108 protein-coding genes and 4 riboswitches (2 of these 112 cut by a window edge) are annotated in these 115,343 nt (G+C 38.6%); of the genes, 34 read left to right on the plus strand and 74 right to left on the minus strand.

All coding sequences use genetic code 11. The features are described from left to right. Nucleotides 1-206, plus strand: partial view of a LysR family transcriptional regulator gene (locus LPB68_RS06935; protein WP_068653968.1) — the 3' portion only. 697 nt of this gene lie to the left of the window's left edge; 206 of the gene's 903 nt are visible here — the last part of the coding sequence; its start codon lies beyond the left edge, outside the window; it ends in the stop codon at nucleotides 204-206. Between the two features lie 19 nt (nucleotides 207-225). Then, on the plus strand, nucleotides 226-1,038 hold the full coding sequence (locus LPB68_RS06940) for a histidinol-phosphatase (RefSeq protein WP_068653969.1): 813 nt from the start codon (nucleotides 226-228) through the stop codon (nucleotides 1,036-1,038). A 106-nt stretch (nucleotides 1,039-1,144) separates the two neighbouring features. Here the strand turns inward: LPB68_RS06940 and LPB68_RS06945 are convergent, their stop codons facing one another. The 5 genes from LPB68_RS06945 to LPB68_RS06965 form a co-directional block, all read right to left on the minus strand. Continuing rightward, nucleotides 1,145-1,702, minus strand: coding sequence for a GNAT family N-acetyltransferase (locus tag LPB68_RS06945; protein ID WP_068653970.1), 558 nt, complete (start codon nucleotides 1,700-1,702; stop codon nucleotides 1,145-1,147). 18 nt (nucleotides 1,703-1,720) lie between these two features. Next, a complete protein-coding gene (locus LPB68_RS06950) occupies nucleotides 1,721-2,518 on the minus strand; it encodes an AAC(3) family N-acetyltransferase (RefSeq protein WP_068653973.1) in 798 nt (265 codons plus the stop codon). 135 nt (nucleotides 2,519-2,653) lie between these two features. Continuing rightward, the gene (sdhB, locus tag LPB68_RS06955) at nucleotides 2,654-3,418 is read right to left on the minus strand and encodes a succinate dehydrogenase iron-sulfur subunit (RefSeq protein ID WP_068653974.1); all 765 of its coding nucleotides are present in this window, start codon (nucleotides 3,416-3,418) and stop codon (nucleotides 2,654-2,656) included. A gap of 78 nt (nucleotides 3,419-3,496) precedes the next feature. Next, nucleotides 3,497-5,242 carry a succinate dehydrogenase flavoprotein subunit gene (gene sdhA, locus LPB68_RS06960; RefSeq protein WP_068653977.1) on the minus strand — a complete coding sequence of 582 codons (1,746 nt, stop codon included), beginning with the start codon at nucleotides 5,240-5,242 and terminating at the stop codon, nucleotides 3,497-3,499. Between the two features lie 13 nt (nucleotides 5,243-5,255). Further along, the gene (locus LPB68_RS06965; protein ID WP_068653979.1) at nucleotides 5,256-5,924 is read right to left on the minus strand and encodes a succinate dehydrogenase cytochrome b558 subunit; all 669 of its coding nucleotides are present in this window, start codon (nucleotides 5,922-5,924) and stop codon (nucleotides 5,256-5,258) included. Nucleotides 5,925-6,166: 242 nt separating this feature from the next. On the opposite strand from LPB68_RS06965, the gene LPB68_RS06970 reads away from it, so the two are divergent. After that, nucleotides 6,167-7,063, plus strand: coding sequence for a LysR family transcriptional regulator (locus tag LPB68_RS06970; RefSeq protein WP_068653980.1), 897 nt, complete (start codon nucleotides 6,167-6,169; stop codon nucleotides 7,061-7,063). Nucleotides 7,064-7,144: 81 nt separating this feature from the next. Here the strand turns inward: LPB68_RS06970 and LPB68_RS06975 are convergent, their stop codons facing one another. Together LPB68_RS06975 and LPB68_RS06980 are read right to left on the minus strand one after the other, a co-directional pair. After that, entirely contained in the window at nucleotides 7,145-7,813 is a 669-nt protein-coding gene (locus LPB68_RS06975) for a potassium channel family protein (protein ID WP_068653981.1), read from the minus strand. Between the two features lie 39 nt (nucleotides 7,814-7,852). Further along, nucleotides 7,853-9,193: a TrkH family potassium uptake protein gene (locus LPB68_RS06980; protein ID WP_068653984.1), complete on the minus strand. Its 1,341-nt coding sequence runs from the start codon at nucleotides 9,191-9,193 to the stop codon at nucleotides 7,853-7,855. 62 nt (nucleotides 9,194-9,255) lie between these two features. Beyond that, nucleotides 9,256-9,398, minus strand: a riboswitch (cyclic di-AMP (ydaO/yuaA leader). Between the two features lie 372 nt (nucleotides 9,399-9,770). Here LPB68_RS06980 and LPB68_RS06985 point away from each other — a divergent pair. Then, nucleotides 9,771-11,402, plus strand: coding sequence for a CPBP family intramembrane glutamic endopeptidase (locus tag LPB68_RS06985; RefSeq protein ID WP_068653987.1), 1,632 nt, complete (start codon nucleotides 9,771-9,773; stop codon nucleotides 11,400-11,402). On the opposite strand, the gene uvrC is transcribed toward LPB68_RS06985, so the two are convergent. Together uvrC and trxA are read right to left on the minus strand one after the other, a co-directional pair. Continuing rightward, on the minus strand, nucleotides 11,374-13,332 hold the full coding sequence (gene uvrC / locus LPB68_RS06990; RefSeq protein WP_068653990.1) for an excinuclease ABC subunit UvrC: 1,959 nt from the start codon (nucleotides 13,330-13,332) through the stop codon (nucleotides 11,374-11,376). The genes LPB68_RS06985 and uvrC overlap by 29 nt on opposite strands. 115 nt (nucleotides 13,333-13,447) lie before the next feature. After that, entirely contained in the window at nucleotides 13,448-13,765 is a 318-nt protein-coding gene (trxA, locus tag LPB68_RS06995; RefSeq protein WP_068653992.1) for a thioredoxin, read from the minus strand. A gap of 230 nt (nucleotides 13,766-13,995) precedes the next feature. Between trxA and LPB68_RS22705 the strand changes: the two genes are divergently transcribed. Beyond that, nucleotides 13,996-14,154, plus strand: coding sequence for a YqzM family protein (locus LPB68_RS22705; protein ID WP_099458631.1), 159 nt, complete (start codon nucleotides 13,996-13,998; stop codon nucleotides 14,152-14,154). Between the two features lie 129 nt (nucleotides 14,155-14,283). On the opposite strand, the gene dnaI is transcribed toward LPB68_RS22705, so the two are convergent. The 3 genes from dnaI to LPB68_RS07010 all read right to left on the minus strand — a co-directional run bounded on the left by dnaI (nucleotide 14,284) and on the right by LPB68_RS07010 (nucleotide 17,273). Beyond that, nucleotides 14,284-15,240: a primosomal protein DnaI gene (dnaI, locus tag LPB68_RS07000; protein WP_068653997.1), complete on the minus strand. Its 957-nt coding sequence runs from the start codon at nucleotides 15,238-15,240 to the stop codon at nucleotides 14,284-14,286. A gap of 32 nt (nucleotides 15,241-15,272) precedes the next feature. Further along, nucleotides 15,273-16,781 (minus strand): DnaD domain protein, encoded by a 1,509-nt coding sequence (locus LPB68_RS07005; protein ID WP_068653999.1) that lies wholly within the window; start codon nucleotides 16,779-16,781, stop codon nucleotides 15,273-15,275. Nucleotides 16,782-16,979: 198 nt separating this feature from the next. Next, on the minus strand, nucleotides 16,980-17,273 hold the full coding sequence (locus tag LPB68_RS07010) for a YuiB family protein (RefSeq protein ID WP_068654001.1): 294 nt from the start codon (nucleotides 17,271-17,273) through the stop codon (nucleotides 16,980-16,982). 209 nt (nucleotides 17,274-17,482) lie between these two features. On the opposite strand from LPB68_RS07010, the gene hemQ reads away from it, so the two are divergent. After that, entirely contained in the window at nucleotides 17,483-18,232 is a 750-nt protein-coding gene (gene hemQ / locus LPB68_RS07015) for a hydrogen peroxide-dependent heme synthase (protein WP_068654003.1), read from the plus strand. A gap of 181 nt (nucleotides 18,233-18,413) precedes the next feature. Here the strand turns inward: hemQ and LPB68_RS07020 are convergent, their stop codons facing one another. Both LPB68_RS07020 and LPB68_RS07025 read right to left on the minus strand, forming a co-directional pair. Continuing rightward, nucleotides 18,414-18,659 carry a hypothetical protein gene (locus tag LPB68_RS07020; protein WP_068654005.1) on the minus strand — a complete coding sequence of 82 codons (246 nt, stop codon included), beginning with the start codon at nucleotides 18,657-18,659 and terminating at the stop codon, nucleotides 18,414-18,416. A 1-nt stretch (nucleotide 18,660) separates the two neighbouring features. After that, entirely contained in the window at nucleotides 18,661-19,854 is a 1,194-nt protein-coding gene (locus LPB68_RS07025) for an NAD(P)/FAD-dependent oxidoreductase (RefSeq protein ID WP_068654009.1), read from the minus strand. A 271-nt stretch (nucleotides 19,855-20,125) separates the two neighbouring features. On the opposite strand from LPB68_RS07025, the gene LPB68_RS07030 reads away from it, so the two are divergent. Further along, nucleotides 20,126-21,127: an NAD(P)/FAD-dependent oxidoreductase gene (locus LPB68_RS07030; RefSeq protein WP_068654010.1), complete on the plus strand. Its 1,002-nt coding sequence runs from the start codon at nucleotides 20,126-20,128 to the stop codon at nucleotides 21,125-21,127. 167 nt (nucleotides 21,128-21,294) lie between these two features. Here the strand turns inward: LPB68_RS07030 and sda are convergent, their stop codons facing one another. Beyond that, entirely contained in the window at nucleotides 21,295-21,423 is a 129-nt protein-coding gene (gene sda / locus LPB68_RS07035) for a sporulation histidine kinase inhibitor Sda (protein ID WP_099458634.1), read from the minus strand. 363 nt (nucleotides 21,424-21,786) lie between these two features. Between sda and LPB68_RS07040 the strand changes: the two genes are divergently transcribed. Further along, entirely contained in the window at nucleotides 21,787-21,987 is a 201-nt protein-coding gene (locus tag LPB68_RS07040; RefSeq protein WP_068654011.1) for a hypothetical protein, read from the plus strand. 120 nt (nucleotides 21,988-22,107) lie between these two features. Here the strand turns inward: LPB68_RS07040 and LPB68_RS07045 are convergent, their stop codons facing one another. Then, on the minus strand, nucleotides 22,108-22,470 hold the full coding sequence (locus LPB68_RS07045) for a HesB/IscA family protein (protein ID WP_068654012.1): 363 nt from the start codon (nucleotides 22,468-22,470) through the stop codon (nucleotides 22,108-22,110). 219 nt (nucleotides 22,471-22,689) lie between these two features. On the opposite strand from LPB68_RS07045, the gene mqnE reads away from it, so the two are divergent. Further along, nucleotides 22,690-23,796, plus strand: a complete 1,107-nt coding sequence (gene mqnE, locus LPB68_RS07050; protein WP_068654013.1) for an aminofutalosine synthase MqnE — start codon at nucleotides 22,690-22,692, stop codon at nucleotides 23,794-23,796. A gap of 41 nt (nucleotides 23,797-23,837) precedes the next feature. Beyond that, nucleotides 23,838-24,899, plus strand: coding sequence for an NAD(P)/FAD-dependent oxidoreductase (locus LPB68_RS07055; RefSeq protein ID WP_068654014.1), 1,062 nt, complete (start codon nucleotides 23,838-23,840; stop codon nucleotides 24,897-24,899). Here LPB68_RS07055 and LPB68_RS07060 read toward each other — a convergent pair. Further along, nucleotides 24,896-25,150, minus strand: a complete 255-nt coding sequence (locus LPB68_RS07060; protein ID WP_068654017.1) for a YuzB family protein — start codon at nucleotides 25,148-25,150, stop codon at nucleotides 24,896-24,898. The two genes, LPB68_RS07055 and LPB68_RS07060, sit on opposite strands and share 4 nt — an antisense overlap. An 82-nt stretch (nucleotides 25,151-25,232) precedes the next feature. Between LPB68_RS07060 and LPB68_RS07065 the strand changes: the two genes are divergently transcribed. Further along, nucleotides 25,233-25,478: a NifU family protein gene (locus LPB68_RS07065; RefSeq protein WP_068654019.1), complete on the plus strand. Its 246-nt coding sequence runs from the start codon at nucleotides 25,233-25,235 to the stop codon at nucleotides 25,476-25,478. Nucleotides 25,479-25,567: 89 nt separating this feature from the next. On the opposite strand, the gene LPB68_RS07070 is transcribed toward LPB68_RS07065, so the two are convergent. From LPB68_RS07070 to LPB68_RS07100, 7 genes are all read right to left on the minus strand, one after another. Then, complete coding sequence (locus LPB68_RS07070; protein WP_068654021.1) at nucleotides 25,568-26,332, minus strand: SDR family oxidoreductase; 765 nt, start codon at nucleotides 26,330-26,332, stop codon at nucleotides 25,568-25,570. 126 nt (nucleotides 26,333-26,458) lie between these two features. Further along, nucleotides 26,459-27,253 (minus strand): MetQ/NlpA family ABC transporter substrate-binding protein, encoded by a 795-nt coding sequence (locus LPB68_RS07075; RefSeq protein ID WP_068654023.1) that lies wholly within the window; start codon nucleotides 27,251-27,253, stop codon nucleotides 26,459-26,461. A gap of 71 nt (nucleotides 27,254-27,324) precedes the next feature. Further along, entirely contained in the window at nucleotides 27,325-27,993 is a 669-nt protein-coding gene (locus tag LPB68_RS07080) for a methionine ABC transporter permease (protein WP_068654025.1), read from the minus strand. Further along, nucleotides 27,993-29,015 carry a methionine ABC transporter ATP-binding protein gene (locus LPB68_RS07085; protein WP_068654027.1) on the minus strand — a complete coding sequence of 341 codons (1,023 nt, stop codon included), beginning with the start codon at nucleotides 29,013-29,015 and terminating at the stop codon, nucleotides 27,993-27,995. Before LPB68_RS07085 ends, LPB68_RS07080 begins: the two co-directional genes overlap by 1 nt. 110 nt (nucleotides 29,016-29,125) lie before the next feature. Beyond that, nucleotides 29,126-29,265, minus strand: a riboswitch (SAM riboswitch). Nucleotides 29,266-29,345: 80 nt separating this feature from the next. After that, nucleotides 29,346-30,056 (minus strand): Cthe_2314 family HEPN domain-containing protein, encoded by a 711-nt coding sequence (locus LPB68_RS07090; protein ID WP_068654029.1) that lies wholly within the window; start codon nucleotides 30,054-30,056, stop codon nucleotides 29,346-29,348. 28 nt (nucleotides 30,057-30,084) lie between these two features. Then, complete coding sequence (locus LPB68_RS07095) at nucleotides 30,085-31,005, minus strand: COX15/CtaA family protein (protein ID WP_068654030.1); 921 nt, start codon at nucleotides 31,003-31,005, stop codon at nucleotides 30,085-30,087. A 142-nt stretch (nucleotides 31,006-31,147) separates the two neighbouring features. Continuing rightward, nucleotides 31,148-31,489 carry a thioredoxin family protein gene (locus tag LPB68_RS07100; protein ID WP_068654031.1) on the minus strand — a complete coding sequence of 114 codons (342 nt, stop codon included), beginning with the start codon at nucleotides 31,487-31,489 and terminating at the stop codon, nucleotides 31,148-31,150. A gap of 118 nt (nucleotides 31,490-31,607) precedes the next feature. On the opposite strand from LPB68_RS07100, the gene LPB68_RS07105 reads away from it, so the two are divergent. After that, entirely contained in the window at nucleotides 31,608-32,936 is a 1,329-nt protein-coding gene (locus tag LPB68_RS07105; RefSeq protein ID WP_237087913.1) for a DUF2515 family protein, read from the plus strand. Nucleotides 32,937-32,942: 6 nt separating this feature from the next. Here the strand turns inward: LPB68_RS07105 and LPB68_RS07110 are convergent, their stop codons facing one another. The 6 genes from LPB68_RS07110 to LPB68_RS07135 all read right to left on the minus strand — a co-directional run bounded on the left by LPB68_RS07110 (nucleotide 32,943) and on the right by LPB68_RS07135 (nucleotide 38,651). Beyond that, entirely contained in the window at nucleotides 32,943-34,571 is a 1,629-nt protein-coding gene (locus tag LPB68_RS07110; protein WP_068654032.1) for a putative polysaccharide biosynthesis protein, read from the minus strand. A gap of 59 nt (nucleotides 34,572-34,630) precedes the next feature. Further along, complete coding sequence (locus LPB68_RS07115) at nucleotides 34,631-35,116, minus strand: DUF456 domain-containing protein (RefSeq protein WP_068654033.1); 486 nt, start codon at nucleotides 35,114-35,116, stop codon at nucleotides 34,631-34,633. Between the two features lie 8 nt (nucleotides 35,117-35,124). After that, a complete protein-coding gene (locus LPB68_RS07120; RefSeq protein WP_257786632.1) occupies nucleotides 35,125-35,853 on the minus strand; it encodes a Cof-type HAD-IIB family hydrolase in 729 nt (242 codons plus the stop codon). An 81-nt stretch (nucleotides 35,854-35,934) separates the two neighbouring features. After that, entirely contained in the window at nucleotides 35,935-37,995 is a 2,061-nt protein-coding gene (locus LPB68_RS07125; protein ID WP_068654037.1) for a peptidoglycan D,D-transpeptidase FtsI family protein, read from the minus strand. Nucleotides 37,996-38,151: 156 nt separating this feature from the next. Continuing rightward, complete coding sequence (locus LPB68_RS07130) at nucleotides 38,152-38,427, minus strand: hypothetical protein (protein ID WP_068654043.1); 276 nt, start codon at nucleotides 38,425-38,427, stop codon at nucleotides 38,152-38,154. Then, the gene (locus LPB68_RS07135; RefSeq protein ID WP_068654044.1) at nucleotides 38,424-38,651 is read right to left on the minus strand and encodes a hypothetical protein; all 228 of its coding nucleotides are present in this window, start codon (nucleotides 38,649-38,651) and stop codon (nucleotides 38,424-38,426) included. The genes LPB68_RS07130 and LPB68_RS07135 overlap by 4 nt, the downstream gene beginning before the upstream one ends. Nucleotides 38,652-38,876: 225 nt before the next feature. Here LPB68_RS07135 and LPB68_RS07140 point away from each other — a divergent pair, with 225 nt between their 5' ends. The 6 genes from LPB68_RS07140 to queF all read left to right on the plus strand — a co-directional run bounded on the left by LPB68_RS07140 (nucleotide 38,877) and on the right by queF (nucleotide 42,738). Further along, nucleotides 38,877-39,308: a hypothetical protein gene (locus tag LPB68_RS07140; RefSeq protein ID WP_068654045.1), complete on the plus strand. Its 432-nt coding sequence runs from the start codon at nucleotides 38,877-38,879 to the stop codon at nucleotides 39,306-39,308. Between the two features lie 34 nt (nucleotides 39,309-39,342). After that, nucleotides 39,343-40,047 carry an AIM24 family protein gene (locus LPB68_RS07145; RefSeq protein WP_068654046.1) on the plus strand — a complete coding sequence of 235 codons (705 nt, stop codon included), beginning with the start codon at nucleotides 39,343-39,345 and terminating at the stop codon, nucleotides 40,045-40,047. Nucleotides 40,048-40,127: 80 nt separating this feature from the next. Continuing rightward, a riboswitch (PreQ1 riboswitch) is annotated at nucleotides 40,128-40,171 on the plus strand. Nucleotides 40,172-40,264: 93 nt separating this feature from the next. After that, complete coding sequence (gene queC, locus LPB68_RS07150) at nucleotides 40,265-40,951, plus strand: 7-cyano-7-deazaguanine synthase QueC (RefSeq protein WP_198402094.1); 687 nt, start codon at nucleotides 40,265-40,267, stop codon at nucleotides 40,949-40,951. After that, nucleotides 40,951-41,445 (plus strand): 6-carboxytetrahydropterin synthase QueD, encoded by a 495-nt coding sequence (gene queD, locus LPB68_RS07155; RefSeq protein WP_068654248.1) that lies wholly within the window; start codon nucleotides 40,951-40,953, stop codon nucleotides 41,443-41,445. Before queC ends, queD begins: the two co-directional genes overlap by 1 nt. Further along, nucleotides 41,442-42,218, plus strand: coding sequence for a 7-carboxy-7-deazaguanine synthase QueE (gene queE / locus LPB68_RS07160; RefSeq protein WP_068654049.1), 777 nt, complete (start codon nucleotides 41,442-41,444; stop codon nucleotides 42,216-42,218). The genes queD and queE overlap by 4 nt, the downstream gene beginning before the upstream one ends. 22 nt (nucleotides 42,219-42,240) lie before the next feature. Further along, nucleotides 42,241-42,738 carry a preQ(1) synthase gene (gene queF, locus LPB68_RS07165; protein WP_068654050.1) on the plus strand — a complete coding sequence of 166 codons (498 nt, stop codon included), beginning with the start codon at nucleotides 42,241-42,243 and terminating at the stop codon, nucleotides 42,736-42,738. 194 nt (nucleotides 42,739-42,932) lie between these two features. Here the strand turns inward: queF and LPB68_RS07170 are convergent, their stop codons facing one another. The 11 genes from LPB68_RS07170 to LPB68_RS07220 form a co-directional block, all read right to left on the minus strand. After that, nucleotides 42,933-44,102 (minus strand): TraB/GumN family protein, encoded by a 1,170-nt coding sequence (locus LPB68_RS07170; protein ID WP_068654051.1) that lies wholly within the window; start codon nucleotides 44,100-44,102, stop codon nucleotides 42,933-42,935. A 176-nt stretch (nucleotides 44,103-44,278) separates the two neighbouring features. Further along, complete coding sequence (locus LPB68_RS07175; protein ID WP_068654053.1) at nucleotides 44,279-45,280, minus strand: carbohydrate ABC transporter permease; 1,002 nt, start codon at nucleotides 45,278-45,280, stop codon at nucleotides 44,279-44,281. Nucleotides 45,281-45,307: 27 nt separating this feature from the next. Then, a complete protein-coding gene (locus LPB68_RS07180; protein WP_068654055.1) occupies nucleotides 45,308-46,210 on the minus strand; it encodes a carbohydrate ABC transporter permease in 903 nt (300 codons plus the stop codon). After that, nucleotides 46,207-48,780 carry a DUF5696 domain-containing protein gene (locus LPB68_RS07185; protein WP_068654057.1) on the minus strand — a complete coding sequence of 858 codons (2,574 nt, stop codon included), beginning with the start codon at nucleotides 48,778-48,780 and terminating at the stop codon, nucleotides 46,207-46,209. Before LPB68_RS07185 ends, LPB68_RS07180 begins: the two co-directional genes overlap by 4 nt. 14 nt (nucleotides 48,781-48,794) lie before the next feature. Further along, nucleotides 48,795-49,415, minus strand: coding sequence for a Yip1 family protein (locus LPB68_RS07190; protein ID WP_068654061.1), 621 nt, complete (start codon nucleotides 49,413-49,415; stop codon nucleotides 48,795-48,797). Further along, nucleotides 49,396-50,865: an NHL repeat-containing protein gene (locus LPB68_RS07195; protein WP_082865523.1), complete on the minus strand. Its 1,470-nt coding sequence runs from the start codon at nucleotides 50,863-50,865 to the stop codon at nucleotides 49,396-49,398. The genes LPB68_RS07190 and LPB68_RS07195 overlap by 20 nt, the downstream gene beginning before the upstream one ends. A gap of 15 nt (nucleotides 50,866-50,880) precedes the next feature. Next, on the minus strand, nucleotides 50,881-51,747 hold the full coding sequence (locus tag LPB68_RS07200) for a carbohydrate ABC transporter permease (RefSeq protein WP_068654063.1): 867 nt from the start codon (nucleotides 51,745-51,747) through the stop codon (nucleotides 50,881-50,883). A 4-nt stretch (nucleotides 51,748-51,751) separates the two neighbouring features. Further along, complete coding sequence (locus LPB68_RS07205) at nucleotides 51,752-52,720, minus strand: carbohydrate ABC transporter permease (protein ID WP_068654066.1); 969 nt, start codon at nucleotides 52,718-52,720, stop codon at nucleotides 51,752-51,754. 14 nt (nucleotides 52,721-52,734) lie between these two features. Further along, the gene (locus LPB68_RS07210; protein WP_082865524.1) at nucleotides 52,735-55,671 is read right to left on the minus strand and encodes an extracellular solute-binding protein; all 2,937 of its coding nucleotides are present in this window, start codon (nucleotides 55,669-55,671) and stop codon (nucleotides 52,735-52,737) included. A 144-nt stretch (nucleotides 55,672-55,815) separates the two neighbouring features. Beyond that, nucleotides 55,816-57,177, minus strand: coding sequence for an ABC transporter substrate-binding protein (locus LPB68_RS07215; RefSeq protein ID WP_068654067.1), 1,362 nt, complete (start codon nucleotides 57,175-57,177; stop codon nucleotides 55,816-55,818). Between the two features lie 363 nt (nucleotides 57,178-57,540). Further along, the gene (locus tag LPB68_RS07220) at nucleotides 57,541-58,566 is read right to left on the minus strand and encodes a substrate-binding domain-containing protein (protein WP_068654068.1); all 1,026 of its coding nucleotides are present in this window, start codon (nucleotides 58,564-58,566) and stop codon (nucleotides 57,541-57,543) included. Between the two features lie 225 nt (nucleotides 58,567-58,791). Between LPB68_RS07220 and LPB68_RS07225 the strand changes: the two genes are divergently transcribed. Beyond that, the gene (locus LPB68_RS07225; RefSeq protein WP_068654070.1) at nucleotides 58,792-59,772 is read left to right on the plus strand and encodes a glycoside hydrolase family 113; all 981 of its coding nucleotides are present in this window, start codon (nucleotides 58,792-58,794) and stop codon (nucleotides 59,770-59,772) included. A gap of 50 nt (nucleotides 59,773-59,822) precedes the next feature. Here LPB68_RS07225 and LPB68_RS07230 read toward each other — a convergent pair whose 3' ends face one another. Then, entirely contained in the window at nucleotides 59,823-61,736 is a 1,914-nt protein-coding gene (locus LPB68_RS07230) for a sensor histidine kinase (RefSeq protein WP_068654072.1), read from the minus strand. A gap of 202 nt (nucleotides 61,737-61,938) precedes the next feature. On the opposite strand from LPB68_RS07230, the gene LPB68_RS07235 reads away from it, so the two are divergent. Further along, complete coding sequence (locus LPB68_RS07235) at nucleotides 61,939-62,868, plus strand: hypothetical protein (RefSeq protein ID WP_068654073.1); 930 nt, start codon at nucleotides 61,939-61,941, stop codon at nucleotides 62,866-62,868. Nucleotides 62,869-62,938: 70 nt separating this feature from the next. Further along, nucleotides 62,939-63,178 carry an NHLP leader peptide family RiPP precursor gene (locus LPB68_RS07240; RefSeq protein WP_068654074.1) on the plus strand — a complete coding sequence of 80 codons (240 nt, stop codon included), beginning with the start codon at nucleotides 62,939-62,941 and terminating at the stop codon, nucleotides 63,176-63,178. Between the two features lie 81 nt (nucleotides 63,179-63,259). Here LPB68_RS07240 and LPB68_RS07245 read toward each other — a convergent pair whose 3' ends face one another. The 3 genes from LPB68_RS07245 to LPB68_RS07255 form a co-directional block, all read right to left on the minus strand. After that, nucleotides 63,260-65,149 carry an ATP-binding protein gene (locus tag LPB68_RS07245; RefSeq protein WP_068654076.1) on the minus strand — a complete coding sequence of 630 codons (1,890 nt, stop codon included), beginning with the start codon at nucleotides 65,147-65,149 and terminating at the stop codon, nucleotides 63,260-63,262. Between the two features lie 290 nt (nucleotides 65,150-65,439). Then, nucleotides 65,440-67,875 carry a glycoside hydrolase family 94 protein gene (locus LPB68_RS07250; RefSeq protein ID WP_068654098.1) on the minus strand — a complete coding sequence of 812 codons (2,436 nt, stop codon included), beginning with the start codon at nucleotides 67,873-67,875 and terminating at the stop codon, nucleotides 65,440-65,442. 123 nt (nucleotides 67,876-67,998) lie between these two features. Further along, on the minus strand, nucleotides 67,999-69,063 hold the full coding sequence (locus LPB68_RS07255; protein ID WP_068654100.1) for a LacI family DNA-binding transcriptional regulator: 1,065 nt from the start codon (nucleotides 69,061-69,063) through the stop codon (nucleotides 67,999-68,001). A gap of 183 nt (nucleotides 69,064-69,246) precedes the next feature. Between LPB68_RS07255 and LPB68_RS07260 the strand changes: the two genes are divergently transcribed. Genes LPB68_RS07260 through LPB68_RS07270 form a run of 3 tightly spaced genes read left to right on the plus strand, consistent with a single transcriptional unit; the run spans nucleotide 69,247 to nucleotide 71,888 of the window. Next, nucleotides 69,247-69,930, plus strand: a complete 684-nt coding sequence (locus LPB68_RS07260) for a GntR family transcriptional regulator (protein ID WP_418303822.1) — start codon at nucleotides 69,247-69,249, stop codon at nucleotides 69,928-69,930. Nucleotides 69,931-69,945: 15 nt separating this feature from the next. Continuing rightward, entirely contained in the window at nucleotides 69,946-71,028 is a 1,083-nt protein-coding gene (gene uxuA, locus LPB68_RS07265) for a mannonate dehydratase (protein WP_068654102.1), read from the plus strand. A 2-nt stretch (nucleotides 71,029-71,030) separates the two neighbouring features. Next, a complete protein-coding gene (locus LPB68_RS07270) occupies nucleotides 71,031-71,888 on the plus strand; it encodes an SDR family oxidoreductase (RefSeq protein ID WP_068654104.1) in 858 nt (285 codons plus the stop codon). Nucleotides 71,889-71,964: 76 nt separating this feature from the next. On the opposite strand, the gene LPB68_RS07275 is transcribed toward LPB68_RS07270, so the two are convergent. Further along, entirely contained in the window at nucleotides 71,965-72,588 is a 624-nt protein-coding gene (locus tag LPB68_RS07275; RefSeq protein WP_068654106.1) for a TraX family protein, read from the minus strand. A gap of 183 nt (nucleotides 72,589-72,771) precedes the next feature. Between LPB68_RS07275 and LPB68_RS07280 the strand changes: the two genes are divergently transcribed. The 5 genes from LPB68_RS07280 to LPB68_RS07300 all read left to right on the plus strand — a co-directional run bounded on the left by LPB68_RS07280 (nucleotide 72,772) and on the right by LPB68_RS07300 (nucleotide 77,780). Further along, entirely contained in the window at nucleotides 72,772-73,950 is a 1,179-nt protein-coding gene (locus tag LPB68_RS07280) for a MalY/PatB family protein (RefSeq protein WP_068654108.1), read from the plus strand. Nucleotides 73,951-74,086: 136 nt separating this feature from the next. After that, nucleotides 74,087-74,620 carry a putative ABC transporter permease gene (locus LPB68_RS07285; protein WP_068654110.1) on the plus strand — a complete coding sequence of 178 codons (534 nt, stop codon included), beginning with the start codon at nucleotides 74,087-74,089 and terminating at the stop codon, nucleotides 74,618-74,620. A gap of 104 nt (nucleotides 74,621-74,724) precedes the next feature. Further along, complete coding sequence (locus LPB68_RS07290; RefSeq protein WP_068654112.1) at nucleotides 74,725-75,654, plus strand: L-lactate dehydrogenase; 930 nt, start codon at nucleotides 74,725-74,727, stop codon at nucleotides 75,652-75,654. A gap of 132 nt (nucleotides 75,655-75,786) precedes the next feature. Further along, entirely contained in the window at nucleotides 75,787-76,485 is a 699-nt protein-coding gene (locus tag LPB68_RS07295; RefSeq protein ID WP_082865525.1) for a hypothetical protein, read from the plus strand. Nucleotides 76,486-76,562: 77 nt separating this feature from the next. Continuing rightward, a complete protein-coding gene (locus LPB68_RS07300; protein WP_068654116.1) occupies nucleotides 76,563-77,780 on the plus strand; it encodes a polysaccharide deacetylase family protein in 1,218 nt (405 codons plus the stop codon). A 222-nt stretch (nucleotides 77,781-78,002) separates the two neighbouring features. Here LPB68_RS07300 and LPB68_RS07305 read toward each other — a convergent pair whose 3' ends face one another. The 3 genes from LPB68_RS07305 to LPB68_RS07315 form a co-directional block, all read right to left on the minus strand. After that, complete coding sequence (locus LPB68_RS07305) at nucleotides 78,003-78,350, minus strand: hypothetical protein (RefSeq protein WP_068654118.1); 348 nt, start codon at nucleotides 78,348-78,350, stop codon at nucleotides 78,003-78,005. A 90-nt stretch (nucleotides 78,351-78,440) separates the two neighbouring features. Beyond that, nucleotides 78,441-78,959 (minus strand): CYTH domain-containing protein, encoded by a 519-nt coding sequence (locus tag LPB68_RS07310; protein WP_068654120.1) that lies wholly within the window; start codon nucleotides 78,957-78,959, stop codon nucleotides 78,441-78,443. A 25-nt stretch (nucleotides 78,960-78,984) separates the two neighbouring features. Beyond that, nucleotides 78,985-79,941, minus strand: a complete 957-nt coding sequence (locus LPB68_RS07315) for a 3'-5' exoribonuclease YhaM family protein (protein ID WP_068654122.1) — start codon at nucleotides 79,939-79,941, stop codon at nucleotides 78,985-78,987. A 222-nt stretch (nucleotides 79,942-80,163) separates the two neighbouring features. Here LPB68_RS07315 and LPB68_RS07320 point away from each other — a divergent pair, with 222 nt between their 5' ends. Then, on the plus strand, nucleotides 80,164-81,600 hold the full coding sequence (locus LPB68_RS07320) for a SpoVR family protein (RefSeq protein WP_068654124.1): 1,437 nt from the start codon (nucleotides 80,164-80,166) through the stop codon (nucleotides 81,598-81,600). A gap of 61 nt (nucleotides 81,601-81,661) precedes the next feature. Here the strand turns inward: LPB68_RS07320 and LPB68_RS07325 are convergent, their stop codons facing one another. Together LPB68_RS07325 and LPB68_RS07330 are read right to left on the minus strand one after the other, a co-directional pair. Continuing rightward, nucleotides 81,662-82,669, minus strand: a complete 1,008-nt coding sequence (locus LPB68_RS07325) for a LacI family DNA-binding transcriptional regulator (RefSeq protein WP_068654126.1) — start codon at nucleotides 82,667-82,669, stop codon at nucleotides 81,662-81,664. Nucleotides 82,670-82,832: 163 nt separating this feature from the next. Continuing rightward, the gene (locus LPB68_RS07330) at nucleotides 82,833-84,728 is read right to left on the minus strand and encodes a PrkA family serine protein kinase (protein WP_068654128.1); all 1,896 of its coding nucleotides are present in this window, start codon (nucleotides 84,726-84,728) and stop codon (nucleotides 82,833-82,835) included. A gap of 218 nt (nucleotides 84,729-84,946) precedes the next feature. Here LPB68_RS07330 and LPB68_RS07335 point away from each other — a divergent pair, with 218 nt between their 5' ends. Continuing rightward, complete coding sequence (locus tag LPB68_RS07335) at nucleotides 84,947-85,663, plus strand: DUF2161 family putative PD-(D/E)XK-type phosphodiesterase (protein WP_068654130.1); 717 nt, start codon at nucleotides 84,947-84,949, stop codon at nucleotides 85,661-85,663. Here the strand turns inward: LPB68_RS07335 and LPB68_RS07340 are convergent. Continuing rightward, a complete protein-coding gene (locus LPB68_RS07340) occupies nucleotides 85,660-86,889 on the minus strand; it encodes an aminotransferase-like domain-containing protein (RefSeq protein ID WP_068654133.1) in 1,230 nt (409 codons plus the stop codon). The genes LPB68_RS07335 and LPB68_RS07340 overlap by 4 nt on opposite strands. Before the next feature lie 185 nt (nucleotides 86,890-87,074). Between LPB68_RS07340 and LPB68_RS07345 the strand changes: the two genes are divergently transcribed. Beyond that, nucleotides 87,075-87,482: a hypothetical protein gene (locus LPB68_RS07345; RefSeq protein ID WP_068654256.1), complete on the plus strand. Its 408-nt coding sequence runs from the start codon at nucleotides 87,075-87,077 to the stop codon at nucleotides 87,480-87,482. After that, nucleotides 87,479-88,546, plus strand: coding sequence for a phosphodiester glycosidase family protein (locus LPB68_RS07350; protein WP_068654136.1), 1,068 nt, complete (start codon nucleotides 87,479-87,481; stop codon nucleotides 88,544-88,546). The genes LPB68_RS07345 and LPB68_RS07350 overlap by 4 nt, the downstream gene beginning before the upstream one ends. 344 nt (nucleotides 88,547-88,890) lie before the next feature. On the opposite strand, the gene LPB68_RS07355 is transcribed toward LPB68_RS07350, so the two are convergent. The 20 genes from LPB68_RS07355 to metA form a co-directional block, all read right to left on the minus strand. Then, the gene (locus LPB68_RS07355; RefSeq protein ID WP_068654138.1) at nucleotides 88,891-89,136 is read right to left on the minus strand and encodes an AbrB/MazE/SpoVT family DNA-binding domain-containing protein; all 246 of its coding nucleotides are present in this window, start codon (nucleotides 89,134-89,136) and stop codon (nucleotides 88,891-88,893) included. A gap of 148 nt (nucleotides 89,137-89,284) precedes the next feature. Then, complete coding sequence (gene trmL, locus LPB68_RS07360) at nucleotides 89,285-89,749, minus strand: tRNA (uridine(34)/cytosine(34)/5-carboxymethylaminomethyluridine(34)-2'-O)-methyltransferase TrmL (RefSeq protein ID WP_068654140.1); 465 nt, start codon at nucleotides 89,747-89,749, stop codon at nucleotides 89,285-89,287. A 121-nt stretch (nucleotides 89,750-89,870) separates the two neighbouring features. Beyond that, nucleotides 89,871-90,959 (minus strand): 3-phosphoserine/phosphohydroxythreonine transaminase, encoded by a 1,089-nt coding sequence (serC, locus tag LPB68_RS07365; RefSeq protein WP_068654142.1) that lies wholly within the window; start codon nucleotides 90,957-90,959, stop codon nucleotides 89,871-89,873. Between the two features lie 276 nt (nucleotides 90,960-91,235). Further along, nucleotides 91,236-92,660, minus strand: coding sequence for a type I glutamate--ammonia ligase (gene glnA, locus LPB68_RS07370; RefSeq protein ID WP_068654144.1), 1,425 nt, complete (start codon nucleotides 92,658-92,660; stop codon nucleotides 91,236-91,238). Between the two features lie 254 nt (nucleotides 92,661-92,914). Then, entirely contained in the window at nucleotides 92,915-93,973 is a 1,059-nt protein-coding gene (aroF, locus tag LPB68_RS07375) for a 3-deoxy-7-phosphoheptulonate synthase (protein ID WP_068654146.1), read from the minus strand. A 293-nt stretch (nucleotides 93,974-94,266) separates the two neighbouring features. Beyond that, on the minus strand, nucleotides 94,267-95,223 hold the full coding sequence (locus LPB68_RS07380; RefSeq protein WP_068654148.1) for a 4-hydroxy-3-methylbut-2-enyl diphosphate reductase: 957 nt from the start codon (nucleotides 95,221-95,223) through the stop codon (nucleotides 94,267-94,269). 44 nt (nucleotides 95,224-95,267) lie between these two features. Continuing rightward, nucleotides 95,268-96,740, minus strand: a complete 1,473-nt coding sequence (locus LPB68_RS07385; RefSeq protein ID WP_068654150.1) for a sensor histidine kinase — start codon at nucleotides 96,738-96,740, stop codon at nucleotides 95,268-95,270. 1 nt (nucleotide 96,741) lies between these two features. Next, nucleotides 96,742-97,431 (minus strand): response regulator transcription factor, encoded by a 690-nt coding sequence (locus LPB68_RS07390; RefSeq protein ID WP_068654151.1) that lies wholly within the window; start codon nucleotides 97,429-97,431, stop codon nucleotides 96,742-96,744. Nucleotides 97,432-97,580: 149 nt separating this feature from the next. Beyond that, nucleotides 97,581-99,203 carry a S1C family serine protease gene (locus LPB68_RS07395; RefSeq protein ID WP_068654153.1) on the minus strand — a complete coding sequence of 541 codons (1,623 nt, stop codon included), beginning with the start codon at nucleotides 99,201-99,203 and terminating at the stop codon, nucleotides 97,581-97,583. Between the two features lie 153 nt (nucleotides 99,204-99,356). Next, nucleotides 99,357-100,013, minus strand: coding sequence for a response regulator (locus LPB68_RS07400; RefSeq protein WP_068654155.1), 657 nt, complete (start codon nucleotides 100,011-100,013; stop codon nucleotides 99,357-99,359). 2 nt (nucleotides 100,014-100,015) lie between these two features. Further along, on the minus strand, nucleotides 100,016-101,074 hold the full coding sequence (locus LPB68_RS07405) for a sensor histidine kinase (RefSeq protein ID WP_068654157.1): 1,059 nt from the start codon (nucleotides 101,072-101,074) through the stop codon (nucleotides 100,016-100,018). Nucleotides 101,075-101,078: 4 nt separating this feature from the next. After that, a complete protein-coding gene (liaF, locus tag LPB68_RS07410; RefSeq protein WP_232510120.1) occupies nucleotides 101,079-102,083 on the minus strand; it encodes a cell wall-active antibiotics response protein LiaF in 1,005 nt (334 codons plus the stop codon). A gap of 353 nt (nucleotides 102,084-102,436) precedes the next feature. Next, a complete protein-coding gene (locus LPB68_RS23100; protein WP_198402096.1) occupies nucleotides 102,437-102,613 on the minus strand; it encodes a hypothetical protein in 177 nt (58 codons plus the stop codon). 133 nt (nucleotides 102,614-102,746) lie between these two features. Then, nucleotides 102,747-103,517 carry a 3D domain-containing protein gene (locus LPB68_RS07415; protein WP_068654161.1) on the minus strand — a complete coding sequence of 257 codons (771 nt, stop codon included), beginning with the start codon at nucleotides 103,515-103,517 and terminating at the stop codon, nucleotides 102,747-102,749. A gap of 137 nt (nucleotides 103,518-103,654) precedes the next feature. Further along, the gene (thrS, locus tag LPB68_RS07420) at nucleotides 103,655-105,595 is read right to left on the minus strand and encodes a threonine--tRNA ligase (protein ID WP_068654163.1); all 1,941 of its coding nucleotides are present in this window, start codon (nucleotides 105,593-105,595) and stop codon (nucleotides 103,655-103,657) included. A gap of 540 nt (nucleotides 105,596-106,135) precedes the next feature. After that, on the minus strand, nucleotides 106,136-107,041 hold the full coding sequence (locus LPB68_RS07425; protein ID WP_068654165.1) for a putative sporulation protein YtxC: 906 nt from the start codon (nucleotides 107,039-107,041) through the stop codon (nucleotides 106,136-106,138). 251 nt (nucleotides 107,042-107,292) lie between these two features. Then, a complete protein-coding gene (gene mqnC / locus LPB68_RS07430; protein WP_068654167.1) occupies nucleotides 107,293-108,426 on the minus strand; it encodes a cyclic dehypoxanthinyl futalosine synthase in 1,134 nt (377 codons plus the stop codon). A gap of 111 nt (nucleotides 108,427-108,537) precedes the next feature. Next, entirely contained in the window at nucleotides 108,538-109,713 is a 1,176-nt protein-coding gene (locus LPB68_RS07435) for a trans-sulfuration enzyme family protein (RefSeq protein ID WP_068654169.1), read from the minus strand. Nucleotides 109,714-109,715: 2 nt separating this feature from the next. After that, nucleotides 109,716-110,894 carry a PLP-dependent transferase gene (locus tag LPB68_RS07440; RefSeq protein ID WP_068654171.1) on the minus strand — a complete coding sequence of 393 codons (1,179 nt, stop codon included), beginning with the start codon at nucleotides 110,892-110,894 and terminating at the stop codon, nucleotides 109,716-109,718. Nucleotides 110,895-110,914: 20 nt separating this feature from the next. Next, complete coding sequence (metA, locus tag LPB68_RS07445; protein ID WP_068654173.1) at nucleotides 110,915-111,850, minus strand: homoserine O-acetyltransferase MetA; 936 nt, start codon at nucleotides 111,848-111,850, stop codon at nucleotides 110,915-110,917. A 197-nt stretch (nucleotides 111,851-112,047) separates the two neighbouring features. Beyond that, nucleotides 112,048-112,175, minus strand: a riboswitch (SAM riboswitch). A gap of 516 nt (nucleotides 112,176-112,691) precedes the next feature. Between metA and corA the strand changes: the two genes are divergently transcribed. Then, complete coding sequence (corA, locus tag LPB68_RS07450) at nucleotides 112,692-113,627, plus strand: magnesium/cobalt transporter CorA (RefSeq protein WP_068654175.1); 936 nt, start codon at nucleotides 112,692-112,694, stop codon at nucleotides 113,625-113,627. Nucleotides 113,628-113,688: 61 nt separating this feature from the next. On the opposite strand, the gene LPB68_RS07455 is transcribed toward corA, so the two are convergent. Together LPB68_RS07455 and LPB68_RS07460 are read right to left on the minus strand one after the other, a co-directional pair. Further along, nucleotides 113,689-114,702 (minus strand): HRDC domain-containing protein, encoded by a 1,014-nt coding sequence (locus LPB68_RS07455; RefSeq protein WP_068654177.1) that lies wholly within the window; start codon nucleotides 114,700-114,702, stop codon nucleotides 113,689-113,691. Between the two features lie 168 nt (nucleotides 114,703-114,870). Beyond that, on the minus strand, nucleotides 114,871-115,343 hold the 3' portion of the coding sequence (locus LPB68_RS07460; protein ID WP_068654179.1) for an ROK family protein. 409 nt of this gene lie beyond the right edge of the window; 473 of the gene's 882 nt are visible here — the last part of the coding sequence; its start codon lies off the right edge, out of view; its stop codon occupies nucleotides 114,871-114,873.

A 115,343-nucleotide genomic window follows, 5' to 3' on the forward strand; every position in this document is an offset into this window, starting at 1 on the left:
ACCTTGGTGCAGGAATTATTTCTAAATTAGCTGTTGGAAGCGAACTACGTCTGGGTACATTAAAGATTATCCCGATTATTGAGCTCGAAGTTACACATCCCGTAGGTGTCATATATAAATCTGGAAAATATCTTAATTCTGCCATGCATCAATTTCTTGATGATCTAAAGGGAATGCCCGAGACACAATTTATTAGTTCTGAGTAAAAATGAAGGAGCGTGTTACATGAAATTTGATATTCACACACATCATTATCGCTGTGGGCATGCCAACGGTAATATTCGACAATATATCGATTCCGCCATCTCCAATGGATTGAAAGTCATCGGTATTTCTGATCACACACCTTATTTCTATAGAGATGAAGATCAAGCATTTCCACAAATAGCTATGGGGAAGTCCGAAATTAGGAATTATGTACAAGAGGTACTGCAACTTAAAGATGAGTACGAGGGTACCATTGATGTGTTGCTCGGAATCGAATCTGATTACTTCCAACAACACGCGGAACTATATCGGCAAGCACTCTCTGCATTTCCATTTGATTATATTATTGGGTCTGTTCACCAAGTACATGATGTTAGTATTTTCAACAAAAATCGATGGAATAACTTTACCCTTGAACAGAAGATTGCTGTCAAAAAAGAATACTACCGCTTAATTCAAGAGTCTGCAAAAAGTGGTATGTTCCAAATACTTGGCCACATTGATGCCATGAAGGGAAATTACCCTTCTTTTTCTGAGATACCTGCTAATGAAACTATCGATGAGACTTTAAAGATCATAGCTGAATATGATGTAGCTATAGAAATCAATACATCAGGGAAGACGAAGAAAAGTGGGGGATGGTATCCTTCAGATGCCATGTTAGAAAGAGCATTATTTTATGATGTACATGTTACTTTCGGTTCAGATGCACATGTACCAGAACGTGTTGGGGATGAATTGTCCGAAGTTAGCTCTAAACTTAAAGAAATTGGTTATAAAGAATGGGTTTATTATAAGCAAAAAAAAATGCAAGTTGTTCCTCTAATATAATTACAACAAAAAAAATGGATCCGTTATCAACGGATCCTAAATCTACATATATTCAAAGGGGGTTATAAATTCATTATATACAGTTATTGTTAGAGTTCAGTGACGGTTATATTTCATTTATGTAACAAAGGCTATAGATATTAATTTTAACCGTTGAACGATCTGATCCATATCGTGCAGGATGAATTCGGTCATGTGTGAACCCATTCTTCACCATCACTCTTTCTGAAGCAATATTATCTTCACTACATCTTCCCTCAATCCGTGTTAACCCAAGCTCTCTAAATCCGTAATTGATTAAAAGTTCTACGGCTTCCGTAGCCAATCCCCGTCCCCAATACAACCGATCAAGTATATACCCAAGTGTCGCCACAGATTGACTTTTGCTCCAGTTTTGAAGAGACACCAACCCAATCAAATCATGCGTTTCTCCTAAACATATACCGAAATGCAAATGATGATCTTCATCCCGATTTAGTATTTGTTTCAATATTTTTTTCGATTGATAAAAGGATGGATTTTTATTTGTCGATGCTGAATGAACAGCTGGATAATCGGAAAGTATCATCCATAATCGCTCTTCATCTAAACGTTCAATCGGTCTGAGTTGTATTCTCTTACTACGTAATTTCGGTAAATTCGGAGTTTCTCTCTTATCCAACATAGCTAATCACACCCCTGACTATCGATTATATTCCAACCAGGGCACCGCATAATTCACTAAATCTTGTTGACTTGCAAGCATACATGAAGCTTGCCCTATTCTTCCACGCTTATATGAATCATGACAATTCCGTTCAAAATCATTACCCAATAAATGAAAATCCTCTGAATGGAAGTTGATATCTTGAAATGATCTCCACTCTGTATTCAGTTCCCCTTTTATTGGCGCCTTCGACTCTATATGTTTCTTCCCACGATATGAAGCCCGATATTCAGCCAAATGAAAAGTTGTATTCTTATCATGATCCGTTCCTAATAACAGTACATACGCACCTGCTTCAACCATTCGTGCAAGAGGAGAATTCTCTCCCAAACAATAATCTAGTGGATGTGATTCCATTAGATTTCTAGCTAACCTACCTTTTGCAGCAAACGATACATGTGGATGAGCACTCCGTACAACCCCAGATTGTTTACGAAAAGTTTCTGGAATTATACCCATTCCAGACGTTAATGTGAATTCCGGATCATATGGAGGCATACTCTCGCGAACAAGATCCCACCATTGAGGATCCACTGGAGGATTCATCCATGTCTCTGGATCTGTAAGATTAGGGGATTGCGTAGGCATTATTAATGTTCCTTCATCTCCAAGTACATTTTGTAATGCTATAATAACGGCTTCAGCCCCACCTACAATCCAACCTCCGATACTTTTTAATGAGGAATGAACAAGTAATATCATTCCTGGATGTATTCCAATATTTATACAATCTCTTATAATATCATTGCTCGTTATCGGTCGATCAATAATCACTATATTCGCCTCCAATAAGCCTAGGGTTAAATTTTATCTTATTATTTTTCATCTTATATTATCCATCAATAAATAACACCTTCACAATATCGCATAATATGCGAATCGTAAAGGTGTGATGATATTGATTCCTTGTTATACGCCTAACCAACGTTTAAACATATGTTTCGTTGTGTCTTTATTCATTTCAGCAATGGATGTTGTCAATGGAATTCCTTTAGGACAGGAACGTACACAGTTCTGTGAGTTACCACAGCCATCAATACCCCCATCTTCCATTAGTGCTTCTAGACGGTCTTCTGCATTCATCTCACCCGTGGGATGAGAATTAAAAAGTCTAACTTGGGATATCGCTGCCGGACCAATGAAATTCGTCTTCTCATTTACATTAGGACACGCTTCAAGACATACACCACATGTCATACATTTAGACAATTCATAGGCCCATTGCCGTTTCTTCTCTGCCATACGAGGCCCTGGTCCCAAATCATAAGTTCCATCAATAGGAATCCATGCTTTTACTCGCTTAAGAGCATTAAACATGCGGCTACGATCGATCACAAGATCACGTACAACAGGAAATGTACTCATCGGTTGTAAGCGTACCGGTTGTTCCAAATTATCAATAAGTGCTGCACAAGCCTGCCGTGGCTTACCATTAATGACCATCGAACATGCACCACACACTTCTTCCAAACAGTTGGAATCCCAACATACCGGTGCAATATGATCACCTTTATTATTTACTGGATTACGCTGAATTTCCATAAGTGAACTAATGACATTCATCCCAGGACGATATGGAATTTCAAATTCCTCCGTATAGGAGCCTGAATCTGGTGACTCCTGGCGGGTAATAATAAATTTCACTTTTTTGTTGACCACAGATGTTTCCGCCATATCAATACCTCCCCAATGTTATTAAGCGATACTACTTCTTGTACTTCGTAAAATACATATTGAATGCATAAGAATGCTTTACTTATCTTTCGAATAGTCGCGAATTCGTGGTGGGATTAAAGATACATCAACTTCGTCATATGTGATCTGTGGACCTTCTGGTGTCCATTGTGCCTTCGTTGTCTTTAGATACTGTTCATCATTACGTTCAGGGAAATTCGGTTTATAATGAGCTCCACGACTTTCGTCACGTAATAAGGCTCCTAGTGTCATTGCATGCGCAAGCTCAAGCATATTCCATAATTGACGTGTAAACGCCACACTTGGGTTATTCCAACGGGATGTATCATTGATATTGATATTTTGATAACGCTGCTTTAATTCTTTAATCTTCTCTATCGTAGCTTCCAGCTTGTCATTATAACGAACAACAGTCATATTATTCGTCATCCATTCACCGAGTTCTTTATGCAGAACATAGGCATTTTCAGTCCCATTCATCGCTAGAATGTTTTCGTACTTATCAGTCTGTTCCTGCTTGTAGCGATCAAATACGGATGAAGGAACATCTTCTGCCTTCTTCTTCAGACCTTTAATATATTCGACAGCCTTAGGTCCAGATACCATACCGCCATATATTGCAGATACAAGTGAGTTAGCACCCAACCGATTGGCCCCATGATACTGATATTCGCATTCACCTGCAGCGAATAATCCTGGAATATTCGTCATTTGATTATAATCAACCCATATTCCACCCATTGAATAATGAACTGCAGGGAAGATCTTCATCGGAATTTTCCGAGGATCATCTCCCATGAATTTCTCGTAAATCTCAATAATTCCACCTAATTTAACGTCTAACTCCTTCGGATCTTTGTGAGAAAGGTCAAGATACACCATATTCTCACCATTTACCCCGAGGCCTTGATTTACACACACATCGAATATTTCACGAGTTGCAATATCACGTGGAACCAGATTACCGTAGGCTGGATACTTCTCTTCAAGGAAATACCAAGGCTTGCCATCCTTGTAAGTCCAGATCCGCCCGCCTTCACCACGTGCAGATTCTGACATTAAGCGTAGCTTGTCATCTCCTGGGATAGCCGTTGGATGAATTTGAATAAATTCACCATTCGCATAAAAGGCCCCTTGTTGATAAACTGCACTCGCTGCTGTACCCGTATTAATAACAGAGTTCGTTGTCTTGCCAAAAATAATACCAGGCCCACCACTAGCTAATATCACAGCATCTGCAGCAAACGTATGAACTTCCATAGTCTTAAGATCCTGAGCACATATCCCACGGCATATACCTTCATCGTCAATAATGGCGGATAGGAATTCCCAATTTTCACGTTTGGTGACTAATCCATCTGTTTCATATCGACGAACTTGTTCATCCAATGCATATAATAGCTGTTGACCTGTTGTTGCCCCAGCAAATGCTGTTCGATGGTATTTCGTCCCCCCAAAGCGGCGGAAATCAAGCAATCCCTCAGGTGTACGATTGAACATAACACCCATACGATCCATTAAATGAATAATACCCGGCGCAGCATCACACATCGCCTTTACTGGAGGTTGATTCGCTAGGAAATCTCCTCCATATACAGTATCATCGAAATGTTCCCACGGTGAATCACCTTCACCTTTGGTATTAACAGCTCCATTAATTCCACCTTGCGCACATACAGAATGTGATCTCTTTACTGGAACTAATGAGAATAAATCGACATGAGTTCCTGATTCAGCTGCTTTAATGGTTGCCATTAATCCAGCCAATCCACCACCAACAATAATAATATTAGATGTTGCCATATTAGAGCACCCCTTAACTTAAGACTGTCTTTAATGATTCAGTAATGTTCATAACCGTTTGGAATTCAACTCCGCGGAAAGCAATGAGTGACAATATAAATAGTATCGATACAATAGCGAATAGTCCCATGCACATAACTGAGGATACACGCTGTGCACGCGGACCCACGGTAATTCCCCAACTTACAAGGAAGGACCAAAGACCATTGGAAAAGTGATAGGCCGTAGAAATAACACCTATTAAATACAAGATGAAGGTAATTGGATTCATAACAACTGCATGAATGACACCGCCTAATTCTTCATGTGTAACATTTCCAAGAGCTACTTGAACCCTTGTCTCATACACATGCCAAATGACGAACATAAATGTAAGAACGCCAGTAATTCTCTGAAATAAGAAACGCCAGTTACGTGAATATTGGTATGACCCTACGTTCGGTTTCGCCTGATAAGCAAGATATAATCCAAATACACCATGATAGAGTAATGGTAGCCAAATGAGAAATAGCTCCATAAAAAATACGAAAGGCAGACCATTCAGAAAGGCAACGCCTTCATTAAATTGCTCAAGCCCTCCCTCGAACGCACCAAAGTTCGTCACCACATGTTCTAGAATAAAGAAGCTTAGTGGAATAACCCCGAGTAAAGAGTGAATTTTTCTGGCATAATACCCCTTCATATAATGACTTTTCCCCTTTCTGTAACAGCGTTTTCAAAATTCATTAGTATAAACAATCCATCTTAAAGTGATATACCCCACAGAAAATCAATCGGAATTGCCATACATCTTTCTATTTTGTGAACATCCTGTGGCACTTTTCATGTTACTCCATTTTATCTTATAATGGAATTGCAATATAAGTATTATTATATATAACTAAAATGCATAAGCAAACAATATATGAAGAAGTGAGGGTTATCATGTTTGAAGCGTTGAATGGATTTGCCATCATTGTTGAACAATCCAGCCTAAATAAAGCATCCAAAATACTAAACATTTCTCAACCTGCTCTTTCACGGAAAATTGCAAAACTAGAAAGTGATCTTGGAGTACAGCTTTTTCATCGACGGGGAAAGCGATTAGAGTTAACCTCTATCGGACATTTAACCTATACTTTTGCGCTGGAACAGAATGAACGTCAGAAGCGTTTCTTAAGAACGATTGCCGAACATAAAGATGGGAGCCAAATTTCTGTTACTCTAGGAGCCAGTCTAACTACTCTCCAAACAACTTTGCCGCCCATCATCAATACCTTTATGAAAAAACACCCTAATGCCGAAATCAAAGTCGTTACTGGGAGAACGCATGAGATCGTCTTAGCTTTACGTCAAAAGAAGATAGATGTTGGTATTGTTGCTTCTTCTATTCATGAACCTGGGTTAAGCTGTATTCCATTATTTGAAGACCACTTAGAATTAGTTCTACCGAGAACTCATTCACTTGCTGAAATTACTGAGGTAAATATGAATCATTTGAATGGGATGCCTATGATTATTTTTTCAAGCGGGACTTGGTATCGTAAATTAACAGATGAGTTATTTGAAAATACGAGTGTCATTCCTGATATTCGGATGGAGATCGATTCTTTTGAGGCTATTGTTCGCTTACTACCAACCTGTAAAGCTGTAACACTTCTTCCCAAATCTTATTTACACCAACAATTACTCGATGATAACGATCTTATGGTCATTCATATTCCTGATCTTAAAGAGACGCGGCGAACGACATCTTTAATCTACGGAGACTATACAGAGCTAAGTAAGGCAGCACAACAATGGATTGAGGAAACAACTTCATTATTCAATTCATTTCATTAACACCTACATAATTCACTATGCAAAAAGGGTGTCTCCAGCCATTTCCATGACTTCTGAGACACCCCTTACTTCGAAATCCATTTAATCCTCTTTCATCAATTCATTCTCAAACCGTGCTATATTTTCATTAGAACCAATGATGACCATAATATCATCCATTTGAAGCTGGTCCATCGCGGTAGGAGCTATGATAATGTTGTTCAACCTATGCAAAGCAACAATGCTACAACCATATCGCACTCGAGGATTTATATCAGCTAATGTCTTACCATTTAAGCATACTGGTACTTTCATCTCTACAATACTGTGATCTTGTGAAAGCTCAATATAATCGAGTAAGTTCGGAGTTACCAATTGATGAGCTACACGTATTCCCATATCTCTCTCCGGATAAATAATTCGATCTACACCGAGCTTCTCCAGTGCTCTCCCATGAAGAACAGAGATGGCTTTGGCCACGACATAATTTACCCCTAATTCTTTCAATAAAATAGTAGCCAGAATACTCATTTGAATATCATCTCCAATAGCCACAATCCCACAATCGAAATTGCGAACACCCAGTGACTTCAACACCTCTTCATCAGAAGCATCCGCTACAACAGCATAAGTAAGCAATTCGCTCATATCACTTACAATCTCTTCATTTCGATCAATACCAAGGACTTCGTAATTCAATGCCATAAGTTCTAGAGCTACTGATGATCCAAACCGTCCCAAGCCAATAACCACAAACTGCTGTTTTTTCATTTTTCTTCATGTACCCCTTATCCTCAATCTATTTCTGATCTATCCTATAATTATTTTCCCTTCAGGATGACGGAATAATTGCTTGCCTTTTTTGGGTCCGAGCGCATAAGCAAGTGTGATCAACCCTAAACGACCAGAGAACATCGTCAGGCAAATTAGTAATTTTCCAATTACACTCAATTCCGTTGTTAATCCCATTGATAAACCAACCGTACCGAAAGCAGAAGTCGTCTCATACAATATCATTAGGAAGCTAGCATCTTCAGTCGAAGATAGAACCATCACTACCCCTATGATTAGTAACAGTGAAAGCAATGTAATGGTTAGAGCTTTAAATATTCGCTCTTGCGCAAGACGATAACGGAACATGACAATATCGTCTCGACCACGTAGCATCGATATTACTGCTCCAATCATGATCGTAAATGTCGTCGTCTTGATCCCACCTCCCGTGGAACCTGGTGAAGCACCAATGAACATGAGGATAACCATGAAGAAATGGGATGCCTGCCGCATATCGCCAATGACCAAGGTATTAGCCCCAGCTGTGCGTGTCGTAACCGATTGGAACAACGCGCCTAGAAACTTACCGCCCCCATTCAACGACCCTAACGTTCTTTGATTCGAATATTCGAATATAAATATAATGATTGTTCCAAAGATAATAAGAAATGCGGTCATGGACAGCACAACTTTAGAATGCAGGGATAACCTGCGTTTTATTCGAAAATCCACTATATCAGACAATACAATAAACCCAATTCCCCCTGACACAATCAGGAACATCACTACAAAATTGACAAGTGGATCATAAACATAACCTGTCAAGCTGCGATAACCACCGAATAGATCGAATCCAGCATTGTTAAACATCGATACCGCATGAAAAACACCGAAATATAAAGCTTTTCCAAAAGGCATATCAAATGCCCAACGTATCGATAACAGAACAGCCCCAATACCTTCTATTACGAAAGTGAACAATAACACTTTTCGTATTAATCTTACGATCCCTTCCATTGTATTCTGATTCATTGCTTCTTGTAATAACAGCCGGTCACGAAGCGAAATCTTACGTTTCAACATTAACGAGAACAACGTAGCCATCGTCATAAAACCGAGTCCACCCACTTGAATGAGTACTATAATAACGATTTGACCAAATAAACTAAAAAATGTACCTGTATCCACCACAACTAAACCCGTTACACAAGTGGCTGATGTTGCTGTAAATAGTGCATCGATAAATGGAAGTGGCTCACCCGTTGTATTAGCAATAGGTAATGAAAGCAATAGAGCTCCAATCAGAATAATACCAGCAAAACCCAATACTAGAATTTGAGGTGGGGCTAATTTAATCCAGCTCAACTTTAATTTCAACTACATCACCCCTTAAAAAATCAACAAAAAAAACATTGGAAATCCAATGCCTCTCGGGTTGGTTCCTGGTTGCATATCGCCTACGAAGTTAGCTGACGGATTCGGGCATGCACAGGTCGCCCTTTTCGATAATGAATATCAAAATTCACCCCATTAATTCTTTGGTTCCTCCGTAATTCAAATGAATATTCGGCGCATTATTAAATTGCTCTCCGATTATAATCCTTATTATCAAACAGTACAAAGCTCTTTTTGGCATAAATGCATCGATTTAGCCTTAAATGTGGACAGGATATATCCTAAATGCAGCTTTCCCTCTGTTTACATACTATTATCTTCATTTTCATCTCATTTTCACATTTCCCATTTTACAGTTACTGGATTTATAACTTGAACCTATGCTATGTTTACGTTATTCTAATGGCTAATTCACTTTAAGTGAATGCTTCCGAAGTAGTTTTGTTCGAAGAGAAATCTAGGAAGCATTGCTCACAAAACTTGGGTTATGCTTCCGAAGAGAGTTTTCTCGAAGTATTACTTAAGAAGTAACGCTCAAAAACTTTTGGGAGGAAAATGAATGAATTCTTTAGGGCAACCTTTGAAACTCAAAGCAAATTATAAGGTCTTAGGTATCCTCGGGGCTATAAGCTTACTGCTATTTTTGATTGTACAAGTTTTTCCTAATACGTCCTCAGATACTCTGGAACAGAAAAGCAAGGAATTAATCACGAAAGAACAAGCGAGAGCATCCGCGACTCAATACGCCGAATCACAACTTGATCTTCATGAATTATCATCTCCTAACAGTCTTGTTACATACCAATCTCATTCAGAATTATATGGTTATCTAGCGAAGGAAAAGCTTGTTGAGTATTACAATGATACCTTTGAGGATAAGTATCCATATGATGTATATCGTGTTCGTCTAGAAGAATCTGATTCAGAGAGAATCTTCAATATTGATGTACATATGAATTCAGGTGATGTCGTGGCTTTCTCTCAAGATACTTCTACTAATAACTTCAATTCTATGAACCCAAGAAATCAAGAAGCACTAGCTAAACTATGGCTCAGCCAATTAGGTTATGAACCAAGTCAATTCCAGATCGTAGAATCAAGTGATTCAAAAATCATATTTACTGATTCCAACACGATGATAGGAAAGGCTGCACTTCAATTTGAATTCATCTTTGATTCAGAACAGATATTATCCTTTCAGCCCTCATTTTCAGTACCTGTAGAGCATGCCTCTTATGTAAAAGGTGAACAAAACAAGGCGCTTTGGATGACCATCCTAGGTTATGGGCTTCTAACATTAGTGTTGGGGGTACTTGCAATCGTATATAGCGCATTAACTAGAAAACACACTTCTTTTGTTAGAGGAATATTTCTTAGTAGCTTTTACTTTATTGTATCAATGCTGAGCACCATTAATATGATACCCACTTTTGAGGCAGAAGGAATGACCCAAGCCTCTCTGATCTTCATACTTATATTTCAAGGGGTATTCACTTTGTTCATGAGTGCCTTATTGTACTTCTCCCTTGTAGGTGGAGATGGTCTATGGAGGAAAGAAGCAGGTCTTAATCCATGGCCACGTTTCAAAGAAGCTGGATACGGGAAATATGTACTCAATAGCATGCAAATCGGATATTTATGTGCATTCATTTTATTAGGAGTTCAGTCTATTATCTATTTCACATTAGATTTAACGATTCATACATGGTCCACAACAGATGCATCACAATCTCCTCTTAATATGTTCTATCCATGGATGTTACCGCTTTTAGCTTGGGTAGCCGGAATTTCTGAGGAAGCTGTTTATCGATTATTCGGAATCCCAATGATGAAGAAACTTGTGAAGAATACATTTGTGGCATGCCTAATTCCATCTATTATTTGGGCGTTTGGGCATACTCTTTATCCTATTTATCCTGTTATTTCTCGCCCGATAGAGCTTATTATCATTGGCTTAATCTTTAGTTTCATATTTCTACGCTATGGCTACATCGCGGCTATGTTCAGTCATGTCGTGTTTAATAGTATCCTTATGGGCTTTAGTTTATTCACATTAGGTGATGTCGCTAACATTTCAGCCGGAATTATTGCGATGATTGTACCGGTTCTCGTTGCATACACAATTTACTTCTTCCATTCCATAAAAAAAGAGAAGCCGTCTGTTACGACTCCTCCTGAAGCGCTGCAATAATCTGTGAGGCGAGTTTCTCACCAATCGAGAGAGACCGGAAGTCTTCGACACTGGCCTCTCTTATCTTTTTGAGTGAACCGAAATGCTTCAATAGTAGCTTACGACGCTTCTCTCCCACCCCGGGGATCGCATCTAACTGTGAAGTAACCATAGATTTAGCTCTTTGTTCACGGTGGAAAGTAATTGCGAACCGATGCACTTCATCTTGAATCCGTTGTAATAGAAAGAACTCCTGACTGTCTCGAGGGAGTTGGATAGTTACCGGCGGTTCACCAATCATCAACTGCGAAGTTCTATGCTTCACGTCCTTCACTAACCCACATACTGGGGTGAATATTCCTAGTTCATTCTCTAACACATCCATAGCCGCTGAGATTTGCCCTTTCCCACCATCTACAACGATAAGGTCAGGCATCTCTAAATTTTCCTTTAATACACGCTCATAACGTCGTCGAATGACCTCACGCATCGTATTGTAATCATCTGGGCCTATAACTGTTTGAATTTTATACTTTCTATATTCTTTCTTCTCAGGTTTACCATCAATAAATACAATCATAGCAGATACAGGGTTTGTTCCTTGGATATTAGAATTATCAAAAGCCTCTATTCGGTGTAATGAATGTATACCAATAGCTTGACCTAGATTAGTTGCAGCAATGGAAGTTCGCTCTTCGTCACGTTCAATTAGTCTGAATTTCTCATTTAAAGCAACCTTTGCGTTCTCAATCGCCATACCGATTAGCCGTTTCTTAGTACCACGTTGAGGTACGTATACTTTTATTCCTAACCATTCCTGAAGAGAAGTAACAACGTTCGCAGCATCCAGTCCTCCTGCTAATAGCGATGATTGAATATCCTCTTCTATTCTGGTGTCATCGATCAATCCGCTCGAATTATCATCTACTTCTGATATAACAGTAGCTTCTGATTCTGGTTCACTATCCACTACTTCCTCATTTAGCTGAGGTAGAAGTATTTCCTGCGGTAAGGCAGGATTATCCAAGTAGTACTGCGTTACATACGTCATGAAGTCACTATACGCTTCACTATAGAATGGGAATACGGAGGCATGACGATGTATCATCTTACCTTGACGCATATAGAGAATCTGTACACACATCCAACCCTTATCAACTGCAAATCCAAGTACATCACGATCTCTTGCGTCTGAAGTGGTGATCTTCTGTTTCTCCATGATTGTATCAATATTGATAATCTGATCACGAAGCTCCTTCGCACGTTCGAAATAGAGATCTTCCGAAGCTTCTAGCATTTTACGTTGGAGTTCCTTCTTTATAATTTCATGTCCTCCATTTAAGAAGGAACTAATTTCTTGAATAATTTGGTCATATGTCGCTTGTATTACTTCGTCTGGACCACACGCTAAGCACTGTCCTAGATGATAATAGAGACAAGGTTCCTTTTGCTTCGCACTGCATTTACGAAGGGGGTACATGCGGTCAAGAAGTCTCTTCGTCTGCTGTGCTGCATATGCATTCGGATAGGGACCGAAATACTTCGCCTTATCTTTTAGTACTCGTCTTGTCACCTCTAAACGAGGATGCTGCTCATTCGTTATCTTAATATATGGAAACGTCTTATCATCCTTCAATAGTATGTTATATCGTGGTTGATGTTCTTTAATAAGATTGCATTCCAAAATTAATGCCTCAATATTGCTCCCTGTAACGATATATTCGAAATCTCGAATTTCTGAGACTAATAACTGAGTTTTCCCATTATGACTCCCTGTAAAATAAGAGCGTACCCGATTCTTAAGCACTTTAGCCTTCCCAACGTATATTATAGTCCCTTCGTTATTCTTCATTAAATAACATCCAGGAAGGTCCGGTAATAGAGCTAGCTTATCTCGAATATGTTCTTGAGCCCTCTCTTTCTCTTGTTCAGAATGAATCAAATGGTCCATTTAGCATGATTCCCTCCCTTCCATCTCATTTATGGACAATATAAATATTCAACTACCATTGTATTTTAATAAAGCGTCCCCGGAATCCGGAGACGCTTATAGCGTAACATATTTCTTATTGATGTTTGGAAATCATGTTCTTCAATGCTTCCTTCGAATTCAAACCAACCACTTTATCTACAGGTTGACCATCTTTGAAGAAAATCAATGTTGGAATACTCATAACACCAAATTTAGATGCTGTTTCTGGATTCTCATCAACATTCACTTTAGCGATCTTTACAGTATCACCTAGATCAGTAGAGAGATCTTCAAGAATTGGAGCAATCATCTTACATGGACCACACCAAGGTGCCCAGAAATCAACTAAAACCGTCCCTTGACCTTCCACTTCAGTAGAAAAGGACTGGTCGGATACATTAACAATAGCCATTATATTCTCCTCCTTATTTAGGAAAGTTCCATGAATTTAAACTGATATGTCTTTGTGGACAGTTATAAGTATAGCACAATTTTCTAAGTAATGCGAAACCCTTTCCTTCATTTTTTTAGTTATTCTTTACAAATTCTTTACGCATTGAGTATACTTGGAGTAACTCAGGTCTATTTGTCTATGATTAATATCATGCTCAAAAACCAGACCTTTATGAGGAGGAATAAATCATGGAAGCAAATGTACATTTACAAGATCCGCGTGAACATGTAAATGAAGAACCGCGTGATGATTTTGGGGATTTAATGGCTGGTTTTGGTGGGATGTTCTTATTTATGGCCGTTCTTTTCTTCGGTATGGTTATTATCAAGTTCATTATCACTGGCTAGACATGAAAAGTGTATTAATACACACAAAAAGGGACGATCCCGACAGGTCATATTTGTGACCATAGGATTCGTCCTTCTTTTGTTCTATCAGCATATGAGTTCTTATTATTCATACGATCAATTGATCTACTACCTTCCGTTGCCACGATGGTTCTCCCCATGTAGATTTACAACTTCTACAAAGGGCGCTATTCGATCCATTAAACGCTGGCCTTTATAGCCTTCTTCCCCATCCTTGTTCGTAAAGCTAAGATGTTTCTCTAGACTCTCAAGATTATAATTCGAAGTATAAAACGTAGGCTTACGATTCATTCGATAATTCAGAATAGATCCCATGATGTGATCACGAGCCCATGGATTCAAGTTCTCTGCTCCGATATCATCGAAAATAAGCAGATCACAATTCTTCATGATTTCAGTCGTTTCCTTCAGCTTTACATTATCCATCATTAATGATTTCAGATCCTCTACGAACTCTGGCATATAAACAATGACTCCTGTGAATCCCGCAATCGCCAGTTCATGCAGCATATAACTCATCATGAATGTTTTCCCCGTTCCAAAAGAACCATACAGGTACATTCCACGTGTGGATAGACCATTCTCCTTCGTGTCACGGATATATTGAAACACTTGCTGTACCGCAGGTGCACGCAATCGATCCTTACCCATAATTTCCACTTCTTTATAGCCCTCATTCAAGGCACGCTCATCAACATAAAAGCTGCGAATCCGTTTCTTCACTTGATCATCATGCTGTTTAGAAATAAACTTTGCGCAAGGAACCTTCCGTTCGTACAAAACAGTCTCGCCATTTACTGTATGCACCTCAAGCTTACTGTAATGACCCTTAAAATCATTGGGGCAATTATCAAGCCCCGGACAATTCTCACAGTTACGTTTGTCATTAATGTAAAGATACAGAAGACTCATATTGATACGTAGATGTGCATCACTCAACTCAGGATGCTGTCTACGCAATTCTTTGATCTTCGGATGATTAAATACCTCATCTTCAATCTCTTGTTGCTGACGTTGGAAAGAAGGATTCTTCATCTGCTTAAGCAGTTTACCTAAAGACTCCACCCCTATCCCCCCTCTAATCCCAATTATATGAACTAACCTTGCTTCTTACTTGCTTGAATTTCGGCAGCCATTCTCATCATTTCTTCGAACTCTTCTTCTGAGACTTCCTCGGCAGGGCTGTTATTTAGTGCCACAGGGATCTCCGGCTTCATCTTAGTCGGCTTACCATACGCACGATTACGTGTACCGCTAGAGGATTGCGCCTGCTTACCTTTTACCTTCGATTGGTCCTTAATGTATTGAACAGCCTTCTCATACGTATTAATCTGTTTCAATAACATATTCGAGGCAATCGCTTCTACAAAATTACGATTAATACGTTGATCTCCACCTGTTGCCAAAAGTGAGATCAAATAATGTATGAGTATATTTATTACTTCACCTGGTAGCTTATAGCTTAGATCAATCTTTTCAAAAATATCAATAAAATTATCCGGAACAGCGCCTGGAAATAATGTCTTTAGTAATTTGGTATAAGGTTCATTACGAAGTATCATATTATATTGATGAATATCGCACTTTGACTTAAACTGCATTGGAACTTCAACATAATACTCCATTTGCACTGCATGTTCCATCTGAAGTGATCCTTCTGGTTTTTCCTCTGCTTTGCGGATGGAGATAATCTTATTGGCCTGAACTTCTCGCTGTTCTTGTCTTTTCTTCCCTTGTCGGAAATGAAGATTAGCCTGATGCTGCAATTCATCCAGAATAATATCTCCTTCTGCAGTGAATATTCCATCTTCATCTAGTAGTCGACATAGGTCTTGAACAGTCAGATCATATTTATTAACGACATAATTCACAATTCCCATTTGTTCAAAATTGAAACGTAGCTTCTCAACATATTGTCGATTATTAGATTTCTTCGGGAAACGAAGAATAATATCTGCGTAGTTCAGAATATTAGCTTCCTCACCTACCTGTAGTCCTGAATGTCTTGTCGTAGAGACTTCCGATAGAGCTTGCTCTAACTCATAGTCAATCACATGAGTATTCAATTCAAAAATCTCATAAAAAGGCAATGAGATATTCTCTTTATTCTGCGTAGCTCCAGACCACTCATCAGGTTCTTTTGCCCAAAGCTTCTCACGTAATGATAGAACTGCAAATTTACCAATCTTATCACGTAGTAAAAGAGTCAAGTGCTGTGTGTTGAAGAATTCAGCTGGGGATAATGGTGCTGTTAACTCATACTCATACATGTAATCATCATTCTCGGGGATATAGATTCGACTCGTCTGTAAAAGTCCTACTGCTTCAAGCTTCGAAGCTTGTTCTATTAATGCTTTCCGCCCACTCTCACTAGGTTCCATTCCAAGTGTTAAGAATAGATGACGTTGTTGATCTATATTGGAATAACCTATTTTCTCTATAGGAATCTGTTGAAACAACAGACGATAAAAACTAATTGCGAATGCGCCAACCATCGGTTGATAGATGGAACTTAGCATCCTATCATCCAAGCTACTCAAGCAAAAATTGCGATAAACGTAGTATTGATGGTTCTCGGTATAATTTAGAAGACTTTTGATGCGCATATTTTACCCCCCATCATTAACGTAGACTTCTTTCATTCTATCATAATTTCAATCTATCGTTCGACGTATTTCGTGGTTTTTATTTCTTCCATCAACATTAAATAATGGAAGCTCGAAATCAAATCATGCGCTCAACCTAATGTATATCACAAAAAAAAAGCAGCCCTTCTAAAGAAAGAGCTGCTCACCTAACCTGATTCAGAACATCGTATACCCACCTTGGCGAAGTTTCTTTATCGCCCAACCACTAATATAAGCCCCTATCAAACCCGCAACTCCCGTTAAATAATCAACGATGTGGAATGAAGCAAGATGCGTCCAAAGCGACATATCATGATCCCATAAAGAATATACAACCACAGGTAATATCACAATCACAAATAAGTAACAAGGAAACCAAGTTGTCTTCATTAACATATTAAGAATAAAACCAATACCGAACATCATCACAAAGAATAATACCATCAAGACGATTACAGGGATAAATTGCATATGGTTTAGTTCACCTCTTCTTTAAATCACCTATTCAATTAAAAAAATCACGATAATATAGTCTAGTAGATAGTTTACTAGATAAATTGTTACGAAGCAATGGACATTACATGAATAGATTGTGACATCGTTTGCCCAACCACTTGTATTTGGGATACAATGTAATCAATTGATTGATGATGTTACCAAAATTAGGAGTGATAATTCAAATGAGCGATGTAGCACAAACACTTGAAGGTTGGTATTCCCTTCATGACTTACGTTCCATAGATTGGGAAGCATGGAAATCTGCTGATGATGAAGACCGTGCTATGGCACTCGATGAGCTTCAAGCTTTTCTACAGGAATGGAGTCATGTAGAATCTGCGAAAAAGGGAAGCAGTACAGTGTACTCTATTGTCGGTCAGAAAGCTGACTTCATATTTATGCATCTACGCGAAACGCTAGAAGATTTGAATGCTGTTGAAACTGCCTTTAATAAAACAATGTTTGCAAAATATACAACCAAAGCTTATTCATATGTAAGTGTAGTTGAATTAAGTAATTATATGCATATGTCAACCGGTGGAGATCCAATGGAGAACCCCGAAATTGTCGCAAGACTTAAACCTATTCTTCCAAAGAATAAATACATTTGCTTCTATCCAATGAACAAGAAACGTGATCTTGGAGATAACTGGTACATGCTCAGCATGGATGAACGACGTTCATTGATGCGTAGCCATGGATTGATAGGCCGAAGCTATGCTGGAAGAGTTAAGCAAATTATTACTGGTTCCGTTGGACTGGACGATTGGGAATGGGGAGTAACATTGTTCTCAGAAGATGCACTTCAGTTCAAGAAACTTGTCTATGAGATGCGTTTTGACGAAGTGAGTGCTCGTTACGGTGAATTTGGAGCCTTTTATGTGGGCAGTTTGTTGAACGAACAATCTTTCGAAAATATGTTGAAGTTATAAACTTTGTATCGATAAAGGAAATGGATAGTGAATAAGGATTTGCCAAACCATCAAGTGGTTGGCAAATCCTTTTTTAAAATATAAGAAAGTATAAGTTTCACTTGATACTTTCTTATATTTTCGCTGAAACGGATGCCGTCTTTGAAAAAGGACGGCATAGCCGTTTCTACTTGTATAATCGCTATTCTTCTTCTGCATCTTTTCTGGAATCCAGATATGCCGCTGTTGCCGCATCTCTAGCACGACTCTTATCCTTGAGCCTTTCAATAGCTGGAAGGATCAGAATATCAACTTCCTTCTGAACCGTATAAGCCAAATCATACATATCTTGGGATTCCAAGTAGGACCCAACTTCCATTAACGCATTGTAACGATCCAATTCATCCCTCGTTAATAATCCCCGAACTTGAACGCTGCAATGTCTCATTTTATAAGAATCTTCCTTTTTTAAGTACTAGTGTAATGCCACCAATGGTCAACAAATATCTCATATCCACAATTTTTTTCAGTTGAGCTGCGGACCAACCCGTTAACACTTTTTGGCCTACAACTGCAATACCTTCCCCTTTACCTAAGGAAGCTACTGTACCTTTATTACTGAATATGAACTTCTTCAGTTGTTGCTTGCGAATCATAGCGACCACATTCTGCGCACAACATACACCTTGTTGCATAGCAATTTGTGCGGTAGGTGGATATGGACGACCTTCTGGATTCAATACCAGTGAGTTATCCCCAATGATGAAAACATTTTCGTAACCAGGTACACGTAAATGTTCATCTACTTTGACACGGCCTCTCATCGTTTCAAAACCTGCAGCTTCAATCATATGATTACCACGAATACCACCCGTCCATACAACCGTAGCAGCTTTAATCTCTTCACCCGTTGCAAGAAGTACTCCCTCATTTGTACATTCTTTAATAGCTACACCCATTTTAAAGGTTACACCTTTTTTTCTCAGAACTTCCATCGCATAATCAACCAGTTCAGGTGCGAATCCTGGCAGTGCCGTTGGAGCTGCTTCAATATTATAAATATTCACATGATGAGGATCCACATCGTATTCTTTACATAGCTTAGGTATACGATCAGCAAGCTCTGCAACAAATTCTATCCCACTAAACCCTGCTCCACCCACAACAAAATTTATTCGCTCTTGTGCATTTCGCTCGTTCTTATATTGTGCAAATTGATACTCAATATGTTTACGTATCAAACGAACGGAGTTAATACTACGAATAGACATCGCATGTTCAGCTAGACCAGGAATACCGAAACTTTCCGGTTCTCCACCCAAGGCAATAACAAGATAATCATAAGATAATGTACCATCTTCTAAAATAATTTTTTTCTCTTGCGGACGAATTTCTTGTACAGATGATTTCACTAAGTCGATCTTAAATTCATCTATTAAATTCGAGATGGGAATTCGAGTATTCTCTATACTATCTGTACCTGCAGCAGGCATATGAAGATGCGTCGTAATATAGTGATAGTCATGTCGGTTGACCAACGTAACATCTGCCTCATTATACTTTAATTCCTTTTGAAGTCTTTGTGCTGTTAGAATCCCCCCGTAACCAGCACCAAGAATTACAATTTTAGGTATGCTACTCATGATTCTACTCCTTCCAAATGTTCCTCTTTATATAGTTTTAATCATTCGACCCCTTAGTGGGACAGGGGTAGATTTCCCGTGTCTATAATGATCCATTACCACTAAATTGATCTATTCAACCAAATACATACATAGAAATACTAGCTATTTTATGGCTAAATATCAAGGTTTATTTGAAAGTGAATAACCTTTTCATATCAAGTTAATCAGATTATAATAAATAAGATACTATTGATAAGAACAACCTAAATATATGGAGGTGCTTTATTAAATGACATCACAACCTATCCGTGATGAATTAACCGACTTAATTATAATTGGTGGCGGGCCTGCTGGTATGTTTGCTGCGTTCTATTGTGGCATGCGTCAAGCGTCTGTAACTCTTATAGAGAGTATGCCACAGTTGGGTGGCCAACTTGCTGCACTTTATCCAGAGAAATACATCTATGACGTCGCTGGATTTCCAAAAGTAACCGCACAGGAATTGGTTAACAACCTGAATGAGCAGTTACAACTTTTCAAACCTAATTTGCGTTTAGAAGAAAAGGTAGTATCCGTTGTTAAAGAAGATGAACGTCACTTCATCGTGAAGACGGATCTAGGTGAATATCATTCTAAATCTGTTATCATCACAGCTGGAGTAGGAGCTTTTGAACCACGAAGACTTGAAGTTTCAGGTGCTGAACGTTTTGAGAAGACGAATCTTCATTACTTTGTGAATGACTTAAATGCCTTTAAAGGTAAAAAGGTACTCATCAATGGTGGCGGAGACTCCGCAGTTGATTGGGCACTCATGCTAGAACCCATTGCTGAACAAGTCACTCTAGTCCATCGTCGTGATAAATTCCGCGCACATGAACATAGTGTTGAGAACCTGATGGCATCCAAAGTTAATATCGTAACACCTTCAGAAATAACTGAATTGCATGGGGATGACACCATCAATAAAGTAGTCATCTCGCATGTTAAAACAAAAGAAATACAAGAGATTGAGGTTGACGATGTTATCATCAATTTCGGTTTCATATCCTCTTTAGGACCCATTGCTGAATGGGGTATCGACATTGACAATAATTCTATTGTTGTTGACTCTCGGATGGAGACTAACATTCCCGGAATATTCGCAGCAGGTGATGTTACTACATATCCAGGGAAGTTAAAGCTCATTGCAGTAGGATTTGGCGAAGCACCAACAGCAGTAAATAACGCCAAAGTATACATCGATCCCGAGGCACGTCTCTCGCCAGGACACAGCAGTAACATGAAGCTGTAGATACAACCATATAGGAATCAATTTTACAATCGCCTATGCAGCCCAAATAAGCATTTAAATAGGTTTGAGTAATTATGAAATTGATTCAGATATAAAAAAAAGGGTATCTCATCTTGACGGACAAGCTTTATCGTCAGAAGGATACCCTCTTAGTCTACTATACTCATTTATATTATAAATCCAAGATTACGTTTGTGAATTTCGGTTAATAATAGCGTTATGAAATCACTCTCTAGCCTTAATTGAATGGCTAAATGATAAGAGTCTAGTAACATCTCATCTGTTAATATAGCCAAGATCAACACATCCCTTCCTCTTTTTTTTACTAAATCTATCATATCAAACAATTAATAGCAGAACAAGCGTTCCCTTTATCCACAGATGGCTGTGGAAAACCTGTGTGTAGTTTGTTAGTAAGCATCAAAAACCTTGTAAAATAGCAGTGGATATTGTGGATAAATGTTATACACAGGGTAATATTTTGGATAATCTCTCAAAAAAAAATTAATACTATATTTATTATTCTCTGAATATAGTATTTATTTATCTAAAAATTCTGCCTCTTAAAAGAAGATTGGCATACCTAATTAAATCGGATATACTGAACAAACAAGCAGAAGCGGATGAAATATTATGAAGCAATGGAGGTAGAAACCACAATGGCGCAATTGTTTGAAATCTTATATTGGATCGCAATCGTAGGCATGTCGGCAGTATTGGCGCTAGTCACGGTCATGATCTTTGCAATTGGTTTTAAATTTATAAAGTCCAAAAGAAGTATTTTAGGATTAGGTTGCATGGTTTTTTCCATTCTTGCAGCTTCAATGATTGTATTGATGGTAGATCATACATTTCTCTAACAGCCTCTTAAATTCTTAATCTCTACATACACTAAAAAGCCACTTGATTCAGAAGAGATCGTTATCCTCCTGAAATCAAGTGGCTTTTACATTTCATTCTACCTTACTTCTATTAATTGCTTAACACTCACCCTCAGCCGCAGGCTTCCCTGCATCCAGTGCCGTACGGAAGCTTGATCCACACCCACACGTAGCAGATGCATTAGGATTATTGATGGTGAATCCCCCAGACATACCAGATTCTTCGAAGTCGATTTCGAGACCATCGAGATAGATTATGCTTTCCTTATCTACAACAATTTTCATATCATTTACATTCATATATATGTCATTCTCTGCTTCGGCATCATCAAATCCCATAGCATATGAGAAACCACTGCAACCACCTGGTTGCACACCAAGTCTTAGGAACATATCTGGTGTTTCTTGTTCAGACAACATCTCTTTCAGTTTATCTGAAGCTGTATCACTTATATTAATCATCATTCAGCCTCCTTTTGTGTCTTTCTCTAATTATACTCCACAACGTCCTTCCCCTCAAGTTAGTCATCATGCCTCATTTGCTCTAATACCAACTTGTTTAACACACTTCATATTGCGACTCTTTAAGTGGAGGTCTATAATAGGTAAGAATGAATGGATATGGATTGTCGATAAATAATCACACTTTATAACAGATTTGAGTGAACAGGAGGAAGCGAATTGTCTACAATTACTACCGCTAATACAGACTTACAAATGGCGGCCATTATAGCAAAGGTTCAATCAGGTGAACGTTTAACGATTGAAGACGGAATCTACCTATATCAGACTGATGATCTATTGACGCTAGGCCAACTTGCCAATCAGGTTAACCTGCGAAAAAATGGAAAAAAGGTGTATTTCATTGAAAATATGAGCCTTTACTTTACCAATGTATGTGAATCCTATTGTGCCTTCTGTAACTTCCGCAAAGATCAAGGAGAAGAAGGTTCTTATACTCTCTCCGGTGAAGAAATGGTAGAACATGTGAACAAACATATTCACCCTGGTATCCGAGAATTTCACATTGTAGGGGGTCATAACACCCATGTGCCTTTCCAATATTATGTGGATTCTTTACAGACCTTAACAGATCATTATCCAGATGTTACTTTAAAAGCATATACTGCAGCCGAAATCGAATTCTTCACACGCATAAGTGGACTCAGTACTACAGAGGTCCTTAAGAAGCTTCAGCAAGCTGGATTGAAGTCTTTAACAGGTGGCGGAGCTGAGATTCTGTCTGATCAATATCGTCAAAAAATGAAAGTAGATAAAGCTAACGTAGAGCAATATTTAGATGTTCATCGTGCTGCCCATCAGTTAGGGATGAAGACACACACAACTATGTTGTATGGATCTATTGAAAGCCATGAAGATCGAATTAGACATATGGTTCAAATCCGTGAACTTCAAGATGAAACGAATGGTTTCATGGTATTCATTCCGCTATCTATGCAACCTAAGAATAAGAATGCCGGAATTATGCGGCGAAATTCAGCTTATGAGGATCTGAAGACCATTGCTATAAGCCGATTAATGATCGATAATATCGATCATATCAAAGCATATTTCATTAATATCGGTGCTCAATTAACACAAATGGCATTAAGTTTCGGCGCATCTGACGTTCATGGAACCATTATAAATGAACGGATTAGTCATGCAGCTGGGGCTTTAACTCCAGAAGGTTTGACACGCAAGGAATTAATTTGGCTTATTAAAGGTGCAGGACGAATCCCTGTAGAACGCGATACTTTTTATAATGAAATACAGGTATATGAATAAATGTTAGTCCAGATGTAACATATAGAAAGGACGTCGCATCCATGAGGAAATTGGTTATTCTAGGCGGAGGATATGGCGGTCTAGCGATCATTCAAGGTCTTTTAGATCATCAGTTACCCGAAGATATAGAATTGATATTGCTGGATCGAATGCCCTTTCAAGGACTGAAAACAGAATTTTATGCCTTAGCAGCAGGTACCGTAGCAGATCTTGACCTTAGGGTTTCCTTTCCCAAGCATCCACAACTAACTATTAAATATGGTGAAGTGACATCCATAGATTTAGAAGGTAAGAAAGTGCATCTAGCGCTTGCTGAGGAAATTACATATGATTATCTCGTCATCGCACTTGGATGTACCGATCGATATCATGGGGTTGAAGGTGCAGATCAATTTACAAATAGTATCCAATCCTTTACAAATACGCGCAGAACATATCAACGACTTAACGATTTAATACCATATAGTCAAGTAAATATTATTGGTGGCGGTCTCAGCGGTGTGGAGTTGGCAGCAGAACTTAGAGAGAGTCGGCCTGATCTAAATATTTCTATTCTTGATCGTCACAGTCGTGTTCTATCAACCTTCCCGTCCAAATTGTCCATCTACGTGGAACATTGGTTTAAAGCCCATGATGTCGATACTCGTCCTCATGTGTCGGTTGCAAGGATAGAAGACGGGGCCATTTACAATGGTTCTGAAATCATACAGAGTGATGCTACCATATGGACTGCAGGCATACAGCCTGTCCTCATCGTCCAGGATCTTCAAGTTGCCAAAGATGCTGGTGGTCGCATCATTCTGAATTCTTATTCACAAATCGCAGAACATCCTGAAGTATATGTTATAGGGGATTGTGCAAGCCTACCATTTGCACCCAGTGCACAAGCTGCTGGTGCACAAGCAGAGCAAGTTGCAGCCGTAATTCATGCTCTATGGCGCGGCGAGACTCCAAAATTACATGCTATTCATTTAAAAGGCACCCTTGGTGCTCTTGGTAAAAAGGCAGGATTTGGACTCATGGGTAAATCATCTGTGATGGGACGCGTTCCTCGATTACTTAAAAGTGGTGTTCTTTGGATGTCTAAACGAAATCTGGGTTAATCCAGATCAAGTTCATCCCATGCGTCAGCTTCCTTAATCTTTGCCATAATCGCTTCTAGTAATTCATCTGCGCTTTCTGCTGTTACAATTTCACCATCTACCATAGCGAATGGCATCAAATAACATTGTCCACAATTAGTCAGACAACCATATTCAATAACATCATAATCTGGGTTAGACTCCAGCTTTTCCATGACTACATCTGTATCGAAATGCATATTATTCGTACAGAATTCTATAAGAGGTCTCATCTTGATACACCTGCTTTACTTTTCTATTTTATTTTTAATCTTATTTGTACTATAATAATGCAATAGGAAGGAGTTGAACACTATGAGTGAAAACGCACAAGGCACCATGTATGATGAAGTATTAGATGTATTAGATAAACTTCGTCCATTTCTTCAACGTGATGGCGGTGACGTAGAATTGGTCGACGTAGAAGATGGCATTGTTAAGCTAAGATTAATGGGTGCATGCGGCAGTTGCCCAAGCTCCACCATTACCTTAAAAGCTGGTATTGAACGTGCTCTCCTTGAAGAGGTTGATGGCATTCAAGACGTTATTCAAGTATTCTAAAGTCATTTCTTAGTATAGAAATCTTCAACATAGTTAGAGAGAGTCTTGGTCTTCATCATTGAAGAGACCAAGACTCTTTTTTTATTCCTCTATACCCAAGGTCTTATAGGATCTAAGCCACCCGTAATATCCATAATATTACCTGTTATGAAGTCTGAATCTTCCTGACATAAATATTGGATAACCCGTGCAATATCCTCACCACTACCCGGCCTACCATTTGGTGTCTCTAAATCCTCGATCCCTTCTACTTCTGCAATCGATTTCTCCTTATTTATCCCTCTAATATCACCAGGACAAACCATATTTACTGTAATTCCATAAGGTGCCTCTTCCACAGCTAATGTTTTCGTAAAGGAAACCAATCCTGTCTTCGCTGCTGCATATACTGCTCGATGTGGCCAAGCTCTAGCTTCGCCTGCATGCCCGAAACCAAGATGAATAATTCTTCCCCATCTTTTCTTTCGCATGGAAGGTATAATCATATGATCAAGTAGCATTGCCCCAATTAAATTACCTTGCATTAACGATATGATTTCTGTTTGCGTATATTCAACGAAGTTACGTCGTTCTCTGATAAAGGGTCCAGCGTTATTAATGATAATATCTGCACCACCGAATTTATTATTCACTTGATCTAATAGTCTCTCGATTTGTTGTAACTCAGAAATATCAGCTTGAATAGCAATACATTGTACACCCTTCTGCTCTATGATCACACGCAATTCTTCTGCTTCCATAGAACTATGAACATAATTAAGCACGATGTTACAGCCTTGATCCGCCAAGGTTAATGCAGTTCTTTTACCTAGTCCCTTCGCACTTCCTGTAATAAGGGCTACTCTTCCATTCAAAGCTTTCCCTCCTCTAACGAGTGGTCATCCATTAATTATAGAAGATTTATCAATCCTCTACAAATAAAATCCTGCAGAACCTAAGGTTCTGCAGGATTTTAAAGGAATATTCGATTATTGGATGGATTAGAATGCTGGAATAACAGCACCTTTATACTCAGCTTCAATAAATGTCTTAACATCTTCCGAAGTTAATGCATCTGCTAATTTTTGAATGGCTTCAGAATCTTTATTATCTGGACGAGCTACCAATGTATTAGCATATGGGTTATCTTTACCTTCAATAATTAATGCATCATTCACAGGATCTAAGCCTGCATCAAGTACAAAATTCGTATTAATGATAGCAAGATCCACTTCTTCTAATTGACGTGGCAGGATAGCAGCATCATGCTCCGTAATTTGAAAGTTCTTTGGATTCTCTGTAATATCACTGATCTTAGCTTCTACCTTGTTGGGATCATTCAGTGTAATTAGACCATTATTGGCTAACAAGCTTAGAGCACGTCCGCCATTAGTAGCATCATTCGGAATTGCAATTTTTGCACCGTCTGGAAGTTCATCAATGGATTTAATATTGCTTGAGTACCCACCCAATGGTTCAATGTGTACAGCAACAATAGATACTAGATCCATTTTACGTTTTTCATTTTCACTATCAAGGTACGGCTGATGTTGGAAGAAGTTAGCATCCAATTGTTTCTCGAACAATTGTGTGTTTGGTTGAACATAATCTGTAAACTCGATAACTTCCAAGTTTACTCCTTCTTTCTCTAATGCAGGTTGAATATGTTTGAGAATCTCAGCATGAGGTACTGAGCTTGCTCCAACCTTCAACGTATTCGATGCATTGTTGTTACCACAAGCGGCTAATATTACCATTAGTGAAAGACTTATAAAACCAAGTGACCATTTTTTCATTTGTAATTCCCCTTTTCTTCAATGTGATTAATGTGATATATAAGTACAGGATATCTATATGCCTTTATCCATTATTTTCGTGTGAAATGACGAACAAGTCGATCCCCAGCCATTTGTAGAAATTGTACTAATATGACCATTAGGAATACAGAGATTAGCATAACTTCTGTTTCATAACGATAGTATCCATATCGTATCGCTAAGTCTCCTAGCCCTCCACCACCAACTTGACCTGACATTGCCGTATAGGATACTAACGTAACAATAGTTATAGTCATTGCTGCTAATAGACCTGGTCTTGCTTCTGGCAACAGAACTCGTAATATAATCTGACTAGTCGAAGCACCCATCCCTTCTGCTGCTTCGATAACCCCACGATCTACTTCACTGAGAGATGTCTCTACTAACCTTGCAAAGAAGGGTGCCGCTCCAACAACTAACGGGGGAATCGTCCCCAGTACGCCCATCGATACACCGACAAGTTCTCTTGTTATAGGTATCATTGCTACAATCAGAATAATGAAGGGTACCGATCGTAATACATTTACAATAATCGATAGAATTGAATATAGGAAATGAACTCTACGGTCTAATGACCGGGCTGCTAGATAGAGAATAATGCCCAGCGGAAGACCAATAATAAACGTGAATACCGCAGAAGCTCCTAACATTTTCAATGTATCGATTATAGCAATCCCAATCTCACCCCAGCCTACCTCTGAGAAGTCTAATCCCAACATCAGTCTAGCACCTCCACCTCAAGCCCTTGACTTACAAGCTTATGAATTGTTGTAGAAATATACTCTGATTCACCTTCAAAACGGACAATGAGCTGACCATAAGGTGTATCCTTCAGAGTAGAAATCGTCCCTTGCAAGATGGCAAAATCTACTCCCGTCTCTCTCACTGTTCTTGAAAGAATAGATTCGTATGTTTTTCCTCCTAAGAAGGTAATCTTCACGACTTGTGAAGAAAAAGGAAGCTCGGATTTCATATTTATCGCTTGCATTAGTAGATCACTATGATCTAATTCACCTCTAGTAAAATCACGTGTAATAGGATGCCTTGGTTTTAGAAACACCTCAGATACGGTTCCCTGTTCTACAATACCTCCTTGGTGGATAACACCGACACGATCACAAATACTTTGGATGACATGCATTTCATGAGTAATGAGAACAATCGTTAAATGAAATCTTTTATTTATATCAAGTAATAATTTCAAGATAGAATCGGTCGTTTGCGGGTCCAATGCGGATGTCGCCTCATCACATAGCAATACTTCTGGGTCACTTGCCAATGCGCGAGCTATACCGACACGTTGTTTCTGTCCACCCGATAATTGTGCAGGGTATTTATCATGATGTTCTTCTAACCCCACCAAAGCTAATAAATCATTCACCTTGATCTCAATCTCCTGATTGGATATATGTGCTAAACGTAACGGAAATGCAATATTCTCATAGACTGTCGCTGAAGAGAGTAGATTAAAATGTTGGTATATCATGCCGATTTTACGCCGTTCAGCTTGTAATTGCTTCGTTCTTAGAGAGGTCAAATTCACACCATTCACCCATACTTCGCCTGAGTTAGGTCGTTCTAGTAAATTAATACATCGAATGAGCGTGCTTTTACCAGCACCAGAATGACCAATCACTCCAAATATCTCACCTTTATCAACAGAAAGATTTAAACCAGATAATGCGGTGGTAATACGATTACCAGCACTATACTCCTTCGTTAAGTTCTTTAATTCTATCAAGTCCAAGACCCCCCAACATATACAATGATGACCATCTATCTGATAGTAAAAAAAATAAAAAGCCCATTTTTCAGAATGAAAAAGGGCGCTCTTTGTGTAAAGACGAAGCCTTCTCATCTGTCAGAGCCGTAAATTCGGTTCCGAAGGAATTAGCACCATGACATTTGTAATGATCAGATTGTGACATCTTCACATACAAACCGGTTGCCGGGCTTCATCGGGCCTATCCCTCCGCCTCTCTTGATAAGAAAATACGATATGAAATTAAGTATTGTTAGTATAGAATCTTTCCGAAAAATTGTCAAAAGGTATTTTCGTTCATTTTCGTAATTAATTACCAATCCATAGTTTATTCGTATAGAGAAACGTAGTGGAAAGCGTTTTGCATACCATGTCTAGCCCCTGTTTTAATTCCTTTAGATGTAAATCAAGGTCTTCAAGTACGATTTTATCGTTCAATCCTTGATGTCGTTGCCAAAGATCATCTTGCATTTCCGTATTCATATAGTGAATTTCAGCATTTCTTCGTTTTCTTAGAATTTGAAGTGGCCCACGGTATTCATCTTTGATCGTACGCAACATCGATCCAAGCGAGTTATGTTGTTGGTGATATGAGAATTGTCTTAGCACCGTGAAATATGAATACTGCGATTTAACTTTTGATGTTTGAAGATTATATACTTCATTTAACACGGTTCCCAATTTATCAAGGATAGCAAATACTCTTATGAAACCATTCTTATAGAAATAGACATAACGAGCATAAGCAACTTGCTCATTCCCAGTCATATCATCCATAAATCCAGCAATAATTGATTTTCTGAACAACATGGCCACAGCATAACTTTGCTCCAACTCAGTTAATGCTGAGGAAAGTCCACGAGTCCAAATTTCTATTTTCCTAAGATCGTGGGAAGGGTCCTTATACCGTTTCATTTCCTCCTGAAGCAACAGAGCAGAGTTCTTCAAGGCTCTATATGCATCTTCAAGCACTGGATTATGATCTTCATTAGATAAGTCCCCAAACAAATTACTCAGCATAATAAGTCCCCTTATGGAATTGATTCTATTACTTCTTATTTAATTGCCATACTCTAACACAAAGATAGCATAGAACTCCAAACAATGAAGACACTAATAAATTATGAAGTAAGGATGCGAAAATATAGACTTCATCATTACCCATCGTATACATAAGACCCGCACCACTAAGCACTTGCATAAGACATAACACCACAGCAGTAATTCCTAACATTTGTAATTCCCGATTTCCATGATTCCGATGATAAGCCAAGTGTCCCATAATCGCAATTAAGATAAATAGTAATAACGCTGCAAGTCGATGTAGAAAGGCGATCTTAACCCCTCCAGTTAGTTCGGGGAACCATTCACCATTACAAAGCGGCCAACCTGAGCATCCACCAGCAGAACCTGAATGGCTAACAAAAGCACCGACATATACAACTACATAACAATAAATGGTTGTTATCCAGGTAATATTTCGGAATGAACGACTCACACGTGGCAACATGACATCTTCAAGATCATTTTTTGCTTTGTGGACTCTGCGTATTCCAAGAGCAAGCATCAATGCACTTGCAAAGGCGATTAATGAAAATCCGAAATGTAAAGCTTTTACCGCAGAAGACTGATCATAAAGTACAGCGAGTGCTCCCATAGTAGCCTGAACTAATACAAATATAAGTGTCATCACAGAATACACTCTTAAATCACGACGTTTGTTAAACAAATAAAAGGCTATCACTACGGCTAAAGCTAATAAACCTGCTAGTCCACTTACCAATCGGTGTGAATACTCTATCAATGATTCTACCGTATGTGCTGGGATAAATTTACCATGACATAAGGGAAATTCATGTCCACACCCTAGGCCTGATCCTGTACGTGTTACGACCGTACCACCAAACGTAGCAAAAAACATCACAAAAAATGTTAAATAACTAAGCCATTTCAATTGTTTCGTATTCAATATTCTTCACCTGCTGATCGAATTATTCTAACCTATTTATTATACCTGATAAGTACAGCGCTGTGGAATTTGGATTGTGACAGATGTTAGTAAAAAGTAAAACACCACCTCTATTTATTATAGAAGTGATGTGGAATTTCACTTACTGAATTGTATTGTACACGTTAATTGCAGTTTGCAGAAATTGTTCAATTTCTTCACGTGACTTACGAAGTTTATTAACAAACCGTACGAGTTCTTTACCATTAGCATAAGCAACAAAGCTAGGTATACCAAGAATATTCTGTTCTTGACTCACAGTTCCAACCTGATCTACATCAATTTCTAACAATTTCAATTGCTGTGCAAATTTTTCTTCTACTTCCTGCATAAATGGATCTATATATTTACAATCACCACACCAATCTGCTTTAAATACTGCAACTGTCAAATTTGGAGATTGGATAGTTTCGTCAAATTGTTCTTTCGAAGTTACTTTATCCATCTAGTTCATTCCCTTCTCATCTATTTTTATATATAAGTGAAACAAAATAGAGTGTGGAAGTCAAATTTTAGAGACATACTGAAGAGTAATACCCTAAATGTTAGAAAGGATGTTGAATATGTCCTTCATGTTGTCTAATCCACATGCATTGGTACAATTATTAAAAAACGCAAAGAACATCCCACAACAAGCTACTGAACTTATGAAAGGTAAAGTTGCTTGCTGGAAATTGTCTCGTCCATTCCATGAACATCGCAGAAACTTAGAGTGGAACGAATCTGCAGCGTATACTGTCAGGATTTCTGTTGAACGAGCAGTGAACGACTGTATGCGGTATCGGGACAGTCATGCTAGCTGGGATGGACCTCAAATATTCTCAATAACAGAACGAGATAACAACATACTGCAAGAAATAAGGATGGCTACCATTGCTGCTAATCAAAGCAACATTACACGCACTCAAGCCTATCTGGAATGTTATAAGGCATATCCAGAACTTCATTGGGCGTTATTAGCCCATATGGTATCACGGAATGGAGGATGGAACATGAGCGACCTAAAAGGCGGTTTAATGTCAGATCTCATGGAACGATCTCTGAAAGATAATCTTTATCGTATGTTGGAACGATGCAATGCCCTTATTTTTCAGGATGCTTATCCACAGCTTCAGCTCTATATGTACAGCAAGCAGTATGGATGCAGCTTATTTCATCTATTGCCACATTTTCATGTGTCTACATTCATGAATGCTTTCTGGAATAGCTTCTGGCTAGAACGAAACAGTGCGCTACTAGCAGTGGGATTAATCATAAATGAGCAGCATTACATTGAGGGACGAGTCGTAAGACAATCTTTTTTTCAGAAAAATATATTTAAAAATATGACCTATCAAATCAATCATCTCGCTCACGTGAACCAGATTCTATTTCCGCTAAGCAAGATGATACCTTCTCCTATGAATGAGCGTCATGTTCCAAGTCCATCACCAGGAATCGTAGGTCTCGTATTAGAGAATTTCTTAAATATCGAAGAGCGAATCAATCTTGGTAAATCATTATATGGTCTCTTATTCGGATATACCGATGTCCTGAATCAAGTTACAGCTTATGCACAAGACACGATTCATCACGGTTCGAGAAGTGAATATTGGCCGGAATTGTTCACCCCAGACAAAGAAACAGCTGTGAACTCCTCCATAGAGAGCTCACAGCTGTTAGATCACGAATGGTTATCCGTAGGTCAACGAATTTATAGTCCCACGCTGGAAGAGGTATGGTTCGATATGCCATATGATCCTATTCCACGGTATGACTGGCTGAAGGATAAGAATGTTATCCAGTATATATCTAAGCCACGACGGCCATTTCTCATCGAGATAAGTCATAATCATCGAGCCGCTCTACAGAAAACAGCGTTAGCTCACGATATCGTCCGAAGTCTCAACTGATATTGATTAATCATTCATCCGATTGCGGACACGATGGGGTTGCAATTTCATTAGTGGCATAAATACTTTTTGTATCTTACGTGGATAACTAGATAACTCTTCTTGGCTTAGAACCCCAAGTACAATAAGCATAACCAAGTAAATCATTACAACAGCAACACCTACGATAATGCAAGTAATAAGATAGGCTAATCTGTCTGGCATCATATTCACAAGTAGGATACCCGCTTGATTAAGACCGTACCCTATTCCTGCCGATACGATGATCGTAAGCAAGTAACTCAACCAGCGTTTACCAAGAATAGAGAAAGGTACGATCTTTTTCATAAGTCTGAGATTTAGCAACGTAATCACTAGGAAGCAAAGCCCCGTTGCTCCGATAATTCCATAGATACCAAAGAATGGAGCTAGCATATAACTGGCTACAAGCTTCACTACAATACCGATCATCACATGGACCATCGAGACCTTTGCTTTACTTACACCTAGTAGTATTGAATTCGATGTCATCATCGTAATTTGGAATATGGTTCCGAATGTAAGCAACATAATAATTCCACTACCATCCAAGCTACTAAACAAAAGTCCATTTATAGAATATGAAGCCACACTAAGAGCGATCACAATAGGCATCCCTGTAAGAATAGCAATTCTCATAGCTAATGTAATTTGTTGCTTCAGATAAGGCTGGTCTTTCCGTGCAAACGCTGCGGATATAATAGGAATAAGTGATGCACTGAGAGCAATGGCTAGAATTGGAGGAATTCCTGCAATGGATTGAGCACGACTTCCGAGAATACCTACAACTTGCGTTGCGTAAGCATCCCCCGACTGTCCAATCAGTAATCCCTTAATAATACTAGTATCTATAAAATTTACAGCTGGAACAGCTAAAGAGGTTAATACAATCGGGATAGATAACGTAAATATATCTTTATAAATAGTCATCAAAGGCAATTTATTTTGACCCTCTTGTAGACTAAGTGTACGGTCCTGCTTACGCATTCTAAGCGTAAAATAGATCATAACTGCGAATGCTCCTAAACTACCAAGAACACCTCCAAATGATGCTCCTGCAGCGATGGTACTATCTTGATAATCCATAGTTAACAAGATATATGCCAGAATAATTGCCGTCCCCACTCTAGCAATTTGTTCAATAATTTGTGAGATCCCGCCAGCCATCATGTTATTACGACCTTGGAAATACCCTCGCATCATAGCAATAGTAGGAAATAACAGAAGCGCGGGAGCTAACATCTGAATAGCCAGTGTCGCTTCAGGTAGTTTAATGTAGGTTGCATAATAAGGTGCACCAAAGTATAACAACAAAGTCATGACAACGCCCATAATCGCTGAGAAGATTAAGGCGGCATGGTAAATCCGTTGAGCCTCATGAGGCTTCTCCAATGCATAACGCTCAGATACCATTTTACTTAGCGTACTTGGAATTCCAGCAGTTGCTATTGTTAGTAACATCAAGTATATAGTATTGGCAACGTTGAATGACGCATCCCCTATATCCCCAAGCATATGTTCCAATGGTATCCGCTGAGCCAGACCTAGTACACGAGCTATCAAGGCTGCCGCGGCTAGAATAAGTGTTCCTTTAATAAATGATTCTTTCTTCGCCAAACTTTTCCCCCTACTTTCTTACGGAAGGCAGCTTCCACTGCAAACATCATATCACTTCATTAGTTCACCATAATCCAGATAAAGAAGATCACAATCATACCAATTTGCAGAATGACCTTCATCACCATACTACTAAATAATCCCACTAAAGATCCCCAGCCTACTTTGGCCGACTTCGATACATTTGAACCAGATAGTAGTTCGCCTATAAATGCCCCTAGAAACGGTCCGATAACAAGTCCAAAAGCTGGTATTGCAAATGGACCAATGATAACACCTATGGTACTAAGAATGACTGATAATCGCGATCCACCATATTTCTTGGTTCCCCATGCACCCACGACGTAATCCGCTACAAACAAGACGACGACAATTAACGTCTGGATGATCCAGAACCAAGCACCAAAGGATTCAAAACTAAAGAACCAACCATACACAAAGAAAGCAAGATAAATGGCTAGCGCACCGGGAAGAATAGGAAATATTGCACCCGCTAGTCCTACTACAAACAAAATAATAATCAAGCTCCAACCGAGTATGGACATCTATCGTTTCACTCCTCAATAATATAGGTTCTGATCACTTCTACAATCCCATCATCATTATTGCTAGCTACGACAACATCTGCTTGTTCCTTCACATGTTGCTGGGCATTACCCATCGCAACCCCTAGACCGCATTGCTGAATCACAGCCAGATCATTTAAGCTATCACCCACAGCAATAACCTCACACATTTCTATTTGAAGCAACTTACACACCTCAGAAATCCCAGTGGCCTTATTAACTCCTAATGGATTAATCTCAATGTTAAATGGTGAAGAATTCGTTATTTCAAGATCACCCCATTCAAGCAATTTCGTCAAAATATGCTGACGGATATGATCATCTTCTGTGTAGTATCCAAATTTCAACCATTCTGTCTCTTCCATAGGCGTCGTCAACCAATGCTCTTTATTATAAACGTGATCAACTGAATATGCCCAGAACCACGTATCCATTTCGATCGCGATTTCATACATTGCCTTCATCCGCTGAACATCAAATAATGAACGTTGGTGAAGCTGATATGGAGCACTCCAAATCTCACTCCCATTAACTGTAACCATAGGGCCGTCCAGCCCTAATTGTTCAGCATAGGGAAGCGCGCTTGCAAACGATCTTCCTGTAGATAGACAGACATGAACACCCTTCTCCATAGCAATCTTTATCCATTTCATGGTTTCAGTTGATATTTTCTCTTCATGATTTAAAAGTGTCCCATCCATATCCAATGCTAACAGTCTATATTTTGTACCCGTGGTAAGCCCCCCCTGTCATCATACCCAACTATACTAGCATCCACATTATGCCCTCGTAGTGAATTATGGTGTTTCACTTTCATTTATAACCTCCGTCTTTGGATGAGGTGTTCCATCTAATCCATAGACTTCATCATAAGCATCAAATATTTTGCGTGCAATTGGCGCAGCACTTTGGGATCCGAATCCACCTTCAGGAATCATAACAGCAACAGCGAGTACTGGATTCTCACGTGGCGCATAGGCAATAAATACACCATTATCAACAAGTTCTCTACCTACCTGCTGTGTGGACGTTCCTGTTTTTCTAGCAAAGTCGTAATGGAAATTCTCGAAAGCAGACACACTACTATTCATCCCTTTCTTAACAACATCCCAGTACGATTTATCGAAATCAACAACATTCAGCACTTCTGGTTTGAATTCTTGAACAATATTTCCATTACTATCTGTAATCTTGCTTACTAATTGAGGTTTCATCCGTGCCCCTTCATTAGCAAGGGTTGCTGTATATTGAGCAAGTTGAAGTGTGGTGTATTTCCCGCCTTGACCGAATGATGCATAAGCCATAGCTGATTGTGTACTACCCGCTTGTTCTAAATCCACATACTCACGCCATCCTCTGTATTCACCAGGTAGGCCACTACCCGTCACGACACCAAGCCCGAATTCTTTCATGTGTCTATCCCAGACATCAATAACATCTGCACCATATTTATTATTCAGAGGCTTTCCTACCATATCGACCATGAATGCATTGGAGGATACCTCTATAGCCCTGGCAGGACTCATAGCACCATAGACATGCCCTTGTGAATTCTGAACACGTGCTTGATGACCTTCTTTACCAAAGTAAGCTGCACCTTTGTCATAATACGTATAGTTTTTCGTGAAAAAACCTTCATTTAATCCTATTAACACGGATAGCGGTTTTATCGTGGAACCTAGCAGCACAACAGATTCAGGGTGATATCCTTCTTTACCTGAATTAAAAGATTTAATGGTCCCGTTCTGGTAAATAAATTCTACCTTCCCCGTCCAATCTTCACTCGAAATATTCCCGGAACTCCACACATTGGTATCATAGTCAGGCATGCTGGCCATAGCTACAACATTGCCTGTCTTCACTTCCATTGCGACCGCGAATCCAGTTGTCGCATCCGGATGTAATTTCCCTGATACCGGATTCTTATGCAACCAATCTAACTGGTCGAGAATCGCTTGTTCCGTTTTGACTTGAATCTCCTTATTGATGGTTGACCACACATCATGACCTTTTTCTGGAGCTACAATCTCATCTATACCCTCCGGCATATTACGAGGATCAACAGGTATTTTCAAATAACCATTCTTTCCACGCAATTCATCTTGATAGAGTAACTCTAAGCCATCAAACCCTACAAATTCCGATTCTCCATACATCAGACCCGGGTCAGTTAACGTGCCATCCTTCATCTCATCCGTAATCGTTTGATACTTATCCAGTGCCTTGGATCTCTTAAAGTCTTTAATATAACCTATCGTTTGGACAGCAACCGTATCTGTATCATATTGCCGAATATTCTCTTCAATTATACTAATCCCTTGATAATCTGACTTATGTTCCATGAAATAAGCGATCTCTTCTTCAGTAAGATTCATCTTAATACGTCTAGGTACATAACCAGAATATAATTTATAATTCAAATCTAAGGCGTCTAACACATCTTCCTTTGTGTTAATTTCACTTTCAGGATCTCCGAATTCCGTGAATGCTGCTGCAATATTCTGAGCCAGTTTATCGACTTCTGGATAATTCTCTCGTTTATCACCATTTGCAAGATCACTATAATTGCTCTGCAAAGTAATATATAAAGATTGTACTGGTTCAGAATAAGCTAATTTAATCCCCGTAGCATCTAAAATACTTCCACGTGCAGGTGCGATGGGTACATTCTTCACATCCCTACTAGTTTCTTCTCCAGTCAACGTAGGACCTTCCACAAATTGTAGTATGGCAAGACGTACAATAATGACACAAAAAATAAGAAATGTACTAAAGAAAAATACATTTATTCTCAGATTAAAACTATTTTTATGTTTAGGTTCATCTTGCTTCAATCGATCCGGCACGTAATTGCTCACCGGTACAGCCTCCTTTAGTTCAAACTTACTTTAGTTATTCATTTTTACGAAAAATGTCTTTCTTATTCTAACATAAATCAAGGGTACCTTCACCTTTAGCATATTCGCCATCTCAGGAACAAATATCTATACATACAAAAGGCAGTTTCACCGTATCTAAGAGTGGTGAAACTGTATCTCTTTATAATATGTACTTAATTCATATAACTTCTCTACCTCATCTACCAAACTTACATCATTCGACTGAATAGAGAACAATAAAAGATCGTCCGCTTTCCTTCTTAACAAAAACTCACTTTGTTCAACGTTTCCTAATTCGAACATTTCAATCGCATTCTTTAATATATTTCTGGCCTCTATCAGCTTAACCTGCTTCTCAACTTTGTAGTTGCCCACTTTCTTCATATCAGCTAGATTGTAAGTATAATTCATATATATTTCTTCAACAGGTTGTTCCTTAACTCTTTCACTTTGGCAACCTTTGTACCTCCATTGAACGGATAGTACTGGACGTTTAAAGGTTTGCTATTTAAATGACTCTTGGTTGGTTTAAATGATGCTACTTCCCATTCGATTAACAAAACTACATGATCGGCACCACCGCCATAAATATGCGAACGATTCCATGTATATGCTGCATTTATATATGTACTCATTCTACCGTCTCCTCCTATCCATGTTCATTAAATTAACTAATGATGCCATCAGTTTATAAGGGAACATATGTTCTAACCAATTGTTGTACATTATCCACATATTTTAACTTAATATATCTACTTTTAATTATGTATTTCCTCAAAAATATATTACTATAGTGTTAGACGTCCCACTCCACCCATTGGTTACAATAGTAATTAAACTAAAATTCAGGTGGTGAATATATGCAGTTACATTTCTTCATTCGCAAGTTTTGTAAACCAAGTATTATCATACTATCTATATGTGCAAGCTTAGTTCTTTCTCCTAATACAACACATGCTAATTACTTCACAGATTTCTATGATGGATTACAGAAATTCTCTGAACTTCCTGACCAGATGAATGAGTTGAAGAAGAGTTACGAACAGACATACAATGATTTAAACGATGCCAAAGCAAGTATTAAAGCTTATGAACAACAGACTACTCAACTTATAGAACAGAATCGTCAACTTCAAGATACCGTTCAATTATTGACGGAATCGGAGATAGCACGACAGACTCGATCTGCCCGAATAAAAAATATCGTTATTTGGGCGATATCTCTAGCAGTGGGGTATTTTCTTCTTACTCGCACAATCCGATTCTTAATGAGACGTTCTAATAAATGGTAATAATATAGGTATTTATTTGTACCGGAGGTCAGTCATGGAAATACAGAACAATAGTGCAAGCAGCGCCCCAATAGGTCAAGCAGTTACCTTTACTCTTAATGAAGGAGATCTAATTCATATACTCCACCCTGAACAAATTGTAGCCTATCGGGGACCTTCTACTGGACGTAGTGATCATTTCATGAATATGAAACGTATGTATCGCAAGGGTAAGCTCATTCAATCCGATATCAGTGGTCCATCACAGTTTGTAGCCGCTCTGCCGCCTGGATTTGCTATGAAATCAGTTGAGATTCATGATGGGAGTGACCTGCTTTACGATTTCCGTAGTCTTTTTTTCTATAGTGATGGCATCACCATGCAGACTCGTCTCTTAAAAATAAAGAATATGCTTGTTTCGCGTGATGTCATTAAAGTGAAATTCACAGGTAATGGAACGATCGGTATACTTACACAAGGACCTGTATGCCAGACCGAACTTCATCCGATAGATCCAATATATATCGATGCTGCAAGTTTAGTTGCTTATCCAGAGAATGCCAAACTCGAATTGACTGTATATGGGAACACTCTCGCCAGCCAACATATGAGTTTCCATTGGAAGATGACGGGACTGGGTTCTGTCCTTTTCCAAGCAGGTCGTCAAAATCAACGATTAGAAAAGGATATGGCGAATGAAGGATTCATTAAACGTGTACTACGAGAAATCATTCCTTTTGGAAGTATTATTATTAAGTAGTGAACCATGTTATAATGAAACATATCCTAAGCCTAGAGTTGATCAGCTGGGATAATTGAAGATAATCCATGTTTACATTCATGGAAGAGGTTCGCGAACTCCCTCTATAAAAAACTATTTACCTTATTTATAAATGATAAGGTTTGTTTTTGAGTTAGATCCAGTTCATGAATCTCTTTTTCTTCTACGAATTTAAAGAAGAATGAGAGGTTTTTTTGTGATGAAAAATGAGAAAGCTATCGTCGTATTTAGTGGCGGTCAAGACAGTACAACATGCTTATTTTGGGCAAAGAAGAACTATTCTGAGGTGGAAACTATCACCTTCGACTACGGCCAACGTCATAAATTGGAGATTGAGTGTGCAGCAAGTATTGCACAAGATGTAGGTGTGCAACAAACCGTGCTCGACATGAGTCTTCTTAATCAACTTGCCCCCAATGCACTCACTCGTCATGATGTTGAGATTTCACATGAAGAAGGTCAACTACCCAATACCTTTGTTGATGGACGTAACTTATTATTCCTAAGTTTCGCAGCCATCTTCGCTAAACAGAGAGGTGCAAGACATTTAATTACAGGTGTTTGTGAGACGGATTTCAGTGGTTACCCTGATTGCCGAGATCTGTTTATTAAGTCTCTTAACGTTACCTTAAATCTATCTATGGATTATGATTTCGTAATTCATACCCCTCTAATGTGGCTGAACAAAGCAGAAACTTGGCAATTGTCTGACGAGTTAGGTGCATTCGAATATATTCAAAATCGTACCTTAACTTGTTACAACGGCATCATTGGTAGCGGTTGTGGTGAATGCCCAGCATGCAAGCTTAGAAAAACTGGTCTTGATCAGTATTTAGCTATGCCTAAAGATGGTTTATCCACCCAAGGTGGTGCTCAAATATGATTCAATCCCCTGGGGAATTCCGCATCATAGACCGACTTCAACGCTTCGGTGAGGATCTCAATCATAGTGATCTAAGGTATCACAATAAAAGAGTGTTGGTTAGTAAAGAATTCACCTTCGATGCATCTCACCATTTACATGCCTATGAAGGTAAATGTAAGAATCTACACGGACACACGTACAAAGTTGTCTTTGGTATAAGTGGTGTCCCTAATGACATTGGGATTACTGTAGATTTCGGAGAAATAAAAGATATTTGGAAAAAATACATTGAGCCTTACCTTGACCATCGCTATCTGAACGAAACTTTACCCAAAATGAACACAACAGCTGAGAATATGGTTGTCTGGCTGTTCGAACAAATGGAAGCTGCATTACAATCTCTTCAACTTTCTGAGGAGAACCTTATACTAGAAACACGCACTGAATTTGTTAGACTCTTTGAAACACCAACCAGTTATGCCGAAGCAAGACGGGAGTGGATATTAGGATGAATAGTCAGAGTGTTCATGTAGATGAGCGGATAAGCCACCAGATCGACCGACCTATCCCTGTCTTAGAAGTTTTTGGCCCTACTGTTCAAGGCGAAGGGATGGTCATTGGTAGAAAAACAATGTTCGTTCGTACTGCCGGCTGTGATTATCATTGCTCATGGTGTGACTCAAGCTTCACATGGGATGGTAGTGGAAAGGAACAGATTAGATTACTACAATCTGAGCAAATCTGGGATGAGTTATATCAAATCGGGGGAGCTTGCTTCTCACATGTTACGTTATCTGGAGGGAATCCTGCCCTTCTTCCACAGCTTGGAGGATTAGTTCAGTTACTCCATGACCGGAATATCATCGTTGCAGTTGAAACGCAAGGCTCGAAATGGCAGGATTGGCTTGCAAGCGTTGACGAGGTGACCATATCTCCAAAGCCTCCTAGCTCTGGGATGAATACAGATTGGGAAATATTAGATGAAATTATCAATCATTTAGAAGTTCGTCCAGTAACCTATTCCCATAGTCTAAAAGTAGTTATTTTTAATGAAGAGGATCTTGATTATGCCGTTAAAGTACATCTACGTTACTTAGATACTCCCATGTATTTGCAAGTTGGAAACGCTGATGTCCACACAACCGATTCTAATCAACTCACCAGCACTTTATTAGAACGTTACGAATGGCTTATCGAGAAAGTAATGGAATCTTCCATGCTTAATCAAGTGCGAGTATTACCTCAACTTCATACGTTGATTTGGGGAAATAAACGTGGGGTTTAATAAATAGAAGGGGGATATCGATATGTCAGGAAGACAACATCATGAAATGGAAGATATCACGCTACTCGGAAATCAAGGAACCAAATACCTTACAGAATATGATCCATCCATACTGGAGAGCTTTGATAACAAACATCCGTACCGTGATTACTTCGTTAAATTTAACTGCCCAGAGTTCACAAGCTTATGCCCTATCACTGGACAGCCCGATTTCGCAACAATCTATATTAGTTATATCCCTAGTATTCGAATGGTAGAAAGCAAATCGCTTAAATTATACCTTTTCAGCTTCCGTAATCATGGAGATTTCCATGAAGACTGTATGAATATCATCATGAATGATCTCATTAAGCTAATGGATCCCAAGTACATTGAAGTATGGGGGAAATTCACACCACGCGGTGGAATCTCCATTGACCCATACTGCAATTATGGACAATCGGGAACAAAATATGAGGAAATGGCACAATATCGCCTCATGAATCATGATATGTATCCAGAAAAAGTAGATAATCGATAACGACACAAACTGAAACGGCTACGCCGTCCCTTTAAAGGACGGTATCCGTCTCTGCCGAAATATAAGGGTATAAAGTATGAAGTGAAACTTATACTTTATACCCTTATATTTTAAGAAAGTCCTCTGGTTTTAAACCCTTAGTGTCCAGGGTGTAAAAACCAGGGGACTATTTAAATTGATTTTACTGATTTCCTTCACCACAAATTTTCGATGAACAAACGGATAATATCTGCCCCACCGATAAATGTACCTATGGATGCTCCAACATTCGAGAGTGTAACAACAAGTAAAATTCGCGTTACCTTATTGTGCCAAAATCCTTTTGCACTGAGCACGTCCTCTGATAAATTCTCAAAATCACGAACGTTAGGTCGGTGAAAGTAGGCTTGAACGATGCCTGCAAACCATCCTGCCGCAAGGAGCGGGTGTAACGCGGTAAACGGAGCTGCGATAAATCCAGTCACAATTGCGAGTGGATGTGCAAAAGCAAGTGCGGCACCTATTCCTGATAACATCCCCGTCCAAATGATCCAGCTCAGTGACTGCTGAATTCCAACGGAAGGACTTGTGATAAATGTATAAGCAATAAGTGCAAGAATGGCGATTGGAATTGCCCAACCTACAATCTTTAGAACCTTGGATTTCGGGGGAAGCTTCGTTAAGAGATCCAAGTCGTGATCTTGTTTGATCTGTTCCTTGATGCCGGGTACATGTGCAGCGCCAAGAACAGCTACTACCTTATTCCCCGGAGCTTCCTTAATTTTTTGCGCCAAATATTGATCTCGTTCGTCAATGAGTGGAATCTTTAATCTCGGAAAACTATTCGTAAATTCCTGTAGCATCGAATCTAGCATATCCTGCGATTTCATCGTTTCCAGTTCATCTTCCGTAATTTTCTCGTTGCTAAATATGCTGGATATGATTTGCATCATCAGCTTCGCTTTGCCCCAAAAACCAACATTATGCCATATACGGGAAAACGTGATTTGAATATTGCGGTCCGCAAGCACTAGTTTGGCACCTGTTTCTTGGGCAGATTGAATTCCCTGTATCATTTCCTGCCCTGGCTGAATATCTAACTGGTTCGCTAAACGCTTCTGAAAAGAGGAAACCGCAAGGTTGATAAGTAGCAAAGTCGCCTTTTTATCCTTAATTACCTTGAAAATGTCCGTTTCTTTTGACTTATCACCTTCCATGATCGATTGGTATCTTTGTTCATCCAGTTCGATACACACTGAATCCGGCATTTCGGTTTCGATCACTTCTTTGACTTGCTGTGCGCTTTGCTTGGACACATGTGCAGTACCGATCAATATAAACTCTCGATTGTCCCAATGAATTCTGGTTACATTATCTTCTGTCATTGCTACCTTCCTTCGTATCGTTACCTTGTGTATTTGTAATTGCTCGAAAATACAAGCCTATACATCATTATACGTAAAATAATTAATAATTCACATAATATAAAGAAAACCCCGATAATGACTAAGCTCATCGGGGCAAATCTCAATAATTCCAGTCTCTTTTTTTATTACAACGATTAACCAACTACACCCGTACGTTCAACACTCTCAACAAAATAACGCTGAACAAATAAATACATCACAATTAACGGAAGAATAGCTAGCAATATTCCCGTATCCACAATCATCGCAACATGGTTCGGATCCGCTTTAACATTTGCATTACTACCGACACCAATCATTTTCGGAATCAGTAGATTAGCTTCGGCTGGTAAAGAAGCTACCTTCAATGGCATTAATGGACTTTGACTCATAAACAAAGATGTGAAGAATGTATCATTATATTGCCACACGAATGAGAATAACATAACTGTGACAAGTGGCGGAACCGCATTCGGTAGCATAATACGGAAGAAAGTCTTAAATCCTCCCGCTCCATCAATTAACGCTGCTTCCTCAATCTCCTTCGGTAACCCTTTAAAGAATTGTCGGAATATATAGATATATAGCCCTGATTTCAATCCATTCGCTGTTGCTGCTGTTACGATTGAGGGCCAATAGGTATTCAGAAGATTTACCCCTTCTTTACCCGTGAATAGCTGTATAATCCCCAAGATATCAAAACTACGAAAATGTAGATACATCGGTACCATTAATGTACTCATCGGAACGAGAATCGTGAGGACAACCAATAAAAATAATATATTACTCCCTGGAAAGTTAAATCGTGCAAACCCGTATCCAGCGAGTGCACATGAAGCTGTCTGTAATAGTACCGTTACGACAACAAAAAGTAACGTATTACCGAGTAAAGGGAAATAATTCATAATCTCCATAGCCATTTTGATATTATCCATTGTGAAATGGACAGGAATCATAAAGATTGTAGGATTATAAATATCTTGTTTATCCTTAATTGCGACAGATATTTTGGACAATAAGGGAGATATAATAACAAACGAGATCCCAATGATTAATACATAGCGAAAAAATGACCACAGGGCATCCATAAATTTGTTTTTTGTTTTCTTAAAACGATATACTACTGCTTCACTTCGAAGTTGTTTAGCAATTTCCATGCAACGTCCCTCCCTCTCCTAAGTGCGTTAATCATAGTAGAATACTCTCTTCGACACCATGATTCCGATGATGACTAGAATGGCACTGACAACAAGCGTGTATAACCATGACATCGCAGCACTTAATCCGAAATTCTGCGTCTGAAAAGCTGTACTATAAATCGTCTGTGTAATACTACTATCTGAGAAGGAGTCAATAATTGTAAATATAATATTTGTTAGTAGTAACGGGCTTACCATTGGAAAAGTGATTTTCCAGAATGATTCATATGCTGTTGCACCTTCCATCTTAGCTACTTCATACATCGAGGTTGGAACCGACTGAAGTGCAGCTAGAAAGATGATAATTTGAACACCTGAACTACTGATGATTTCATAAATACGAAGTACAGCATCCACAATATAGTCCGTAAATGCGATCGGTAATCCTGCCTCATTAAGCAACATAACCATCGAAAGTACGTTAAACTGCGATGAGGTTTCCCCGAATTCTTGAGCTACAGTCGCGTCTCCGATTAGATTAATGAGCCCAGAAGCTTCAGCCGCAGATATCGCACCTGATGCAAGAATAACAGGCAAGAAGAATATCGCCCGGGCTAACGCCCTTCCTCGAAACTTCTGATTCAAGAGAGTCGCAGAGAAAAGACTGAAGAAAAGAATCAAAGGTACATTCACAATCATCTCTATAACCGACTCTGTCAAAATACGATTAAAGTTCGCATCAATGAACAAAGCCTCTTTAAAATTTAACCAACCAACAAATTTTAATTCATATCCCGTTGGCACCACATTTAAACTATTAAAGCTAAATTTAATCGATTGAATAAGTGGTGATGCAAACAAAAATATGAATCCCAGTAACCAAGGTAAGATGAATACAACACCAAGCAATGACTTTCTCTGTGTTAAGGACAATCTCATTCTATTCATTCCTGATCACCATCCACTACATAATCCTGCGCATCTACGGTTACACCATTCAAAGTGACTGACTCATCAGAATAGTTTACATAAACAGATGTACCCTCTTCATATCTCACTTCAACGACACCGGGTTGATGTCGAATATGCTCCGTCATCCTTTTCGTTCTTACACTTGATAGAGCAGTATTAGCTTCTTCGTACATGGACACAGCTTGATCGTACCAATCCAAATAGTAAGATGAATAGTAAGTATCAAATCGCGTATATTTTAGTTTTGATGATGGCTCATATGTCCACAGAAAATGAGGTGATGCTCCCAGTTCAATAGCACTTAATAACTGCTGTTTCATATCTTGATTATCATCCAGATTCATGGGAGAGCCCGCATAGTCTAGGTATCCGTGAATCACCATCTGATAGAAAGGAACAGCTTCATCCGTAATATTGAACCCACTAGATGACGTTGGAATATTAATAAGTTGATCCCCATAGCCCCATGCATAAGCATTTCCTCCAGCTAACATGAGATCTGGATAGCTTTCCTCTAACTTTCTTATTTGTTCTACTACAATATTCTTTGCAGATTCACGATAAACGACCCTGTTCTCTCGATAATCTGAATTCAGAAGATCACCTAAATCCCTTAATGATAAGCCCATACTATCAAATGAAGAGAAAGTCCCCGTGAATTTATCAACATAATATGGAAGCTTTGCGGGAGACAGTAGGTAATAACTACCTAAATCTATATCCATTCGATTAAATGAACGATTATAGGGTGAAAGTTCTGCCTGTTCCCTCGTAATAAAGCGAGCCGCATCTGAAGATGGTGTAAAGCTAGCATCATCATATACATGTTGGAATGCTACGTCAGGATATAAGTTACCACCTAGATCTTCCATTTGCTTGGCTAACTTCATGAAATCGCCCTTATCTCCGAGCACACGATCAACCTTCATTTTGACAGGTAATTGGTGGTCTACCCCTTTATTGAACCAACCCATATATCTCATCTTAAGATTGGATATACCATCGGTGTTTAATTTCGCAGCGATTTCTCCTGCCTGATCAAAGCTAGTCATAGATATAATGTCATCATAGGGTACACCAAGGAATGATTGCTGCTTATCTACAGAACCTAACATATCCAGATAGAAGGGAATATCTTGCTCGTTCTGAAGGGGCGTTAATATATTGTTCTTCGTCAACAAATTCTGATAAAGCTTTGCCATTCCAGAATAGGTTGCATCCTTTCCAGATAGAAAACTATAACGGATACGAATATCACCCTGATATAAGTCAGCGGACAATAGATCGATTTCTTGGATCGTTTGGCCTGTGTAAAGCTCCAACTCATCCTCACCACGAACTTCAAAACTACTATACACATGATTGAATGAGTTTTTCTTACCACTGATATCAGCATTTACACTAGCAATAGCATCTCCCTCTTCAATCACAGCAAACCAAGCCCCATCACCTGATTTCAATCCATAAACCGGCATGCGTGCATCCTCACTTACTTGCCCACGACTCCGGCTGTTATCATTCTCATCAGTTCCGTATACACGTTGCGCATATAGCTCATCTTTAACTTTTCCATTGTTTAAGTAGATGAGACTTCCCATCCCATCAGGTACGAACATGTACCCTTCATCTTCTTTTCCAGCTGATCCGAAATAATTTAGCATATCTATGCTTTTAATTTGATGCGCTGCACTTTCCTGAATCTGACTCATCGGAACGGATACAACCAGACTGTTCTCCTCAAGGTGGTATTCAAGCGGAATGACAAAATTGGGCTTATTAGACGCATTTCCACTCGAAATTCCATTCTCATCATTATCAAATGCCAAATCCTCTGCCGTATATCCTGCTTTTTCAAATGCGGCGATCATTTTATTCATCACGAGTTGCTTCGAAATTTGCTCATCAAGTCGCTCCATTACTTCAGGATTATTTTCTGTGGGATAGTATCTAGCAGATACATACCTTTTAGAAGCATCATCCAATGAATCTACAATCTTTTCCTGGAATCTTGATTTACTAATATATTTAGGTAGAACGTCAATACCAAGCGACATATCACCCAATGTATATGTGATTCGTATACCATTGGCAATACTTTCAGTCGTAAATTGTTGCTTACTAATGCTATGTGAGAAATTGTTATAGGTCTCTAACGTAGCTATGGCATCGCGAAATGAGACTCCGACTTGTGAAGAAAGAACTTCTTTCTCGAAAGCGGATGCTAATTCATCATCATTGCGTTCTGGCGGATTACTATACCACACTTGTCCTTGTTGTTTATCCAACACAGCTACTTCCGTAGTCTCCGGATTGATATATAAGCCCAACGCAGTATTCTGTGCCACCAGTACCATCCCAGATACCCCATCAGTGTTATCATTTAATATAGCCATTTCTGATCCTGGAGCTAGCTGACTCTCGCCCTGGACATAGGCTGCTACATCGACCGCTGGAACCCCACGATTGATATAGATTAGAACACTGGCTGCTATACCGAGCAACACAACGCAGGTGAGTATCCTATATAGGACTTTTCGTTTGTTCACGTATGCGGCCTCCTTCACGTTCGGAAAATAATTTCTTTATATACATTGTGAATAAAATCAAATATTTGTTGAACAAGACTAAACATCAACGTTCCTAGAAATACAATAATTCCCATGACTACAATGGTTAGTAACATGGTTGTAATCGTTTTTTTAGCTGTGTATTGATGCATCGTCATCGTGCCTACGAATAATAGGTACAGAAACCAGATACTTGCAATAACATTTAGCAGATAATAGAATACCGTCTCCTCACTCGCCATAAAATTACTTACTATTATTGTTGGCACGTAGATCAGAACAAGCGGTATTAAAGAATATGCTGTGGCCATCACAATCTCTTTAAACTTCCCTTCCCCCTCCATCAAGGTCGTGATCGACCAATTCGAAATACACCATAGAAAGAAGGGTAATACGATGTATTTAAGTTCATCCAAACTATTCAAATATCTAGGATCATTAAAATTTACTAGAAATCCAGCATATTGCTTTTGCACAATCATGGTAATGACTACAAGGAGAAGAATCGCTAGAGCAACTTTTATTCGACCTTTGCCTTCATATTTGAGATCCCAGAATCCATCATATGGATGCACAATTAAATGAAGTGGGAACTTAATGAAATCCTGCTTCACGGCGTTCAGCCCTCCTTGTCTTTCTCTTCTTCCACAATTTATAAATTACAATACCTAGTATGAGTACCATAAGAAGAGATAAGAACGGTCCCAGTACATCTTTCATAACTTCCCTACGATGTCTTTTATACGCGACAGAATAATGTTTACGGTCCATTCCCGCTTCGAAGTATTCTAACGCTTCCTCATTCTTCTTCTCCATAACTAAAGATTTACCAATGCCAATATAGGCGATATCATAGTTTGAATTTAATTGAAGAACTTGTTTCCAGCTGTTTACGGCCTCTGAATCTTCGCCTTCATAATGATGCCGTACAGCTTCATTCACACTACTACCGAATAATGTTGGTTCATACAGAATAATATTCGATTTTCCCCGATCTAATACAACCAAGGTCTCATTCAAAAACTCAATCGCTACTGGTGTCTTAAAGGTTCCTAGTTGTGTTCCTTTCGCACCAAAAATATATAATAGATTACCCTCATCATCGTAGGTGAATATACGCCCCCGAAGTGAATCCAGGGCACTGTACATCCCACCCTCACGTACCTTTATATCGATAAATTTCGAAGGACCTGCATTTCCACCAAAAATACTATAGCGAATGTCCCCCATCACATCGAAATATCCAATACGCTTAAGTACATCCTCTCCAGAAGGATTTAACCGCTTAATCGGCTCTTTAGAGTCAGGATCAATATTCGTGGCATACACGAATCCCTTATAATCAATATCAACATTTGAGAATTCTGTTGGAATAAATAGTTCCATTTGTTGCTTCTGAGCCTTCGTGGAAACTAGACGCCAGAAGTAATCGACTACATTCCTCTCAATTTTATTCGTTCCTACATATCCTATGAACTTTCCCTTATCATCGAATTGCACAATTCCTTCGAAGACGCCACGGGATACAACATAGACACGATTCGCTTTATCTACAGTTAATTTCAATGGGACAAAGGTAAAATCATCCGGAAGTATATCTGACTTCGGTTCCTTAATAATGTTGATATAGTCACCATCAGGAGATAATACAACTATGCGTTGATTATCTGTATCCGCGATGTAGATATTCCCCTCATTATTTGCAAAAATACCACTTGGATTGTTAAACACATTCTTCACTCCTTCAACTTCGAAAGAGTCAATAATCCTTATTACATTTAACTTGGCATCCAAACATACAATCCGATGGTTACCACTATCTAGAATGTATACCACACCACTATCTGCGACATACATATCACTTGGTTCCACGAAATCTCCAATTCCAAGATCAGTACCTGAAATAGAACGAATTGGAACATATGGCGCCGGCGACGGTACCGCTTCTTCCCAATAATTATAGTTGTAACTCTCATAGGGTGCCGAAGCTGCCGATGTAGTCTTCGGGGAAAATACTATCAGGGAAACAACTGCGATCATTAGAAGCCATTTTTTCGCTGTCAATGGTTTTCCCCCTCTCTAATCCTTCATACCAGAAGTAGCCATCGTCTCAAGAATACGGCTTTGTGAAAATACAAACAACGTAATCGGAACACTCATCAGTATCAGAGCTACTGCTGCTCCCACACCCGCCCGAGCTACACCACCCATCACAATCTGATTGGCTGCATAATGAAGCGATTTCAATTGTTCACTGTAAATAAATCCATTTCCATCTGACCCCCATAACATCTGAAACAATAGAATGATAAGTGTTAGCCATGCGGGTTTTACATTCGGCATAACAATCGTCCAGAAGATACGATATTCACTAGCACCGTCAATCTTAGCGGCTTCAAGCAAAGCATCCGGAATCTGTTCCATGAACTGTTTCATCAAATAAAGTCCAAGTGGAAAGGCGAAGGCAGGAACAATAACCGCCCAATACGTATCAATAAATCCGATCCATGACATGATCATATAATTGGGGATCGCAGTTACAGCACCCGAGAACATGAGTGACAATACGACAATCTGGAATAGAAACCGTCCACCAGGAAATTTATGTTTGGCTAAAGGATAAGCTGCCGCTGAAGCCAGAAGCACATGTCCAAGAATTCCCATACCTGTAATGAAAACTGTATTAAAGATATATCTCGAAAAAGGTACCCAAGAATTCCCCAACAAATTAATAAGATCTGCGAAATTATCCATTGTTGGATTGCGAACAAATAATCTTGGAGGAAACAAGAAAATTTCATCTAAAGGTTTAAAGGCATTATTAATCGCATAGATCAATGGAAGTACCATGAAAGATCCCATCACACATAGCAGCATAAATAGTGAAAAGTTACCAAAGAGAGAACGATTTACTCGCTTTGTTCGCAGTCGCAGGAGAAAATTCATTTCATTAGTCACCCACCTTGCGCAAAAGTTTTTGAATAATTAGATTACTTCCTACCATCATTATGAATAGTACTGTCGCAATGGCGGATGAATATCCCATTTCAAAACGAATCGTTCCGAAATCGATTAGATGTGTTACGACCGTCTGTGCAGCGTAGTTGACACTAGGGAAGCCAGCAAGATAGATCGATACATCCGATACAGCGAACGAAGTCGTTAGCTGTATCACGGCACCAAACATAAGCTGAGGCTTCATGGATGGTAGAGTGATAAACCATAGTTCTTGCCAGCGATTCTTCACACCATCTACAGCACCTGCTTCATACAATGTTCTATCTACTGTCTGTAACCCCGCAATGAACGCTAGAAATCCAGTACCTAAACTAAGCCATAATTGAACTAGAATAATAATAGGCATGATGTATGCTTCCGTCTTCAACCATTGAATAGGTTCAAGTAAAATCCCCCATTTAATTAGAAAACCATTCATAACCCCATATCTATCACCTGAGAAGATCATCAACCAAATGAAGAATACATTCCCTGAAATCGACGGTGCATAGAACACTAATGTCATAAATGCTCGCCATTTCGGTGACAGCTCATTGATTATCCATGCAAAAATGAAACAGGCGATATAACTTATCGGCCCAGTGATCGTTGCAAACAGTAATGTATTCTTGATAGCAATTAAGAACACATCATCCTCTAGAAACAATCGTATATAGTTCTGCCAACCGACAAACCTTGGAAACTCTAACATATTGAAATAAGTGAAACTTATAATAATGGACATCACAACAGGCAGAATAGTAAACAAACTAAAAAGTATCATATAAGGAGCCATCAAAATATATGAATGTTTATTCGCCTTGATTGCGTTTTTTTTCATTCCCCACCAGGAATTTGGTTGAGGGGAAGGCTCGCCAGCAGTTATCACTGAGCGATTATCTTGTAAATTTGATTGTCGCATCCTTAACCCCTCCCTTAATCTAATAGACCAAATTCTTTACGTTTCGTACGTATTTCATCTTGAATGTACTGAGTGTAGTCCATTAGGGCTTCACGGGGTTCAACTTTATTGTTCACAACTTTATAGAATGCATTAAGAAGATGACGTCCCGTGAAATAACCTCCAGGTACTTCTGGAATTCCTTGCACCCATTCGAATTGCGCCTTCAGATTCTGATAATCACTGACTGGCCATGGTAGTTGATCAAGTGCGTTGGTGTTAGCCGTTGGATAACGCGCTGCCGCCCCCATCAACCCTTCCATCTCCCGTCCGAATTGAACTTGAGTCTCTTCACTCGTCCACCATTTCATGAATTCCCATGCAGCTTCTTTATCTTCCGCAGCTTCCATCATAATCACACCATTACCACCACTTGGTACTACACGATTAATCGTTCCATCACTTTGCAAGGTCCCAGGAACAGGAACGAAACCCCACATTCCACGAATTTCTGGCGCAAACACAGACAATTGGTTATATACTGTATAATCAGCTATCGCAACTGGCATTTGCCCTGTACGGAATCGGTTCGCGAAATCATATTCTTTCTCCAATTTGTAATCTGTATAGAATTCCGTCCATTGTTTGAATGATTCCGTACCCTTTCTTGAATCAAGATCTGAAGCTTTACCCCCTTCGCGATAGAAGGAGCCTCCTGATTGCATAAGAAGCATAGCGTACACGGAGTTAGGCGCAATATTCTCTCCTGGATAAGAAGGGACTAATACAAGCGGAAGTCCAAACTCCATATGGTTCTTATTAAGTACAGCCAATAGATTTTGCACATCATCCCAAGTCTGGGGAACATCTAACTCCAATTCTTTCAATATATCTTTTCGGTAGAATAGCATATTAAATGTCTGCGTCTCTGGGAGTGCATATACGCCTTCATTATATGTGTATGGAACCAAGGCACTCGTTCTAAATCGTTCCGCGACATCTTCAAAATCGTTAAATTTCGACAAATCTGTTGTCGCATTCCTCATCGCATAATTTACGGGTATATCATTCGTAATCTGCATTGCCACATCCGGGCCTTGACCTGCTAATGTTGCCGAGAGCAATGTATTCATCTGGACAAGCTTCAGGTTGACACTAATACCACTCTCTGATGTGAAACTTTCATCAATCATGGATTTTATCGTATTCGCCTGATCTCGCCCACTCCCAATCCAAACCGTTACCGTTCTTTTTTCCTTACCTTCTGCCACATTTCCGATTTGATTGTAATCAATGACGAAGGAATATACGAAGGTTAGCCATTCATGCCACATTTTGGCGAACCATCCCATCCCATCCATGGGTAGCTGTTCATCAGGAGAAGCAATATAGATCGTATCAATTTCCAGTGGTTGCTCTCTCGCTTTTTGTAGCCAAGTACCTAGTCCTCCCGTGTTTGTCTTATAAGCTCCAAGCCTTCTAGGAATAGTGTCGGGCTCATCAATCATTTCATCTAATTGTAGAGCCATTGTTTTCAATAATGCCTCTTGATCGCTTCCCTGACCTGATAACTCTTTCAATTGCTTGGCTACTGATTGTAGTCTCGTACTTTCTGTTTGAAAAACTTCCAATAAATTTGGAATTTGCATCTCCACACGATAGTCACGGACTTCATCCGGATTAGTACCTGTAATCATTAATATTTTGCGATACATAGCATTCAGATTGAAGAGACTCTCTTCCACTTCACGAATTAATGGTGCGAATTCTCCAAGACTAACTTCAAGTCTTAGAACATGCTTACCCTTCTCCAAGTAATATCTATAAGGGTCTTCACCGCCCATCACATCCATACGGTAACCACCTTTATATCGGAACGCCACCTGTTCCATTTCTTGAAATGGAACGACCCCATCAATCGTTAATATACGTGTTGAATAAATACCTCTTACAAAATTCTGCTGAGATTTAAAGGCAATTTGGTACAATCCCGTCTCAGGAACGTCCACTTCCCATTCGATCCATTCTCCTGGAATCCGCCAATTATGTCCGCCAATCGTATTAACCTTCACCTTGGACGGACTATAAGGATACACCGCGGGACTTGTACGCTCACTCACTGGATATAACGTTGGTGACGACTTAGCAATGGCATTCTCCCCTTGAATTTCAACGAGAATCCCCTTCGTTTCTTCCGCTTTATCCGATTCATACTGTTTAAGTACTTCCTCATAAGTTAGAGCAATCGGTGATTGAAATAATTTCAATTGTCGAATAACCATCGGTTCACGTTGTGATTGGAGTGAGATGGTATGATCACCTTTACTGAAATAAAATTGAAAAGGACGATCGAAATACCCTTCAGAATCTTTTATCACAACTTCGCGCCAGTTAGGTCGCTCCACCTGTTGCGGGCGAAGGTCATTTCCTTGATTATCCACCTGCACTTCTTTAAGTTCATTATCCCAAATTCGGTCAAAATGCAAATAAGCAGCTTCTTCAAATGGGAGTGCACCATCAATCCGTAGTGAACGCTCTATACTCGAGCTTTTCCCTGCGATTGGATAATATAAAGCCGATAAATTATACAATCCTGGCTCATCAATATGAATTTGCCATAGTGCTTCCCCTTCTTCACCAGTCAAAAGTGATGTTCCATCCATCCCCTCATAATCTTCTAAAGTTTCAATATCTTGTCCTTCGGTTTTTATATATTGATTTGCTTCAACAATCACTTCCAGCTCTGGATGTGATTCAGTATCATATTGTTCTAAATAATCACTGTATTCTATAGCTTCATTAGTCGCATTTGCCAAATCCTCTGCTATAGACATATCCAATTGATCGGAAGTCTCATTTATTTGTGATTCCGCTTGTACTATAGGAATAAACGCCGGAATCAGTAAGGCCATAAACATGATAACCGTCAACATACTTATCAACATTTTTTTCAAACGATGATTCACTAACATCAATGCACGCCCCCCATAAGCACTAAGCAAGTCTAGAATAACCCATCACCTTGCCAATATTCTCATCAGAACAAAGGTATGAATGAAAACAACAAGAGTGCACCATATCGGCACCCTTGTTGTTAACATGATTCAAGCAAAGGTTTATTTGCCCAGTTTATCAATCGAAGCTTGTGCCTGTTGTTTGTATTTCTCAGCAGTAGCAGTAACAGACGCATTATTCTTAATGACATCTTCAACAAAACTGTTAAATGGGTATTCTGGGTATGCTTCATCCAATACGATAATTCCTGTACCATAGATATGATCACGAATCATTTGGATATCTTCTTCATGTCCATAAAGGCTTTCTAAGTAATCCTGACCAGGATACTCTTCAAGCTGTGGAACATCTTGCATTTCTTCGAAAATTTGATATACAATTTCAGGATCTTTCACACCTTTTGGTATGAATCTAGATGCTGCAGCTGTATTCGCATAAGTAACTTCCGCAGTTCCTTGGGGTCCATTAGGAATTGGCACAATCCCAACATCAAATGTCAGATCAGGCATTTGCCATTCTGAAGCTATGAACATCGCAACGTCTCCGTCTTTAAAGGTATCCGTTTCTTCCCAATTTACTTTATCGCCTGTTTTTATTTTCGCAACATTCTCTACATTATATATATGGTTTAAGAATTCCATAGCTTCGATCGTTCTAGGATCGCTAAGACCTTCCTTACTCGTAGAATCATCTGCAACCTTCGCTCCATTAGCTGCTACTAGAATTCGACCTACTTGAGCTGCCCATCCAGAGAAACCATAGGTATCAATTTTACCGTTATTATCAGTATCCTTAGTTGCCAATTTAGCAACTTCAATGAACTTCTCCCAATTCCATTCGCCTTTACTGTAGAGTTCCTGCAGATCTGGCAAACCTAATTTTTTGAATATATCTCGGTTATAATGTACGCCAACAGCAAGTGTTGTCGGATTGTCAAAGGCATACTCTTTCCCAGCTAGACTAGCGCTCTTCACTACTAAATTCATTTCGTTATTAATATTGGATTCCGGTTTTGTAAACTCACTTAATTCAAGTAATTGACCCTTCAGTGCTGCTGGAAGCGCAGATTTGTATTCCAGTAATACAATATCTGCAAAGGGTTCGCCTGCAAGTACTGTCGTTGTAAACTTATCCATGTATTCACCAAAAGGTACATTAACGAATTCAATCTTCATGTTGTACTTCTTCTCAAGTTCAGCAATCTTCGCCAATCTTGCTTTATCAGATGCAGTTGTACCTGCAGGTGTCAGATCCCACCAAGCAGACATTTTAATAACACGACCACCTAAATCAACAACTTCTTCAGGTTGCGGTTCTGGCTCTGTCTTTACTTCTTCTGTTGGCGTAACAGCCTCTGTCTTGGTAACGCTTTCATTTGTTTGGACATTATTACCACCACTACAAGCCGATATCAGTAATACAAAACAGACCAACAACATAGAAAACAGTTTCATTTGTTTCATTCATTAACCTCCCAATCTGATTTGAATTCCCCTTGACTAACATTTCATAATCAACGAATTAAACACCTCTCAAATATGGTATATTATTCCGCAAAACAACAATAACATCCAGTAATGAATCAGTCAAACGATTTTTATATTATTTATTAATTTGTTATTTTATTATTATATTGTTTTGTTATTTCCTACGGAATCTACACTTTTTAGGGGGGAATACGTCGAATTACGGAAAACACTGTTATTTTACTCCAAAAGGGTATCAAGTGAACCTCATACTTTCTTATATTTTAAAAAAATAGCTGTAGCTTGAGTAATGATCATTACTCAAGCTACAGCTATTGTCTTTATTTGTTATATCATTAGTCATTCTATATTGTGAACCTTATTATAATCTTCACGTAATATTGTATCTGCATAAAGTAATTTCTTCTCGAAAGGGGATTCATGATTATCTATCCGCCATAAAATCTGGTCCACTGCCCTCATACCCAGTATTTCTATCTTCACATCCACTGTTGCTAATATCGGTGACGCCTTATGTGTATTATCAAATCCTGTCACAGCACATTGATTTGGAACTTCTATTCCCAGCTGTTGTAATGTATCAATAATATAAAAAGCTGTTGTATCATTGGCACATACAAATACATCAGGAAGTTCACCTGTGCGAAGTGCAGTCGCTATACTTTCATAATGTTCTGTATCAGAACCAAGTAAAGAAAGGATCTGGCTATTCTCTATATTAAATTCCACAAGCGAGGTCTGATAAGCAATCCATCGTTCATTAAAACTAGCAGCATCTTTAATATTCCCAATATATTGATACTTCTTATAACCTTTACTGTATAACTTTGTCATGAGTTCTTTCATACACATAAAATTATCGGAAAAGATAGAATCACAATGATATGCCGGATCCATATGGTCAACCATTACGACTGGAATATTTAGACGATGAATGTCTAGTAAGATAGAAGTCGTTATAGATCCAACTGTAATGATCCCTTGAATAGCATCAGGATTAAGTAGTGAGAACAAATTATCACTTGTTGGTTCTGTTAATGTTAGAATATCTAAACCCTTTTGATTTAAACGAGTAGATATACCATCAAATACGGGGCCCCAATATAAAGATTCATTATTTTGATACCTAACATTTGGAAAGAGCACTAGGATTGTTCCTGTTGATTTTTGACTTTTATTATCATCGATCCTGTTGCCTAGACGTTTGGGTTCATTCTTGAAATACCCCAACTGCCCTGCAACCTTCAGAATCATTTCTCTCGTCTGAACACTAACCCCTGATTTCCCTGATAATGCACGAGATACTGCAAATTTAGATACACCAGCTAAATCCGCTATCTCTTGTACTGTAACTTTACCTTTCATACGATCACCTAATCTCAATTTAGAAATTTAACTCATAATTCATAGCATACATGAATGCTAACAACAAAACAATCTGTTAGGTAATCAAAAAAAATTGATCTATGTATTACAAATTTTATTAAAAAAAATATATTAATGTTATTTTTGTTATTGTGTTTTTGCTATTATTATAATAGTATTCATGTTAATAATTAATCAACTTTTTTCTGAGAAGGGATACATAAGATGATTAACGAAGTTTTTATCAAAGGAATGACTTATGGCTGGGGTGCCAAACGTGGAGAGTATAGACAACCATCCGCAATTGATTCTTTGATCAAATTAAAAGAAACGGGTAGTGAATGGATTGCCCTCTCTTTTTGGACATATCAGGATTCTGTATTCTCCACCCATATTTCTTTTGATTATGGGTATACAGTAACCGACCGCGATATCACCTATTCTGTACAACAGGCTAAACAGCTAGGTCTTAAAGTATGTTTAAAACCCGTTGTAAATTCACGTGATGGTATTTGGAGAGCCCATATAGGTTTTCCTAACGAAGAAGAGTCCTCTAGTTATTGGGATACCTGGTTTCAATCGTATTCTGATTTTATATGTCATTATGCTGAGTTAGCCGAAGAACTACAATGTGATATGTTATGTATTGGTTGCGAAATGATTAAAACTGAATCACGAACTCAATCATGGCGTGAGCTTATTGAAAAAATACGCAATTTGTACTCTGGGCCTTTAGTCTACAACGCTAATCACGGTAAAGAAGATGGGGTAAGCTGGTTTGATGCTTTGGACTTTATTGGTACGAGTGCTTATTATCCAATAACAAGTAAACCTGGTGATACTTATGAACATATGTTATCTGGTTGGAAGAAACAAATAGCCCCGTTGAAGTCTCTATCTAATCGCTTTAATAAACCTATTATTTTTATGGAGATCGGATGTAGAAGCGCTCTTGGATGTGCGACTATGCCCTGGGATTTCACACATCTTGAATTGCCGTATTCAGAAGAAGAACAAGCTAATTTTTATCATTCTGCATTACAAGCATTTTGGGATGAACCTTGGTTTGCCGGATATTTCTGGTGGGATTGGAGTACATCACTTTACAGTTTAAATCAAGCCACATCCAATCGAGGTTTTGATATCTATGGTAAAAAGGCTGAACAAATCCTGAAGGACTATTATGCAAAACCCAATCCTCGTTAATGCAAAAGAGCCGAAAATATTTCGGCTCTTTTATAAATTAAAAGTTGCCTTTATATCATATCCTCATGATAAGCACTTGGGAAACGAGTTATCACCTCAGTACCTACCCATTTCTCACTTGTAAATGTAATACTGCCATTCATCGCTTCAATGATTCGGAATGTCACCATTAGACCGAGACCTGTTCCTCTGGTCTTATTCGAATAGTAAGGTTCTCCCAAGTGCTTAATATCTTCGTCTTCCATACCTACGCCATTATCAAGGATATGAATTACGATCTGTCCTGAATCTTCATAAGCCCATATTCGAATAAGTCCATCTTTTCCTAAAGCCTCGATACTATTTTTAATCATATTAACGAATGCTTGTTTAAATTTTGAGGCATTCCCGATAATCAGCAATCCAGATGGAATATCTATCTGTACTCTTCCTGCTTGATAATTAGCTAAGGGTAATAATATACCTTCAATATGCCTAAATTCCCCCAATACATCCAGTGTAGTGGCCTGTTGAATCTCAGGTTTGGCAAATGTTAAAAAGTCAGTAATGATATCCGATGCTCTATCTAGCTCATCTAGAGCTAGTCTCAAATATTCTTTATCTTTATCCTTTGACTTCTGCTCAAGTAATTGAAGAAACCCTCTAGTTACTTGAAGTGGATTCCTTACTTCATGTGCAACCGATGCTGCAAGTTCACTAATAATATCCATCTTCTCAGAGCGCTGCAATTCATTATTAAATCGTTCCAGTTCCTTTGAATACTCAATGACTTGGCGATGGTTCATGGTTAACTTCCTTCCAAGTAATATGATGAAAGAAGTTATAAAACAAATAAGTCCCCATTTCCATATAAATAATTCATATTTCCCCTGAGATAAGAAGAACCAAGAGAACTCAGCTATCACAACAACTGTGAATATCGTAAACCCCCAAGCAATAATTCCGGCGTCTTTATTTCCCTTTATTCCGTAGTACACTGCATGAGTCATAAGTATAATACCTTGAATAATGATTAGTGTCCCTATCATTGATAAAGAGAACAAATAAAATCTTTCATATTCGATATCAAGAAATAAGTTTAAAAACATGAAAGCAAAAAAACAACTAAAATAGATCATTTGAATTTTTCGGAACTTACGGATAACTCCACCATATCCTATGCCAATCATAGACTCAAATACATATGTCAACCCTGGCAAAAATATATAAAGAGCAATATCAAATAGAACAAGATAAATATGTCCATATTCTCCATAATGCGTATACAAGAATGGCGAGTATGTAATGATAATAATACCTACCGATAATAATACAATATTTACAGAAATCCAATCCTTGATATGTCCTTTGCTTAAAAATACTGAACAAATCACCATGACTAGTGCAACAAATACAACAGCAACTCCCGCGATAATATCTATTATATTCCCTCTAACATATTGTTTCAGGATGGGCTGATAATCTCCTATAACTATTTCTTTATCTATACCAAGTCGATCACGCTCTGAATACATACTCATTATTACTTCCTTACCTGCATCCACGGGCTTTAATGGCAGAAATATCGTGTTTAGATCATACTTGTGAGATCTATCCTTCTGATAAATTATCGTATTATTAATATATATATTTATCCCTTTTGCATAGACTTTATTGATGTATAATGCAGGTGAAGAAAGATCATATGCTGGAAGTCTGAATTTAATCCATAGAGTATCTGTTGATTGTTGTGGTTTCAGATAACCCTGATTCGAATTATGCCAAACCCAAGAATTCGAAGATTCTAATGGATACGATGTCATTATGGGCTCCCTATCACTCTCACCCCAGTAGTATTGCCAATTCGAAATTGAAATAGAGTGATTCTTTGTTTCAACAGAATGAAATGCATCGATCGGATTGAAAGATGACATGACGATCATAACGAATATGATAACAAGTATATTTCTTGTAACCCACTTCATAAGTGCACCTCAAAATAAAATAGATCATTCTTTCTTTTGGTTTATTTTTCTACATTATTCTAAAATTCGACAAGTTTCGTTACTTCCCTTTAACGAAATACATTTTTTTGAAAATAAAATATTATTTTGATTATAAAACAGCCTTTTTTGATAGAATCACTCAGAATCTTATGATAAAATTTGTATAAAAGTGGGTGATCCTATGCAATGGTATAAAGATTTTGAGAAAGATATAGCACAAGTTTTTATAGAAACACAGCAAATAGTGGAGAAGTTCCCTCCGCCACTGAATCACAAAGGCTTAGCTTACTTAAGTAAATTTGATATTCGTCAAGATGATAGTACAAAGAACTATATTTGTTACCTGCTCCCTTTCTGGTGTAATGACATCAGTCAGCTAAAAAAAGACACGATAGTTCGATTATCAGTCGGAAACGTACTCGCCATGTTATACTTCTTTATCCAAGATGATCTTATGGATAGCCAAGATTCCTTAGATCGAGATCAAGTACCGCTCGCCAACTTACTATATATACATTTCTTTGAAATCTACTTAGCATATTTCCCCTTTGATTCCCCATTCTGGGCCTACTTCCACCAATACATCGTTGAATGGACAGACGGTGTTGCCAATGAACCTCATGAGGATTACTTTCAAACAGATCTCATCAAGATAGCTAGAAAAGCAGCACCTCTCAAGTTATCGAGTACAGCTGTTTTATTACTTTCTAATCAATCTAATCTCGTATTTACTGCATCTGACATGATTGATCATGTCCTAGTCACTTTACAAATGGCTGATGATTGGAACGATTGGGAGGATGATTATACAGAGAACAACTACAACGGGTTAATATCATTGATCAGATTTAAGCACGATCAATCAGATATTATATCAATCGAAGAAATTAAGCGTGCTATCTTTGTGCAAGATATTATGCAATATTATACGAAATTCGCTATTTCTAATCATACATATATCGAACAACTGAATTTAAACTTGCCCTACCTATTATCCTTCCATCATACCCTTGTTAATCACTTGAAAAGAGATGCCGAGTCAATTAATGAAAAAAAGAGATTACAAGCGAGTGGCGGATTAAATTATTGGTTATCAAAAAATATCAAATAATGATAGATTTCAAGACTTATCCATGTTATTCTTATAAAGTAAAAAATAACCATTTTGGAGGGTGATTCTAATGACACAAATGGCTCTTTTTCAAACACAAGTAATTAACAAGGCATGGGAGGATCCAAGTTTCAAAGCGCTTCTATTAACAGATCCTAAGAAAGCTATCAAAGATGCGCTAGGAGTAATTATTCCAGAGCACATTAAACTTAGAACGTTGGAGGAGTCATCAGATGAATTCTATCTTGTGCTACCTTCAAGTCCTTCTAACAATACTCCGGATAACGTTCAATCAAAAGCAATGTGGTAATTGTTGCTTCAACTACTTCATAGTTTACTTCATAGGGTCTGGAATCGATGTTCTGTCTTACGTCCACACTCATATGATTTACTACTTGCTGGATGGGAACGTAATGATAGCCTCGGTTCCTGCCCCTTTTTGACTCTTATACTGAATCTCTCCTTGCATAGCCTCTATTATTCGAAAACTCACCATCAAACCTAATCCAGTTCCTTTCGTTTTATTGGAAAAGTAAGGAGCACCCAATCTTGTTAATTCCTCTTGATCCATTCCTACGCCGTTATCTTCAATATGTACCGTTACAATTGAATTATTCTTATACGCCCATATTCTAATTATTCCCCTACCATTCCAAGCCTCGATACTATTCTTAATTAAATTGATAAGAGCCTGTTTGAATTTGGATGAATTCCCCATGATACTAAGGTCGTGAGGTATATCCATACTAACCACTCCATCTGAAAGATTAGCAAGTGGTATGAGAATACTCTCGATATGTGTCAGTTCATCATATATATTCAATTCAGTGATCTGATCGAAATCTGGCTTAGCGAATGTTAAAAAATCAGTAATAATATTCGATGCACAATCCAATTCATCAAGTGCCATTATCAGGTACATTTGCGCCTGTTCTTGTTCATACCTTTCGGTTAATAACTGTAAGAACCCTCTTGTAACCTGTAAAGGATTCCTTACCTCATGCGCGACTGAGGCAGCTAGTTCACTAATGATCTCTAGCTTCTCAGAACGCTGTAATTCATTATTGATCAATTCTAACTCCTTAGAGTATTGAACAATTTGATCATGATTATCAGTGAACTTTCTCCCACTAATCGCAATAAGCGACACAATAAAGGATACAACTCCCCATTTCCAAGCAATAAAATTATAATCTCCTGATCTAGCATAGAATTGAATCATTTCAAATAATGCAGTTCCTGCAAATAAAGTAAATCCTATCGACAAAATCAAAGCATCTTTATTCTTTTTCACAATATAAACTATTGAAGAAAAAACTAATAATATACATTGAATTATAATCGTATATCCTAACATTTGAGCAGAGACAAAGTAATAAATAACATAAAATTTATTTATGAAAAGAAAATTCATTAACATCAATATAAAACAAACAACTGAGTATCCCACTTGAAATTTGCAAAAATATTTAAGCACAGAGCGATAGCCACTTCCAAATATCACCTCGAAAAAGAACGTCAATGAAGGTAATAGTATAAAAAGAGCACAATCAAAAACTATAATGAAAAACTCCTCATGCTGTCCAAATAACGTGTACATATATGAAGAATAGGTAAGCATTAAAACACTTGTCGAAAAAATGATTATAGCTAATGAAACCCACATTGCTAAAAATTCTTTTCTTAGAAAGAAAGAACATATCAACATAACCATCGATATAAAGATAAATGAACTACCTAAAATAACATCAATTAAACCCTGTTTCACATAAACTGAGAGAAGATCAGAATAGTTTCCTAGTATGAGCGTTCCTATTGTATCTTTGTTAGTTTCAACTCCTATATATAGTGTCTCATTAGAATTACTCCTCTCTAAAGGAAGAATAATTTTATTAACTATATTGTCATTCATGTGCTCAGATTCATATATCATGGCACTGTCAGTCCTAACGATTACATACTTTCCATAATATTCACTAATATATAATGATGGAATATTCCAAATCATTTCAGGTAATTCGATCTTATACCATATGAATTCGGATGTTTTATCAGGTGATATCGATTCGTTCGAGTCACTTACAATCCATCCCTCTTGCTGCTCTAAACTTATATTATGTGCTGTTACTGTTAGATCATTCATTGAAGTCCATTTAAGCTTCCATTCTGATATTTCTATTGTTCTTTCTTGCTGAACTCCTCCAATGGTAGTTGTAATAGTTACTAATATAATCATTATTAGCACCATCATAACAATTACCATTTTGGGTACAAGCTTCATATAAACAGCACCTCAAAAAGTAAAATTTATATTAAAATTACATAATATTATAATTAATCTTTTATGTATTCTATTTATTAACATAAAAACCTTCTAAAAAAAGGAGTTTTTTTAGAAGGTTTTATTTATATTTTTATAAATTCATGTATAAGTATGCATAACTAACAAGCAGAAATGGCTATACCGTCCTTTTTCAGCCACCTTCAAAAAAGGATTACTCAACCATATATATACAAAAATAGACCAAAGCACAAAGGCTATGGTCTATTCTTATTGCATCGATATAAAGTTTAACCTAATACAACTTCAACTTGATGTGACTTACCGTCTCCAATAACAGGAAGTATGTTACCTTCGATTGATTTACCATCCACAGTAACAGAAGCTACACCTTTGGATACATGATTAGGATTAGTAATGTTAATAACGAAAGTATCTCCACGGAACACGCGAGTGATGCTGAAGCCATCCCAAGCGGTTGGAATACAAGGGTTCACTTGTAATCCATCATATTCTGGTTGAATACCGAGAATAGCTTGTGTAATCGCTACAAAGTTCCATGCTGCAGTACCTGTTAACCATGAATTCTTCGCTTCACCTTGACGTACAGCATCTTTACCTGCGATCATTTGCGAGTATACATATGGCTCCGTACGGTGAACATCACTGATCTCTTCCAAGTATGCAGGAGCGATCTTCTTGTAAAGATCAAATGCACGATCTCCGCGACCAATCGTCGTCTCAGCCATCATAATCCAAGGATTGTTGTGGCAGAAGATACCTGCATTTTCTTTATATCCTGGTGGATATGAAGAGATTTCTCCAAGGTTAATATAATATTTGGAGTATGGTGGATTCTGAAGAACGATACCATATTTCGTATCCAATCTTTCCTCAACCGCATCCAATGCTTTCTTCGCTAATCCCTCTTCAACACCAATACCAGCCATAACACAGAATCCTTGTGGTTCAATGAAGATTTGACCTTCTTCATTCTCCTTACTACCTATTTTGTTACCATAATGATCGTAAGCACGCAAGAACCATTCTCCGTCAAATCCATGTTCTAACGTCGTTGCACGCATCGTATCAATATGTTTCTGTGCAATAGTAGCTTCTTCATCAAGCCCTCTACGTTTACATAGTTCCACGAAGTCTGGACCAGTGAAGACGAATAATCCTGCAATAAATACGGATTCTGCTGTACGTCCTTCTATGTTCTGAGTTGTTTGGTAAGGCTCATCCGGTACATTAGAGAAACAGTTTAGATTCAGGCAATCGTTCCAGTCTGCACGTCCAATGAGCGGCAAGCCATGCGGCCCCATATTCTCAATAACGTGATAGAAAGAACGTTTCAAGTGTTCGAATAAGCTTGCTGTATTATTAGGATTACTGTCGAAAGGTACCTCTTCATCAAGAATACTGAAGTCTCCAGTTTCTTTAATATAAGCAGCGGTTCCAAGGATCAACCATAGTGGATCATCATTGAATCCACCACCGATTTCATTGTTACCTTGTTTCGTTAATGGTTGGTACTGATGATAAGCTCCGCCATTCTCAAATTGAGTAGACGCGATATCGATAATACGTTCTTTCGCACGTTCTGGAATCTGATGTACGAATCCAAGTAGATCCTGGTTCGAATCACGGAAGCCCATACCACGACCAATACCAGACTCAAAGTAAGAAGCAGAACGTGACATATTGAAGGTAACCATACATTGATATGGATTCCAGATATTAACCATACGATCCAGTTTATCGTCACCACTGTTAACCGTATATTTAGATAGTAGGTCATTCCAGTAAGCTTGAAGTTCTTCCATCGCTCTATCCACATCGGATTCGTTCGCAAATTGTGCAATCATCGCTTCAGCACGGGTCTTGTTGATGACATCCAATGCTTCCCACTTCTCTTCTTCTGGGTTCTCAACATAACCTAGAATGAAGTTGTAACTAATCTCTTCACCTGGAGCAAGTTCAATCTCCATACAATGTGAAGCAATCGGTGACCAACCACTAGCAACTGAATTAGAAGATTGTCCTGCAGCCACTACTTGTGGACTCTCTAGACCATTGTATAGACCTAGGAAAGATTCACGATCAGTATCGAATCCATCCATTGGACGGTTAGCAGAGAAGAATGCAAAGTGATTACGACGTTCGCGATATTCAGTCTTATGATAGATAACTGAATCCTTCACTTCTACTTCACCTGTATTCAGGTTACGTTGGAAGTTAGTCATATCGTCGTATGCATTCCATAAACAGAACTCTACAAAGGAGAATAATTTCACTTTCTTCGTAGCATTAGATGTATTAGAAACGGTAACTTTATGAACTTCACCGTTATAATTCAATGGAACTAGAGCCAATTGATTCACTTTAATTCCATTTCTTTCACCAGTAATAGATGTATAACCTAGACCATGACGGCATTCATAGAAATCAAGATCTCTTTTTACCGGCATCCAACCTGGAGTCCAGAAATCACCTTCATCATATAGGTAGAAGTAGCGACCACCATTATCGACTGGAATATTATTGTAACGGTAACGTGTCAATCTACGAAGGCGTGCATCACGGTAAAATGAGTATCCCCCTGCAGTATTCGACATTAATCCGAAAAATTTCTCATTACCAAGATAGTTGATCCATGGATACGGGGTTTTGGGCGTGTTAATGACATATTCTTTATTAACATCATCGAAAAAACCAAACTTCATTTTCAAAACTCCTCTCGAATTTAACAGCAATTTATAAACACGCGTTTATTGCGTGCCGGATGAACCCCTTCTCGGAGACATCTTCAAATAGTGTGTTGTGAAAGTTATGTACGACTTCCACTTTTAAAGACTAGCATTCAATTCTCTAGTGGTCTCCCTAATCATCAACTGTGTAGGAAAACTTATCGTGCTAAAGGAGGCACTTCCCTTCTCACACATTTCAACCAGAATAAGTGCAGCCTTCTGAGACATCTCGTAAATCGGTAGGCTCACAGAAGATAGATTAGGATTTAATTGAGCTGCTACTGGAATATCATCAAATCCAATAAGTGATAGCTGTTCAGGAATTAATACTCCAAGTCCTTTACAAGCATCCATTGCTCCAAGTGCCATCTCATCATTTGCCGAGAAAATCGCACTCGGCCATGTTGCTGCATCACATAACAACATCTTTTTCACTTCTTGTTCTGCTTTAGCCCTCAAGAAATCTCCACTTAAGACATGCTTTTCTATCACTTTCAAACCATGATCTTGCATCGTCGTCATATATGCCTGATAACGTTGCTTCCCAGAATAAGTATTCTGGCGGCCACTGATAAATGCAATATCTCGATGCCCCAGACTTATTAGATGTTCAACTGCCTTCGCTGCACCCTCATAATCCTTTGAATTAATTACAGCCAGATTATTACGGTCGAGACGATTCTCAAGCAACTCAGCAATATCGTAGTCAATTAAGACAAAAGGAACCTCTAAATCAGCGATCACTCTAGCCATAGCCATGTTGTTCTCAGTACCTACAATAATGCCTCCATCAATTCTTTTCTGCTGGAAAGCTTGCTTAACCTTTATAAAATCATCTTCGGAGTATATGGTGTGAATAAGCACATAATAGCCCATTGCATTAGCTGTATCTACAAGAGCATCAACGAATGGCGCAAAGTAATTGTTCTGATATATACGATTTGGGTTATGTTTTTCAGTTGTACTTATTACAAATAGTCCAATCGTATTGGTACTCTTACCCGCTAATATCCTTGCAGACGTATTAGGCTCATAATGATACTCCTCAACAATCTTCATAACTTTCTCTCGTGTCTTCTCAGGCACGTTAGAATAATTGTTAATGACACGGGATACTGTGCTTCTAGACACCCCCGCAAGTTTGGCGATATCTTCACTTCGCATAATAACCCTCTTCACTGTAAAAGCGTGTTTATTTTATGATTGTAACCGTTTAATTGAAATAATTCAATCAAAAGCTTTGTGAATAATAATCCAATAATATTAACAAATACGAAATTTATCACTACCATACTACCATACAAGTATGGTAGTATGAGGTTATCCAATTGATAAGGAGCTGAACGCTTGGATCTATTTATGAAAGCGAACCCAATTTCGACCAGAGACGCAATTTATTATTCACTACGGGATGAAATTGTGTTATTAGCATTACCACCAGGTACCGCAATATCCGAGAAAGAAATGTCTATCAAATTCAATGTCAGCAGAACGCCTGTTAGAGAAAGCTTCGTTAGGTTATCCCAAGAAGGATTACTAGAAATCTATCCTCAACGTGGAACGGTCGTCTCTCTGATTGACCTTGAACTTGTTGAAGAAGCTCGCTTTATGCGAGAGCAATTAGAGAAATCCATCATACAACTTGCTTGCGTAAGTTTTCCACCTGAGCAATTAGTGGTATTAAAAAGTAATCTAGCAATGCAACAATTAAGCATGCAAGAACAGAATCATATCAAAATGTTCGAGCTTGATGAAGCCTTTCATCGCACACTTTTTGAAGGATGTAAGAAACTCAATACCTGGACGATCATGCAACAAATGAATGTTCACTTAAATCGAACTAGAACATTGCGTTTGGCAGCGGATCAACACTGGGATCAACTATACACACAACATCTTCAAATGATACAAGCGATAGAGGAACATGATACGAAGCAAGCTGAACAGTTAATGAGCGACCACTTGCATCTGACAATTACAGATCAAGCTCTGCTGCAGGAGAAGTACCCCGCTTATTTTAAAAATGTATAGTGAGGTGTTGTCATTATGAAAATGGTATTTCGGTGGTTCGGTGATGATAATGATACGGTCACCCTTCAACAAATCAAACAAATTCCAGGTGTTGAAGGTATTGCATGGGCACTTCATGACGAAATTGCCGGCGATGAATGGCCTATGGATAAAATACTTGATGTCAAAAAAAAGGCTGATCAAGCCGGTCTACATATACATGTCGTGGAAAGTGTAAATATCCATGAAGATATTAAACTGGGTCTCCCCACTCGGGATAAGTATATTGAGAATTACAAGAAAACGATCGCTAAGCTAGCACAAGTTGGTGTTAAGGTCATTTGTTATAATTTTATGCCCATATTTGATTGGCTCCGTACAGATCTTTATAGAGAAGCAAGCGATGGTTCAACGGCTCTCTTTTATGAGAAGAATAGAATAAATAATCTTGATCCCTTCGAACTTGTGGATCAGATCAATGCGAACTCCGATTTCACCATGCCCGGCTGGGAACCTGAACGTTTACAGCACTTAACGTCATTATTTAATGCTTATCGTGGTGTCACTTCTGAAGATCTATGGGATCATGCCAAGTATTTCTTAGATGAGATTATTCCGTTCGCTGCTGAACATGATATTAAAATGGCTATTCATCCGGACGACCCACCTTGGCCTATATTCGGACTACCACGTATTATTACGAGCCAAGAACATATTCGAAGATTCTTAGATTTGCATGACAGTCCTTATAATGGTCTTACTTTATGTAGTGGTTCACTTGGAGCTAACCCTGATAACGACGTCATTGCGATGGTCCATGAATTTGCAGAACGGATTCCATTCGCTCACATTCGTAATGTTCGTGTTTTTGAGAATGGTGATTTCATTGAGACGTCACATCGTACGCAAGATGGTACGGTTAATATAACTGGTATTGTACAGGCTTACCACGAAAATGATTTCACTGGATATTGTCGCCCTGACCATGGTCGTCATATTTGGGATGAACAATGTAGACCTGGGTATGGTCTATACGATCGTGCACTCGGTATTATGTACTTGTGGGGACTCTGGGATGCTTATCAACAAGCTTCTTCATATCAAGGAAAGAAGGTATAATCATGAATCATACATTAACCATTCATCCATCTTTGAAAGAAAAGATCGTTGTCATTACGGGTGGAGCTGGAGTGTTATGTCGAGTCATGGCACTGGAACTTGCCAGACAAGGTGCAGCTATTGCGATTCTTAATCGCACACTTGAGAAGGGACTTGAAGTTGTAGCGCAGATTCAGAATATTGGTGGCCGAGCAATTGCTGTCTCATGCGATGTGACAGATCCCAACAGTGTTCAACAAGCTTCAGAAACGGTTCTCGACAAATTAGGAGCATGCGATATTCTGATTAATGGAGCTGGAGGAAATAATCCAAGCGCGAATACAACGAAGGAAACTTTCAACGATCAAGACTTAAATAATCCTGATATTTCAACCTTCTTCGATCTAAGTATCCCAGGATTTCGTAATGTATTTGATCTAAACTTTATCGGTAGCCTGATACCAACACAAATCTTTGCGAAGCAGATGTTAGGTAAACAGGGAAGCACAGTCATCAATATTTCTTCCATGAGTGCACCTTCACCTATGACTAAAGTACCCGCATACAGTGCCGCTAAAGCTGCTATCAATAACTTTACGCAATGGTTAGCTGTTCATCTAGCCGAAAGTGGTATCCGAGTAAATGCCATTGCTCCTGGATTCTTCCTAACGCAACAGAATGAGAAGCTATTGAAGAATGAAGACGGAACATTAACTGAACGCTCACATAAAATTATTACCCATACACCTATGCGAAGATTCGGTGAACCAGAGGATTTACTTGGTACGCTACTCTGGTTGAGTGATGTAAATGCGTCAGGTTTTGTTACGGGTACAACAATCCCTGTAGATGGCGGATTCATGGCTTATTCCGGTGTCTAACTTATAACTGATTTAATAACAGAAATCCCAGGAGCGCAATGCAAATGCTCCTGGGATTTCTGTTATTAAACTCCTATTAACTAATCCACTTCAAAATAGCAATAACACCTAAATGGACAGGATAAAATGATCGCCAGATCCACTTATTCACCCGTATAGACTCTACCCTCTTCCATAACTTCGGACCATAAATAATCGTCATCGTCAATACGATACTAAACATCTGTAATATCCAGTTATTCGTAAACATATAAACTACGTTAAGGATCAAATGTCCATACACTAAATCATGCGATGAAACATATCTAAACAATAATACAAGAATAAGCCCATAGGCTCCATAATCAAATGGGAATACCTCCATCAATATGATAAAAAAAACGATTACCCATATAGACAGAACTTTTGACGTTATCCGATCCAATAAATTAAGCGCGATAGCAGCTACCAATAAAGTAACAACAACATTTAATCCTGATGGATTCAATGCCATTTGATAAGGCACCTGTGATACTAACGCTATAATAAACAATCGGACAAGATACTTTAATCTATTCGATGTATGCAAATGCCCCTGTACGAGTGCATATGCATATATGGGAAAGGATATCCTACCGATAATTCTCCATATCATCTGGTCCGAAAAAAACACAGCTCCAATATGATCTATAAGCATAGTTAACATAGCAATCCACTGCATTTTTTTGGTCTCCTTATCTAAAATCATCAAGTATATTTATTTTTAACCTGTTCTTAATGAGTATTGTAGCATGATCTAGTATAATGACTAATATTAGATTAACTTCGATTATGCTTACGAAGAGTGTTTTCTCGAAGTATTACACAAGAAGTATCGCTCAAAAACATTTAGGAGGATAACACAATGGATTTCAACCAACCAACACATCGTAATCAATCTGCCTCAGTGAAATGGGACGGGATCGAAAATATCTTCGGGGTCACAGATGCCTTACCCATGTGGGTCGCTGATATGGATTTCACAGCTCCCCCTTCTGTCATTCATGCATTTCAAGAGAGATTAACACATGGGATATTCGGATATTCTTTGCAGACAGATTCCTATTTCCAAGCCATTATCGATTGGATGAAACGTCGTCACCAATGGCAAATTGATAAGGATTGGATTGTATATAGCCCTGGCGTCGTACCTGCATTAAGCCTAATCGTACAAGCCTTCACAGAACCCGGTGACAAAGTAATCATTCAGCCCCCTGTCTATCCACCCTTCTATCAAGTTGTCGAGAACCATGATAGAGAGCTTATCCAGAACCCTCTCCGTATGGTGGATGGTAAATATTCGATGGATCTAGCTCAGTTAGAATCTCAAATAGATGATCAAGTGAAAATGCTAATTCTATGCAGTCCTCATAACCCTGTGGGACGCGTCTGGACTAGAGAAGAACTTGAACCTTTAGCAGAGTTATGTATTCGCCGGAACATTCTTGTCGTATCGGATGAGATCCATTCTGATCTTCTATTCAACAAAGGAACACATATACCTTATGCTCTTCTCTCAGAGGAAGCTAAAGATCTCTCCATTATCTGTACCGCACCAAGTAAATCTTTCAATATTGCAGGTCTTCATACTTCCAATATCATCATACCTAATTCGGAAATTCGCAGTAAATTTAAAAAGACACTGCAGAAATACGCTTTAGATAACATCAGCCCATTCGGATTAATAGCCACTGAGGCAGCCTATAATGAAGGGGAAGAATGGCTTGATGAATGTCTACTATATATCCGAAGCAATATGGAATATGTGAAACAATATATCGATACCCATATACCTGAGTTACACGTTACTCTACCAGAAGCTACCTATCTGCTGTGGATCGATTTCCGCGAACTTGGCATGTCTACTAAAGATTTGACTTCCTTTTTACTAAAAGAAGTTAAGCTTATTGGTAATAGCGGTTCTTCTTTTGGAAAAGAAGGAGATGGCTTTATACGATTGAATTTAGGATGTCAGCGTACCATTGTGGAAGAAGCTATGAAACGTCTCAACAAAGCAATACAAGCTTGGCGAAATAAAGCATAATTATTTTATTTTCACAACCATCTTATCCCACTCTTTCGTGGTGATCGGATGGTTTTTTTATTAACGTATACTTCACTAATATTTAGCCATACTACTGGATATTTCCTAACTAATCCAATAAAAGGTGGAGACAGTAATGACCATTTCAACAATTGAAGAGTTGACCTTCTACTTTATGCTCTATTCTTTTGCAGGATGGGTATTGGAGAATTGCCATAGTTGGCTCACCCATGGCCAGTTTTGGAAAGAAGGATTGCTCAAAGGCCCTTTTAAACCGATGTATGGATTCGCTCCTTTGTTACTTATCATAATCAGTGAGTACCCTTTACATTGGTTATATATACTTTTATTCAGTATGGTTGTGCCTACGTTAATAGAGTACGTAAGTGGTGTCATGCTGCATTTGTTATTTCACAAACGTTGGTGGGATTATTCTAATCACTCCATCCAGCTACATGGTCACATCTGCCTACGCTTTTCCATCTATTGGTGCCCATTATCCTTAACTTGTTTATATGTGCTTCACCCTAGATCCATAAGTTTGTATACTCAGATGGCTTCTATATGGGCATGGCTATTTCCTATATTCCTAATCTACCTCCTAGTTGACGTTGTTTGGAGTGGCTACAATTGGCGGGCATTGGTGAACAAGCCATTCGATTTCGGATGAAATTCTCTATAATATTTGTCATAATTTGAATAAGACTTTATACTAATAATAGGTTAATTATTACATTAGGCGAAACTAATGATATATAGAGGAGTGAACTCGTTATGACAGAACCATCATATAAACCAAGTCGCGTAGTTGTTGTCGGTACTGGTGCCGTCGGAACAACAACTGCCTATACTCTCCTACTAAGACATCGCATGGCAGAATTAGTATTGATTGATGTGAATCATAAGAAGGCATTGGGTGAAGCGCTTGACATGAACCACGGTCTTCCTTTTGCAGCCGGTGTTAAATTATGGGCAGGTGGTTATGAGGATTGTGCTGATGCAGATATTATTATTGTAACAGCCGGTGCTTCACAAAAACCAGGAGAAACACGTATCGACCTTCTGAATCGCAATGTATCTATATTCAAAGAGATTATTCAAAACATTACAAAGTATAACCAAAATGGGATTCTCTTAATAGCTACTAACCCAGTGGATATTCTATCTTATGTAAGTTGGAAAATAAGTGGGTGGGATCATCACCGAGTTATTGGATCAGGTACATTACTTGATAGCGCTCGTTTCCGATATCTTATCGGATCACACAAAGATATTAACCCAAGAAGTATACATGGCCATATTATTGGTGAACATGGAGATTCAGAGTTACCTGTGTGGAGCCTTGCCAATATTGCAGGTACTCCTATCGATTTTGATGATGATGAACGTAAAGAAATTTTTGAGAATACCAAGAATGCTGCTTACGAAATAATTGAAGCAAAAGGCTCCACATCCTATGCTATCGCGCTTGCATTAGATCGTATCGTTGCAGCTATCCTTCGTAATGAGAGTGCTGTCCTCAGCGTATCTACTCTACTTCAAAATACGAATGGAATGTCTGATGTTTACCTTGGAGTCCCCAGTATTGTAGATCGAACCGGCGTGCGTCAAATACTAGATTTACCTCTGAATCCAGAAGAACAGAGTCTTTTTGAACTATCAGCAAATAAACTTAAAACAGAAATCAACAAACTAAATCTATAGTTATTTTCACCTAATATATATACATTACCCTCGACCTTTGGGCTCAGGGTTTTTTTTTGTTATTTCACTAAAATAACATGATATATTAACCGATATTATATAATAGAATCGTTTCAATAGGAGATGAAAATTTTGAATAATAAACCCTATTCCACGAATAAAACACGGGGATGGCTTAAAAATGTTTTGACCGCTCGTTCAGAAGTAGAAAATGAGCTTGTAACCTCGCATAATGGTTCTGAAGATGAGCCTAATGTACTAGACGTAGAATCTTCGAAACTCGACTTTGCATCATTAGAACAAGACAAAACAGCATATGATTTAATTATTGCTGTTGAGAATCTATTGAATGATAGACAATTATCTCAGTTTAAAAGTAACGATATTGAAGATCAATTGTCTAATGCAAATGAAACAATCAACCGTCTTAAGAATGATTTAAATAAGAAAGAACATTTAATTCTAGAAAAAGAAAAAGAATTCAGAATAATTGAAGAGAAATTGACCAGTAAACAAATGAGTTATGATCAACTTCTAGAAGATTATAAGGATTATCAAAGCTCTACAAATACGGGGATAGAGAACTTGAAATATCAGCTTGAGAAAGAAAGAAGTAAATATACTAGATTAAATGAAGAGTTTACCAAACAACAGTATGATAGTATGCAAAAGATAAAAGAACTTGAAGAAATGGTAAGAGATTCAGAAGCTGAGAACACGCAAGTCACAAATCAATATAACAAAGTTGTGGAAGAAAAGGCACAATTATTAAAGACTGTTACCGACTTCACCGAGCGTATGTCCTTTTCATTCTCACCCCCTTCTGAATAAAACTCACTAATTACTACATTAGGAAGGAGGGGCATCTTATCCACACTTACAATGAAAAATGGCTGGAGCTTTTATCAGTGGATAAAGAATCCGGTAATCATTACATCCAAGTCAAGTTCACATTTGGACAAACCTATCTACTTCAATGGGAAGTTGATAGTTATACTGCTGAACAGATTATAGCGATCTATAATCAATCTGATCAGCGAAAATATAGACTCTCTTTACAAAGCTACTCTAATCCAGCGGACAATCATTACTATAGTCATTTAACAGAATATGATCGAGAGAATAGTAATAAAATGATGTTTTTATGTTCTGAGTCCTACAAGGAGAAAATATCCTCTTTGAAAAATTTAGAACATCCAGACCAATTAAAGTTAATATTCCCTGTGAATCTGAATACTCTACAACATGTCTCAAAAGCTAATAAAGAGTTATTCCCATTTTTCACATCACGAATTGCAGTTCTTACAGTGATTATGACTATATGTTCTTTCGTTTATGTACCAAACTATAATACATACATTAGTGAGAAAGTATTCGCAAAAGTCACCACTGTACTAGAATCAGCAGAGCCATCTCCCCTTGAACCACTGGTGAATCTTGAGAATACAGATTCCGATATTCTTATTCCCGTAGAGGAAACCACGGTATCTATACCTATACCGGCAGTGCTAACCTCAGAGGAACCAAAGTTATCAGAACCTCCGATAGTTGAGCTAGATAAACTTATCAATTTCAGTGTACCTTCTGGATATGTTGCTCTAACTTTTGATGATGGTCCGTCAATGTACACTCAAGATATCGCTAAGGTATTACAGAAATATAAAGTGGGTGGCACGTTTTTTTTCGTCGGAACACAGGTGAAGAAATTTCCCGATGAAGTAAAATTAGTTGATGATTACGGCTTTTCTATAGGTAATCACTCCATGACTCATCCTAACCTGTCAAGCCTATCTGCTGCCATGCAGCGTTCTGAGCTTGAACAGACCAATCAATGGATTGAGGATATCACATCTAAGCCTGTGTTACTATTTAGACCACCTTATGGATCAAGAGATGATAGACTCACAGAGTTAACAACAACTATGAATATGAAAATGATATTATGGAATAGTGATCCTGAAGATTGGCATAATGATAGTTCACAGCAAACACTGAATTATATCACGCAAACTCAATCGACTGGTTCCATTATTCTTCTTCATGAATCTAAAGAAACATTAAAGATCTTACCTTTGATTATTGAATTTCTACAAAAACAGCAACTCCAAATTGCAAATATAAAATAATTGTCAACATAGAAATCAACAAGCTGAAACGGCTATGCCGTCCTCTTTCAAGGACGGTTTCCGTCTCTGCCGAAATATAAGAAATAGAGTATCAAGTGAAACTTATGCTTTCTTATATTTCCAAAATTCAAATGGCGTGCAAATGGATCATCCATTTACACGCCATTGTTGTTAGATAGGATTCTTTAGTACACTAATACGAACGTTTGACTTAAATGTTAGTTAACTCTTATTCACTTGAAGCACCGATATCTTTTTCAAGGATAATGCTTCCTTTACGGTCTCTTCTGTAATTACATTTAATTTTAGTAGACTGGTGATTTTAGCAGGATCTGCTTTTGAAATCATCTTCCATACACTTGGATCAGGTAGAGCCGCATAGAGCTTACTGTCATCGTATTCTTTACGTTCCTGCATAATTATCTTCACTTGATATGAACCGATCTCTAACTCTGTTAGACCTTGTTCCGAACAATAGTTAATAAGTTCGTTACGTAAATCACCAAGCTCCTGTTCTATTTCTTTCTGCTTCTTTTTTAATTGATAATACCGTTTAACTTGCTTATCCATAAATTCACGCCTCTCTCTTTTTTACATACATATGCTGAGAGAGGCGCTCTTATACGGAGTGATTTAATACGGTTAGTTCCACTCAAAAGTTTATGATATCGTCTTGCTATCATTCCTTTGCTTCTGTAGTTCTTTCCACACCTGCTTATTACTATATTGCTTCTGAGAACTTATATCTTCGCCGAACCAAACTGGTACTTCGAAAGATTCTGCTACCTCAACTGATTCGAATTCAACCTCTACGACGATCATCTCAATTTGATCATAGCAATCGATTTCAATGAGAGTATCTTCCCATGCTGCGGTTATACGGTTTTTCGTCAATGGCACAGCACCGAAGGCATTTACTATCTGTGTATAGATCTCTTCTGAGATGGAATATTCAATTTCTTCACGAACAAGACCATTTCCGTTCTTGAATGTATGTGTATATGTCGTTTCTCCCGTGGTCAGATCTACAATTCTACGGACTCTCAATTCCTGCGTAGCGTCCAGCGCTAGATATGTCTGCTCGATCCGCTGCTCTGATATTATACGTAATGTTCCTACCTGAACTAATGTGTCCGGAAATTCAGACAATAGAAACTTTCGCTCTATTTCTAATGACATTTATGCCAACTCCTATTGACCAATATTATAGCTTCATACGATAGATCGCCTTATTCTCTAAACCTCTAATGAAGGGTGTCCATTCTTCTGTATCTGGTGTTGTATCAAGTGCATCCTCTACCATCTGCAGTTTCGCATCCATTGCATCAATGAAGTGGAGAGCAACGGCTTCTGCCATTTGAGGTTGTACAGGGCTCCCCCATTCACCTAAATTATGATGAGATAGCACCATATGCTGCAAACAGACGATTTTCTCAGACTGAAGTTCAATATTACTGTGAATGGCCGCTTCCGTAATCCAATTCGCTGCCATTGAGATATGACCGAGAAGCTTACCTTGAACACTATATTCCTTTACGATTCCTAGTTCTGCTGTCATCTCTTCTGTCTTGGCGATATCATGAAGAATTATTCCAGCCTTCACAAGATCTGCATTTAGAAAAGGTCTTTGCTTACATATAAATTCCCCTAATTCTAGCATCCGCACGATATGATAAGCCAGACCTGCGTAGAAAGCATGATGATGCATTTTGGCAGCAGGATAATGCATTAACTTCTCTTCTACTTTGGAGACACAATACTGAACGATGGTTCTCATCTCTGTGTCATTAATGCTTGCTATTGACTGTTTTATCGTATATAGAAGATCTACAGGAAGAACAGGCGCAGAACGAATAAAATCGGTTATAGAAACATGATCTTCATCCGTTACCTTGCGGATCCTCGTGATCTTCACTTGCAATCTTTCTCGATAAACATGGGCAACACCCTGTATCCTTACTAAGTCCATAGGGAAGAATGTTTCCTTCTCCATCGGTTTAACATCCCAATACTTCGCTGAGAGTTGACCACTAGAATCTCCGAGAACAATATCGAAATAATCCTTTGGTGGTGTCCCATTCGTTTGTTTCACTTCTAGTTCTTTCAATAAGTAATATCCGACAAATTCTTCTTGATTTGTTAACTTGTTAATTAAAGTCATTAGTTATCCTCCAACATGAAATGAAAATACTATATTGTTATTATATCGCTAAACAGGATCATTAGACATGCTTCTTTCTCAAGCTAATGAATTGATTACGCAGAAATTCTATTCAGCCTAATATTCAAGAAAGCTATTATTCCTTTGAATATCTAGATGTTTCCCCTCATAAACATAGGATGAACTCTAATTCTCCTTCCAGAAAGGGGGAAGAACTTAATCATGCATTCCGATGAACTCATCGCATTAGAACGTGCTATCGCTGAGATCACAGAAGTTGCCTCAGGCTTTGGTTTGGACTTTTATCCTATGAGATATGAAATATGCCCTGCTGACATTATTTATACGTTCGGGGCTTATGGCATGCCGGTCAGATTCTCACATTGGTCTTTCGGAAAGACGTTTCATAAGATGAAAACTCAGTATGATTTCGGTCTGTCCAAAATTTATGAATTAGTCATCAATTCTAACCCCTGCTACGCATTCCTACTCGATGGAAATTCATTAATTCAGAACAAGCTAATTGTGGCACATGTTCTTGCTCACTGTGATTTTTTTAAGAATAATGCTCGGTTCAGTAAAACCAATCCCGCCATGTTAGAAAGTATGTCAGCTACAGCCGAACGAATTAGTCAATACGAGATCAAGTATGGTAGTCATACAGTTGAAGAATTTCTAGATGCCGTCTTAGCTATTCAAGAGCATGTTGACCCTGATTTAGTTCGACCTTACCGCCAAAATCGATATGATCTAAATCGTGAAGGTAAGATGGACTCCTCTGATAAGATTAGTACTCAACAATTCACTGGGTTTGAGGATTTGTGGGACTTAGATCAACAGAATAAACAGGTTCCCTCTCCTTCCAAAAAAACAAATCTATTCCCTCCTCGTCCTGAGAAAGACATCATTTGGTTCATCCAGGAATATTCACAACATTTGGAACCATGGCAACGTGATATTCTAACTATGTTACGAGATGAGATGCTTTACTTCTGGCCCCAAATGGAAACAAAAATAATGAACGAAGGATGGGCCAGCTATTGGCATCAACGTATATTACGAGAATTGGATCTAACATCGGAAGAAACCATCGAATATGCCAAGCTAAATTCAGGAGTTGTTCAACCTTCGCAGAACAGCTTAAACCCTTATTATCTAGGATTAAAAATATTTGAGGATATTGAAAAACGTTGGGATACACCTCCCATTTCTGACCCACATTTCTCCAATCAAAAACCTGGTCAGGGCCGCGCTAAGATCTTTGAAGTTCGCGAGTTAGACTCTGATACCTCTTTCATTCGGAACTATATGACAAAAAGTCTAGTTAATGATCTGGATTTATATGTTTTCGAAAAAAAGGGTACCGAATGGAAAATAACCGATAAGTCTTGGGAGAATATTCGCGATCAACTTGTATACTCCCGCGTAAATGGAGGATTTCCTTACTTAGTAGTCCAAGATGGTAACTTTATGAATAATGGTGAATTGTATATCAAACATATGTACGAAGGAATGGAGCTTGATCTAAAGTATGTCGACCGAACACTACCTTATGTGTATAAGCTATGGGGTAAATCCATACATTTAGAAACAACGATGGAAGAGAAAACTGTACTATTTAGCTATGACGGAACGAAAAGTAACCGAAAGTTTCTCTAGAAAACTAAATAGGAACACTATAAGTTACCTAAGAACTTAGGCCATCTTATAGTGTTCCTATTTACATTTCCTTCACTCTAGCCGTGGACTGCCTAATAACCAAACTAGATGGCTCAGTAAGAACAGGGGGTTGAGTATTTGTTTTCTCAATCATCTTAATCAGATTCTCAATCGCTCTAATCCCAATGTTGTGTGTATTCTGATTAATCGTGGTTAGCGCTGGTTTAAATACTTGAGCGTAATATGTGTTATCAAATCCAATAACAGAGATATCTTGTGGAACTGCTATTCCTTGTTTTTCGATTTCATGGATCGCTCCAAAAGCTGCCATATCAGAAGTACAAACAACTCCTGTAGGAGGAATCTGAAGCGAAAGCAAGGACTCCATCGAAAGACTTCCCCCTTCGAATGAATAATCACATAATCTAAAGTAAGTAGGTTCATAGGGAATATTTAATAGTTCTAATTGTTTTTTATAGCCACTAAATCTACTGTCTGAAATTTCATGACCCAATATACCAGATATGTATGCAATTCTACGGTGTCCTAAATCATATAGATGTTGCACCGCTATCTCTACTGCTTTCTCATTATCCGTTGTAATGTATCCAGCCCGTTTCCCAATTAATGCTGTATCTACGAACATAGCTGGGATTTCTGATCGGAGAAGTTCTTCTAAGCTAGGATGATTGTATTCTACACCAAACACTACAACACCATCTAAGTTACGACTCTGACAATGGTCTATGAAAGAATAACTTGGATCATCAAGCCGCGTAGATAGACGCATTAGATCGTACCCACTATGTTCGAGAGCAATCTTGATTCCTTCCAGGAGTTCGGCTACATATGGATTCGTAAATGGAACATTGATTAATACTCCGACAGTCCATGAACGTCCTTTAACTAATCCCCGTGCAACAACATTGGGTTGATATTTCAATAATTGAATAGCTAATTTTACTTTTTTTCTAGTTTTATCACTAACGTCAGGATAATGGTTAATCACTTTGGAAACGGTTGCAATAGAAACGCCCGCTTCTTTTGCGACATCATGAATAGAAGCCACTACTTATTCAACCTACTCTCTATCAAATCTTTACAATCTTTCATTTATTTATATATTATAACTCAAATCAATCTGTAGTGATATATATAAAAGAATACCCTGTATCACCAACATGGAGATTACAGGATATTCAATTCAGCACTGTAGTTATTGTGATTGATCTTTAACGATTTAACAAGCTTCCCACATATTTCAGCAATTCATTGGCGCATGTCGGGCAATAGCCATGATCATTAATAAGGCGCTTACTCACCTCATTAATCCGTTTCAACTGATTCCCATCAGGGGTCTTCGTGGACGTCGTTATCTTAACAATATCTTTCAAATCAACGAATAGCTTCTTCTCAATGGCTTCTCTTAATCGATCATGATGATCGTATTCGAACTTCTTTCCTTTACGTGAATATGCGGATATTCGAATCAGAATCTCCTCACGGAATGCCTTCTTGGCATTCTCTGATACCCCAATCTGCTCTTCGATTGAACGCATCAATCTTTCATCAGGATCCATTTCCTCATCCGTTAATGGATCTCGTATTTTCGACCAATTACAGAAAGCTTCTATGTTATCGAGATAATTCTCAAATAATGTTCTGGCGGATTCTTCAAACGAATATACAAATGCTTTTTGAATTTCCTTTTTGGCCAATTCATCGTATTCTTTACGAGCTATAGCAATGAAATTCAAGAAGCGTTCACGTTCCTCCTTCGTGATAGAGGCATGTTGATCTAATCCATCCTTAATCGCTCGTAACACATCCAGTGCATTTATACACTGAAGTTCCTCTTTAATTAAGGCACTTGAAATGCGATTAATAACATAACGTGGATCTACACCAGACATTCCTTCATCTAAAAACTCAGTCTGCATTTCCCTGAGATCTGCTTCCTTATACCCTTCAACTTCCTGACCATCGTACATCCGCATTTTTTTAACAAGATCCATACCTTGTTTCTTCGTCTCCTTCAATCGAGTCAGGATCGAGAAAATAGCAGCAGCACGTAACGCATGAGGAGCAATATGGATATGGTTCATATCACTTTGACCAATCAACTTTGCATATATTTTCTCTTCCTCTGATACCCTCAAATTATAAGGAACCGGCATGACGATCATACGTGATTGTAATGCTTCATTCTTCTTATTAGAGATAAATGTCTTGTACTCTGATTCATTCGTATGGGCAATGATCATTTCATCTGCCGAGATCAGCGCAAATCTCCCTGCCTTAAAATTTCCTTCTTGTGTCAATGACAGCAAATTCCACAGAAATTTTTCATCGCATTTAAGCATTTCTTGAAATTCCATGATACCACGATTAGCTTTATTCAACTCTCCATCAAAACGATAAGCTCGGGGATCAGACTCTGAACCAAATTCCGTAATTGTTGAGAAATCTATACTCCCCGTAAGGTCCGCTATATCTTGCGATTTCGGGTCTGAAGGACTAAATGTACCTATTCCAACACGTCCCTCTTCAGAAATCAACACACGTTGTACACGTACTCTCTCTATATCTCCATCAAACTCCGTCTTCAATCTCATCTGGCAAGATGGACATAAACTCCCTTCTATCCGTACTCCTAATTCCTGTTCTACTTCTGGACGCAAATCCAGTGGGATTAGATGTAGGGGTTCTTCATGCATTGGGCAACCTTCAATCGCATACACTGCACCCTTATCTGTCTTCGAGAATTTTTCCATACCACGCTTTAGGAGTGTTACCAAGGTTGATTTCCCTCCACTGACAGGACCCATTAGTAATAGGATTCGCTTCCGTACATCTAATCTTCTGGCCGAGGAATGGAAATACTCCTCCACTAGTTTCTCAATCGCACTATCTAATCCAAATATCTCCTGTTCAAAGAACTTATACCGTTTGCGTCCGTTTAGTATTTCCGCTCCATATGAGTCGATCATTTCGTATACACGGGCATGAGCCGTCATGGCTGGAGTAGGATCTTCCCTTAGCAATTCAATATATTGTTTGAATGTGCCACTCCACTCTAACTGATCACTTTCTGCCCGATATGCTGCCACACGTTCGAAAATATCCATGTTTGGTACCTCCTATTACTATGTTATGAAAGGTTTTGGTATCGCTGTATATGTGTCAAGGTCTATCCTATCTCGAATAAAAAGTGTATTACATACCTATGCAAGAAAGTGGTTTTAGTTGACCTATTTTTTCAATATATAGTGTATGTCTTTTCGAAGATGGTATAATGGATCATTATTAATGAGCTATTAGACAACAATTCAAGGAGATCATCGACATGTCTGTACAATATGAAACTGAACTATATGAACCTTTAAAGATTTTTTTTGAGCAGCAAGGATATACCATTAAGGGGGAGGTTCGTCTGTGTGATCTGGTCGGTGTAAAGGAAGGGGCAGTTGAGCCATTAATTGTAGAAATGAAAAAGACCTTCAATCTCTCGCTATTATTGCAAGGAATGGAACGTCTTAAAATGAGTTCAAACGTCTATTTAGCTGTTGAACGAAGCCGGGCCAAGCGCGGGGCTGTCAATCAACGTTGGGGAGAGTTATCTGTGCTATGTCGTAGATTGGGTCTCGGACTTATTACAATTACCTTTTATAAGACAAAACAGCCCTTTGTCGAAGTACTTACCTTCCCTACAGATCAAGTGATACCCCTCACTAAAAATAAACGACGTCAATCCCGTCTAATCGATGAATTCCATGAACGTAGTGGTGATTATAACGTTGGTGGCAGTACTCGTACCAAGTTGATTACTTCATATCGTGAGAAGGCATTAAGAATCGCCTTACCTTTACGTGATGCTGATTCAAAGGGCTTATCACCCCTTTCTTTGCGTAATACTACAGGTATTGGCAATGCTTCCGCCATCTTGCAACATAATTATTATGGATGGTTTGTGCGGGTATCTCGAGGTAGATATATTCTTACTCCACTTGGTATGAGCGATTTAGTTAAATATCAGAATGTAATAGATACTGAACAAAACTAACTTCTAGCCGTAAATTCATTTACAGCTTCACTTATTAAATGCATCCCTAGCAGTAATTCATCTCGACCTGGATGAGTGAAATTCAGACGAATAGCCTCCATTCCTAGTTTTTTATCTACACAGCACAGGGTTCCTGGACAGAAAGCGACACCTTTGCTAATCGAAGATTTTAGTAATAATTCACTTTGAAGCCCTCCTGGTAATTGTATCCATAGAAACATGCCTCCAGTGGGTAGATGATATCGTGCGTTTCTCCATGCGGGGCGTTTCAGTAGTTCTTCCATAAGCCGTAAACGTATACGATATTCACGTCTTAATAAGGCAACATGTTCATGCCAATCAAAGGTTGTTGATTCTAGCAACTGATATAGTAATCGTTGGTTCAAGTTACTTGATTGCCAATCCGCCAATTGCTTGGCCGCCCCCATCACTTCTATTAATTGATGATGACCCATAGCAAACCCAATACGAAGTCCTGGAGCTACCGTTTTACTGAATGATCCTATATATAACACTTGTCCACCTTTCCCATGTTCATCCAATGCACACAAAGTCGGATACCTCCTACTAAAGGGGCCCTCCGTTCTTGTATCTTCGAAATACAAATCACCATATGAATCATCTTCGACAATTAATACCTTATGTCTCCGGCAACAATCCAGTACCTGCTTTCTCCGATCCATACTCCACAGAACTCCTGTAGGATTGGAGAAATTAGGAGATACAAACAAAAGTTTTGGATGATGCCTTTCAATTAACTCATCTAATGACTGAAGTCTTAATCCCTCCTGATCCCCTTCAACCGGGATAATCGTCGCACCTTGCATTCTTAGAATCTGTAAGCAACCTGGTGATGTTGGATTTTCTACAAGAACAGCATCACCTAAGTCCACATAGACTCGCGCAATCAAATCCATTGCTTGTTGACTCCCCGTGGTCAATAGAATTTGATTCATGTTCATTTCCATTTGTTTATGTTGTTTCCATTCTGCTCGAATCCATTCTCGTAAGGGGATAAATCCTTCTGCATCGCCATATTGTAGAGCCATCGGATGACTTGAAAGGACCGTTGTTGCAGCCGTATGCAATGCTTCTAAAGGAAATAAATCAGAAGCTGGTAATTCTTCAGCAAGTGATACAAATGAAGCTTGTTGAGAATTCAGCCGAATATGCTTGAACGGAGAACCCATAATCCATTCCGCTCGGGTAGCAAAAGAATACTTCATGCAATACCCCCCCTTGCAGTTTTCACTGAGACTTCAGCCCTAATAGGTATTCATTTGCAGCTCTAATTATGACAAGAATGATGTACATGACTTTTTTTCTTGATTTTGATAGTTTTTGCGAAAATGATAGGGTAATGATAGAATGGGGACTTAGAAAAATACTAGATGATATTGAAGGTGATGAAATGCAAGTTACAACAGACTCAACCATTCCTTATGAAAGATCTTCGAGAACTAAACGAGGGCGTTCGGTCAAAATTTTCTTATTTGCGTGGATATTACTCATTGCTCTAGGGATCGCCGCAGCCTATAAATATAGCAATGAGCTTAAACAGGATTTGCTTCAGCAACTCCAGCATGATAATCAACAACAGATGACTTTATTGAAATCTGACTACGAACAAAAATTCACTGAATTATCTTCTCAAGTGGCTGAACTTAACAGCAAAGTGCAATCTTTTAACGAATTACTCACGTTTACTAAAGATAATGCGACTAATAAAACTGATAATAGCAACCAATTATATACGCAGTTGAATGAAGTGAAACAACAACTTACTAACCTGCAGAAGAAAATGGACCTTCTCAAATGAGATTGCATGTGAAACAAGTCAATCGTTTTTTCTTACTTGCAACTGCACCTTTTATCGGGATTCTATTATGTCTTATGATATCGTACCAGCCCATAGAATTAAAGCTTGATACACGCCCTTATATACCTATAGAATCTATGCAGTCACAAACCAACAACATTAATGATCAGTTAATGAAGGCCCAATCTACCGTCAAAAGTACACTTACAACCCTTCACCAAACATCCGAGCTATATCAAAAGACACTTGAGACGACGAATAGTATCGTACTTACAACGAAATCCCAAGTAAAAATGCCAGAGTATATATATAATCGGAGAGTGATCTCCAAGCTTGGGACACCTTATGAGACAGTGAAGACTGACCGTATTTCGATTGAACTCTTCAAAGTTAACCCAGGTGTATATCGTGGATATGCGATGAAAGTGAAACTGAAAGATCCAAGTGCAATGAGTATGAGTTTGGGCAAGGATACCCTTGGAGGCTCTGAGACCACGCTCCAGGCGGTAAGAAGAAAGGGTGCTATTGCTGGTATTAATGCAGGAGGATATGCTGATGATCGGAAGAGGCGTTATCCTCTTAGTACAACTGTGCTGAATGGTCAATACCTAACCGGATTTGAAGCAAGCTACAAGAATTTAGCATTTGTAGGTATGAACTCTTATGGTAAACTTATTGGTGGGAAGTTCTATAATCAGAAGGAACTTGATAAACTAAAACCTAAGTTTGGCGCAACCTTTGTACCTGTTTTACTCCAAAATGGTCAAAAGATGCCTATCCCCATCAAATGGCAAACTTCACCAAAACGTGCACCGCGTACTATCATAGGTAATTATAAGGATGATCAATTATTGATTCTTGTGATTGACGGATATGATGAGAATGGTGGTTCAGGTGCAACATTGCAGGAAATTCAGAATAAATTACTTCAATTGGGAGTTCGTAATGCTTACAATCTAGATGGAGGTGGATCTTCTTCATTAATCCTAAATGGAAGAGTAATAAATAAACCATCGGATGGAGCCCTCCGCTCCGTACCAACCCATTTTTTATTTTTTAAATAAAAAATAAATGAGACTCCCATTTATTTTTATATCATAACTAGGTATAATAATTATAGCTATTTAGTTTTATAGGAGGTGTCATTGATGTCTTTTTCATTAACTTTTTGGATTGTTACATTAGTTTTAGTTCTATTCGTAACCGGCATCCTCACATCATCTTATAATGATGATAGAACTAAAGGCCTATAAGTTAGTCCACGCTATCAGGATTCCTCACTTTGAGGGATCCCTTTTTGCATTTATTGATCCACACTGTAGAAATTATGATATTCCAATGATGATATTTTGAACACTCAAAGAAGCATCACGATACCCTCGTGATGCTTCCTGATATTTGTTTATGCCTAAATTAATTGTGTCATATCAGACTGGCATTGTTCACAAATATAACGCTCTTTAAATTGAGTCACTTCATCCACCGAACCACAGAACACACATTTCGGACGATATCTTTCCAATATGATGTGATCTCCTTGGACTAAGATCTCTACTGGGTCCCCTTCATTCATCTGGTATCTCTTTCTCAGTGATTTAGGTAATACGATTCTCCCCAGTTGATCCACTTTACGAACCACACCAGCAGGTTTCATAATGAGATTACACTCCCCTATCAACAATATAATAAAAAAACGATTAATAAGACGGATAAATATTCAAAGCATACTTCTCCCTCAAAATAAATAGGTCTAAGTTAATAGTTCGATATAATTATGTCGAATCCTGCTGATCTAGTTAAATTTATTGTAAGTTCACAAAGTCGACTTGTCTCAATGCCTCATATACGACTATAGCCGCCGTGTTTGAAAGATTCAATGATCTAACTTGATCCCCCATCGGCAACCTCATGCATGTATCCGGATTAGCATTAAGAAGTTCAAGTGGAAGCCCCTTCGTCTCTTTACCAAATACGAAAAAGTCCCCATCTTGAAATTCAAAGTCACTGTATCTCAATGTTGCTTTGGTTGAAGCATAAAAGAAGCGGCTTCCTGCATACTTCTCTTGAACTTCTGCAAAAGAATCATGATGTTCAATATGAACAGCATGCCAATAATCTAAACCTGCTCTCTTTAAAGCTGCATCATCAGTACGAAATCCTAATGGGTGAACCAAGTGTAGATGAGCGCCTGTTGCAGCACATGTTCTAGAAATATTCCCTGTATTAGCCGGTATTTCCGGCTCTACGAGTACGATATGAAATGCCATTATTATTTTCCTCCATTTATCTAATTAGTAATATGATAACCTATTTTTAATACAAGCAAAAACCCTCCACCACTGGCGGAGGGCAAAGAGTACCATGAAGTCTAGAATTGATCGACTAAGATTACCCGTTACTTTTCTGGAAATGTAACATGAAGTCAGTTAGAGCTTTGCAGCTCTCATAAGGAACTGCATTATAGATAGAGGCGCGTAAACCACCCACACTACGATGCCCTTTAAGCCCTATGAAACCTTCCTGTTCCGATTCTTTAATGAACTGCTTCTCCAGTTCTTCATTAGTCAGACGGAAAGTAACATTCATAATTGAACGGCTTCCTGCTTCTACAGGTCCGCGATAAAATCCTCCGCTATTATCTATTGTATCATAGATTAGCTGAGCTTTCTTACGATTGATCTTCTCCAATCCTGCAAGCGATCCTTGCTCACCAATCCATTTCAGAACTTCATTTACCATATACACTGAAAAAGCTGGAGGCGTATTATAAAGTGAGTTGTTTGATAGATGTGTATTATATCGCATCATAGTTGGAATATTCTTAGGTGACTCAGATATTAGATCTTCACGAGCAATAACAATCGTTACTCCAGAAGGGCCTAAATTCTTCTGCGCGCCTGCATAGATAAGTCCAAATTGGTTCAGGTCAATTTCACGGCTAAGAATATCACTCGACATATCAGCAATCAAAGGAATATTCCCTGTATCAGGATATACTTGATATTGTGTTCCTTCAATCGTTTCATTGGAAGTCACATGTAAATAAGCCGATTGATCGGACAATTGAATTCCGCTTAGATCTGGAATAGACATGAATTTATTAGCCTCAGATGAAGCTACGATTTGTGTTTCACCGATCAACTTAGCTTCTTTTATTGCTTTATCAGCCCAGCTACCAGAGTGCACGTAGCTTGCTACCTTACCTTGAGATAATAAATTCATAGGAAGCATAGCGAATTGAGTGCTAGCACCACCTTGCAAGAATAGTACCTTATATCCTTTCACATCACCAAGTAACGATAACAGACGACTTTCTGCTTCATTATGTACTTCTTCATACACTTTACCTCGATGTGACATCTCCATAATAGACATGCCTGTACCTCTAAAATCCACAAATTCAGCTTGTGCGCGTTCTAAAACTTCGAGCGGCAAGGCAGCAGGTCCCGCATTAAAATTATAGGCTCTCTTACTCATTAATACTCCCCATCCCTTCTCTATATACTAATTATAATAACGTTATGATAGCAGTATTCCAACACACCAGCAAGTACGATTATTACGAACTAACATAAACGGAACATCAAATTTATTTATTGGTCCACACATAATTATTTATCGGATTAAAGCGACACCGTGAAAAATTGAATTATGTCACTCTACTTTCTAGCTATAATTCGCAATAAAAGAAAAACCTTCGGGGATTTCACCCGAAGGATAAAAATTTATATTATTGCTGCATAATAGAATATTTTAGCAGTCGAAGTATAATCCATATTCATGTGGATGAACTCTTATAGCAACTGACTTAGCTTCAGCACGTTTCAAATCGATGAAATTATCAATGAAATCCTTAGTAAATACATCACCATCTAACAGGAATTCGAAATCTGCTTCTAAAGCATCCAGTGCTTCATCCAAGTTACCTGGAACACTGCGGATCTTCGATTTGTCTTCATCGGACAATTCATAGATATTTGTATCCATTGGTCCATAACCTAATGCATTAGGATCAATCTTTCTCTTGATACCATCAAGACCTGCCATCAGCATCGCTGAGAAGGCTAGATAAGGGTTAGCAGTAGAATCTGGTGTACGGAACTCGATACGACAGCCTTTAGGCGTTACAGCTGCTACTGGAATACGTACTGCTGCTGAACGGTTTCCTTTAGAGTATACAAGGTTTACTGGGGCTTCATAACCAGGAACAAGACGTTTAAAGGAGTTAGTCGATGGATTCGTTAATGCAATCAACGCTGGCGCATGGTATAGTATTCCGCCAATGTAATGCAACGCCATTTCACTTAGGTTAGCATATGCCCCTTTTTCATAGAATAGGGGTGTATCACCATTGAAAATTGATTGGTGAACATGCATTCCGCTACCGTTATCACCAAAAATAGGTTTTGGCATAAATGTTGCAACTTTTCCGTACTGGCGAGCTGTATTATGCACAATATATTTATACACTAACAGGTTATCAGCTGTTTTCTTAAGAGTATCAAATCGGAAATTGATCTCGGCTTGACCTGCCGTTGCCACTTCATGGTGATGGCGTTCTATACGTAATCCCGCTTCTGCTAGTAAACGACACATTTCACTACGAATGTCTTGTTGTGTATCTACAGGAGCAACAGGAACATAGCCACCTTTCACTCCAACTTTAAATCCTAAGTTTCCACCTTCTTCTTTACGATTCGTATTCCATGCAGCCTCTTCCGAATCAACAAAGAAAGAAGAACTATTCATGCCACTTTCATAACGTACATCATCAAAAATGAAAAATTCAGATTCTGGTGCGAAGAATGCAGCTGTTCCTACACCACTTTGTTGTAGAAATTCTTCTGCCTTCGCAGCGATACTACGTGGATCACGCTCATAACGCTCACCATCCGGTGTATAAATGTTACACATAATATTCAGAGTTGGGTGTGCTGTAAATGGATCGATATACACTGACTCCGTATCCGGCATCATAACCATATCTGACTCCTCAATACCTCGAAACCCTGATATGGAAGAACCATCAAACGCTACCCCGTTTACAAATGTTTCATCATCTACTTCTGTAGCTGGTAAAGAAATGTGATGAGCACGTCCTGCTATATCTACAAAACGAAAATCTACCCATTCAATTCTGTTTTCCTTAATACTTTTCAACACTTTTTCAACTGACATGTCATTTTCCTCCCAAATTCCGAACATTAACCCGCTTATTGATCAAGAATGTTCATGATCTTTTATTTTCTAACGTAATTATAAATCGTAACTTTTTCATCGTCAATACTAATGTAAGGTATTTTATTTATTTATGTTAGATTATATGACATTAAAAAAGTAAATGTTACTAATATAGCAACAAAAAACCTAGTAATCGATCAGTTACGACCAGTTAACTAGGCTGAGAATACTATAGATATAATTTTATTCCGTTATTTTCTTGCAGGGAAAAATTCAGCAGGTTCTTTCGCAGTATTAAATGTTCTACCTACCAGTGGTGCCAATTTTTCTAAGTCTTTTAGTAAAACTGCAAATTGATCAGGGAATAACGATTGTACACCATCACCAGTCATTGAATTATCCGGATCAGTATGCATTTCTACGATTAGGCCATTAGCTCCTGCAGCGATGGATGCCTTACACATAGGTTCTACCAACTCACGTCGTCCTGTACCATGACTTGGATCAGATATAACAGGAAGATGACTTAATTGTTGTAATACAGGTATAGCAGCTAAATCGAGGGTGTTTCGTGTATAAGATTCGAATGTTCTAATGCCTCGTTCGCAAAGCATGACATTTGGATTCCCTCCTGCAAGGATATACTCCGCAGCATTTAGTAATTCATCATAAGTAGCACTGAATCCACGTTTTAGAAGAACTGGCTTTCCACAAGTTCCTAGTTTACGAAGTAAGTCGAAGTTCTGCATATTCCTAGTTCCGATTTGTAGAATATCAGCATATTCAGCACATACATCAACATATTCCGGTGTCATCACTTCAGTTATTGTTAACAAACCATGTTTCTTCCCAGCTTCTTGCATCATAATCAGACCTTCTACACCAACACCTTGAAAACTATATGGCCCAGTACGTGGTTTAAAGGCCCCACCTCTTAGCACCTGACCTCCAGCAGCTTTAACTAGCGCAGCAATTTCATCAATCTGTTCTGCTGATTCTACAGCACAAGGTCCACCCATAATAACAATCTCTTTCCCACCAATCTTTACACCATTGATATCAATAATAGTATCTTCTGGGTGGAAATCCCGACTAGCTAATTTGTATGATTTTGAAATTTTAACGACATTCTCTACACCCTTCATTTGGCGTAAATGCTCAGCAAGTTTAGGATCAACACTACCAATAAGACCAATGACAGTACGATCTGCCCCCTTAGACACATGGGCTTGCAGGCCCTCTTTCTCAATTATTTTCACAATTTCTTGAATTTGTCCATCAGGAGTTACATTTGAAGTTATTACGATCATTATTTATACCATCCTTTCACTTATAAAAACATCACTCACTTGCTTCAACGCTTGTTCGCTTTTATGCTGTTATGCTTTTAATCACTAAAGTAAATATACCTCATTATCCTCTCATTAGTCAAGACTATTTAGTAGTTAACCCGGTATCATTGGATCATATTCACATGAACAAGCAGATATAGAGGATCAAGTGAAACTTATACTTTCTTATATTTTGAAAGAAGGAGCCATTCTAAAGTGGCTCTCTAGCCCTTTTAGAATAACTCCTTTATTCATAGCTATTACTCTATACTTTAGGTGGTAGAACCACTTTTTGCTTTGACATTTGGAAGCAGTCTTTTTAAATTTACCGTTCTTTTAATTTCCCATGTATCTGGATTATTAGGATCGTATTGCTCCAAATAAGCGATAACTTCCTTCGTGATAGGAGTAGGTGTGGACGCACCAGATGTAACTGCAACTTTTGTTATTCCTTCAAGCCATTCTCGCTTAACTTCAGTTACATCACCTACACGATAGGCTTTAACATGAGCAATTTCTTCAGATACTTGAGCCAGACGATTCGAATTGTTACTCTTAGGATCTCCAACAACGATCACAAGATCAGCCTGCCCAGCCTGTTCTGCTACAGCTTCCTGACGTACTTGAGTCGCGAAACAAATCTCATTATGGACTTCTGCCGTAGGAAACTTCTCTAGCAATTTTTTCATGATATGTTTAATATCCCATTGGCTCATCGTCGTTTGATTCGTGATCACAATACGTTTTGTATCTAAATGTAGATTGTCTATCTCTTCTTCTTTTTCAATGAGATGGACGTGCCCAGGTGCTATACCAATAGCGCCTTCTGGCTCAGGATGACCACCCTTGCCAATATATATCACCTCAAAACCCTCATTAACCTTTTCCTCGATTAGAACATGTGTCTTTGTAACATCTGGACAAGTAGCATCAACCGTGGTTAATCCTTTATCTCTAGCAATCTTTCGCACTTCTGGAGATACACCATGAGCAGTGAATATGACTGTCCCACTGTCTATCTTATCCAATATATCAAGTCTATTTGTACCATCAAGTGTGATTATTCCGTCATCTTCAAACGATGTTGTGACATGGCTATTATGAACAATCATACCCAATATATATATAGGCCGAGGGAGATCTAAATTCTGTGCTGCTTGGCGAGCCAGAACCATGGCATCAACGACACCATAACAGTATCCTCGAGGAGAGATCTTCAATACTTCCATATTACTTACCTCATTTCTTCTGCATAACTTTTCTTCATTATACCCTATTCCAAAGGGACAGGAAAGATCATCGGCAACCAGATGATGAATGTAGTTCCCTCATCTAGTCTCGTAACCACTTCAACGGAGCCATTCATTTCATCGATTATCCATTTTGCAATGGATAACCCTAATCCGATCCCTTCAGTTACACCTCTTGATTGATCAGCACGATAGAATCGTTCAAATATGAGCGGAACATCTTCTTTGTTCATCCCAATTCCCGTATCAGCTATGCGTATCCCAATTTGATCTTCATAACGAAATGCATCAAGCGACACCTGTCCTTCTGGTGTATATTTAAACGCATTCTCAATGAATATAAACAACATCTGTTGTAAATAATCTTTATTGCCTAGAATATAAACCCCATTCAGTGTAGATAGATTCCCTACAATCCACTCTGCCTGATGTGGAAGAAACTGTGAGCGTCGTACAACTTCCTGTACTAAAGGTTCAAGCGGAACAGGTGATTTATCAAAAGTCTGTCCCGTATCTGCTCGTGCCAATGATAACATATCATGCACCAGTTGGCTCATTCGTTTAGCTTCGTCCGCAATGTCACTCAGCGCTTCGCTAGACATCACCTGCAATACCTCTTCGTCTATATTAGGTTGTTCCCCAGGTTCTTTACTCCACATCTTCTGAAGAAAATCCACATTCCCCCGGATGGTCGTAAGTGGTGTTCTAAGTTCGTGTGAAGCATCTGAAACAAATCTTCTTTGGGCAGCATAGGCATCTTCTAATTCTTTATAAGACCCATTCATCCGACTTAACATATCATTGACCGTACCAATTAATTGACCAATTTCATCCTGCGGACCATTATATTCGATACGTAAACTAAGATCTGCACCTTTTTGTATTTGGTTAGCAGCTTCAATCACTTTACCGATAGGTCGAATCGATTTATGAGCAAGGAATAATCCAAAACTCGAAGCAATTAGAATCATGATAGCTGACCCTGTAACAAGTATATTTTGCAGATTATCAAATAAATTCTGTTCAGAGCCAGTATATGCAGCGATTTGAAGAAGACCAATAATCGTGCCTCCTTCAACTGTAAGTGGCTCCTGATAGACTAGAAAAGGTTTACCTTCAATTTGAACATGGCTCATCCTTTTCTTTAATCCACTTGAATCAACTGAAGGAATAGGAATCTCCATACCTAATCCTTGTAAGTTTTGATCGGGTATAATCACCCCTTTAGTATAATCGTAGATCTGTGCAACAATCGGATTTTGTTGAAAGTTACTAGGCGTTGGTGTTTTAAACGTGAAATCAAATGTTCCTTTATTCAAATCAACGTTAATAATGTATGGATCAATATCAATACGTTGACGTTGCTGATGAATTCGTTTTTCCACTTCATCGTACATATTTATATAAACAATAGTATAAATGGCCGAACCAAATATAATTAACGTCACAGCTAAAATGACGGAATACCATGCAGTAAGTCGAAATCGAATGGACATATTATGTATCTCCTCTTAGAATGTAACCGGCTCCTCGAATGGTTTGAATAAGCCGTTTCCCTCCATGTTCCTCCATTTTTTGACGAAGCATTGCCACATATACTTCTAATACATTAGATTCCCCACTGTAGTCGTAACCCCATATCTTATCCATAATCAAATCGCGAGATAACACCCGCTTCGGATTCTGCATGAATAAGTTCAATAATTCAAATTCCTTAGCTGTTAATTCCAACCGAACACCTGAGCGAAGCACCTCTCTTGCATCCATATCTAAAATAATATCTTCATAACTCAGTTTCGGCTCTCCTGCTTCGTTATGTTCTGGTTTCCGACGAAGTAGTGCACGTACACGGGCAAGAAGTTCTTCTAGTGCAAATGGTTTAACTAAATAGTCATCTGCTCCAAGATCTAACCCCTTAACTCGATGCTCGATCTCATCTTTTGCAGTCAGCATCAAGATCGGAACCTGACTCCCTCCTTCACGAAGTCGTCTACACACTTCAAATCCATCTATCTTCGGCATCATGACATCCAACACGACCAGGTCCGGTTCACTATTCAACAGCGTATTCAACCCTTCTGCACCGTTGGAAGCTGTCATGACATCATAACCTTCAAAAGCCAACCCTCTACGCAACATAGATATAATTTTCTCATCATCGTCAATCAGTAAAATCGTCGAACGCATAGATACAACCCCTTTATCTTTGATGAAGCGTTATGCATTGATTATGGTCGCTATCTGTTTATTGTAACCAAACACAACCTATCTTGCTATCCAATCATATATAAATAGCGGAAGGATAGTATCCCTTCCGCTATTCGTCATCTATTGTGTTACTGGTTTGAGGATGTTTCGAAATCATTACGATTCCCAATTGTAACTGGGAGATCCATAGCTTTACCATCCCTAACAATGTTAAGTGTAATTTCAGTGTTTATTTCCTGTGTCTGAATGAAATCGATTAGATCCTGGCTTGCAACATAATCAGTACCATTGATTCCAGCGATAATATCATATGGACGAATATCCGCTAGGTATGCTGGTGATTTATAGATAACCTCTGCAACTAACGATCCTTCTTTTAAATCTGTACCCATTTGATTGGCTACTTCATCAGTCATTGTAATTAAAGATGCTCCAATAAAAGGAATGGGTTCTTTCGGAATCTCTTGATTACTCTCAAGTTGTTCTACTACTTCTTTAATAACACTCGTTGGAATCGCAAAACCAATTCCTTGAGCATCAGCACTAACCGCCACATTCATACCAATAACTTCGCCATTTAGATTTAGAAGCGGTCCACCAGAATTACCGGAATTAATCGAAGCATCGGTTTGAAGTAAATGCTTATACGTATTAGTACCACTTCCATCTTCAGCAGCTATATCAATGCTACGTTCTTTTGCACTAAGCACACCTGAAGTAACCGTATGGTCAAATCCCTGTGGATTACCGATAGCCACAACTTCTTCTCCAACAGTAGCAGCATCCGAATCTCCTAATGGAAGGATAGGGAAGCTCGTATCTCCTTCTATCTTCAGCACAGCTAAGTCAAGATCTTCACTAGATCCTAGCAATTTAGCCTCATATGGCTTGCTATTGCCTTCTAGAGTTACTTGTATCACATCTGCACTATTGATAACATGTTGATTTGTTAGAATATAACCTGCTTCATCGTAAATAAATCCTGAACCAATACCATAAGCAACTAGTTGATCTTCATCTGTTTGAGACTGAGAGTCTGTGGATGAGCCATCCCCATTATTTCTGCTACTCCCACCAAATTGGTCACCGAAGAAATAAGAGAATGGATCACTTGAATATGGATTAGTCTGTGTAACACTTCCTGATTTAACAAAAGTTGCAATCTTCACAACTGCCGGGCTTGCAACTTTATATACTGTCGATACATCTCCTTGATTCGTTAAAGGTAACAATGTCGTTGTAGCATTAGACGACTCCGAGTTATTGTTTGAGGTTGCTACCGCATTCGATTCTACCGGAGCAACTGCTGCTAATGGTGTATCCGGTGTGAATAAGTTCATCCGATCCGCTGTAAACATTAAAGACGAGATCACAACCATACCTGCTAAGAATGAAACCAATATCGTTTTAACAGAACTTTTTGGTTTTTGATTGAACTGCCAGTTCCCATTTCCACCAGAACTATTATTGCTATTCCCGCCACTATGGTCAGAGCGTGATGAATTAAATTCGTTCACCGTAGGCAAAGTACGCAGCGGCTGCGGAGGCGTAACTTCTACATCTTCTCTAGAACCGCCGTCATAAGAACTTATTTCGCTCTTCATCATGCTATCTTTATTTATGGATTGAAATGGTCCGTAGGAATAATAATATGAAGAACCTGTTTCTGGATCTGTAGTTTCTTTACCTTTTGCCATTTCCCGATCCAACTCACTGTCTAACTGTCCAAATTTATTATCGCGTTCATCCATGTTCTATTACCTCCCATTTCCCTTAGCTTACTGTTGTAAGTGGGATATCCGTTGATCTATTAACTGTTCTTATCATGCACCATCAACCTTAAAGTCACATTAAAAACAATTTAAAGAGAGATAAAACATATTCGGATCAACATCGACACTATATTACTTCTTTACCAACCCTTTTCGATGAGCATAAATTGCTAATTGAGTACGATCGTCCAATTCGCATTTCATGAGTAGATTACTAACATGTGTCTTTACTGTCTTAATACTGATATGCAGTTCCTCTCCAATGTCCTTATTACTTTTACCTTCAGCAATTAAGAGAAGGACCTCTTTCTCACGTTCTGTAAGACCAGAGGAATCAGTCTCAACCGTACGTTGACGAATCCCTCTAGATAGCGCTTGAGAGACATCCCCTGTCATAACTGGCATGCCTCTACACGCTCCTATTAATGCATATATGAGTTCCTCTGCTGATACTGTTTTTAGAACATAACTCACCGCTCCAGCCTCAATAGCATCTACCACTAGGTGATCTTCTAGGAAACTAGTTAATATCACTATTTTCATATTAGGATATTCTTTCATGACTGCTTTGGTTGTCTCGGCTCCATTCATAATAGGCATCATTAAATCCATTAATATTAAATCAGGAAGATTTTCCGCCAACTCATTTTTCAGCATGCCTGTAACCTCTTGACCATCCCTTGCTTCACCAATGACTTCGAATTTTGATTCTAACATCAGATATGTCTTCAGACCCATTCGTACCATATCATGATCATCAACAAGTAATATTCTTATTTTATCCCCCATATTTACATACTCCCCTTAAAAGTTGATTCATTAATTTCGTTCTCACCTGGCGTGAATTTAGGAATATGTACCCGAATCGTTGTTCCTGCACCTTCCTTACTAATGATCTCAACTTGCCCGCCTAATTTCTCCGCTCGTTCACGCATCGTTATCAAACCGTATGATCCTTGCTTCTGGACACCTCCGTTGAAACCCTGACCATCATCGCTAAGACTTAGAACGACCTGATGATCACCTTCACGCAGAGACAAACTAATGAATTCCGCATGTGCATGCTTCACAATATTAGCCATGGCTTCTTGAATGATTAGAAATAATTGATGTTCGATAGCCTCTGGTATGTTCCCTTGTATATCAAGCTCTTTCATTCCCTTAAGTCCATTCTGTCGGCAATAATCAGGAAACCACTTCTCTAATGCTTCAGCTAGACTTTTCCCTTCAAGTTCAACAGGGCGGAGCTGCGCAATTAGTGCACGCATTTGTTTCTGTGCCATATGAGACATTTCAATAAGTTGATCCAGAACAAGCAGCCCTTGCTCTTCATTCTGAATCAGTACTTTTGGTAGAGCGGAGGCAGACATATGTATAGCAAATAATTGTTGACTAACTGTATCATGGAGATCCCTTGCCATTCTACGCCGCTCTTCAATAACAGCATTCTCAGCAGCCTTTTCTTTCTCTATTACCTCTTGTACGCCTAATCGTTGCAGTAATTTCATTTTTTTCTCTAAGGCATCCATCATTGTATTGAATTCATAATATACCCGTGCAAAGGACTGATCCTCTGGCACGGGCATCCGTACTGACAAATTCCCTTTTGCCACCTGCAACATATTAAAGTCTAGTGTATCAATTCCGCGTTGAACACGTTGTCCCGCCATATATCCTATGACGACTGTAAATGTGATAATACCTAATGAATAATAGACCCACATGACATTATTTTTTATTTCGATAAATCCCAAATAACTACCGACATAGATTATTCCAGCCATCACTACTCCACTTAACAAGAAGTACAACAACAGTAACCATTTCGTATTCTTCAATAATTTCATCATAGGCTTATGCTACCGTATTCACTTTAATATCGCCTATAAAAGCACTGATATTGATATTAATCCTCTTTTGAGCGTCCTTATAGTACGGAGTTGAGGATGAAACAGTGCTTATAAAGCCACTTTTAGATTCGGATAATATAGTCATATCACCAATGAAGGAGTTAGCACTAACTTTGATCCCTAAGTCCATATCATCTGGGACATAAATCTTGATATCGCCAATAAAAGCTGAAATATTAATCGTTGTCTTGCCATATGGAATTTGTGCTTTCGTTAGATCTAGGACAGTATCTCCAATGAATTGCGATATATTTGTAGGCTTCAATTCGAAATAGTCGCGCCCCATGTGAATATCACCGATAAATATAGACTTGTTAATCTTCTTACCTTCCCCATGATTCTCATTGAATTTATATCTTTTTTTTCTGTCATCATTATCATGATGTCTCTCATGATTAGTATAACCTTTAGTATCTTCTGAATTGCTACTTATCTTATCGTCAAAATGCATACCGAACTTCTCCTCAAATTGCTTATCTAAAGTCGATTGAGACTCTCCATCCGGTAGATCAGATAAATGATGTAAGCTTGGTAACTCCGAAGGTTCAGGTGGATGTTCTACCGGTGTAATAGGAGAATTCATTCTGTTATCCGAATGAGAACGTTTATGCTGCGGTTTAAATATAACAACTAAACCACCTACGATCAAAAATATGGGAATAAGGAACTTGAAAAAGTCACCTGGTGTTACACTGATCAAATCTAATTCACGTGATTGGAAATACCCCCCAATAGCAAGAAGTATAAATCCACCTACTAAAGAGCTACCCTTCTCATTTAACGTCATTATATTCTTTAGACCAGCGTAAATTAATATGAGCGGCCAATACGTTGAAATAATGGATCCAATACTAATATCGATCCAATCCATCTGTTGGAGAAGAAATACCACGCCTATTCCGATAAGCACTAACCCGCCAAAGAACCGATCAATCCATCCTTTTTTCATATTCATATCCCCTTTATCTGTTTTAGTTATCCTAAGTGTACATCAGACTTAATCATTCGGAAACATTCCTTAGAATGATGTTAACTCGGTCTAGAGACGGATAAGATCCGAAACAAGCTGAACCGGCTACACCGTCCTTTTGTAGGACGGTATCCGTTTCTGCCGAAATATAAGGTATAGAATATGAAGACTCAATTTCATAATTACGCAACCCGATTTAGGTCCATCGGCGATTATGAAATTGATTCAAGTGAAACTTATACTTCCTTATATTTTCAAAAAAAATGCCCACACCGCTTATCTTGGTGGGGCATTTCCTTAAAAATTATTACGTGAGTTTTATCTGATAGCCATTAATTTTTTTGATCAAATTCAGCATTAAACTTTTCGTTCGGTGTTTTAAAATTTTCTTGAACTTTATTTGGCTTTTTAATTTGGCCAGTTTCCTCAGCAAATTCAGCATTAAACTTTTCATTCGGTGTTTTGTAGTTTTCTTGAACTTTATTAGGTTTTTTGTTAAATTTCGGCACGAGATGTTCACCTCCTCATAATCTACGTCGTACAACACATTTTCATTGGGGTTACATCTTTTCCCGAACATAGTATGTCTCGTACTCGAAAATTTATACAGGAGCTTTCTGATCTATCGCGAACCCAATTCAATTAAATTGCTTCTTCTATCACAAAAGATGGTAATGATTTATATGTCTCAATAGCTGTTCCAAGTCTCTGTAACATCTTCTCCGTACATTTTCCAGTTCCACGTTTGATTACTTGTACTTCTACGTCTTTTTTACCCCACTCTTTATATACCTGCTTCGTTGTCTTGAAATATAAATCAATTTTATGTCCTTTAATGGCCGAACCAGTATCAGCAACAATACCGTATCCGTAGCCTGGTATATATAGAATACTCCCAAGTGGAAACACCTTAAGATCAGCAGCAATGGTTGACACCTTATTTTTATTACGTTGCACCTTAACTCCAGAATAAGTGATTCCATATTGTGGATGGTTAGGATTTTTACCTGTTGATTCATACCCAGCCGTGTAACCTGTCGCCACCACTTTGACCGTACGAATAACTTGATCTTGATTAGGAGCGGATACAGCTACAGACTTATCTTGTGTTGATTTATTCACCTTACTCTTGGTTTTATTGATCTTTAACGTGTTGTTCTTTGGACTATTAACTTGCATCTTTATCATTAGGTTCTTCATCTTATTAGTTTCCATTTGAATGTCTTGTTCTGAATCACTACTTATCGTTTCATAAGCATAATATAACTGTTGTTGATAGCATGCCCCTGTTGGAATGCCGACATCATAACACTCTTCATAACTCATAGCAGCATAAATTTTATGATCCCCAACCATTACACTTATTATAAAAATGCATAATAAAATCCTCTGCCACGTTTTAACTTGGTTCATGTACAAATCTCCCCCTTACTATCGAGAGTTCCCACATAAACCAAGTTATATACATGTTGGATTGTTAAGTCTTCACAGGCTTGGCTTAGCAATCCATTAAATACAGAGGATTATATATGAATTTTAGTTAGTTTAGATTATGAAATAACATGGTTTACAATTTCGTTTTTCAACATGGAAATAACTTCATCAAGAGACATTGCACCTAAGTCTCCTTCTCCACGTTTACGGATTGAAACTGTACCACTAGTCATTTCATTTTCACCTACGACAAACATATAGGGGATTTTCTCCAATTGGCTTTCGCGAATTTTATATCCCAATTTTTCATTACGCAAGTCAGCTTCTACCGAAATGCCGCTAAGTTTAAGCTTATCTACGACTTCATTCGCATAACCTTCAAAAGTGCCGGATACTGGAATAACCTTCACTTGTACTGGAGACAACCAAAGTGGTAATGATCCAGCAAAGTTCTCTAGCAAGAATGCAGTCATACGTTCCATAGTTCCAAGTATTCCACGATGGATCACGACTGGACGATGTTTCTGTCCATCATCTCCAACATATTCTAGTTCAAAACGTTCTGGCAATAGAACATCAATTTGTGTAGTAGACAGTGTTTCTTCCTTACCTAATGCTGTCTTCACTTGTACATCCAACTTAGGACCATAGAACGCTGCTTCCCCTATAGCTTCAAAGAATGGAAGTCCCATTTCTTCAACAACTTCTCGAAGAATACGTTGTGTATTTTCCCACATGGCATCATCTGGCCAATACTTCTCAGTATCTTGAGGGTCTCTATAAGAAAGTCTGAAGCGATATTCCTTGATTCCGAAATCTTCATACACCTTTTTGATCAGAGTAACTACACGTTTGAATTCTTCTTTGATCTGATCTGGACGACAGAAGATGTGGGCGTCATTCAATGTCATCGAACGAACACGATGTAACCCTGTTAATGCACCGGACATTTCATAACGATGTTGTGTTCCGAGTTCCGCAATCCGTATTGGAAGATCCCGATAGCTTCGCATATCACTCTTATACACCATCATATGATGCGGGCAGTTCATTGGACGAAGTACCAATTCTTCGTTATCCAGCTCCATTTTCGGGAACATATCCTCTTGGTAATGCTCCCAATGTCCTGAAGTTTTATATAGCTCAACATTACCTAATACAGGAGTATATACATGTTGATATCCTAGACTTTCTTCCATATCAACGATATAACGTTCTAGCGTCCGACGCAATTTAGCACCTTTTGGCAACCACATTGGAAGTCCTTGACCTACTAAAGAAGAGAACGTAAAGATCTTTAATTCTTTTCCTAATTTACGATGGTCGCGTTTTTTCGCTTCCTCTAGGAAATGTAAATACTCGTCCAATTGCGCTTTTTTAGGAAACACAGTTCCGTAGATTCGTTGTAGCATCTTGTTCTTACTGTCACCACGCCAGTATGCACCAGCAACATTCATTAATTTAAAGACTTTGATCTTACCAGTAGAAGGAAGATGCGGCCCACGACAAAGATCGAAAAATTCACCTTGATCATACATCGAAATGATACTATCTTCTGGCAGATTGTTGATTAACTCCAGTTTATATGGGTCACCAAGTTCTCCAAAAATCTTTAACGCTTCTTCACGACTGACTTCTCTACGAGTAATCGGTAAATTCTCTCCAATGATACGTTCCATTTCTTTTTCAATCTTTTGTAAATCTTCTGGATTTAGAGGATGTTCTAAATCCATATCATAGTAGAATCCATCTTCAATGACAGGCCCAATTCCTAGCTTCACCTCTTTATTACCGAACAAACGCTTCACTGCTTGTGCCATAACATGTGCTGTGCTATGACGCATAACTTCAATACCCTCTTGTGAATCTAGCGTTACAATTTCAATAAGTGCTCCTTCTTGTAACTCAGTAGATAAATCCACGACAATCCCGTTTTGTTTTCCTGCAACAGCATTTTTCTTTAGTCCACTACTGATCGATGCCGCAACGTCCTCAATATTACTACCTCCTGCATACTCACGAACCGATCCATCTGGTAATTTAATACTTACTGCCATGTCAATTCCTCCTAAGTTCTTTCTATACTAAGCTGAAACGGCTACGCCGTCCTTTTAAAGGACGGTATCCGTCTCTGCCGAAATATAAGAAAGTATGAAGAATCAATTTCATAATTACGCAACCCGATTTAGGTCCATCGGCGATTATGAAATTGATTCAAGTGAAACTTATACTTTCTTATATTTTAAAAAAAGACAACAAAAAACACCCATCCCGGTCAAGGGACGAGTGTTATCACCCGTGGTTCCACCCTAATTTAACAATCGAATATACAATCTAATGAACATAGAATGTACAGTCATGTCCTTCATCAGCATTATTTAACGGTAATGATCCGGCGATTCTTACTTTTCTCCTATCAAAAGACGGAGGAGTTCAAAATCACAGCTACAAAGGGGTAAACCAACGTTGGTACTGAAGGGAATTACAGCCAAATGTTCCCTCTCTCTGAACAGCCCTATCCAGATGGTTCATGTCTTTTTCATTGCTTTTAGTGAATTTAACAATCATTATAATTCTAGTTGACACTAAACGTCAAGTTAAATTTTCTCTTTTTCCCGAAAAAAGACATGACATTCAGGACAATAATGACATATCTCCACTCTCTTCTCAAATATCTGCTGTAAGGTCTTCACAGCTGGCATTTGTGCATCTCTTGTGTGAATAATTAATTTGGCTGGAGACACAGAAATAAGCGTACTGACGACGGCATCTTCCAACTCCATATCCTGCTGATTAATTCTCTCAACAAAAACAGATTCATGTCCACTCCGCAGCAATGGATTCATATTCTCATCAAACAGCAATAATTCCAGTCCTCCCTTATGAACAACATGAGCTACAGGAATTAATGGCTCTTGGAAATACACGAAATATTTAAGAAGACCAACAAACTCTTCATATTGTCGATCCACCAAGAACTCATCAACTGTATATTCGATGACTTCCCTAAGTTCCTTACCATATTCTTGAAGGCGAAAGGCAATAAATCCATCTATGTTTAAGATATTAGTTTCCTGAAAGCATCTCTGCAAGCTCTTTGCAAGCATCAGAAACCGACGATTCCAAGATGGATTCGGTGATTCATCACCTTTCTCCAACAACGCTAAACAATGTTCAATGATACGCTCAGATTCATCTTTACCAGAGAAATTGAATTCATTCCGAAGCAAGGTTCTAATTATATGTTGTTCCTTCAATTCTAAAATAAGCTCAGCGGTTGCTTTTGCAGCTTGCTGATAAATAAAGAGCAGACTATCTCCTTTAAATGATCTCTGCTCATTCCCAGAACATTGCCAATATGAAGTGCCTTCAACAGAAACGCAAGTCAGCTGTAATGACTTATATTTCTTATGTAGTTCTTCATTCACTCTTGTAACAATTCGATGGAATGCTGTTTCTTCTTCTGTTGTCAATGTTGTAGTTGAAATACTGAATACCAACATGGAGATCACTCCTTTCGTTATCCTTGTTAAGTATATGGTCTCTGAACAAAGGATATACGGAAGGGGTTGGTGGAAAACAAGCAAACATTTCTCAATCACGTCATAATAAAGCATGCTCACACGCTTTAGCATTCCAATAGATGGGCAATATTTCAAATGGATCTCCATCAAATGATTCAGAAATACTGAATGGCAGACCAAGTGTTATTCCCTTGGTCTGCCATTCTTGGTATACCGTGATCTGACAATGATTAATTCTGCATGACAAAGTCACGATCGACGGTTGTTCCTTCTTCATATATTTTTAAAATATCGTATTTCGTATTACGTTGTGCTGGAATTTTACCAGCATCTCGAATAAGTCCTATGATGGACTCGATATTTACTTTATGGACGGCTCCAGCGGAGGATACTACATTCTCCTCCATCATTGTGCTACCGAAATCATTACATCCATAACTTAGAGATAATTTACCAATCTCAGGACCCATGGTCACCCATGAGGATTGTAGATTCGGAACATTATCTAATAGGATACGCCCCACTGCTACTGTTTTCAAATAAGCTTCCGGTGTCTCACGTTCACGTACAAAATTAGTATTATCCGGTTGGAAAGTAAATGGTATGAATGCTAAAAACCCTTTGGAGTTATACTTATTTTGTATACATTCATCTTGAGCATCGCGAATACGCAACATATGCAAAGCCCTTTCTTCCATCGTTTCACCAAAACCAATGACCATTGTGGCACTAGTATTCATACCTTGTTTATGCGCAATCTGCATCACATCCATCCAATCGCGCCATGTTCCTTTGAGGCGGCTAATCTTTTTACGAATACGATCGTCAAGAATTTCCGCACCGCCTCCAGGGAGAGAATCCAACCCCGCTTCATGCAGCCCACGAACAACTTCTTCTATCGACAATCCCGATACCTCTTGCATCTTACGAATTTCAGCAGGTGAGAAGGAGTGCATCGTAATGTTAGGGAAACGTTGTTTAATCTTTCTAAGCAAGTCCGTATAATAGTTGAATGGTAGATCCGGATTTGTACCCCCTTGCATCAGAATCTCGGTACCTCCAACATCCTCAGTCTCTTGAATCTTCTGAAGGATCGTTTCATCAGGTAATACATAACCTTCACTTGAACCCGGTGGTCTATAAAATGCACAGAATCTGCAATATGTATCACAAAAATTAGTATAGTTAATATTACGTCCAATAACAAAAGTCGTGATCGGATCAGGATGCATTCGCTTCATTAGAATGTCTGCTGTATATCCTAATTTCTCAATTTCATCACTTTCGAATAGCCTTACACCTTCTTCGAGGTTGATACGTTCACCCCGGACAGCCTTATCTAATATACGATCTACCGTATTCATAATGGAAACCTCCCATGATTTCAGTTATTTCTATGACTAAACATCTATATTCGTACATATTACCATATTATCATTACAAAAAAACAGCACCGTTATGAACGGTGCTGTTCTTTAGTCCTCTTGGAGTGCTTGTTCAAGGTCATTAAGTAAATCATCAATATGTTCAAGTCCGACAGAGAAACGAAGTAACCCATCCGTAATCCCCCGCTCCGAGCGTACTTCAAGCGGCATAGCAGCATGTGACATCATGGCTGGATAGGAAAGTATACTCTCAACAGCACCTAGACTTACCGCAACTAACGGTAACTGAACTTTATTAAGTACTTTCTTCGCCCGTTCTCCTGAACCTACATCGAAGGATACTATCGCTCCATACCCAGTGGACTGTTTCTCATGAATTTCACGTCCCGGGTGATCAGATAAGCCTGGATAGAACACATTCGTAATATCCTTTCTTTCACTTAACCAAGTCGCTAGCTTTCCTGCACTGATCTCACTTTGCTTCATGCGCGCTTCCAACGTCTTCATCCCACGTATAAGAAGCCAACTATCCTGTGGACCTAGCACGGTTCCAAGTCCATTCTGTAATTGCTTAAGCTGGTTAGCTATGTCATCTGTTCTAGCGACAGCTAGCCCAGCTAATACATCACTATGTCCACTAAGAAATTTAGTAGCACTGTGCAGTATAATATCAACTCCTAATTCGATAGGACGTTGATAGTAAGGTGTCATAAAAGTATTATCCAACATCGTTATAAGATTATGCTCTTTCGCCCAGTACGTAACGGCAGCAACATCTGTAATCTTTAATGTAGGGTTAGATGGTGTCTCCATGTAAACCGCTTTTGTATTAGATTTCAGTGCGTTTTTCACCTGCTCGAGATCTGTCATATCTACAAAGGTACTCTCAATTCCAAGTCTACTCAGAATGCTAGTTAATAGACGATAGGTCCCGCCATAAACGTCCTCTGTAACAATCATATGATCCCCTGCAGATAACATCATAAAAGTACTTGAAATGGCTGCCATTCCAGAGGAATAAGCAAATCCTCTTACTCCACCTTCTAGCAAAGCAATATAATCTTCCAAAGCTTGGCGTGTAGGGTTACCCGAACGACTGTAATCATATTGTGGAGGGTTAAAGATATCTTCATGATGAAAGGTAGAAGCCTGATAAATTGGAACACTTGAAGCTCCCGTTGTACGGTCAATTTCAGAACCGAAATGAAGCAATCGTGTTGCAAAATTCAAGTTTTTCATATTTTTACTTGATTGTTGATCTGTCATCCTTAATTTCCCCCTTCAATTTCTTGACGAGCAGCATCTAATGCTCCACCAAGATCTGCAATCAAATCTTCTATATGTTCTATACCTACAGAGAAACGAAGAAGAGTATCGTCTACACCAATGGCTTGGCGAATTTCTAGTGGAATATCAGCATGAGTTTGCACAGCAGGATAAGTCATCAGTGATTCCACACCTCCAAGGCTTTCCGCAAAGGCAATTAATTTAATATGTCTGAGTATCGGCTCAACATAACGGGCATCCTTCACCTTAAAAGAAAAAATCCCGGTATTCCCACTACATTGTTCCTCTTGAATAACACGTCCTGGGTGATCTTTCAGATAAGGGTGAAACACTTCAGCAACTGCGACATGTGTTGTTAAGAATTCTGCTATCCGAATCGCATTGCTCTCATGACGTTCCATACGAAGTGCTAATGTCTTCATCCCACGCATTAATTGATAAGAATCCGTGGGGCTAAGAACTGAACCAATCGAATTATGTAAGAAGAACAACTCCTCAGACAATTCTTTTCCTTTAGTAACAATTAATCCTGCTAATACATCATTATGTCCACCCAAATATTTCGTTGCACTATGGACTACAATGTCTGCACCTAATTCTATTGGGCGTTGGAATAAGGGGGTCATTAATGTATTGTCAACAATTGTAAGCAGTTGATGCTCGGAAGCCCATTTACATACAGCACGAATATCCGTGATCATCATTAATGGATTCGTTGGTGTCTCAATAAAAACTGCTTTTGTATTGGGACGTCTAGTGCTCTCCAATGCTTCCAAATCATTAGTATCAACATAGGAAGCACTTACTCCAAATCTAGATAAAATCCGTTCCAATAAACGATAAGTTCCACCATACAAGTCTAAAGAGACAATCAAATGATCACCTTGGCCGAATAGCGCAAAAACCGTTTGTAATGCTGCCATACCAGAGCTACAAGCAAAACCAGCATCGCCTGACTCTAACTCTGCAGCCGCATCTTCCAATACTTTACGAGTTGGATTCTTGGTGCGAGAATAATCGAACCCTGTACTCTTACCTAATTGGGGATGACGAAAAGCTGTTGCTTGATAAATAGGGAAATTAACTGCACCTGTAACTGGTTCTTCCACCGACCCAATCTGTGCTAGCCTACTTTCTATTCTTAGACCTTTCTTAACCATATCCAATCTCTCCTCATCACTTATATTTGGGGCCATATTTCCTTGGTTTCTTCAATATCATATGGTGTTTCTTGGTATACATAGTAATTCAGCCAATTGGCGAATAATAAACTTGCATGTGCTCGCCATCTAGCAGGCGGGACTTTATTAGGATCATCATTCGGGTAATAATGTCTTGGAATTTCGATATCTAACCCTTTGTTTATATCACGATCATATTCCCATTTCAATGAAAGTGGATCATATTCTGAATGACCTGTGACAAAGATCTGCTTACCATCTTTTGTCGCCACAAGATACACGCCTGCTTCTTCTGATTCTGACAGAATTTCTAATTCATCAATTCCTTCTATATCCTCGCGACGGACTTCTGTATGCCGTGAATGTGGAACATGAAACAATTCATCAAAACCTCTGAGTAATTTCACTTTAGGCTGGTTAATCGTATGCTCAAATACACCGAATATTTTCTCATCTACATCCCATTTAGGAACACCAAAGTGATAGTATAATCCTGCTTGTGATGCCCAACAGATATGAAGTGTTGATGTAACATGTGTCTTACTCCAATCGAATATTTCAAGTAACTCATCCCAATAATTAACATCTTCGAACTCCATTTTCTCAACAGGTGCGCCAGTAATAATCAGACCATCAAATCGACTATTCTTCACTTCTTCAAACGTTTTATAGAATGTTCTTAAGTATTCCTCAGATGTATTCTTGGACACATGAGTACTTGGGTGTAACAATACAATATCCACTTGAAGCGGTGAATTTCCGAGTAAACGAAGTAATTGTGTCTCCGTTGTCTCCTTCGTAGGCATCAAGTTCAAGATTGCTATCTTTAGAGGACGAATGTCTTGTTGGTACGCAAGGCTTTCATCCATGACGAATATGTTCTCCCCATTGAGAATCTCTTTCGCTGGTAACAAGTCTGGAATTTTAATTGGCATTCTAATTTCACTCCTTTGGATATTATCGTTAAACTGAATAAATTTCATAATTACGCAAACCGCATTTAGATAAGACTATATAGACTCTATTTAAGCTACATCAGCGATTATGAAATTGATTCCTGAATAAACAAAAAGACCTTATTCCATTGGAAATATTCCATTGGAGAAAGGTCATATCGTTAATCTATGTGCCTTTCTCATCTCTCAAGAAGGATTTGTTTGGAATTCCAACAAATCTTCCTGCAAGAATTAGCACCGTGCGTTTGTAACGCCGGTTGCCGGGTTTCATCGGGCCTGTCCCTCCACCTGCTCTTGATAAGAAAAAACTTGTTAACTAGTCAATGATAATGATTATAGACCTGTATCAGATACCGATTGAACATCATTATCTCGCTAATTAGTAATATTTAGTTTTGGATATTATCATTATTATACATGTTTTATTCACTTACGCAAGAAGAGGACTTTCTTTTCATTAAACTAATATTTGGTTCACACCCTTAACTGACCATTCCCATATGCTATAGCTGAAGGGAAACCTGTATTTCTTCTTGAAAGGATGTTTACAGGACGTTATACTAGACAAGTGCTAAAAACTAATCATAAAGAGGTGAGATGGAGAATGGACGGCGACCCGAGGCCCAAGCTAATTGGACTTGTATTACAATTGCATAGGACTAGATTCAGCCTATTAATAGAGGGTGTAATTCATTCTTTCCATACTCGATAAGTAACCCCTCTTACAATAAATTATCTATAAAGATAGCGCTGATCTCTTTTCTACGCGTATACCATACGTACCCATGATTACTTATGGGATGAAGGAGTGAGAATTAAGATGAAAATTCGGATGGTTAATTCAGGAGTATTTACTCCTATAGACGACATTCAAGCAACACTAACTGCCCCTGAGCAAGGATTCTACTGGATTGACGCTGATGCAGAGGATCTAAATATTCTGCAGCCTCTCTTTTCCTTACACGACTTAGCTGTAGAGGACTGTCTTAGTGAAGAGGAACAACGCCCCAAAATTGAAATTTATGAAGATCATTATTTCATTGTTATTAACAGCATCCGTTTTGATGACGAGGAAATTTTCCTACGTTCCCTCAGCGTATTCTTAGGTAGAAATTATATTATTACAGTTACGAATCAAAAGATAAATGAGCTCCGCACACTCAAGCCTATCCTATGGGAACAAGAGGTAAGCGAACCTGACCGATTCTTATATCTACTGATTGACTTAGTTGTCGATAACTATTTCTCCGTAGGTGATCGGATCGAGGCCAAAATTGAAAAATTGGAAGAAGATATTCTTATGCATACTAAGAAGTCTCATCTTATTGAGATTATTGGACTTCGCAGTGAAATATTATGGTTAAAAAAGGTTCTAGGTCCACAGAAGGAAGTCATCAATATTCTAAATAAGAAGGATCTTCGACTGATCGATGATCAATTGCAGAAATACTTCAGCGACATTTATGAAAATGCAGTGAAAATCGCAGAAACTTTTGAAACCTATCGCGATCTTATGGGCAACTTACGCGAAGCTTATCAGTCCAGTATTGCTAACCGTGCCAACGAGATCATGAGGGTATTTACAGCCATAACAACCATTTTTATTCCATTAACACTTATTACAGGAATATACGGGATGAACTTTACCAATATGCCTGAATTGGATATGAAGTACGGATATTTCATGATCATCGGAATTATGGCAACATTGGGTTTTGGGATGTTTCTTATTTTCCGCAAAAAAGATTGGATTTAACTCTATACAAAAAGGACGAAAGAAGCTCCTTCTGGAGAATCCTTCGTCCTTTTATCATTATTTAACCTACGCTCCGTCTAAATCCTTGATTACGACGGAATTGAATACGAATCATACGAATACGTTCATAACATAAATCAATATTATCTTTGGCAACCGAATCATTATCCCCACCATATACTCTCTGGAGAACCGGTTTCAATAAATTGTCTCCCAATTCTTCAAATGCTGACCATACAGCTATCTGCTCATCCTTTGGCATTTCCCGTAATTCATGTTGTATAAGCTGTTCTGTATCATATCCTTCTTTCTCTAGTTCTTCCAATGCTTCAACGATTTCTTTGCGTGGAGATCCACAATCTTGTTCTAACTGTTCTAAATTCTTCCCTGCTACTATGCCGGTTAACAAAGTCCGACGTATTCTATATTGATTAAGTTCCTGTTGATATTTCTGTTCCTTTTGTTTGTACACCCAAGCCATGAATATCTCTTCATCTAATTCAGTGTATACCCAATTCAATGGGTAGGTATGCTTACGTTCCAATTTAGCAGTTATCTCTATAATTTCAGCGCCATATTCACTAGCTTTAGTCTGACCCACTCCAGGAAGCTGCATTAGTTCATCAACATGCTGCGGAATATAAGCACTGATTAATCGAAGCAACTTATTACTAGCGATAAAATAGGGTGCTTTGCGTTCAGATATAGCTCGTCTACGTCTCCATGCACATAACTCGGCATATAGATTCTCATCTGAATGTAGCTCACTATAACAATACAATTTCTGAATAGTTTGTCCGCGTGAGCGTATCTCATCATCTTCATGAAATATTCCTTGAATAAGTGGGCGGTACCCTTCTCCAAGTTTGCTCGCAAGGCCATGGCGATAGATGAAAAGTAGCTCATCCCATGATACTCCTTCATACCATGATGAATCATTAAGATCCCCATCCAGAAGGATATCTCTCCATCCTAAATGCCATAGCCCCTCTTCCTCACCAATCCATATTTGCGCGACTGCCTCTTCATCACTTCCAGACCTTTTGGTCAAACGATTCATAAACACAATCTGCATCACGAACACTCCTACAATGTAATCAGCATAACATATACAAAAAAAGCACCCCTCTTACAATAAAGTAAGAGAGGTGCTTCCTCTGTTAACACTTGTTATTCTGTTATCCTTATAATACCATATGTTATGTTATCGTCAATCACAATCTGATCGAGCAACCTGCATGTCTCAGACTTCATCCAATGCCAATCTAGCTAGCGCTAATGCACCACATAATCCTGCATTATCGCCTAATTGAGGAGAGACAATATACTGTTCTATATCACTATCGATTGCAGCATGCTGTACATAACCATTTAACAAGCTGCGAAGTTCGCGATGAATTAGAGGAAAAAGTTGCTCTTGCTTCATAACGCCACCGCCCATAATGATCTTTTGCGGGGAAAGTATCAATATATAGTTCATTAAAGCTTGTGCTAAATAATATGCTTCCATCTCCCACGCTGGGTGATCCTTACCTAATTCAACCCCTTGCAACCCCCATCGGTGACTGATCGCTGGACCTGCTGCAAGCCCTTCCAAGCAATCAGCATGATAAGGACATGTTCCCTCGTACGAATCTTCAGGATGACGACGGACCATGATATGACCCATTTCAGGATGAGATAGACCATGTAGCATTTGCCCATTAACGACAGCAC

The sequence above is a fragment of the Paenibacillus crassostreae genome, assembly GCF_001857945.1.
In the GTDB taxonomy this organism is placed as follows: Bacteria; Bacillota; Bacilli; order Paenibacillales; family Paenibacillaceae; genus Paenibacillus_AQ; species Paenibacillus_AQ crassostreae.

What these genes read in the sequence shown, in the direction of transcription:
- LPB68_RS07100 (WP_068654031.1), bottom strand. Translation starts at nt 31,489, where the DNA reads ATGGATAAAGTAACTTCGAAAGAACAATTTGACGAAACTATCCAATCT.
- LPB68_RS07010 (WP_068654001.1), bottom strand. Translation starts at nt 17,273, where the DNA reads ATGCAATTTATCCCTGTAATCGTCTTGATGGTATTATTCTTTGTGATG.
- aroF (WP_068654146.1), bottom strand. Translation starts at nt 93,973, where the DNA reads ATGATCGTAATAACTTCAAATGTAACTCCTGATGGACAAATTCAAGAA.
- sdhB (WP_068653974.1), bottom strand. Translation starts at nt 3,418, where the DNA reads ATGGCGGAAACATCTGTGGTCAACAAAAAAGTGAAATTTATTATTACC.
- LPB68_RS07205 (WP_068654066.1), bottom strand. Translation starts at nt 52,720, where the DNA reads ATGCGACAATCAAATTTACAAGATAATCGCTCAGTGATAACTGCTGGC.
- LPB68_RS07145 (WP_068654046.1), top strand. Translation starts at nt 39,343, where the DNA reads ATGGAAATACAGAACAATAGTGCAAGCAGCGCCCCAATAGGTCAAGCA.
- LPB68_RS07075 (WP_068654023.1), bottom strand. Translation starts at nt 27,253, where the DNA reads ATGAAAAAATGGTCACTTGGTTTTATAAGTCTTTCACTAATGGTAATA.
- LPB68_RS07105 (WP_237087913.1), top strand. Translation starts at nt 31,608, where the DNA reads ATGTCCTTCATGTTGTCTAATCCACATGCATTGGTACAATTATTAAAA.
- LPB68_RS07440 (WP_068654171.1), bottom strand. Translation starts at nt 110,894, where the DNA reads ATGGTTAAGAAAGGTCTAAGAATAGAAAGTAGGCTAGCACAGATTGGG.
- LPB68_RS07285 (WP_068654110.1), top strand. Translation starts at nt 74,087, where the DNA reads ATGACCATTTCAACAATTGAAGAGTTGACCTTCTACTTTATGCTCTAT.
- LPB68_RS07315 (WP_068654122.1), bottom strand. Translation starts at nt 79,941, where the DNA reads ATGACTTTAATTAACAAGTTAACAAATCAAGAAGAATTTGTCGGATAT.
- LPB68_RS07330 (WP_068654128.1), bottom strand. Translation starts at nt 84,728, where the DNA reads ATGGATATTTTCGAACGTGTGGCAGCATATCGGGCAGAAAGTGATCAG.
- LPB68_RS07280 (WP_068654108.1), top strand. Translation starts at nt 72,772, where the DNA reads ATGGATTTCAACCAACCAACACATCGTAATCAATCTGCCTCAGTGAAA.
- LPB68_RS07425 (WP_068654165.1), bottom strand. Translation starts at nt 107,041, where the DNA reads ATGTTGGTATTCAGTATTTCAACTACAACATTGACAACAGAAGAAGAA.
- LPB68_RS06965 (WP_068653979.1), bottom strand. Translation starts at nt 5,924, where the DNA reads ATGAAGGGGTATTATGCCAGAAAAATTCACTCTTTACTCGGGGTTATT.
- LPB68_RS07200 (WP_068654063.1), bottom strand. Translation starts at nt 51,747, where the DNA reads ATGAATTTTCTCCTGCGACTGCGAACAAAGCGAGTAAATCGTTCTCTC.
- LPB68_RS07180 (WP_068654055.1), bottom strand. Translation starts at nt 46,210, where the DNA reads ATGAATAGAATGAGATTGTCCTTAACACAGAGAAAGTCATTGCTTGGT.
- LPB68_RS06945 (WP_068653970.1), bottom strand. Translation starts at nt 1,702, where the DNA reads ATGTTGGATAAGAGAGAAACTCCGAATTTACCGAAATTACGTAGTAAG.
- LPB68_RS07415 (WP_068654161.1), bottom strand. Translation starts at nt 103,517, where the DNA reads ATGAACCAAGTTAAAACGTGGCAGAGGATTTTATTATGCATTTTTATA.
- LPB68_RS07020 (WP_068654005.1), bottom strand. Translation starts at nt 18,659, where the DNA reads ATGAGACATTGCAGCGTTCAAGTTCGGGGATTATTAACGAGGGATGAA.
- LPB68_RS07335 (WP_068654130.1), top strand. Translation starts at nt 84,947, where the DNA reads ATGTCTGTACAATATGAAACTGAACTATATGAACCTTTAAAGATTTTT.
- LPB68_RS07345 (WP_068654256.1), top strand. Translation starts at nt 87,075, where the DNA reads ATGCAAGTTACAACAGACTCAACCATTCCTTATGAAAGATCTTCGAGA.
- metA (WP_068654173.1), bottom strand. Translation starts at nt 111,850, where the DNA reads ATGCCAATTAAAATTCCAGACTTGTTACCAGCGAAAGAGATTCTCAAT.
- corA (WP_068654175.1), top strand. Translation starts at nt 112,692, where the DNA reads ATGAAAATTCGGATGGTTAATTCAGGAGTATTTACTCCTATAGACGAC.
- LPB68_RS07230 (WP_068654072.1), bottom strand. Translation starts at nt 61,736, where the DNA reads ATGAAGTGGGTTACAAGAAATATACTTGTTATCATATTCGTTATGATC.
- LPB68_RS07175 (WP_068654053.1), bottom strand. Translation starts at nt 45,280, where the DNA reads ATGGAAATTGCTAAACAACTTCGAAGTGAAGCAGTAGTATATCGTTTT.
- LPB68_RS07030 (WP_068654010.1), top strand. Translation starts at nt 20,126, where the DNA reads ATGACATCACAACCTATCCGTGATGAATTAACCGACTTAATTATAATT.
- LPB68_RS07225 (WP_068654070.1), top strand. Translation starts at nt 58,792, where the DNA reads ATGATTAACGAAGTTTTTATCAAAGGAATGACTTATGGCTGGGGTGCC.
- LPB68_RS07385 (WP_068654150.1), bottom strand. Translation starts at nt 96,740, where the DNA reads ATGTCCATTCGATTTCGACTTACTGCATGGTATTCCGTCATTTTAGCT.
- liaF (WP_232510120.1), bottom strand. Translation starts at nt 102,083, where the DNA reads ATGAAAAAAGGATGGATTGATCGGTTCTTTGGCGGGTTAGTGCTTATC.
- LPB68_RS07135 (WP_068654044.1), bottom strand. Translation starts at nt 38,651, where the DNA reads ATGAGTACATATATAAATGCAGCATATACATGGAATCGTTCGCATATT.
- LPB68_RS07060 (WP_068654017.1), bottom strand. Translation starts at nt 25,150, where the DNA reads ATGAGACCTCTTATAGAATTCTGTACGAATAATATGCATTTCGATACA.
- LPB68_RS07455 (WP_068654177.1), bottom strand. Translation starts at nt 114,702, where the DNA reads ATGCAGATTGTGTTTATGAATCGTTTGACCAAAAGGTCTGGAAGTGAT.
- LPB68_RS22705 (WP_099458631.1), top strand. Translation starts at nt 13,996, where the DNA reads ATGGAAGCAAATGTACATTTACAAGATCCGCGTGAACATGTAAATGAA.
- LPB68_RS07140 (WP_068654045.1), top strand. Translation starts at nt 38,877, where the DNA reads ATGCAGTTACATTTCTTCATTCGCAAGTTTTGTAAACCAAGTATTATC.
- LPB68_RS07275 (WP_068654106.1), bottom strand. Translation starts at nt 72,588, where the DNA reads ATGCAGTGGATTGCTATGTTAACTATGCTTATAGATCATATTGGAGCT.
- LPB68_RS07245 (WP_068654076.1), bottom strand. Translation starts at nt 65,149, where the DNA reads ATGAAGCTTGTACCCAAAATGGTAATTGTTATGATGGTGCTAATAATG.
- LPB68_RS07355 (WP_068654138.1), bottom strand. Translation starts at nt 89,136, where the DNA reads ATGAAACCTGCTGGTGTGGTTCGTAAAGTGGATCAACTGGGGAGAATC.
- LPB68_RS07240 (WP_068654074.1), top strand. Translation starts at nt 62,939, where the DNA reads ATGACACAAATGGCTCTTTTTCAAACACAAGTAATTAACAAGGCATGG.
- LPB68_RS07270 (WP_068654104.1), top strand. Translation starts at nt 71,031, where the DNA reads ATGAATCATACATTAACCATTCATCCATCTTTGAAAGAAAAGATCGTT.
- LPB68_RS07130 (WP_068654043.1), bottom strand. Translation starts at nt 38,427, where the DNA reads ATGAATTATACTTACAATCTAGCTGATATGAAGAAAGTGGGCAACTAC.
- trxA (WP_068653992.1), bottom strand. Translation starts at nt 13,765, where the DNA reads ATGGCTATTGTTAATGTATCCGACCAGTCCTTTTCTACTGAAGTGGAA.
- LPB68_RS07115 (WP_068654033.1), bottom strand. Translation starts at nt 35,116, where the DNA reads ATGTCCATACTCGGTTGGAGCTTGATTATTATTTTGTTTGTAGTAGGA.
- mqnC (WP_068654167.1), bottom strand. Translation starts at nt 108,426, where the DNA reads ATGAATACGGTAGATCGTATATTAGATAAGGCTGTCCGGGGTGAACGT.
- LPB68_RS07210 (WP_082865524.1), bottom strand. Translation starts at nt 55,671, where the DNA reads ATGTTAGTGAATCATCGTTTGAAAAAAATGTTGATAAGTATGTTGACG.
- LPB68_RS07055 (WP_068654014.1), top strand. Translation starts at nt 23,838, where the DNA reads ATGAGGAAATTGGTTATTCTAGGCGGAGGATATGGCGGTCTAGCGATC.
- LPB68_RS07435 (WP_068654169.1), bottom strand. Translation starts at nt 109,713, where the DNA reads ATGACAGATCAACAATCAAGTAAAAATATGAAAAACTTGAATTTTGCA.
- LPB68_RS07045 (WP_068654012.1), bottom strand. Translation starts at nt 22,470, where the DNA reads ATGATTAATATAAGTGATACAGCTTCAGATAAACTGAAAGAGATGTTG.
- LPB68_RS07040 (WP_068654011.1), top strand. Translation starts at nt 21,787, where the DNA reads ATGGCGCAATTGTTTGAAATCTTATATTGGATCGCAATCGTAGGCATG.
- sdhA (WP_068653977.1), bottom strand. Translation starts at nt 5,242, where the DNA reads ATGGCAACATCTAATATTATTATTGTTGGTGGTGGATTGGCTGGATTA.
- LPB68_RS07320 (WP_068654124.1), top strand. Translation starts at nt 80,164, where the DNA reads ATGCATTCCGATGAACTCATCGCATTAGAACGTGCTATCGCTGAGATC.
- LPB68_RS07005 (WP_068653999.1), bottom strand. Translation starts at nt 16,781, where the DNA reads ATGCGCATCAAAAGTCTTCTAAATTATACCGAGAACCATCAATACTAC.
- glnA (WP_068654144.1), bottom strand. Translation starts at nt 92,660, where the DNA reads ATGTCAGTTGAAAAAGTGTTGAAAAGTATTAAGGAAAACAGAATTGAA.
- LPB68_RS07400 (WP_068654155.1), bottom strand. Translation starts at nt 100,013, where the DNA reads ATGGGGGATAAAATAAGAATATTACTTGTTGATGATCATGATATGGTA.
- LPB68_RS07235 (WP_068654073.1), top strand. Translation starts at nt 61,939, where the DNA reads ATGCAATGGTATAAAGATTTTGAGAAAGATATAGCACAAGTTTTTATA.
- LPB68_RS07350 (WP_068654136.1), top strand. Translation starts at nt 87,479, where the DNA reads ATGAGATTGCATGTGAAACAAGTCAATCGTTTTTTCTTACTTGCAACT.
- serC (WP_068654142.1), bottom strand. Translation starts at nt 90,959, where the DNA reads ATGAGTAAGAGAGCCTATAATTTTAATGCGGGACCTGCTGCCTTGCCG.
- thrS (WP_068654163.1), bottom strand. Translation starts at nt 105,595, where the DNA reads ATGGCAGTAAGTATTAAATTACCAGATGGATCGGTTCGTGAGTATGCA.
- queF (WP_068654050.1), top strand. Translation starts at nt 42,241, where the DNA reads ATGTCAGGAAGACAACATCATGAAATGGAAGATATCACGCTACTCGGA.
- LPB68_RS07290 (WP_068654112.1), top strand. Translation starts at nt 74,725, where the DNA reads ATGACAGAACCATCATATAAACCAAGTCGCGTAGTTGTTGTCGGTACT.
- LPB68_RS07025 (WP_068654009.1), bottom strand. Translation starts at nt 19,854, where the DNA reads ATGAGTAGCATACCTAAAATTGTAATTCTTGGTGCTGGTTACGGGGGG.
- LPB68_RS07395 (WP_068654153.1), bottom strand. Translation starts at nt 99,203, where the DNA reads ATGGATGAACGCGATAATAAATTTGGACAGTTAGACAGTGAGTTGGAT.
- uvrC (WP_068653990.1), bottom strand. Translation starts at nt 13,332, where the DNA reads ATGGACCATTTGATTCATTCTGAACAAGAGAAAGAGAGGGCTCAAGAA.
- LPB68_RS07255 (WP_068654100.1), bottom strand. Translation starts at nt 69,063, where the DNA reads ATGCGAAGTGAAGATATCGCCAAACTTGCGGGGGTGTCTAGAAGCACA.
- LPB68_RS07220 (WP_068654068.1), bottom strand. Translation starts at nt 58,566, where the DNA reads ATGAAAGGTAAAGTTACAGTACAAGAGATAGCGGATTTAGCTGGTGTA.
- LPB68_RS07380 (WP_068654148.1), bottom strand. Translation starts at nt 95,223, where the DNA reads ATGGAAGTATTGAAGATCTCTCCTCGAGGATACTGTTATGGTGTCGTT.
- queE (WP_068654049.1), top strand. Translation starts at nt 41,442, where the DNA reads ATGAATAGTCAGAGTGTTCATGTAGATGAGCGGATAAGCCACCAGATC.
- LPB68_RS07250 (WP_068654098.1), bottom strand. Translation starts at nt 67,875, where the DNA reads ATGAAGTTTGGTTTTTTCGATGATGTTAATAAAGAATATGTCATTAAC.
- LPB68_RS07305 (WP_068654118.1), bottom strand. Translation starts at nt 78,350, where the DNA reads ATGGATAAGCAAGTTAAACGGTATTATCAATTAAAAAAGAAGCAGAAA.
- LPB68_RS07405 (WP_068654157.1), bottom strand. Translation starts at nt 101,074, where the DNA reads ATGATGAAATTATTGAAGAATACGAAATGGTTACTGTTGTTGTACTTC.
- LPB68_RS07090 (WP_068654029.1), bottom strand. Translation starts at nt 30,056, where the DNA reads ATGCTGAGTAATTTGTTTGGGGACTTATCTAATGAAGATCATAATCCA.
- trmL (WP_068654140.1), bottom strand. Translation starts at nt 89,749, where the DNA reads ATGGCATTTCATATCGTACTCGTAGAGCCGGAAATACCGGCTAATACA.
- LPB68_RS07080 (WP_068654025.1), bottom strand. Translation starts at nt 27,993, where the DNA reads ATGTTGGGATTAGACTTCTCAGAGGTAGGCTGGGGTGAGATTGGGATT.
- LPB68_RS07310 (WP_068654120.1), bottom strand. Translation starts at nt 78,959, where the DNA reads ATGTCATTAGAAATAGAGCGAAAGTTTCTATTGTCTGAATTTCCGGAC.
- LPB68_RS06940 (WP_068653969.1), top strand. Translation starts at nt 226, where the DNA reads ATGAAATTTGATATTCACACACATCATTATCGCTGTGGGCATGCCAAC.
- hemQ (WP_068654003.1), top strand. Translation starts at nt 17,483, where the DNA reads ATGAGCGATGTAGCACAAACACTTGAAGGTTGGTATTCCCTTCATGAC.
- LPB68_RS07215 (WP_068654067.1), bottom strand. Translation starts at nt 57,177, where the DNA reads ATGAAACAAATGAAACTGTTTTCTATGTTGTTGGTCTGTTTTGTATTA.
- LPB68_RS06985 (WP_068653987.1), top strand. Translation starts at nt 9,771, where the DNA reads ATGAATTCTTTAGGGCAACCTTTGAAACTCAAAGCAAATTATAAGGTC.
- LPB68_RS07170 (WP_068654051.1), bottom strand. Translation starts at nt 44,102, where the DNA reads ATGACAGAAGATAATGTAACCAGAATTCATTGGGACAATCGAGAGTTT.
- uxuA (WP_068654102.1), top strand. Translation starts at nt 69,946, where the DNA reads ATGAAAATGGTATTTCGGTGGTTCGGTGATGATAATGATACGGTCACC.
- LPB68_RS06970 (WP_068653980.1), top strand. Translation starts at nt 6,167, where the DNA reads ATGTTTGAAGCGTTGAATGGATTTGCCATCATTGTTGAACAATCCAGC.
- LPB68_RS07390 (WP_068654151.1), bottom strand. Translation starts at nt 97,431, where the DNA reads ATGCGTTCGACGATTTTACTGATTGACGATGATGAGAAAATTATATCT.
- LPB68_RS07340 (WP_068654133.1), bottom strand. Translation starts at nt 86,889, where the DNA reads ATGAAGTATTCTTTTGCTACCCGAGCGGAATGGATTATGGGTTCTCCG.
- LPB68_RS06975 (WP_068653981.1), bottom strand. Translation starts at nt 7,813, where the DNA reads ATGAAAAAACAGCAGTTTGTGGTTATTGGCTTGGGACGGTTTGGATCA.
- LPB68_RS07065 (WP_068654019.1), top strand. Translation starts at nt 25,233, where the DNA reads ATGAGTGAAAACGCACAAGGCACCATGTATGATGAAGTATTAGATGTA.